Annotated in this window: 81 protein-coding genes and 5 pseudogenes; 46 read left to right on the forward strand and 40 right to left on the reverse strand. The window is 70.5% G+C overall.

All coding sequences use genetic code 11. The annotated features are described in order from the left end of the window. Positions 1-510 precede the first annotated feature (510 nt). The 3 genes from ABZ573_RS23500 (at position 511) to ABZ573_RS23510 (ending at position 3,229) form a co-directional block, all read left to right on the forward strand. On the forward strand, positions 511-960 hold the full coding sequence (locus ABZ573_RS23500) for a hypothetical protein (protein WP_151453103.1): 450 nt from the start codon (positions 511-513) through the stop codon (positions 958-960). Positions 961-1,596: 636 nt separating this feature from the next. Next, a complete protein-coding gene (locus tag ABZ573_RS23505; RefSeq protein ID WP_151453104.1) occupies positions 1,597-2,745 on the forward strand; it encodes a site-specific integrase in 1,149 nt (382 codons plus the stop codon). Between the two features lie 238 nt (positions 2,746-2,983). Next, positions 2,984-3,229 carry a helix-turn-helix domain-containing protein gene (locus ABZ573_RS23510; RefSeq protein WP_151453105.1) on the forward strand — a complete coding sequence of 82 codons (246 nt, stop codon included), beginning with the start codon at positions 2,984-2,986 and terminating at the stop codon, positions 3,227-3,229. Between the two features lie 207 nt (positions 3,230-3,436). On the opposite strand, the gene ABZ573_RS23515 is transcribed toward ABZ573_RS23510, so the two are convergent. The 4 genes from ABZ573_RS23515 to ABZ573_RS23530 all read right to left on the reverse strand — a co-directional run bounded on the left by ABZ573_RS23515 (position 3,437) and on the right by ABZ573_RS23530 (position 6,070). Then, positions 3,437-4,090 carry a nucleotidyl transferase AbiEii/AbiGii toxin family protein gene (locus ABZ573_RS23515; protein ID WP_358120935.1) on the reverse strand — a complete coding sequence of 218 codons (654 nt, stop codon included), beginning with the start codon at positions 4,088-4,090 and terminating at the stop codon, positions 3,437-3,439. Beyond that, a complete protein-coding gene (locus ABZ573_RS23520) occupies positions 4,090-4,440 on the reverse strand; it encodes a hypothetical protein (RefSeq protein ID WP_358120938.1) in 351 nt (116 codons plus the stop codon). Before ABZ573_RS23520 ends, ABZ573_RS23515 begins: the two co-directional genes overlap by 1 nt. Positions 4,441-4,835: 395 nt before the next feature. Beyond that, positions 4,836-5,126, reverse strand: a complete 291-nt coding sequence (locus ABZ573_RS23525; RefSeq protein WP_358120941.1) for a hypothetical protein — start codon at positions 5,124-5,126, stop codon at positions 4,836-4,838. 329 nt (positions 5,127-5,455) lie between these two features. After that, positions 5,456-6,070, reverse strand: coding sequence for a class I SAM-dependent methyltransferase (locus ABZ573_RS23530; protein ID WP_176733883.1), 615 nt, complete (start codon positions 6,068-6,070; stop codon positions 5,456-5,458). Positions 6,071-6,124: 54 nt separating this feature from the next. Between ABZ573_RS23530 and ABZ573_RS23535 the strand changes: the two genes are divergently transcribed. Then, the gene (locus ABZ573_RS23535; RefSeq protein ID WP_358120945.1) at positions 6,125-6,562 is read left to right on the forward strand and encodes a hypothetical protein; all 438 of its coding nucleotides are present in this window, start codon (positions 6,125-6,127) and stop codon (positions 6,560-6,562) included. On the opposite strand, the gene ABZ573_RS23540 is transcribed toward ABZ573_RS23535, so the two are convergent. Both ABZ573_RS23540 and ABZ573_RS23545 read right to left on the reverse strand, forming a co-directional pair. After that, positions 6,514-6,873, reverse strand: a complete 360-nt coding sequence (locus ABZ573_RS23540; protein WP_327027829.1) for a hypothetical protein — start codon at positions 6,871-6,873, stop codon at positions 6,514-6,516. The genes ABZ573_RS23535 and ABZ573_RS23540 overlap by 49 nt on opposite strands. Before the next feature lie 1,305 nt (positions 6,874-8,178). Beyond that, positions 8,179-8,691 carry a hypothetical protein gene (locus tag ABZ573_RS23545; protein WP_358120948.1) on the reverse strand — a complete coding sequence of 171 codons (513 nt, stop codon included), beginning with the start codon at positions 8,689-8,691 and terminating at the stop codon, positions 8,179-8,181. Positions 8,692-9,085: 394 nt separating this feature from the next. On the opposite strand from ABZ573_RS23545, the gene ABZ573_RS23550 reads away from it, so the two are divergent. The 5 genes from ABZ573_RS23550 to ABZ573_RS23570 all read left to right on the forward strand — a co-directional run bounded on the left by ABZ573_RS23550 (position 9,086) and on the right by ABZ573_RS23570 (position 13,927). Then, positions 9,086-9,505 (forward strand): hypothetical protein, encoded by a 420-nt coding sequence (locus ABZ573_RS23550; protein WP_358120951.1) that lies wholly within the window; start codon positions 9,086-9,088, stop codon positions 9,503-9,505. Positions 9,506-9,543: 38 nt separating this feature from the next. Then, positions 9,544-10,944 (forward strand): relaxase, encoded by a 1,401-nt coding sequence (locus ABZ573_RS23555; protein ID WP_358120955.1) that lies wholly within the window; start codon positions 9,544-9,546, stop codon positions 10,942-10,944. Between the two features lie 15 nt (positions 10,945-10,959). After that, complete coding sequence (locus tag ABZ573_RS23560; protein WP_358120958.1) at positions 10,960-12,030, forward strand: hypothetical protein; 1,071 nt, start codon at positions 10,960-10,962, stop codon at positions 12,028-12,030. After that, a complete protein-coding gene (locus ABZ573_RS23565; protein WP_358120961.1) occupies positions 12,027-12,539 on the forward strand; it encodes a DUF4913 domain-containing protein in 513 nt (170 codons plus the stop codon). The genes ABZ573_RS23560 and ABZ573_RS23565 overlap by 4 nt, the downstream gene beginning before the upstream one ends. A gap of 134 nt (positions 12,540-12,673) precedes the next feature. After that, positions 12,674-13,927, forward strand: coding sequence for an NYN domain-containing protein (locus ABZ573_RS23570; RefSeq protein ID WP_358120964.1), 1,254 nt, complete (start codon positions 12,674-12,676; stop codon positions 13,925-13,927). A gap of 141 nt (positions 13,928-14,068) precedes the next feature. Here ABZ573_RS23570 and ABZ573_RS23575 read toward each other — a convergent pair whose 3' ends face one another. The 3 genes from ABZ573_RS23575 to ABZ573_RS23585 all read right to left on the reverse strand — a co-directional run bounded on the left by ABZ573_RS23575 (position 14,069) and on the right by ABZ573_RS23585 (position 16,811). After that, positions 14,069-14,563 carry a hypothetical protein gene (locus ABZ573_RS23575; protein WP_151452508.1) on the reverse strand — a complete coding sequence of 165 codons (495 nt, stop codon included), beginning with the start codon at positions 14,561-14,563 and terminating at the stop codon, positions 14,069-14,071. A gap of 76 nt (positions 14,564-14,639) precedes the next feature. Beyond that, the gene (locus tag ABZ573_RS23580) at positions 14,640-15,749 is read right to left on the reverse strand and encodes a GNAT family N-acetyltransferase (protein WP_225851895.1); all 1,110 of its coding nucleotides are present in this window, start codon (positions 15,747-15,749) and stop codon (positions 14,640-14,642) included. A 381-nt stretch (positions 15,750-16,130) separates the two neighbouring features. Next, the gene (locus tag ABZ573_RS23585; protein ID WP_151452510.1) at positions 16,131-16,811 is read right to left on the reverse strand and encodes a hypothetical protein; all 681 of its coding nucleotides are present in this window, start codon (positions 16,809-16,811) and stop codon (positions 16,131-16,133) included. A 195-nt stretch (positions 16,812-17,006) separates the two neighbouring features. Here ABZ573_RS23585 and ABZ573_RS23590 point away from each other — a divergent pair, with 195 nt between their 5' ends. The 7 genes and pseudogenes from ABZ573_RS23590 to ABZ573_RS23620 all read left to right on the forward strand — a co-directional run bounded on the left by ABZ573_RS23590 (position 17,007) and on the right by ABZ573_RS23620 (position 23,401). Further along, positions 17,007-17,555, forward strand: a complete 549-nt coding sequence (locus ABZ573_RS23590) for an aspartyl/asparaginyl beta-hydroxylase domain-containing protein (RefSeq protein ID WP_358120969.1) — start codon at positions 17,007-17,009, stop codon at positions 17,553-17,555. A 135-nt stretch (positions 17,556-17,690) separates the two neighbouring features. Then, positions 17,691-18,922 (forward strand): annotated as a pseudogene (locus ABZ573_RS23595) (DUF6596 domain-containing protein). Positions 18,923-19,191: 269 nt separating this feature from the next. Beyond that, on the forward strand, positions 19,192-20,451 hold the full coding sequence (locus tag ABZ573_RS23600) for a carotenoid oxygenase family protein (protein WP_358120972.1): 1,260 nt from the start codon (positions 19,192-19,194) through the stop codon (positions 20,449-20,451). Positions 20,452-20,470: 19 nt separating this feature from the next. Further along, on the forward strand, positions 20,471-21,352 hold the full coding sequence (locus ABZ573_RS23605) for a GntR family transcriptional regulator (RefSeq protein ID WP_358120975.1): 882 nt from the start codon (positions 20,471-20,473) through the stop codon (positions 21,350-21,352). Positions 21,353-21,591: 239 nt separating this feature from the next. Continuing rightward, positions 21,592-21,948, forward strand: a pseudogene (locus tag ABZ573_RS23610) (transposase); the annotation flags it as partial. Continuing rightward, entirely contained in the window at positions 21,906-22,553 is a 648-nt protein-coding gene (locus ABZ573_RS23615) for an IS5 family transposase (protein ID WP_358120978.1), read from the forward strand. The pseudogene ABZ573_RS23610 and the gene ABZ573_RS23615, both read left to right, overlap by 43 nt. Before the next feature lie 179 nt (positions 22,554-22,732). After that, positions 22,733-23,401, forward strand: coding sequence for a hypothetical protein (locus ABZ573_RS23620; RefSeq protein WP_358120981.1), 669 nt, complete (start codon positions 22,733-22,735; stop codon positions 23,399-23,401). Positions 23,402-23,642: 241 nt separating this feature from the next. Here ABZ573_RS23620 and ABZ573_RS23625 read toward each other — a convergent pair whose 3' ends face one another. From ABZ573_RS23625 to ABZ573_RS23635, 3 genes and pseudogenes are all read right to left on the reverse strand, one after another. Then, on the reverse strand, positions 23,643-24,860 hold the full coding sequence (locus ABZ573_RS23625; RefSeq protein ID WP_358120984.1) for a toprim domain-containing protein: 1,218 nt from the start codon (positions 24,858-24,860) through the stop codon (positions 23,643-23,645). Between the two features lie 83 nt (positions 24,861-24,943). After that, positions 24,944-26,164, reverse strand: a complete 1,221-nt coding sequence (locus tag ABZ573_RS23630) for a TraM recognition domain-containing protein (protein WP_358120987.1) — start codon at positions 26,162-26,164, stop codon at positions 24,944-24,946. 184 nt (positions 26,165-26,348) lie between these two features. After that, positions 26,349-26,681 (reverse strand): annotated as a pseudogene (locus tag ABZ573_RS23635) (transposase); the annotation flags it as partial. 261 nt (positions 26,682-26,942) lie between these two features. On the opposite strand from ABZ573_RS23635, the gene ABZ573_RS23640 reads away from it, so the two are divergent. From ABZ573_RS23640 to ABZ573_RS23660, 5 genes are all read left to right on the forward strand, one after another. Next, positions 26,943-27,179 carry a hypothetical protein gene (locus tag ABZ573_RS23640; RefSeq protein ID WP_151452516.1) on the forward strand — a complete coding sequence of 79 codons (237 nt, stop codon included), beginning with the start codon at positions 26,943-26,945 and terminating at the stop codon, positions 27,177-27,179. Between the two features lie 41 nt (positions 27,180-27,220). Further along, positions 27,221-28,528, forward strand: a complete 1,308-nt coding sequence (locus tag ABZ573_RS23645; protein ID WP_358120990.1) for an AAA family ATPase — start codon at positions 27,221-27,223, stop codon at positions 28,526-28,528. Between the two features lie 47 nt (positions 28,529-28,575). Continuing rightward, on the forward strand, positions 28,576-29,670 hold the full coding sequence (locus ABZ573_RS23650) for a tetratricopeptide repeat protein (protein ID WP_358120993.1): 1,095 nt from the start codon (positions 28,576-28,578) through the stop codon (positions 29,668-29,670). Positions 29,671-29,845: 175 nt separating this feature from the next. Beyond that, complete coding sequence (locus ABZ573_RS23655; RefSeq protein ID WP_225851897.1) at positions 29,846-30,964, forward strand: hypothetical protein; 1,119 nt, start codon at positions 29,846-29,848, stop codon at positions 30,962-30,964. Next, complete coding sequence (locus ABZ573_RS23660) at positions 30,961-32,139, forward strand: ankyrin repeat domain-containing protein (protein ID WP_151452518.1); 1,179 nt, start codon at positions 30,961-30,963, stop codon at positions 32,137-32,139. Before ABZ573_RS23655 ends, ABZ573_RS23660 begins: the two co-directional genes overlap by 4 nt. A 437-nt stretch (positions 32,140-32,576) precedes the next feature. Here ABZ573_RS23660 and ABZ573_RS23665 read toward each other — a convergent pair whose 3' ends face one another. The 3 genes from ABZ573_RS23665 to ABZ573_RS23675 all read right to left on the reverse strand — a co-directional run bounded on the left by ABZ573_RS23665 (position 32,577) and on the right by ABZ573_RS23675 (position 35,709). Next, entirely contained in the window at positions 32,577-33,329 is a 753-nt protein-coding gene (locus ABZ573_RS23665) for a tyrosine-type recombinase/integrase (RefSeq protein WP_358120998.1), read from the reverse strand. 574 nt (positions 33,330-33,903) lie between these two features. Then, positions 33,904-34,830, reverse strand: coding sequence for a TauD/TfdA family dioxygenase (locus tag ABZ573_RS23670; RefSeq protein ID WP_151452520.1), 927 nt, complete (start codon positions 34,828-34,830; stop codon positions 33,904-33,906). Positions 34,831-34,923: 93 nt separating this feature from the next. After that, positions 34,924-35,709 carry an AfsR/SARP family transcriptional regulator gene (locus ABZ573_RS23675; protein ID WP_151452521.1) on the reverse strand — a complete coding sequence of 262 codons (786 nt, stop codon included), beginning with the start codon at positions 35,707-35,709 and terminating at the stop codon, positions 34,924-34,926. Positions 35,710-36,092: 383 nt separating this feature from the next. On the opposite strand from ABZ573_RS23675, the gene ABZ573_RS23680 reads away from it, so the two are divergent. From ABZ573_RS23680 to ABZ573_RS23730, 11 genes are all read left to right on the forward strand, one after another. Next, positions 36,093-36,293 (forward strand): MbtH family NRPS accessory protein, encoded by a 201-nt coding sequence (locus ABZ573_RS23680; RefSeq protein ID WP_151452522.1) that lies wholly within the window; start codon positions 36,093-36,095, stop codon positions 36,291-36,293. A 42-nt stretch (positions 36,294-36,335) separates the two neighbouring features. Beyond that, entirely contained in the window at positions 36,336-43,028 is a 6,693-nt protein-coding gene (locus ABZ573_RS23685; RefSeq protein ID WP_358121003.1) for an amino acid adenylation domain-containing protein, read from the forward strand. Then, the gene (locus ABZ573_RS23690) at positions 43,025-50,197 is read left to right on the forward strand and encodes an amino acid adenylation domain-containing protein (protein WP_358121006.1); all 7,173 of its coding nucleotides are present in this window, start codon (positions 43,025-43,027) and stop codon (positions 50,195-50,197) included. Before ABZ573_RS23685 ends, ABZ573_RS23690 begins: the two co-directional genes overlap by 4 nt. Before the next feature lie 22 nt (positions 50,198-50,219). Continuing rightward, positions 50,220-51,479 (forward strand): MFS transporter, encoded by a 1,260-nt coding sequence (locus tag ABZ573_RS23695; RefSeq protein ID WP_192581229.1) that lies wholly within the window; start codon positions 50,220-50,222, stop codon positions 51,477-51,479. Between the two features lie 182 nt (positions 51,480-51,661). Continuing rightward, positions 51,662-56,581: an amino acid adenylation domain-containing protein gene (locus ABZ573_RS23700; RefSeq protein WP_358121010.1), complete on the forward strand. Its 4,920-nt coding sequence runs from the start codon at positions 51,662-51,664 to the stop codon at positions 56,579-56,581. Positions 56,582-56,584: 3 nt separating this feature from the next. Next, positions 56,585-57,577, forward strand: coding sequence for a pyridoxal-phosphate dependent enzyme (locus ABZ573_RS23705; protein ID WP_151452527.1), 993 nt, complete (start codon positions 56,585-56,587; stop codon positions 57,575-57,577). A gap of 12 nt (positions 57,578-57,589) precedes the next feature. Then, positions 57,590-58,618 carry a 2,3-diaminopropionate biosynthesis protein SbnA gene (gene sbnA / locus ABZ573_RS23710; RefSeq protein WP_151452528.1) on the forward strand — a complete coding sequence of 343 codons (1,029 nt, stop codon included), beginning with the start codon at positions 57,590-57,592 and terminating at the stop codon, positions 58,616-58,618. Between the two features lie 131 nt (positions 58,619-58,749). Further along, the gene (gene sbnB / locus ABZ573_RS23715) at positions 58,750-59,778 is read left to right on the forward strand and encodes a 2,3-diaminopropionate biosynthesis protein SbnB (RefSeq protein WP_151452529.1); all 1,029 of its coding nucleotides are present in this window, start codon (positions 58,750-58,752) and stop codon (positions 59,776-59,778) included. Positions 59,779-59,785: 7 nt separating this feature from the next. Then, on the forward strand, positions 59,786-60,799 hold the full coding sequence (locus ABZ573_RS23720) for an ornithine carbamoyltransferase (RefSeq protein WP_358121015.1): 1,014 nt from the start codon (positions 59,786-59,788) through the stop codon (positions 60,797-60,799). Between the two features lie 93 nt (positions 60,800-60,892). Further along, positions 60,893-62,158, forward strand: a complete 1,266-nt coding sequence (gene ectB, locus ABZ573_RS23725) for a diaminobutyrate--2-oxoglutarate transaminase (RefSeq protein WP_151452531.1) — start codon at positions 60,893-60,895, stop codon at positions 62,156-62,158. Beyond that, a complete protein-coding gene (locus ABZ573_RS23730) occupies positions 62,155-62,748 on the forward strand; it encodes a hypothetical protein (protein WP_151452532.1) in 594 nt (197 codons plus the stop codon). Before ectB ends, ABZ573_RS23730 begins: the two co-directional genes overlap by 4 nt. A gap of 659 nt (positions 62,749-63,407) precedes the next feature. Here ABZ573_RS23730 and ABZ573_RS23735 read toward each other — a convergent pair. Together ABZ573_RS23735 and ABZ573_RS23740 are read right to left on the reverse strand one after the other, a co-directional pair. Then, entirely contained in the window at positions 63,408-63,911 is a 504-nt protein-coding gene (locus tag ABZ573_RS23735) for a hypothetical protein (RefSeq protein ID WP_358121018.1), read from the reverse strand. Beyond that, positions 63,904-65,181, reverse strand: a complete 1,278-nt coding sequence (locus ABZ573_RS23740) for a molybdopterin-dependent oxidoreductase (RefSeq protein WP_225851902.1) — start codon at positions 65,179-65,181, stop codon at positions 63,904-63,906. Before ABZ573_RS23740 ends, ABZ573_RS23735 begins: the two co-directional genes overlap by 8 nt. Before the next feature lie 407 nt (positions 65,182-65,588). Between ABZ573_RS23740 and ABZ573_RS23745 the strand changes: the two genes are divergently transcribed. Then, positions 65,589-66,650 carry an NAD-dependent epimerase/dehydratase family protein gene (locus ABZ573_RS23745; RefSeq protein WP_358121021.1) on the forward strand — a complete coding sequence of 354 codons (1,062 nt, stop codon included), beginning with the start codon at positions 65,589-65,591 and terminating at the stop codon, positions 66,648-66,650. 17 nt (positions 66,651-66,667) lie between these two features. Here ABZ573_RS23745 and ABZ573_RS23750 read toward each other — a convergent pair whose 3' ends face one another. Next, complete coding sequence (locus ABZ573_RS23750) at positions 66,668-68,083, reverse strand: hypothetical protein (protein WP_358121024.1); 1,416 nt, start codon at positions 68,081-68,083, stop codon at positions 66,668-66,670. 145 nt (positions 68,084-68,228) lie between these two features. Between ABZ573_RS23750 and ABZ573_RS23755 the strand changes: the two genes are divergently transcribed. Genes ABZ573_RS23755 through ABZ573_RS23765 form a run of 3 tightly spaced genes read left to right on the forward strand, consistent with a single transcriptional unit; the run spans position 68,229 to position 70,320 of the window. Next, positions 68,229-68,903, forward strand: a complete 675-nt coding sequence (locus ABZ573_RS23755) for a glycosyltransferase family 2 protein (RefSeq protein WP_358121027.1) — start codon at positions 68,229-68,231, stop codon at positions 68,901-68,903. Next, on the forward strand, positions 68,900-69,580 hold the full coding sequence (locus ABZ573_RS23760) for a DUF2064 domain-containing protein (RefSeq protein ID WP_358121030.1): 681 nt from the start codon (positions 68,900-68,902) through the stop codon (positions 69,578-69,580). The genes ABZ573_RS23755 and ABZ573_RS23760 overlap by 4 nt, the downstream gene beginning before the upstream one ends. Positions 69,581-69,618: 38 nt before the next feature. After that, positions 69,619-70,320: a class I SAM-dependent methyltransferase gene (locus ABZ573_RS23765; RefSeq protein ID WP_358121125.1), complete on the forward strand. Its 702-nt coding sequence runs from the start codon at positions 69,619-69,621 to the stop codon at positions 70,318-70,320. A gap of 718 nt (positions 70,321-71,038) precedes the next feature. Here the strand turns inward: ABZ573_RS23765 and ABZ573_RS23770 are convergent. Next, entirely contained in the window at positions 71,039-71,593 is a 555-nt protein-coding gene (locus tag ABZ573_RS23770; RefSeq protein ID WP_358121033.1) for a hypothetical protein, read from the reverse strand. Positions 71,594-71,751: 158 nt separating this feature from the next. On the opposite strand from ABZ573_RS23770, the gene ABZ573_RS23775 reads away from it, so the two are divergent. Then, positions 71,752-72,534 carry a hypothetical protein gene (locus ABZ573_RS23775; protein ID WP_358121036.1) on the forward strand — a complete coding sequence of 261 codons (783 nt, stop codon included), beginning with the start codon at positions 71,752-71,754 and terminating at the stop codon, positions 72,532-72,534. 108 nt (positions 72,535-72,642) lie between these two features. On the opposite strand, the gene ABZ573_RS23780 is transcribed toward ABZ573_RS23775, so the two are convergent. After that, positions 72,643-73,341 carry an alpha/beta hydrolase gene (locus tag ABZ573_RS23780; RefSeq protein ID WP_327027870.1) on the reverse strand — a complete coding sequence of 233 codons (699 nt, stop codon included), beginning with the start codon at positions 73,339-73,341 and terminating at the stop codon, positions 72,643-72,645. Between the two features lie 179 nt (positions 73,342-73,520). On the opposite strand from ABZ573_RS23780, the pseudogene ABZ573_RS23785 reads away from it, so the two are divergent. Further along, positions 73,521-73,637, forward strand: a pseudogene (locus ABZ573_RS23785) (IS5/IS1182 family transposase); the annotation flags it as partial. Between the two features lie 605 nt (positions 73,638-74,242). Here ABZ573_RS23785 and ABZ573_RS23790 read toward each other — a convergent pair. The 3 genes from ABZ573_RS23790 to ABZ573_RS23800 form a co-directional block, all read right to left on the reverse strand. Further along, entirely contained in the window at positions 74,243-75,190 is a 948-nt protein-coding gene (locus ABZ573_RS23790; protein ID WP_327027871.1) for a carbohydrate ABC transporter permease, read from the reverse strand. Next, positions 75,187-76,158, reverse strand: a complete 972-nt coding sequence (locus tag ABZ573_RS23795) for a sugar ABC transporter permease (protein ID WP_151452542.1) — start codon at positions 76,156-76,158, stop codon at positions 75,187-75,189. The genes ABZ573_RS23790 and ABZ573_RS23795 overlap by 4 nt, the downstream gene beginning before the upstream one ends. A 128-nt stretch (positions 76,159-76,286) precedes the next feature. Continuing rightward, complete coding sequence (locus ABZ573_RS23800) at positions 76,287-77,651, reverse strand: extracellular solute-binding protein (protein WP_151452543.1); 1,365 nt, start codon at positions 77,649-77,651, stop codon at positions 76,287-76,289. Between the two features lie 226 nt (positions 77,652-77,877). Between ABZ573_RS23800 and ABZ573_RS23805 the strand changes: the two genes are divergently transcribed. Continuing rightward, on the forward strand, positions 77,878-80,376 hold the full coding sequence (locus ABZ573_RS23805) for a hypothetical protein (RefSeq protein ID WP_151452544.1): 2,499 nt from the start codon (positions 77,878-77,880) through the stop codon (positions 80,374-80,376). A gap of 71 nt (positions 80,377-80,447) precedes the next feature. Here the strand turns inward: ABZ573_RS23805 and ABZ573_RS23810 are convergent, their stop codons facing one another. Further along, the gene (locus ABZ573_RS23810) at positions 80,448-83,501 is read right to left on the reverse strand and encodes a glycoside hydrolase family 38 C-terminal domain-containing protein (protein WP_358121042.1); all 3,054 of its coding nucleotides are present in this window, start codon (positions 83,499-83,501) and stop codon (positions 80,448-80,450) included. A gap of 188 nt (positions 83,502-83,689) precedes the next feature. Here ABZ573_RS23810 and ABZ573_RS23815 point away from each other — a divergent pair, with 188 nt between their 5' ends. After that, on the forward strand, positions 83,690-85,675 hold the full coding sequence (locus tag ABZ573_RS23815; RefSeq protein ID WP_151452546.1) for a hypothetical protein: 1,986 nt from the start codon (positions 83,690-83,692) through the stop codon (positions 85,673-85,675). 63 nt (positions 85,676-85,738) lie between these two features. Here ABZ573_RS23815 and ABZ573_RS23820 read toward each other — a convergent pair whose 3' ends face one another. The 5 genes from ABZ573_RS23820 to ABZ573_RS23840 all read right to left on the reverse strand — a co-directional run bounded on the left by ABZ573_RS23820 (position 85,739) and on the right by ABZ573_RS23840 (position 93,407). Next, positions 85,739-88,567 carry a glycoside hydrolase family 38 C-terminal domain-containing protein gene (locus tag ABZ573_RS23820; protein ID WP_358121046.1) on the reverse strand — a complete coding sequence of 943 codons (2,829 nt, stop codon included), beginning with the start codon at positions 88,565-88,567 and terminating at the stop codon, positions 85,739-85,741. Next, positions 88,564-89,145: an SIS domain-containing protein gene (locus ABZ573_RS23825; RefSeq protein WP_121398030.1), complete on the reverse strand. Its 582-nt coding sequence runs from the start codon at positions 89,143-89,145 to the stop codon at positions 88,564-88,566. The genes ABZ573_RS23820 and ABZ573_RS23825 overlap by 4 nt, the downstream gene beginning before the upstream one ends. Next, complete coding sequence (locus tag ABZ573_RS23830; RefSeq protein ID WP_358121049.1) at positions 89,138-90,178, reverse strand: ROK family protein; 1,041 nt, start codon at positions 90,176-90,178, stop codon at positions 89,138-89,140. Before ABZ573_RS23830 ends, ABZ573_RS23825 begins: the two co-directional genes overlap by 8 nt. Before the next feature lie 261 nt (positions 90,179-90,439). Then, positions 90,440-91,486 carry a LacI family DNA-binding transcriptional regulator gene (locus ABZ573_RS23835; RefSeq protein WP_151457031.1) on the reverse strand — a complete coding sequence of 349 codons (1,047 nt, stop codon included), beginning with the start codon at positions 91,484-91,486 and terminating at the stop codon, positions 90,440-90,442. 22 nt (positions 91,487-91,508) lie between these two features. Further along, positions 91,509-93,407 (reverse strand): MBL fold metallo-hydrolase, encoded by a 1,899-nt coding sequence (locus ABZ573_RS23840; protein WP_358121053.1) that lies wholly within the window; start codon positions 93,405-93,407, stop codon positions 91,509-91,511. A 103-nt stretch (positions 93,408-93,510) separates the two neighbouring features. On the opposite strand from ABZ573_RS23840, the gene ABZ573_RS23845 reads away from it, so the two are divergent. Next, entirely contained in the window at positions 93,511-95,598 is a 2,088-nt protein-coding gene (locus tag ABZ573_RS23845; RefSeq protein WP_358121056.1) for a protein O-GlcNAcase, read from the forward strand. Here the strand turns inward: ABZ573_RS23845 and ABZ573_RS23850 are convergent. The 6 genes from ABZ573_RS23850 to ABZ573_RS23875 form a co-directional block, all read right to left on the reverse strand. Further along, a complete protein-coding gene (locus ABZ573_RS23850) occupies positions 95,554-97,092 on the reverse strand; it encodes an FAD-dependent oxidoreductase (protein WP_358121059.1) in 1,539 nt (512 codons plus the stop codon). The genes ABZ573_RS23845 and ABZ573_RS23850 overlap by 45 nt on opposite strands. After that, the gene (locus tag ABZ573_RS23855; RefSeq protein WP_358121062.1) at positions 97,089-98,930 is read right to left on the reverse strand and encodes a hypothetical protein; all 1,842 of its coding nucleotides are present in this window, start codon (positions 98,928-98,930) and stop codon (positions 97,089-97,091) included. Before ABZ573_RS23855 ends, ABZ573_RS23850 begins: the two co-directional genes overlap by 4 nt. A gap of 69 nt (positions 98,931-98,999) precedes the next feature. Beyond that, on the reverse strand, positions 99,000-100,391 hold the full coding sequence (locus tag ABZ573_RS23860; RefSeq protein ID WP_358121065.1) for a GH1 family beta-glucosidase: 1,392 nt from the start codon (positions 100,389-100,391) through the stop codon (positions 99,000-99,002). A gap of 28 nt (positions 100,392-100,419) precedes the next feature. Next, positions 100,420-101,118 (reverse strand): aspartate/glutamate racemase family protein, encoded by a 699-nt coding sequence (locus ABZ573_RS23865; protein WP_358121068.1) that lies wholly within the window; start codon positions 101,116-101,118, stop codon positions 100,420-100,422. Further along, positions 101,103-102,008 (reverse strand): hypothetical protein, encoded by a 906-nt coding sequence (locus ABZ573_RS23870; protein WP_358121071.1) that lies wholly within the window; start codon positions 102,006-102,008, stop codon positions 101,103-101,105. Before ABZ573_RS23870 ends, ABZ573_RS23865 begins: the two co-directional genes overlap by 16 nt. Further along, a complete protein-coding gene (locus tag ABZ573_RS23875; RefSeq protein WP_358121074.1) occupies positions 102,005-103,570 on the reverse strand; it encodes an FGGY family carbohydrate kinase in 1,566 nt (521 codons plus the stop codon). Before ABZ573_RS23875 ends, ABZ573_RS23870 begins: the two co-directional genes overlap by 4 nt. Positions 103,571-103,657: 87 nt before the next feature. Here ABZ573_RS23875 and ABZ573_RS23880 point away from each other — a divergent pair, with 87 nt between their 5' ends. Beyond that, complete coding sequence (locus ABZ573_RS23880; RefSeq protein WP_358121077.1) at positions 103,658-104,485, forward strand: DeoR/GlpR family DNA-binding transcription regulator; 828 nt, start codon at positions 103,658-103,660, stop codon at positions 104,483-104,485. 20 nt (positions 104,486-104,505) lie between these two features. Beyond that, positions 104,506-105,789: a 3-oxo-tetronate kinase gene (otnK, locus tag ABZ573_RS23885; RefSeq protein WP_358121080.1), complete on the forward strand. Its 1,284-nt coding sequence runs from the start codon at positions 104,506-104,508 to the stop codon at positions 105,787-105,789. A gap of 1,038 nt (positions 105,790-106,827) precedes the next feature. On the opposite strand, the gene ABZ573_RS23890 is transcribed toward otnK, so the two are convergent. The 4 genes from ABZ573_RS23890 to ABZ573_RS23905 all read right to left on the reverse strand — a co-directional run bounded on the left by ABZ573_RS23890 (position 106,828) and on the right by ABZ573_RS23905 (position 109,877). Continuing rightward, positions 106,828-107,115 carry a hypothetical protein gene (locus ABZ573_RS23890; protein WP_151453028.1) on the reverse strand — a complete coding sequence of 96 codons (288 nt, stop codon included), beginning with the start codon at positions 107,113-107,115 and terminating at the stop codon, positions 106,828-106,830. A 181-nt stretch (positions 107,116-107,296) separates the two neighbouring features. Then, on the reverse strand, positions 107,297-107,875 hold the full coding sequence (locus tag ABZ573_RS23895) for a hypothetical protein (protein WP_358121084.1): 579 nt from the start codon (positions 107,873-107,875) through the stop codon (positions 107,297-107,299). Positions 107,876-108,697: 822 nt separating this feature from the next. Beyond that, positions 108,698-109,003: a GNAT family protein gene (locus tag ABZ573_RS23900; RefSeq protein ID WP_358121128.1), complete on the reverse strand. Its 306-nt coding sequence runs from the start codon at positions 109,001-109,003 to the stop codon at positions 108,698-108,700. Positions 109,004-109,106: 103 nt separating this feature from the next. After that, positions 109,107-109,877: a hypothetical protein gene (locus ABZ573_RS23905; protein WP_358121087.1), complete on the reverse strand. Its 771-nt coding sequence runs from the start codon at positions 109,875-109,877 to the stop codon at positions 109,107-109,109. A 530-nt stretch (positions 109,878-110,407) separates the two neighbouring features. Here ABZ573_RS23905 and ABZ573_RS23910 point away from each other — a divergent pair. From ABZ573_RS23910 to ABZ573_RS23920, 3 genes and pseudogenes are all read left to right on the forward strand, one after another. Then, a pseudogene (locus ABZ573_RS23910) lies at positions 110,408-110,566 on the forward strand (transposase); the annotation flags it as partial. Positions 110,567-110,740: 174 nt separating this feature from the next. Then, positions 110,741-111,964, forward strand: coding sequence for a cytochrome P450 (locus ABZ573_RS23915; protein WP_358121090.1), 1,224 nt, complete (start codon positions 110,741-110,743; stop codon positions 111,962-111,964). Then, a complete protein-coding gene (locus ABZ573_RS23920) occupies positions 111,961-112,191 on the forward strand; it encodes a ferredoxin (RefSeq protein WP_358121093.1) in 231 nt (76 codons plus the stop codon). Before ABZ573_RS23915 ends, ABZ573_RS23920 begins: the two co-directional genes overlap by 4 nt. 110 nt (positions 112,192-112,301) lie before the next feature. Here the strand turns inward: ABZ573_RS23920 and ABZ573_RS23925 are convergent, their stop codons facing one another. Next, complete coding sequence (locus ABZ573_RS23925; RefSeq protein WP_358121096.1) at positions 112,302-115,007, reverse strand: LuxR C-terminal-related transcriptional regulator; 2,706 nt, start codon at positions 115,005-115,007, stop codon at positions 112,302-112,304. Positions 115,008-115,343: the final 336 nt, after the last annotated feature.

Below are 115,343 nucleotides of genomic sequence, written 5' to 3' on the forward strand. Positions count from 1 at the left end.
CAACCAGATGCGGAAGCAACGCCACGATGATCTCCACCCGGGCACCCAACCCGAACCCTCAGTGAGCACGACTCACAAAATGTGTGCCAGAGCCAGTTTTCAGGCGGAGCCGACACGGGCACCCCAAGGGGCTGCCCGAGAACCCCGGCCAGGTCAAGGCCAAGCCGCTACGCGGTCGCCTTCGGCGAGCCTCGACCCGACCGAGAACCCCGGGCAGGAACATGCCTGCCCGACCGAGGAGACCCTGCCCCACCGCACGGCCCGCTTGACAACCGTCATTGAGACTCGTCCGGTAGGGCGCTCCACCTTGTCCCCGTCCGGGGAGGCTGGACGGTCTGGCGACTGCCCGACGAGGAGATCCGCCTCAGTGTCAAGCGGGGCTCGACCCAAACCGTCTTTGGGGCCAACTCCGAGCGACAGGTTGATGAGGTCATCAGCGCTTGCTGGCCACCCGCTGCTAGCAGACGGGGTGACCGAGGCCGGGACGATCTGAGGGTATGTTGCACTTCAATGGCTCTCATCTTCATCGCGCTTGTGCTGCTAGCGCTGGCTTGGCCGCTGGTGGCGGTCGGTGCCGTTGTGCTCGTGATACTTGCCGTGCTCGCCCTCAGGGGCGACCAGCTCCTGCGGGATAGGTCAAGGGCGCTGACGCGGGCGGGAGGGTTGCTGACCGTTGGGGCGGCGTTGACGGCGATCGCCGCCTACGGTCATGGGCTGGCGGCGACCACCTTTGGGTTGATGACCGACGCCGACGACCGGTGCGCGCTGAAGCGGCCAGAGGGCTATGACTACCGCCATGGTGCCCCGGCTGGTGGATCGCACAGCATGTGGCCGCTGCATGACACCACGTGCGGCCCCGATTTGGTGCCCGGTTTCGTCAATCCCTTGGTAGCTGGGTCGGTAGTGCTGTTCGTGGCGCTCGCGATGATCATGACCCTTATGAGGGTCAAGTCTCGTTAGCGTTTGTGACCGGCGACGTGGTGGCCGTGACGGGCCATCCACGGGCCAGTAACCGCGGCGCGCAGCGGTCATGAGCTGGCACGAACGGCATTCGGCTCTGCCGCCGGCCGCCAGGCGTTTCGGGCATCACGACCCGTTGAGCACGCTCTTCCAAACTGACGGTGCGAGCGCCACTGGCCCGGTCTCGCCGTGCCCGTTGCGTGCCCGTTGGGATGGACGACGACGGTCAACGGCGGTCAGCTCCTGGACGTGACGGCCAGCGTGGCGAGGCAGGTCAAGCCAGGTCGCTGCCCTGCGAGTTCCGGCCGTATCCACACTTCCTAAACCGCCTGCTGCGGTCGCTGGGGCGTGTCACCGTCCCGGGGACCAAGTGGGGACCACACGGCCTGCGCGATGGTGCGCGGCACGACGTCGGCCGCACGGCCTGATCTTGGGGATAGCGTGGGTGACGTGCGTGGACGTGTGGCGAAGCGTCCTGGGGGTCAAGGGGTCGTCGGTTCGAATCCGGCCGTCCCGACTGGTGTTCACCAGCGGATATAGAAGATCATATGTGATCTTGCGGTAACGCTGGCGGTGACGGAGATCGCTTAACGTGGGCTGCATCCCCCGATCCCGTTACTGCGGGGGTGCAGCCCCGTGGCTGTCTACAGCTACCGCCTCGCCAACGGCCAGACCCGCTGGTTCTTCATCATCGACCTCCCGCCTGACGCGGATGGTCGTCGTCGCCAGCACAAGCGGCAAGGGTTCCCCAATCAGGCCGCTGCCCTGAGGGCGGAGCAGGACGCACGCGCCGCCTACGGCGGAGCGGACCTCGGCGCGGACGGCAGCGTCGCCGCCGAGCTGGAGAGCTGGCTCAACGAGCGCGAGCTGGACGTCCAGGAGACGACGCTCAGCAACTACCGGGACGTCATCCGCTGCTACGTAGTCCCGCACATTGGCGGTCGGCAGCTCTACGCGCTCGACAAGCGTGTCCTTCATGACCTCTACAAGAAGCTGCTGAAGAGCGGCGGCAAGAACGGCGGGCCGCTGTCGCCGACCACCGTCCGCATCGTGCACCGGATCATGATGAAGGCGCTGGCCGATCTCGGGGTCAACGTCGAGGGCGTGCGGCAGCCCCGGCAGGCCGAGCGGGAGACGATGGGGCGCAAGGGCGTCTGGACGCCGGCGCAGTCGGCGAAGTTCCTCAAGTACCACGCCGACCACCGGCTGCGTGCCGCGTGGGTGCTGGCGATCGTTGTCGGTGCCAGGCGTGGGGAGCTGGCTGGTCTCAAATGGCCGCGCGTCGATCTTGATCGCGGCGTGCTGCTGTTGCACTGGCAACGCACCACGACCAGCAACGGGGTGGTGGAGAAGGCGCCCAAGGGCAAGAGTAAGAGGGCGGTAGCGCTCGGGCCGGCCCTGATTGCGGAGCTGCGTGCCCACCGGGAGCGCCAGGTCCTGGAGAAGGCAGACGCTGGCGTCCTGTATCACGACGGTGGTTACCTGTTCTGCCGCGAGGACGGGGAGCCGTACTACCCGAAGTACTTCACCGACCAGTGGGCGAAGGCGTGCGGGGATGCTGGGGTGCCCGTGATCGCGTTGCACGACGCGCGGCACACCTCCGCTACCACCGGCGCTGACGCCGGTGTTCCCGAGCACGTGATGCAGCGGCGGCTTGGTCACGCTGACAGCCGGACGACGCGTGAGGTCTACACCCACGTACTGCCGGAGAGCGAACGGAAGGCCGCGGAGCTCATGGAGGCAGTACTCGGCGACGCAGCGACCTGGTCGCCGCGGAATAGCTAGACCGAAGACGCTGGGTCACGCCCGACCGCAGTACTTCTGGCTGCGGAGGTTGCCGGTGAGGGAGCCCGATGTCCGACCGCCAGCTCGGGCATCGGCACGGTAGCCAGCGGCTGTGGCCGTTGCCGTTACCCGTGGCGGTTGCTCTCACTCGGCAACGCGCCGAGTAACCGGATGATCGCATCGTGAGGGCTGACGCCGGTATCGGCGTACTCACGACCTCAGGGGAGGGCGGCGGACAATGTCAACGACCACAACTGGCGGACGCAAGCCGGGCCAGGCGCTAAACCAGGTCTGGACGATCGAGGCGGTGCGGGAGCTCGGCGTCAGCACCGACGTGGAGACCGCCGGGGCGATCCTAGGAATCGGGCGCACCAAGGCCTACGAGCTGGCCAAGACCAACAAATTCCCGGTACGCCTTCTGCGCGTCGGCCGGCGGTACCTCGTGCCCGTACCGGCGATCCTCAAGCTGCTTGCTATCGAGTAGCCGGCCTGCCGCCAGCCAGGCTGAGAGCCCGAGACGGGGAGTCGCTGCACGGCCCGGGATCGACCGGGTTGGTGCGCCGACAACGCCAAGGGACCGACGGCGCGCACGGTGTGAGCCGGCGTGCCGTCGGTCAGCCGTGTGAGTCGTTACGGTCCAGAGCGCTGGGACAGCGCCAATGAACTCCTGCCCCGCGGTGCGCCCGATCGATCAGCGGGGCCAGGTTGCGAAGCGTTGCCGTAGCTGCACTACGTCGGCGCGAGTGAGCTGGTACGGCACGAATGCCTCGTCGGGCATCCTGTCCAGGCGCCGACCCACTACTGGAACGTCCTCTGCCTCAAGTCCGGGGTCAACGCGGCGGGCCATGGCCAGCAGCTGGGCCGGTGTGTACTGGTCGAGCACTGCGGCCACATCGACGTAGTCACGCTCGCGGGCTCGTCCCACGAGCGCGGTGACTTTCCAGGCGAGCAGGTCAGCCAGGTCCATGACCGGGCCGACATCCATCACCACCGGAGCATGGAGTCGCGCCTGACAGGACAGGCTCAGCCGGACCACCTTGTTGCCCCGTTGAATCTCCCATTCCGTCATGTGGTCGTCAAAGCCGTAGATCACTGCCGACAGCTCGCTGTCGTCGGCGACCCGTGATACCTGGAAACCAGCTTCGAGCAACGCCGTCTCCACGGCCTCGGTCGCTGCGGCGACTCCGTCGGCGCGGTCGGTGAAGGCATCGACGTCCTCGGTCGGCCGGTCGACGACTCCGTGCAGGAGCAAGGCCAGTCCACCGCCCAGGGCAAATCCGTGCCGCTTGGCTACGGAGAGCGCGACCCGCGCGACCTCGACGTGCTCTGGGTCAGGGTGAGGCATCAGGCTGCGGCCGAGATCTGGCGCAGCACCGCATGCCGGTCCTCCCATGCGTGGCGCACACCCCGCGGCAGGTAGAGATCGTTCCATACCCGGATCAGGGTCGGACCGTCGAGCCAGGCGCAGAGTTCATCAACCCGCACCGCTTCGGTCAGCACGACCTCGTAAAGGGCGTTGCGCGCCCACTCCTGGTCCAGGTTGACGCTGCGGTCTGGCCGCCAGAGCAGCCGGTGTGGCAGCTCCACGACACCACTGGTCGGTCCGTGCAGGGCGGCAAGATCGTCTACGACCACGGCGGAACGGCCCGGCCGGGCTAGATACCGCCGGACGGAACGGGTCGAAGTGGCGCCCATGCGTCGAGGGTAGCGCCTCGAACGGGTAAAGGCGGGATGCTGCCGATGCCAACCGGGACGCCGTCAACGGCGGTCGGTCATTGGCGCCGCCTCGGCTCGTCGGCATCGCGACCGCCGCCACGGCGCCGACTCGCTAATCATGGCCGCGCAGCCTCTGCTACAGGGGGTCGGTCAGCCAGCGCTGCTGTCGTGGCACGATCAACCTCAGCGCTGCCCGTTGACGCCACGGACGTGGCCGCGCGTTTGCCAACCCGCGGATCCGCACGTCGGCGCAGAGCTCGTTCGTCGATTCCACCGCCGCCAGCCCGAACGCGTTCTCCCCGGCGGCCGTCCGCGCCTCGTCGCCAAAGTCGTCGAGCAGATAGTCCTCGCCGGGTTCCCGTCACCGCGGAAGGTCAGCGTGGTGGTGCCGACCCGAGCCTCGTATCCCACTGCGCCTCGCTGGGCAGCCGGAACGACAACAGCTTGAGCAGGTCGTCTTCGAGCCGCGCCATGCAAGTGTCCGCCTCGGCGTACGGGTCCTCGTGCTCGGGCAGCCAATACCGGAGCGCCACTGTCAGCGGGTGCCGGGCGATCAGGAACGGCTCGACCCGCACCTCGCGTATCGGCTGTGCGTCCCCGGCGCCAGCGACGGACGGCTCGACGGTGTCCTCGACCTCGCCGCTGCGCTTGATGGCGCCTATCACGTCCAGTTCCGCGTGGGCCAACCACCACCCCGCCGGGTGTCCTCGACCGCGCCTGGTCGAGATGGCGGCCCATGGCCATATCTTGCTCCCTGTCGCGGGCAATTCCGGTTCGCCGGCCGCTGCGGACACACATGTCCCGTCCGCGTTGAGTTGGCACCGTCCGGTATGACTTGGCACGAGGTTGGCACTGTCCGGGTTGAGGTGGCACGTCCGGTACGGTGCTGTCCGGTCTCAGCGAGGTTTGAGGGTTCTCGGCGAGTTGACAGGCTTCCCGATGAGTGTGCGTGTATTTGGTCTCGACCGGCAGTCAGCTGTGTGCCGATCGGGCACTACGGCGCGGCGACTGTTGCGGCAATGGCCGCGTACTTGCGGTCCGGGCGGTCCGGGGACTGCTGCTGCAAGCGCTGAAGTTCGGTGAAACCAGCCTTTGCCAGGCGGGCAGAGAATGTGTCTACGGGCCAGCGGTATGCCGTGTGGACCTTGTGGTCGAACGCGGCCACATCGTCGTCGCTGTCGAAGAAGCCGATCACCAGGTTCCCGGAAGGAGGCAGCATCCGGCGGAACTCGGCGAGTACCGCATCCAGCTCCGATGGCGGTAGGTGGATGGTCGAGTACCAGGAGAGGATGCCGGCCACCGAGTGGTCGGGAAGGTCCAGGTCCGTCATTGATCCGAGCTGGAACGCCGGCCCGGGAAAGTGGGTCCGGGCGTAGCCGATGAACTCAGGTACCAAGTCGACGCCGGTCACGTTGGCGCCGAGCGAATGCAGGTAGGCGCTCCAATGCCCGGGGCCGCAACCGAGATCGAGCACGGCGCCGTCCAAGCCGACGAGGTGGTCTCGGACAAGGGCCGTGTCATCCACGTGGGCCTGCCAGTCACCATCGAACAGGGCGATGTACTGCTCGGACATGTGCGAGTAGGCGTCGCGGACCGGCTGGTTGCTCACGGCGCCACTCTAAAGTCTGCCCGCGTTCCGCCCCGAACCCAGTACGCGTCCGGGTTGAGGTGGCACGTCCGGTACGGTGCCGGGGTGCTGCGCGCGGTGCCGGGCCTGGGTGGGCCGCTGACGGCTGAGTTCGAGGTCGGCCACGTCGGCGCCGAGGGATCGGAGGTCCGCACCTCCTTGATCGACTCGGCGGGGGTGCTGTTCGAGCTGGTCAAGCCGGTACGCGGCTTCCCGTCGTACAAGCGGCAGCGCAACTTCCCGGGCTTGTGGTGGTCGTCGACGACCGGCGCTCACGTCGGGTACGAGTCGTGGCTGGAGCGCGATCACCTGATGCTGCTCGACTTCGACCCGGCGGTGGCCGGGATCGCGTCGCAGCCGTTCTGGCCGCCCGTGGGCACCAGGTCACCGCCGATCCGCGACCGCTGTCCCGCCCTTCAGCGGTGTCACGCTGCCTGCCGCGACCGCCTCAGCCGGCTCAGGTCGACGCCGTAGGCGAGCGCGATGGTGAAGGTCAGCGCCGCGCCGGCCCAGGCGGCCCACCAGAACAGGAAGCCGCGCAGGTCGAGTCCATTGCCGTTGGCGAGCATCGGGTCGTACGGCGGAGGAAACAGCCGGTGGAAAGCAGGACCGCCGAAGAGGAAGATTGCCCCGGACACGATCATGCCGCTGGCCACGAAGCGCCGCAGGGACCGCCTGCCAAACTCTCGCTGCCGCCGGATCAGGTTGGCGACCAGGCTCAGGCCGATTGGTCCGCCGAGGACGAGAGCCCCGCAACCGATGAGCGTCGCTGTCCCGTACGTCACGGACCGATGCTACTTCCGTACCTGACCGTGATCGAACGCAGGAACCAGGATGGCCGGCGGGTCACGCTCGTGCACGGTGGCGGCAGGCCAAGTGTGGACGCTGCAGCCCTGCCGGTGCGGCCGGACACCGATGTGCTGGGGTGACCTTCCGACCTCGGAACGCCTGCAGGGGACGTAAAGCAGCGGCGAGGCAGCAGGAGGGCAGCACCAACGTCGGTCGAGTCTGGTCCATGACGTCAAGCAATGCGTACCAACGCGTGCTTGTCGACCCAGCATGGTACGGCCCAACACCGGGCGGTAGGTTGAGACCGCATCCCTCCAGCGGGGTCAACCGGGGTCGCCAGAGGAACGGCTGTCGACAGCAACGTTGCCGGACGGCGGCACTCTGCCGAGCGCTCGCAGAGTACTCAGGTCTACGCCAATGCTCGTCCCGGACCGCACGGAACTCCGCCCGCCGCGCTCGGCCTGCTGGCGGCCTCCGGCCGGCATCGGCCGGCTCAGCGGGCCAGACTGCCCGGCCGCGCTACTCCGCTGGGTTCGCCGCAATGAGTAGGTGGCCCCACTTGCGCTGGGACCAGCTCAGCAGTCCAAGAAGGAAGACGACGGGACCTCCTAAGGTCCACAGCACGCCGACCTTCTGGCTGCCAGGGAAGGAGACAACTTCTGCGACCAGAAGAACTCCGACGACGGCTACCAACGCGCCCGTCGCAGGCTGTAGCCATCGCGGTAGGCGGTTCGAGCGGCTCTTATGTAGCAGATACTCCCCGTACTTGCGGGCGGCTAGGGATACCTTGGGATCCGGCGCTGACTTTCCCTCCTTCGCTCGCAGTACGGCCTCGCGTCGCTGCTGGGCACTCACCCGACGCCAATCGGTGCGGGCCTGCCGTCGCTGCTGCCAGGTTAGAACGAATAGATCATCACGCACGTCTGGGAGGGTAGCCGGTTCAGACCAGCAGGCAGCACGAGAATGGCCGTGCCGATTGCGTAGGTGGTCGTCCGCCGCCGTGGTCCCGGCAATCGCTGCCGCACCGCTTCGCGGTTTGCCACCGAAGTACGTGGTTCAGGCGCGCGACAACCCGGCGCCACTGCAAGCCGCCCCGGCCCGAAGGCCGGGGCGGAAAGCCGTACGACGCCGGACGACCGCGCCCAGGGCGAGCCGTGCCAGCCACGTGCCATAAGCCGGTGCCGTAGGCGGTCACTAGAGGTCAGCACCGGTCAGCGTTACCCCGCCGCCGACCAGGCACAACAGACAGACCGGGACAGCCGGATACGATCTTCCAAAGTGGCGGTGCCGTTGGTCGGCGGTCAGGGCAGCAGCGCCCGAAGCCGGCCTATCCCTTCCAGCACGTCGGCGCGATGCTTGCCTTCCTTGATCCATGCGGGTAAGCGCTCGACAAGGGTTTGGCTCCCCATGTCTCGGCCGCGCTCCCGCAATCGAGCGGACACGTACGCCTCCAGCAGGTCCAGATGCTCGGCGTTGTATGCCCAGAGCACCCGCCCGCGGCAGTCGACCGAAAGCCAGAGCGGCAGTCCGAAGTACGGGTCATTCGGGCCTGAGAAGTCAGGAAGTGTTCGCGCGTTGTCGCCTGCGCGGCGAGGAGCATCCCAGACGCCAGTAAACGGGCACCCGAGACAACTGAGCCGACGACGCAGCCAGACATGATGCCGGGAGCCGGCGGCCGACTCAGGATCAGGAAGGACCGAAGCCCGCCCGGCACAGCGTGGGCAACGGACGAAGATCGCTCCAGCGGCCAAGCCACGCAGCCAGTACTTTGGGTCGCGGAAGCGTCCCGCGATCCCTGTCTCGGCTGCTGTCATAGATCAAACCGTACAGCCATCCGTACAGCCAGGCCGACCAACATCGGTCGTGAGCGGGCGACGACGGTTAACAGCTCACGCAGGTCAACGGTGAGGAGCGACGCCGGCCGACAGAGCGCTTGATCTTTGCGAGACAGAGTTCGGAGCGCTAGCCGCGCCCGCAGCGCATCATCTGAGAGTCAGCGAATCGTCAGCGAACGCCGTACCGCGTGCCGGCCCTCGATCATGCTCGACGGCACGACCGATGCCTTTGACCGCGCGGTACGGCACTTGATCACACTCGCTGTTACGTCAGGTCACTTCCCCCGCCGACGGTGGTCGCTGAAGCGCTGGCCGGTGCCGGTAACGGTTCCGCTCACCGGGGCGTTAACGGCCAAGCGTAAGGCTCGTTGCCGTGAGCACCGAAGGCAATGCCAGCGCTTCTGGTCAGGCTCGGCACCGTGAGCACCTCAGCCCCGGCCGCCCCCACCGGATCTACCCTCGGCTTTCGAACGAGGAGTGGGCGCTGGTCGTTGAGGCGGCCCGGCGAGCGGGTCTGACGCCAGCGGGATACACGGCGCAGGTGGTGGTCGGCGCAGCGCGCGCAGAAGAGCCGGCCACGGGCCTGACCGGTGATCTGCGGGAGTTGCAGCGGGAACTGTTCGCCGCTCGCCGTGCGGTGAACATGTTCGGCTCCAACGTCAATCAGGCTGCTGCGGCCGTGAACTCGACCGGGGAGCTGCCCGGCTGGGCCGTCGAGGCGGTGCAGTTATGCGCGTACGCCGTCGCCCGCCTCGACCAGGTGACGGCACTGATCGACCGGCGGCTGCGGTGATCGCGCGTGTCCACCGTCGCGGCGCCCGCGTTGGTGGGTTGCTGCGCTACCTGTACGGGCCGGGGAAGCAGGAGGAGCACGTCGACCCGCGGTTGGTTGCGGCGTGGGACGGTGCCGGGGAGTTGACCGATCTGGAGCCGGAGATCACTGCCTCGGGTAAGCGGGACTTCCGGAGGTTGACCGCTCTCCTGGAGGAGTCGGTTCGCGCGGGGATCCGTGCGCCGGCGAAACCTGTGTGGCATTGCTCGATGCGGCTGGCGCCGGAGGACCGCGATCGGGTGCTCACCGATGGCACCTGGGGGCGCATGGCGCGGGAGATGCTCATCGAAGCGGGACTCGCCACGGAAGCGGATGACCCGGGCCTGCGGTGGGTGGTGGTGCGGCACAACGACGACCACGTCCACATCGTCGCCACTCTCGTGCGTGAAGACGGCCGTACGAACTGGGCCCGCAACGACTACCGCAAGTGCGTGAAGGCCACCTACAACGTCGCCCGCCGCTACGGCCTGCGCAGGCAGGTACCCCCGGCCGACCGCACCGCACACCGAAGGCCCCACCCGGTGGAGGTCAACAAGGCCCGCCGCAAGGGCTGGAGCGACACCCCTCGCGACGAGTTGCGACGGCGGGTCCGCACCGCCGTCGCCGCAGCCGGCAGCGAGCTGGAGTTCCTCGACCGGCTGGCGGAGGCAGGGGTGCTGATCAGAGTGCGTCGCAGCACCATCAACGCCGATGAGATCACCGGCTACGCCGTCGCGCTGCCTGGCGCGGGCACCGGTGACGGGCAACCAGTGTGGTTCTCCGGTGGGCGACTCGCCCCCGATCTGACCCTGCCGAAGCTGCGCCGCCGGTGGGGCGACCCGCCGCCGGCCGCCGGCCTGCCGTCGGGAGGTCGGGTCACGGCCCGCGCCCAAGCTCTACGCGACGCCGCTGGCGTCACCCAGGCGGCGGCGGAAGAGATCCGTCGCAGCGCCCGTGAGGATCCCGCAGCCGCCCAAGCCGCCGCTACCGCCGCAGCCGACGTGCTCACCAGCCTGGCGTACGCGAGAGAAGGCAGCCTGCGTGGGCCGTTGCACCGGGCGGCGGAGGTGTTCGACCGCGCCGCACGTCACATGTATGCAGGGGCCGCGCGCACGACGTCCCTGTCGTACGAACTGAGGGCGATGTCGCGGCTGGTAGCGCTCATGGGCCGCATCGCCGCAGACGAGGACTCGGTCGCCGCGATGGCGCTGGTGCTCGACATGGCCCGGCTTGCCGACGCGCTGGAGCACCTCCGCACCGCTCAGCAGCGACTGCACCAAGCGAAGGCAGCCCGGGACGCAGCCCAGCAACTCCGAGCCCTCACCGCCGGCGGGGAGCGGCCGGTAACGACGCCGCTCACGGTGGCGGCAACGCCCAGCCCGACAGTGGACAGTGCCCGCCACCCCCCGCGGGCTCGGTAACGGAAGGAGCCCAGCATGATGCAACCGCAGCACGATGACCCGGTCGACGAGGCCAGACAAAAGGCGATGCAGTTCTTCGGCGTCGTCTCTACCCTCAGCGAAGCCGTCGCCCGCTTCGCCGCAGTGAGCATCCAGCGCAAGGCCGCCGAGGAGGAACGCGCCGCCGGCCGGGAGCGGGCCGCCGAAGCGGCCAGCCGCGCCGCCGCCCGGCTCGGCGACTCCGTCCGTGCCGACCGGGAGCGACTCGCCCGCCGAGTCGACGGCTCGTGGCTGAAGGACGCAACCCTCACCGAGGTGGCCGAGGTATGGCGTACCGCGACGGTGCACGCCGCCGCCGGCGACCCCGTCGCTCAGAAGCTCGCGGGGCTCGCACTGGACCGCCTGGGCGAGTTGCACCCGCAGTGGCGGGCCGCGTACGACCGGCAGCGAGCGGCTGGAAGGTCCGCTCCCGACGCTGCCCGCGCCGCGGCCCACGAGGTCTGGGAGAGCGAAGCGGCGAGGGCCGGTGCCAGCGGCAGGGCGGCGCGAGCGCACGGTGGCCCCGAGGGCCCGAAGCTGCGCGCCGGCGCAAACGGGAAGGCGCTACCCGCCGGTGGGAAGGCGCTCAACGACCTGGACGCCGCCGTACGCGCTGAAGCAGGCCGGCTGCTCGCCGACGTCAGCCCCGAGGCGCTGGACCGGCTACAGCGTGACCTGCGCTCCAGCGGCCGAGCGCCGGCGGCGGACGGCCTCGGACTGGCACGCCAGTACGTGAGTCAGACCCGCAAGGCAGGCGCACTGACGCCGGTGGTCGCCGATGCCACCGACCACGACTTGCTGGCACGCGCGAACGAGGAGCGGGCGCGGGCCCACGCCGCCGCCGGGACACCGGACTACCCACGCACCGCAGCCGACGAACACACCGAGGGGCTCGTCGTGGCCGCCAAGCACTACGGCTCGGCGAGCCACGACGAAGCCACAGCCCAGCAACGTCGCCTGGGCGAGACCTTCGCTCCGCTGGTCGTCGGCGGAAGGGTGGACCCCCTCGTGGCTGCCAAGCGGCCGGCGACGGTGGTACCGGAGCGGGTCCGGGCGGTGACGCGATGACCAGCGTGGAAACCTCAAGTCCCTTCGGCGAGGTGGACGAGACGACAGAGGACCTCGCAGCCCAGGTGGCGCTGTTGACCAGGCAGGTCGCCGAACTTCAGCAGGTTGTCGCCGACCGCGCGGCCAGCGACGGGGAGGGGCAGCCACCGGTGTACGCGACCGTCGAGGAGTGGGTCCGCGACTACCTCCTGCCGGGATTTCCCCGACCGGTCGGCGAGGTTGGGCTGGTGCGGTGGCACTGGTGCGAGCAGTGGTGGCGCCACGACGAAGCCATCACCCGGCTGACCGCCTTGTGGTACGGCTGGGAACACGCCCGGCTCGAGATGACCGGCATGCTCGGCTGGCTGCGCGAACTGGACCACCACCTGCCGATGCTGCTCGGCCCCGACGGGCCATTCCGCTCCTGCGCCCCCGGCATCGACGGCAGCACTGCCCGACACAGGGCGCCTACCGTTGCTGCCTTCGAGCAAGCGCCGGAACAGTGGTGGGACTGGTGGGATACCAAGTAGGCACAGCGGCCTTCCTCTACCCGCTGCTCCTCCACATTCGTCCTGGCGGCACGGAACTGGGGGTCGAACGGTCGACGCCGGGCACGGCCTCGGCCGTCTATCGTCGATTAGTCCACGTTCCCGGAGGTAGCGCCATGGCCGAAGCCCAGCCCGCTTCGTATCGCCGTGCGGCGCTATTCGTCGACTTCGAAAACGTGTACATCGGTTTGCGCAACTCAAGCCCCGACGCGGCTACGGCGTTCGCCACTGACCCTGGCCGTTGGGTGCGGTGGATGGAGCAGGATCTCGGCCCATTCCGGGTCGACGACGACGAAGTCCCGCGGGTGCTGCTACGCCGGATCTGCTACCTGGAGCCGAGCCATTCCGGCAAGTTCCGTTCATACTTCACTCGGGCCGGGTTCCGGGTCGTGGACTGCCCGTCGCTGACGAGCATGGGCAAGAACAGTGCCGACATCCACATGGTGCTCGACATCCTCGACACCCTGACCCACCCGACCCGGTTCGACGACTTCGTCGTCCTGTCGACCGACGCAGACTTCACCCCCGTGTTCATGCGGCTGCGGGAGCACGACAGGACCTCGGCGATGCTGGTGAGCGGGCCGACCGCCGCCGCGCTGCAGTCGGTGTGCGACTTCGCGATTCCGGACATCATGTTCATCGAAGAAGCCTTGGGCCTGAGCCCGTCGCAAGCCGGAGTGGACCAGGTCCGCACTCCCGTGCCGCAGCCACGCGCGACTGCTGCTGCGTCGATCGACCGTGACAGCAACAGCGTGCGGAACCGCCTCGAGGCGGCGGTGCGGCAGCTTGTGGCACAGTCGACGACACCGGTCGACCTCGCCTCCGCAGCACACTACGTCCGCAAGACCGTGGGCCGGGAGGCGACGACAAACTGGGCCGGGGCGGGCGGGTTCAAGCAGTTCGTCGCGGCGATCCAGAGCGACACTCTGGTGCTGGAGCCGCGCCACCCCGGCTGGCTGCTCGACCCGGCCAGGCATGAGCTGGTCCAGCCCGCGAGCGCGCCGGAGATCGCCGAACGAGTGAGCCGGGTCGTCGGAGCACCGCTGATCGGCACAGACGCCTACCAGGCACTGTTCCGGTCGATCGTCGAAGAGGGCCGTGCCAACCCCGCCTTACCACAGGCGCAGGCGGAGGAGGTGATCCGTGAGGCGTGCGGCCGGCGGGGACACACGGTCACGAGGAGCGCGATCCACTTCGTGCTCATCGGCCTGAAGTACAGCGGGGTCGACTGGCGGGACGCACGACACGACGCGGCGAACCTCGCCTCGGAGTTCGCCGGTAACGTGCTGCGGCTGACGGTCAACGCTCGGATGGAGTTGTCGGAGGCGGAGCGGGCCGCGGTGTGCGCGTGGATCCAGGACGAGCACTGAACCACGCCAAGCCCGCCCGCCGCCACTATGAACTCCGACCAGATCCCAGTGCGCTGTCATCGGCACGACCGCGCACCCGCCACCCTTGGACGGCGGCTGCCACCCGTGACGCACGGTCAGCGGCAGATCCGTGCACCGTTGTCATGCGAAGGACTGCTCGGCGAAGCTCATCCCGGCGCGCTCGGTGGAGGTGAGTGCCTGCCGGGGGACGTGTTGCGGCGGCAACCGCAGGTACTGGGTGTAGCCAACCGCTCGGAGGCGGAACTCGAAGTTCTGACCCTCGATGTGCCACAACGGTTCCGGGTTGCTGTCTGGGGAATCAAGCCGGTGAACGTCGGCGATCTCCATGACTTCGTGAAGCGGGCCGAGTCTGCCGTCGATGTTCCACGCCCGTTCGAACACGAGCGTCGCGGGCGCGATCCAGAAGGTGAAGTTTCGGTCTCGTCCTGCAGGTTGCACCCACCACACGATGTAGTCGAGGTCCAGCAGCATCCTGGCGGGCGGAAGGGTGCCATCCGCGTACTCGCGGATGCTCACGGCATGGACCCGGCAGTCATGCCATCCCATGCCCGGGAAGTCGGCGTCGGTCCAGGTCGCCTTGGTCAGTCCTGACGGGGGGTGCGGCAAGGTGAACACCGGGTCAGTATCCGCGACGGCGCGCTTTCATCGGCAAAGTCGCGCGGTCAGCGGCATGAGCGGATGCACCATCGGTTCAGAATCCGATCGAGTTGAAAGGCTCGGGATCGGTGCGGAAGAGTCGTGAAAGGGTGGCCAGGGCATCCGCTTCTTGTGGGCGGATCTTGCCGGCGCGAGCCAGGGCGGCGGCGGACATCCCCCCGAGGTAGAGCGATCCGAGTGCCTGTATGTCCAGGGTCAGGTCCGTGGCGCCATCAACGCGCCGACATTCGGCTTCACCTTTGCTGATCTCAAGTTCCCACGTACCGATGTTGTGGGGGCACTCTGGGTCTTTCTCGACGGTGATCCTGAGGTAACCGTCGGTGTCGTAGCCGCGGCTGGTCAGGGCTTTGGGAAGGTCGAGGACTCGTACCCAGAGGTTGTCCGACTGCCGCGTGACGCGCATGGCCCGCGGGTTGCGTAGCATCCAGCGCAGAGGCTCGTCGGCCGGTCGGGCCGGGGCGACGACTTTGCGCGTGAGGTCGAAGTCAAGCAGCAGGGACCACATGGCTCGGTAGGCCTCATCGGTGAGCGCCTCCAGCGCTTCGACCACCAGCACGCCGACCCCATCGGGGTTTGTCGACCACGGCAGGCGATAGTTCGCGATGCCATCCACCTGCCCTGCCGCGTCGCGGTGGATAAGGAATCGCAGCGGCCCGTCGGTGCCATTGGCCTCATCGGACAGGCCCGCCCAGCGGCCCTTGGGTGCCGCGATCTCGCCGACCCGTGCCCGTCGCACCCTGTCAAAGATCCCGGGCCACACCTCCCGCGCTGTCGCTGCATCGACCAACTCCAGGCTTCCCAGGTCAGGATCGGCGTCGACAAGCCGGGCGGCCGAGCGTTCCATCTCCCAACGGGTGCGCAGCGTCGCTGGGGAGAACCCAAACCGCCCATAGATGCTGCCCTCGCTCGCGCTGAGCTCGGCGATCGCCTCACCACGCTCAAGGGCATCGGTGAACATCGCCTGCATCATGCCCCGCAGCAGGCCTTGCCGCCGATGAGTGGCGATGACGCCGGTGCCGGTGACGCCACCCATGGGCACCACGCGCAGCCCTGGAGCTGTCACCTGGAGCGACAGCATCGCCGTGGCCCCCACCACCTTGCCGTTCACGATCGCCGCTTGTGGTCGGAAGGTTTCGTCCTTCATCAACTCATCAGCCCACGACTCCAGCTGCTCGCGAGTCGCTGGCGGACGCGGACACGGCCAAGCCTCCGCGCCGCCGTGCCACGCTGCGGGGTACGGCTCCCAGCTCGGTAGCCCGTTTGCGAACGGCAGCGCCCGCAAATACTCGACAACCTCGTGACGCTCGACAGGACGAATCTCAGTCACCACACGGCCCATCCCTCCAGGAAGGGGGCCAAGCACGCAACCGAGTTACGGAAAAGCAACCTCACCAGCGTCCCCTCATCGGCAGTTCCGGGCGCCTGCCGGCGTGCCGACCGTGCTCACGTTACGTGACGCGCGGATCGCGGCAAAGTAGTGCGTGTGCATTCGTCTCGCCGAGCCTGCCGCCGGTCAGGGAAGCCCTTACGCGATCGGCTCAGGCTGGGTGGTCGGGTGGCCGGTCCAAGGTTCTCCGCGGCGGGCGCGTTGTGCGCTACTTCCCGGCGGCAGGTCGAGAACGTCGATCAAGGTCGGATCTTCGTCCACGACGTGGTGGAGGTGTCCGATCCTGCCGGTGCTGCTGTCCGCGTCCGTGGCGCCGATAAGTTGCCAGAGCCCGTCGTCAACCTCGTTGCTCACCAGCAGAACAGGTTCGCGACGCTCGAAGACCTCGATGGTCTGGATGCACGTGGTGCCCACCAGCCAGTGCCGCATCCACCACGCGCGTCGATCATGCCGCATGACGTGGTCCGCAACCCACCACACGAACGGCAGATCCTCATGGGATCGAGCCTGATCTGCGGTCAAATCCGGGCCGCCCTGTGGTACCCGCTCGAACGGCTCGTCGATGAGTGAGAACGCATGACCGTCCTGGTGCTGGAACACGACGGCGTGGACCGTGCCGCCACCTGGATTGCCGGCACCGATCCCGATCGACAGTCGGGCGACGTGGGGCTGCGACCGCGTGGTCCAGCCGAACGCGTACGAGGCCAACTCGCCGCGAGGCCCGACGAACTCGCCGAATGCGCGGCGGTCCATTCCCGCGCCCTCGCCCTCGGCAGTCGGCACCTCGACGAACGAACCTTCCAGCACCTGGACATCCACGTGGCCAACCTAGCCGAACTGCTAACCGGCTGCAGATGCGACAAGACGTCCAACGCGCCCTGGGCCTGGAACAGACTGCGGCACCGTCAGCGGCATGAGCGTGCGTCTACCGCTGGAGGTGCGTACGAGGGCCACGATCGTCACGAGGCGGCGCCGTAGCCCGCATCATCCGTCGTTGGTGCATCATGGTCTCTCATGTTCCTGGATCAGCGGCATTTTCCCTTCCTGGCCGATCTTCGGGCACGGTGGGAGGCCATCCGGGATGAGTGCCTTGCTCTGCCGCGGAAGACCTATCAGCCGTGGGTGCAACGCGAGATGTACGGCCAGGGCTGGAGCGTGTACGGGCTTGTCGCCTTCGGGGAACGGATTGAGGAGGCGCTCGAAGCTTGCCCGAACACTGCCTCCGCGTTGACGAAGGTTCCTCGCCTGACGACCGCTGGGTTTTCTCGGATGGCTCCTGGCACCCAGATCAAGCCACATCAGGGGTGGGTTACGACCGTTTACCGTGCGCATCTCGGGCTGGTCGTGCCGGAGGACTGCGCACTGCGAGTGGGCGACGAGACCCGGCAGTGGCGCGAAGGTAAGACCTTTGTCTTCGACGACACCGTCACGCATGAGGCGTGGAACTACGGCTCCAGCGACCGCGTCGTGCTCTTGTTTGATTTCGCCCGTCCTGGCTACGAGGGCATGCCGCAGGACGAACTGCCGGCCTCGGTGGCAGGCTTCGTACGACGCGGTGGATGAGCGAGACACCCCCAGCGCATCTTCACGGCCCTGCATCGAGGCCCCCGACCTGGACGTGGCGCTCAAGCTCGCCGCCGAGGGGTCGAAGGCCTGCAACCGGAAACTCGAGGTGCGGCCGTTCCTGTCAGGAGCCCTGTGGTCGACGTCCGGGATGCGATCACCCAGGCGCACACGCGGGAGTGGGCCCGGGTGGTCGCGCCCTCTCCAGGCGGTTCGGTGACCTCGACATCGCCGAGGAGGCGGCGGCCGGAGCTCGCGACCGCCGTCGAGCGGTGGCCGGCCAACGGCGTACCGCCCAATCCCGGCGCCTGGTTAACCACCACCGCCAACCGCAAGGCCATCGACCGGATCCGACGCGAGAACAAGCGCGACGACAAGCACAAGGAGGCTCAGATGGTGTACGACGACGACCCGCCCGAGCCTGTCGGCACCATCGACGACGATCGGCTCCGGCTGATCTTCACCTGCTGTCACCCGGCGCTGGCGATGCAGACCCGCGTAGCGCTGGCGCTGCGCATGGTCGGCGGTCTGACCGTGCCCGAGATCGCCCGTGCCTACCTGGTGCAGGAGACCGCCATGGAGCGGCGGATCACCCGCGCGAGGCCAAGATCAAGGCGGCCCGCATCCCGTATCGGGTGCCGTCCGTGGAGGATCTCCCGGCACGCGTGTCTGGCGTGCTTGCCGTCCTGTTCCTGGTGTTCAACGAGGGCTACCTGGCCACCGGCCCCGACACCGATCCCCTACGTCACGACCTGACCGCCGAGGCGATCCGGCTCACCCGCCTGATCCGTGCCCTCATGCCCGACGACGGTGAGGTGGCCGGGCTGCTGGCGCTGATGCTGCTCACCGAGGCCCGCCGCACCGCCCGGGTCTCGGCCAGCGGCGAACTGGTTTCCCTGGCCGAGCAGGACCGTGGGGCCTGGAACGCCGCGCTGATCGCCGAGGGGCATCGGCTGGTGCGCGAGCGCCTCGCCGCTGCCGCCGCCGGGGTGGCTCCGGGTCGCTACCAGATCTTCGCCGCGATCAACGCCGTGCACACCTCCGCCCGCGATATGCGCGACACCGACTGGTCGCAGGTCCTCGCCCTCTACGACCAACTCATCCGCCTCGACCCCTCCCCGGTCATCGCCCTCAACCGGGCAATCGCAGTAGCCGAACTCGACGGCCCGGACGTGGCACTGGCGGCCGTCGACCGTCTTGAGGACAAGCTGTCCGGCTACCACCCCTACCACGCCACCCGCGCCGAACTTCTGCGCAGGCTGGGCCAAAGTCAGCAGTCGCGCGCGGCATACGACAAGGCCATCGAGTTGGCAGGCAACGCCGCCGAGACCGCCTACCTGACACGCCGCCGCAACCAACTGCGGTAGCGCCCACGGATCCCGATCGACACCCCGCGCGCAGCGGCGGCCGACCCCGGCGCAATCAGATCGGCCCGACACCAGCATGAGGTCGTCAGCTTCTGACGGTCGGCACTGCACTGTCATCGGCACGAGCGGTCGGCGTTAGGTCTGCCGGGTAGCCGGACTGCGATGCCACGAGGGCTTATCCAGAGGGCTAATGCTTTTGCACTAGTGCACAGCGTGGCATTTCCCCTTAAAGGCGAGGGCTCAGGCGTCTTTTTTCGTACGGTGTCCACATGAGGTATCTGGAACGCCGTTTCGCGTCCGTCACTGAAGAGGTCACCGCATATGATCTCCCGGTTACCGGGCGGATCCCGGCCGAGCTCAACGGCCGCTACCTACGCAACGGGCCCAACCCGCTGGGCGTGGAAGATCCCGTTGTGCACATCTGGGGTATGGGCCAGGGCATGGTGCACGGGGTGCGGCTGCGTGAAGGCCGGGCCGAGTGGTACCGCAATCGCTTCGTGCGGACCCCGGGCTTCGCGCCCATGGTGCACGTGATCGAGCATGCCCAGCGAACCTTCGCCATGGCGGAGGGTGGCCTGCCGCCCGCCGAGCTGGACGAGGAGCTGAACACCGTGGGCGTTTGTGCCCTGGGAGGGACCGCGGAAGGGTTCACGGCGGGAGCGCACTCCAAGCACGACCCGCTCACCGGCGGGCTCCATTCGCTGTCGTACATGCCGGGTCACGACGTCGTCCAGTACATCGTGACCGACGCCGAGGGAAGCGTCGTCCAGACCACCACCATCCCCATGACGCGAACGCCATTCATGCACGACTTCGCCCTCACCGAGAACCACGTGGTGTTGTGGGACACGCCGCTGGGCTTCGACGGGTTTGACTGCCGGTGGTTGGCGGAGCACCCGACGCGGGTGGGCGTCATGCCGCGGACTGGAGGTGACGTGCGCTGGCTGGACATCGACCCGATCCATGTCAGTCACACGCTCAACGCCTACGACGACGGCGACTCGGTCGTGGTCGACCTGGTCACGGCCCAGGGGCCGTTCGATCCCGCCGACCCTGGGGCGATCCGGCCCACACTGGACCGTTGGACGATCACGTCGGAGGCGATCCACCAGCGGCACATCGACGACCGGCCGCAGGACTTCCCGCGCGTGAACGAGACGCGTACAACCCGCCCATACCGATACGGTTACTCGGCCGCGACCGCCCTGTACGGAATCCCGTTCACACCCCAGGGCTCGCCATCGGACGACGCCTTCACCAACGCCCTGGTCAAGCATGACCTGGAACGGGGAACGACCGAGGTACACGGGTTCGGGAATGACGAGGCGGTCGGGGAGGCCGTGTTCGCCGCCGCGGGGCATGGGGAGGACGAGGGGTACCTACTCACGTACGTGCACAATCCTCTTCGCAACGCCAGCGACCTGGTGATCCTTGCGGCCCAGGACTTCACGGGCGAGCCCGTCGCGCGCGTCCACCTCCCGGTCCCGGTGCCGCTCGGCCTGCACGGCAACTGGCTGCCTGACCGCTGAGGCATGGCAGCATGACGTCGTGAACGATCTCCAACCGCCGTATCTCCAGATCGCCGCCGACATCGAGCAGCGCATCGCCGATGGAGAGCTGCGGCCCGGCGATCCCATCCCCACCACCAGGGCGATCATGGGCGAGTGGGGCGTGGCAATGGCGACGGCCACCAAGGCGCTGGCCGCCCTCAAGCAGGCAGACGCCATCGAGTCCGTGCCTCGGGTCGGCGCCGTGGTCGCTCGCCGGAGACTGCCCTCGCGTTCGGCCGGCGGTCTCGAACGCGACCGAGTCGTCCGCGTGGCAATGGAGATCGCCGACGCCGACGGCTTGGCCGCCCTGTCCATGCGGGCGGTGGCGGCCAAGCTCGGGGTCGCCACCATGACCCTCTACCGGTATCTCGACGCCAAGGCCGAGCTCACCCAATTGATTGCCGACGCCGCATTCGCCGAGATCAAGTATCCGGAGCCGCCGCCGGGATGGCGTTCCCACCTGCGGGTGGCCGCTCAGCTGCAGTGGGCGACCTACCAGCGCCATCGCTGGCTGCCACGGCTCGTGTCCATCACCCGGCCGGCCACGCTGCCGGGCCTGCTGGCGTACGCACTGTGGACCCTGCGCGCGCTTGACGGCCTCGACCTGGACCCGCGCACACGGCTTCACGTCTACGCCACGATGGTCAACTACGTGCGAGGGACGGCGGTGAACATCGAGAGCGAGGCTGGTGCTGAGCTGGACACGGGGATGACGAGCGAGCAGTGGATCAAAACCCGGCTCCCCATCGAGGGGCCGCTGATCGCCCAGATCACGGAACCGGGCACGGAGCTCGATCTCGAGTCACTGTTCGCCTTCGGCCTCGAACGACTACTCGACGGCCTGACCCTCATGATCACGCCTCGGAAGATTCGCCGGTGACCGGACCTTCACCAGCGCGGTGTCGTCAAACACGCCGGCTGGAATCCACTTGGCCGTGTAATCCTGTGTCACCTGCGGGCAGCGATCTGCCGGACGCCGGGTCGGCGAAAATCCGCAGACGCCCACCTCGGTGAGCGTGGCGGACAGCGGGTCCGCGCCCGTCCTAATGAGTTCTGGGAGTAAGAGCCTGGTAAATAAGGGTTTCGGGAGGCCGGCGGGGTCGGTGCAGATCGACAACCGTGACGGCGTCGGCGTGGCTGCGTGACATAGGGAAAGGCCTCCGGTACGAGCAAAGGCGACAAACCGGCACGACCGAAGGCCCAACCCTGTCTGTATACCTTGTCGCCGGTGTCGCCGCATCCACCACCCCGGCCACCCTCGATGCTCACCTGCCCACCGCCCGGCCACGGCACTACCCGTCCGACACCAGCGACGCCGAATGGGCCGTCCTCGCCCCGTACGTCCCGGCCGGCACCGGACGTGGCCCGCCGATCATCTACCCACGCCGCGACATCGTGGACGCCATCCGCTATCTCGACCGCACCAGCTGCCAGTGGGACGCGCTACCGGCCGACTTTCCCCACCACAAGCTCGTCTACCAATACTCAAGACCTGGACCGCCGACGGAACGCTGCACCGCATGCACAACAGCCTGCGAGAACAGGTACGTGAGCAGATCGAGGAACGTAACCGGCAACCGACGGCCGCGCTGGTCGACTCCCAGTCGGTACGCGCCGCAGAGACCGTCGGCCGCCCCAGCCGCGGCTACGACGCGGGGAAGAAGGTCAACGGCCGCAAACGGCACATCGCCGTGGACACCTGCGGACTGCTCCTTGCGGTCCTGGTCACCGGCGGCAACGTCCAAGAGCGTGACGGCGCCGGACCCCTGCTGTGGGCGCTACACGCATGCTTCCCCACCATCCGACTGACCTGGACCGACAGCGGCTACGCCGGCAAACTCGTCACCTGGGCCGCCACCCACCTCACCCTGACCGTGCAGATCGTCGCCAAACTCGCCGGACAGACCACCTTCGTCGTCCTACACCGCAGATGGGCGGTCGAGCGCACCTTCTCGTGGATCAACCGGTGCCGACGCACCATCCGCGACTACGAACGGCTACCCGGCCACCACGCCGCGATGGTCCAATGGGCCATGATCATCGTCATGGCCCGCCGCCTCGCCCGCCACCAACACACCTGAAACCCTTATTTACCAGGCTCTTATCCCGCCGTTCCTAGAACCTGGCCGAACGCCGGGTGAGCACTGCAGCATCCGAGGGCATCACGCTCCGCGCAGCGCCGTACGCGGCAACAGCGGATGGGCGTTGTGCCCGTCTCACCCGGGTGACAGACGGTGCCGAGACCATGGAAGCTCGCTTCATGGATTCGTTGCTCGCTGACCTCAACCACCCGGCGATCGAGGCGTTCCTCGACGCCGTGGACGAGGTCATGAACAGCAATACGCTTATGCTCAAGGTCCGCGCCGACGTCCCGGTACAACCGGGCAACCGGGCAGCGATCCTGTCCGACTTCCTTCGCGCCCCTTTGTTCCACGAGATGATGCTCACCGCGGACCGGGCGCGCGGCTGGTGGATGTTCCACGAAATGCCGTATGAGCCGACCGCAGCGGCGCCGATCCCGGCTGCGGGCGCCCCGGGGTCGCTGGTCCGCGACGGGTTCCGACTGACCCTCAGCCCACTCGACGGCGCCGGCATGGCCGCCCGCCTGCGATGGATGCTCACCAGCGCCTGCAGCCCCTACCGCCGCCACCTCGACGAGAACCGCGCGCGAGACCTGGCCGGGGAGTTCCTCCGGCACGTGTTCGACTCCGGAGGCGGCCTTGGTCCCGTCGAGCCGGACCGGCGGTCGGGGACCGAAACACCGTGGGAGTTCTGCACCGTACGGCCGGACTTCCTGCGGGGCATGGACGAGCACGCCGACGAGCCGTACCAGCCCGCGTACTTCGAAGGCTGCGAGTCGGCCGACACCGCAACGTTCTTCCACCAAGGTGAGGTCTTCTACCTCCTGCTCACCAACGGCGCCCCATAGAGCCAACAGAGTTCGAATGGGCATGCAAATGCATGGTCGTCGATTTCTGAACTTCCTGTCATCGGCATGAGCGGGCATTCAGGCGGTCGGCGCCGGTCGCTCCTCCCGTTACGCGACATGACTCGGCTCGTTGAGATCGGATCTCCGTGGGGCCAGTCATGGGCGTCCTGGTGGGCCAGGTTCGGCAACTGCGGATGCAGCGCAAGCAGAGCCCTCGTGCTGAATCGAGCATCGTCCTCATTCATGCTATGCGGCGCTGCTGGCGTGGGCCGCGCTGACTGATATACGCGGGCCCAGGCCGAGAGGGGTCGGCAAGTGCCCGAGGAGCGGTGGGTACGGATCGCAGCGGTGGAACCGCGCTCGGGCGGGGGCGACCAACGTTTGAGTCGGCGGAGCCGCTGTCGAGTCCTGCGGGGAAATGACCGATCTGGCGCAGTAGACCGTCTGCGGCGTAGGCCATCACCGTGCCGATACCGTCGTGGGACCGCTCGGCGATCCGGGTCCTCTCGACGATGTGCTGCGCCAACCGGTACGCCTCACCAGGGCCTGCCGCGTCGAGCACCCGGGGTGAGAGGATCCGCGCCGCCTCGTAGCGGCCCCCGATGTCGTCGAGCAGCTGCGGGCTGCGGCCGAGCAGGCGGTCGAGGTGGTGGTCGACGACGGCGAAGAGCAGCGGCCGGGTCTGGTGTCGCAGCGCGGCGCGCAGCTGGGCGCGACCGTTGGGCCGGGCGAGCAGGTCGGCCGGGTCGGCGCCGGTCGCGAACTCGGCGGCGAGCAGCCTGCCCTGCGCGCCCGGCTGTCGTAGCAGGTCGAACGCGGTGTCGGCGGCCCTGCGTCCGGCCGGGTCGGCGTCGAAGGCCACCACGATCGCGTCGCGGCATCCAGGCATCGAACGGAGGATGGCCGCCTGGGCTGCGCCGAAGGCCGTGCCACACGGTGCGACCGCGACCGCCCCGGGAAGGCCGGAGCGGGAGTACGAGAGCCAGATGGCGATCGTGTCCGCCGGGCCCTCGACGAGTACGGGCTGCCAGCCGGCCCGGATGCGGTCCTGCTGCTCGGCCACGCCGAAGAGCAGCTTGTCCTTGTGGTAGAGGGGCGACTCATGGGTGTTGAGGTACTTGGGCAGCTGCGGGTCGGCGGTGAGGGATCGGTCGCTGGCACGGCCGATGAACGCCGCGACGTGTCCGTCGGGATCGCGGATGGGAAAGATGATCCGGTCGCGGAACACATCGATCAACCGGTCCGGGTTGTCGCGGGTGGGCTTGGAAAGCCCCGCGACTACGAGGTCCTCGGGAGAGAAGTCCATTCCCCTCAAGTGATCGGTCAAGGCCGACCAGGTCCGTGGCGCGTAGCCAACCCGCCAGGGCCATTCCCTGTCGACCAGGGTGCCCAGGGCGCGGCTGGTCAGGTAGCGGCGCGGCTCTTCGGTGGCGGCGAGCTGGCCGCGGAACCAGGCCACCGCGGCTTCGTTGGCGGCAAGGAGTCGCCGTGGATCGTGCTCCCGGTCGGTATTGCCCGCTCGGACTGGGTCAGGGGAGGCCATCACGACGTCGTCGCCTCCTCAGGACGCGTCATCCCGTGGTGGTTCCGGTTGGCGTTGGTGGTGATCCGTGCCTCGGCGGCGGTTGCCGCCGCAGCGAGCTCTGCGGCCAGTGGCCCGGTGTACCAGGGCCGCAGGTCCAGCATGACGGCCCGGATGCCGGTGGCCAGCAGTAGCGCGGTGCCCTTGGGCATGGCGCGAATTTGGGCGGCGTCGAGGATGCGCTGGCGCCGTACCGACGTCTGCCAGGAGGTACCGCCCCGACCGTCACGGGTGCGGGAGGCCACGGCGATGTCATGGTCACCGACGAGCCGGGACAGGTCCTCGGCGAACTTCGCGTCGTCGATTCCTGCGCCCACGAGTTTCGCTGTGGCCGCCGACCAGAGGGTGTCCATGCCCTTGTCGCCCCACACTCGGGCGCCCTGCCGGTAGGACTGCAGGATCGTCAGTGGGATCACCCCCCGGCTGCCCAGGTGCGAGTACAGGTCAGGAAGGTCGCGGATTTTGCAGATGTTTGCCGCCTCGTCCAGCACTGCGACCAGGGGCGGGTCAAGTCGACCGCCGCGCACCTCGGCGGTGCGCACCGCCTCCCGGAGTAGTTGGTCGGCCAGCCCGGCGACGAGCGGGGCGGCGTTACCGGCGCCGTCCTTGCTGAGCAGGTACATGGTGTCTGCGCTGCCGGGGAATGCCCGCACGTCGAGGACCGGCAACACCCGATGCTTTGGCGGGGTGACCCAGGCCATGATCTGTGGGTTGGCCAAGCAGGCGGCTGCGGTCCGTGCCGTCTCGTACAGGCCTTCGCGGGTCTCTGGCGCGCCGGCCTGCCGGCCCGCCAGGGCCCGCGCGGACGCGGCGTGCCCCTGGGTTTGGAGGATCTCGCCGGGTTCCCGGGCAGTGGAGTCCGACAGCCACCGTTGCACCGACGTGAGCGTGCCCCTGTCGAGCGCGGCCGCCAGGATCAGGGAGGTCAGCAGGTCCAAGGCGCCGAGGATCCAGAAGTCGTCGCCGCCGCGGCCATTGCGGATCTGTTGAACGAAGTGGTCGGCCAGTCGTTGGGCGTCCTCGATCCCGCCGACGGCTTCCAGCGGGTTCCACCACCAGCTCTGCTGTTCGTGGGTGATGGCCTGTGGGTCGAACACCCAGACCCTGCCGTGCTCGGCGCGGTGCGCGGCGGTGACCACCGGCACCCGCATCACACGGCTTAATCTCCACACGTCGTTCATGATGGACAACCATGGCGAGAGCCCTTAGCGGGCGGTCTACGGCGTTACGGAGCGCCGTGCCAGCGAGGACTTCGTTAAGCTCACTGCGGAGCGTCCGCTACGGGCGGATGCCGGGAGTGTGGATCTAACGGCTCTGTCTCACATTCGGCTCTGTCTCACATTCGGTGGTGACGGAGGGTGCTGGTTAGCCGAGCAGGATGCGGTGTCGCAGGAGAGTGAAGCCCGCGCGTCCGTACATCTGTCGCTTGATCAGTTTGGTTTTGGTGTTGACGCCTTCGGTGCCACCGTTGTGGAAGGGGTAGGTCAGGGCGGCGTTCACGGCGTCACGGTCCAGGCCGAGGCCGCGGGTGAACGTGTGCAGGTGGGGCAGGTCGATGGTCTTGGCCTCGGCGATCCACGCGGTGAGACGGTCGTCGTTGCCGGCGGCGGGCGTGAGGAGTGCGGCGAACGAGCCGATGAAGCCGGCCAGCGCGGTCATCTGTGGACAGGCGCCGGTGAGAGCGTCGACGAGCGTCCGCTGATGTTCTTTGAGCTGGTCGGGGCGGTCAGGGCCGGTGGTGATCATGTTGGCGCAGAACGACCATTCCACTGGCATATCTTCGGCGGCCGGTCCTCACGGTGGCTCATGGCATAGGGCTGGTACAACGGCGGTGGGGTTGCCCTCGACTGTCGGAGTTGATCTATGGGTGAACGGTGGCGGGCGCCTTCACCGGTGTCAGCGGCCTTGCTGGCGGTTGCGTTGGCCTTGGTCGGGAATCTGGCGACCAACGTGGTCGAGGTGGATCGGCCGTGGTGGCGGCCGGTGGTGTTCAGCACGCTCGTGCTGCTGGTCGTCGGGGTGCTGGTGCTGGAGTGGCTGCGGCATCGGGCCGCGCGTGCCCGGGAGCAGTTGGATCCGGCTGGTGAGCGGGCGCGGGTGTTCGGGGCGATTCCGCGTGCGGCGTGGAGGTGGCAGCTGCGGCCGGTGGAGCAGAAACGAGCCGGCCGCGACATCGGCCTGCGGGGGCGCTCGTGAGCGGCCCTGGCCAGCGTGGCCGTGGTGCGGTCCTGGCCGCGATGGCAGCCGTGGTGGTCGTGCTCACCGCGGCGTTGGGTGCGGCGACCAACATCGGGACTGGGATGCTGCCGGCCTGGCGGTGGGCGCACAGCCCGGCGGTGATCTGGTCGGTGGTGGCCACGTCCGTTCTGCTGCTGATGCTGCTAGCGGTGATCCAGCAGCGCATGGCTGGCACGGACAACCCGCCGGGGCTCGGTGCGACGGTGCGGCACATATTCGTCCCCCGGCGAGCCGGCGCTACCCGCCCGGCGATTGCGTCGCTTCGCCCGCCGCAAGTGACCGACCGCGACATCCGAGGACGTGACCGGCTGGTCGACCAGATGACCGCCCTATACAGCTGGCGGGGTCGTCACCGGCCGCGGGTCAACATTCTGCACGGGATGGGCGGGGCGGGTAAAACCACCGTCGCGCAGCTGGTCGCGGGCCGACTGACTCGCGCCGGGGTACGAGTGTGGTGGGTATCGGCCGCCACGGCCACCCAGCTGGATACCGGGATGCGGCAGCTCGCCGCCGAGCTGGGCGCGTCCGCCGCTGATATCGAGCACGCCTGGTCCGACACCGGCAGCGGCCCCGACCTGGTCTGGGGAATGCTGGACCAGTTGCCGCAGCGCTGGCTGCTGGTCATCGACAACGCCGACGACACCCGGCTGCTCACCCCACCCGACGAACCGGTCACTGCCGGGCGCGGCTGGCTCCGGCCCGTCCCGCACCGCCGCGGCTTGCTGCTGCTCACCACCCGCGACGGCGATCCCGCCACCTGGCCCGCCGCCCGGTATCACGACGGCGGGGACCGTGGCGACTGGTACCGACTGCATCCGGTGGGGATGCTCACCCCGGCCGACAGCGCAGCCGTGCTCCTGGACCACGCCGGCGCCGCCGCAGGCACTGTCGAGCAGGCCACCGCACTGGCCGAACGCCTCGGCGGGCTACCTCTGGCCTGGGTATCGCCGGTCAGACCATCAGCCAGGTCCGCCGCACCGGGGTCGCCGGCTCACCCGCGACGTTCGCCGGGTACCGCACCGCACTGGACACCGGCGACACACCAACATCAACACCAACACCGACACCGGCCGCGGGCGCACTCAGCGAGGCGCAGGCGCGCCGCACCATCGACCGGACCTGGGAACTGTCGCTGGACCTACTCGACAGGCGAGGCCTGCCGCAGGCCCGCACCCTGCTGCGGCTGCTGGCCACCTTCGCCGACGCCCCGATCCCCACCCACCTGCTCGACCCGGCTACCCTGGCCGCCACCGCTCTCCTGCCTGATCTCACCGGTGAGCACCTCGCCACGCTCCTGCAAGCCCTGACCGGTGTAGGACTGGTCACCCTCGAACAAACCCAGCGCTCGACACCCGTGACCCTCGCGCGGCTGCATCCACTCATCCGCGACACCAGCCGCCGACCTCTGCACACCACCCAGCGGCACACCACCTACCTCGCCGTGTCCATCACCCTCCTGCTGAATAGCACCACCAATCTCGACGCCGACAACCCCACGACCTGGCCCATCTGGCAGACACTCGCCCCGCACACCACCGACCTGCACAGCCAAGCCACCACGCACCCCGATACCAGCGACGAAACACTTATCGACGTCTGCGGCCTGACACAAAAAACCGCCCGCTATCTCGGCGAAGCCGGCCTCCACCAAAGCGCCCGAGACCTGTTCGCCGAGCTGCTCCCCATCTACGAGCAGGTCCAGGGTGTCGAGCACCCCGAAATCCTGGCTACCCGCCACAACCTCGCGCGCTGGACCGGGGCGGCGGGTGATCCGGCCGGCGCCCGAGACCTGTTCGCCGAGGTGCTCCCCATCTACGAGCAGGTCCTGGGCGCCGAGCACCCCGACACCCTGGACACCCGCAACCACCATGCGTACTGGCTCGGGAAGGCAGGTGATCCGGCCGGCGCCCGCGACCTGCTCGCCGAGCTGCTCCCCATCTACGAGCAGGTCCAGGGTGTCGAGCACCCCGAAATCCTGGCCACCCGCCACAACCTCGCGCACTGGATCGGGGTTGCAGGTGATCCGGCCGGCGCCCGAGACCTGTTCGCCGAGGTGCTCCCCATCCGTGAGCGGGTCCTGGGCGCCGAGCACCCCGACACCGTGACTACTCGCTACGACCTCGCGTACTGGATCGGGGCGGCGGGTGATCCGGCCGGCGCCCGAGACCTGTTCGCCGAGGTGCTCCCCATCCGTGAGCGGGTCCTGGGCGCCGAGCACCCCGAAACCCTGAACACCCGCCACAACCTCGCGCGCTGGATCGGGGCGGCGGGTGATCCGGCCAGCGCCCGCGACCTGCTCGCCGAGCTGCTCCCCATCCGCGAGCGGGTCCAGGGTGTCAAGCACCCCGACACCCTGGACACCCGCAACGACCATGCGTACTGGACCGGGAAGGCGGGTGACCCGGGCCGGCGCCCGCGACCTGCTCGCCGAGGTGCTCCCCATCCGTGAGCGGGTCCAGGGCCTCAAGCACCCAGGGTGCAGGTCTAGACAAAGCCGGCTGATTGCTGCGCATGGCTCGGTAGTCACTTCACGGTTTCGGCGTAGCGCCTAATCACTTGCCGTGGTCGGCCCGGGCTGGCATCATCCCGGCCATGATCGAGAGAATCGAGTCCTCCGTCCGCCGGTGAGCGTGACGACCGAGCCAGGATCGCTCGGACCCCAGACCGCCCTGTTCGAACACGCCCTGCGCCTGCATCAGCAAGATCCGGATTCGCCCCTGCCACGTGATGGCGAGCCGTATCCGGACGACGAGCTCCACCGCTATCAGCGGCAGCGCCCGCAGACCCGGAAAGATCAGCGCCTCCGCGGCGTCGACGTTGCCGCCATCCTCGACATGCACTTCGGCAAGGCCGATGCGCCACCGAGCGAACTCGCCGACGCGTTCTGCCTGGCTGACGTCCCGATCCATCACAACGAGCACATCGCTGCAGCGGCGCTGCGCGCGGACCGGCAGCGGGTGCGGCAGACTGGCCGGTGGCTGGTGCGGCACAGCCCCGATCGATGCTCAGCCGCTGTTGGGCTGGCACTGCTCGCCACGGACTGGGCGGAGGAAGACATCCCGCTGATCCAGACTATCGGCCTGCTGTCGCATTGGTTCGGGCCGTTGGCCGCCGAGGGGCTGCGACGTCGCCGAGGAGGCGAACAAGCGTTGTTGTGGCTGGCCCAGCGTGTTGCCGGTTGGGGACGGGTCTACGTCATCGAGGCGCTCTGCCAGCAGGGGGCATACGCCTCGCGTCGATGGCTGCTGCGCCACGCCTGCGACGGCGACTACCTCAACGGCTACTTCGCCGGCCGCGTCGCCACTGCAGCTCACCTGCACGAAGCGATCACCGGGACTGAGACCGACGATGACCTGGTCGATCACACCGGTCGACTGTTGAAGATAATGGCGGGCTGCGGTGGCATGGGCATGCCCCTCGATCACTATCCGCCGGCGCCTCATGTCCTCGCCGCGCACGTGGCTCGCCTCGACCGGCAGACGCCGACCCTGAGCAGGTACGTCGACGCCGCGATCATCGCCGACCATCTCGCGGACAAGACTCCGCAGCAATCCGGATGCACGAATGAACAGCGAGACCACCTCGTCCAGCAGTACCTGGCCGTGCTTGATCGACAAGACTGGTGTGATGCCGTTCGCGCCGGCCTTGATGCGGACAACGACTTCTTCGCCTGGTTCGCCAGCAACCCTGCGGCACGGCTGCATCTGCGAGCGTTCACGGAGATGACGGGTGATGATCGATGAACGAGGCTGCCGATCAGCGCCTGATCGACGCCGTGCAGGCTGGGGACGAGGTGGCCGTCGGGCAAGCGCTGGCCACCGGCGCGGACCCGAACGTCCCGGTTGGCCGCTTCCGAGGATCGTTGCTGGCCGAGGCATCGCGCAGCGGCCGGCGGGGGATCGTGGGCATGCTGGTGAACGCCGGCGCGCGCATCGGCCCCGCCGATCCCTACACCGCCTCGCCGTTGCGCGCCGCCGTACTCGAAGCGCACACGGAGGTGGTGCTGCTTCTTATCGCCCATGGGGCGCTCACGACGGAACCCGCCACCGGGCCGAGCGTGCTGACCCAGGCCCTGTCCCACACCGCATTCCGCCCGACACCAACAGCTCTTGCGACGCTACGGGTGCTGCTGGAAGCGGGAGCGACCCCCGTCCCGAACGAGGAAGCACCACTCATCACCGCAGTGACGCGACCCGTCGCACCGGCGGTGCTACGACTTCTCCTGGCCTACGGAGCGGACGCCAACCAAAAGCGTTCCGATGCCACACCAGCGATCGTGGTGGCGGCGCGTCGAGGCGATCACGCCGCGGCCGACGTGCTCCTTGAGGCCGGCGCCGACGTGAACGCCCGCGACGGGCAAGGGCGAACCGCGTTGATGCACGCAGTCGAACGCAACGAACGACGGGTCATCGCTACCCTCCTGCTGGCCGGCGCCGCCATCGACACCGTCAGCGCCGACGACATGACGGCCCTGCAACTTGCGCGTGGCTGGCAACGCCAGAACATCCAGTTCATGCTGGGCGAGTGCCACGCCGGCCTGGACGACGTGCCAATTGTTCGTACCGCTCTCCGGGTTGCCGCGTCCGACGTCCGGCTCGCCGGAGACCCGCAGATGCTCCATCTGCTGGCGGACGTCATCGACATCGCCCTAGGAGATCTCGGAGACGACGAGTGGAACACTCGCACGGGCACCGACGCCGAGGTGGCCCGGGCCTTTGCCGTCCGCCTGCGCGACGACCTCGTCCCAGCAGTCCACGCATCCTGGCATCAGCTCGACGCAACTGCGGCCGAGCTTGCCGCCGCGCGCTCGGCGTTGGTGGAACTCGCCTACGGCACCACGCAGATCATGCCAGCCGCCGCCAGCCGGCTCGAGATAACCGACCTGCTCGAGGAGCTGAATCGACAGCTTGGTCGCTAACGCCAACGCCAGTCACGTGCGTCGGAGCAGGGGGCGCGGGAGGAAGTCGTACAAGCTGTTGAGAGGTCTGTGCCTCGAGTGTTCGGTGGCGGAGAGGCGCTGGTGCCGTTCTCTAGCGCTTCTCCGCAGCCGGGCCGCCCGTGAGATCTCACAACCGTCTCACGGACGGCCCGGGAAGGCCCGGTAGAGCCCGACCTGCCTCGGACTGCCGGCTGGCCGATGACCTGCAATTTCGGCAGGAGGCGGTATCGTCCGGCAGCCGCCGGTAGACCTGCTAGTTCACTGGGGGTCAAGGGGTCGTCGGTTCGAATCCGGCCGTCCCGACAGTAAAACAGCAGGTCAGGGCCTTGATTCACTTCGGTGAGTCGGGGCCTTCTTGCTGTCTCGCCTCACAATTCATCACGTACGCTCGTGCTGCTGAATTTCCGGCGCTGGAGTCACCCGAACAGCCCTGATTCGAGGTGCTCGGCCGCCACCTTCAGGTGGCTGCTGTCGGGGTGGACGTAGACCCGCTTGGCGAGGGTGCCGCCGTCCGCGTGGCCGGCCCAGGCCGCCAGGACGACGTCGGGCACTCCGGCGCCGGCGAGGTATGTCAGGCAGGCGTACCGCGCGTCGTACGGCCGGACCTTGCGAACCCCCACCTTCGCCATCAGCTCGTAGACCCGGCGGCGGAACCAGTCGGTACGTTGCGGTTGGCCGAGTTCGTCGACTAGGACGTAGCCGCTGTCGACGTAGACGTCGCCCGCCTTCAGGCCCTCCTTCTTCTGCAGGGTCTGGAACGCCTTCAGCGCCTTCGCGGCCGTCGCCGGCATCAGTAGGCCGCGTTTGCCGGCCGCCGACTTGGCCTCCTTCTCCTCGATCTCGCCGTCGACGAGCGTCCGCGTGTTCTCCCCGGCCGCGATCGTGCCGGCCTCGAAGTCGACATCGGACCAGCGCAACCCACACACCTCTGCCGGCCGTAGGCCCATCAGCGACAGCAGGCAGGGGGCGTGTAGGCGCTCGCCCGCGATCCCCGTCAGGAACGTCTTGACCTCCTCCTGGGCCCGGGGCTTGCGCTGTGTCCGCGTCTCGGCGTCGGCCTTCGCTGCAGCCCTTGGGATGGTCACGAACGCTGCGACGTTGTGCACCACGAGCTGGCGGCGAACCGCCACGTTCAGCGCGGTCCTGAGGCGGCCGAGCGTCAGGCGCACCGATCGGACGCCCAGTCCCGTTCCCGGCTTGCCGCCGCGTCGTCGTCCCTCTGTCAGCATCCAGTCGATCAGCGCCTCAATGTCAGCCTCGGTGACGTCTTGGAGCGGCTTGCTGCCGAGGCGGGCGCGGACCGGTAGGAGCGGTACGGTAGTTGGCGGCGGTGGCCTTCTCGACATCGCGGGTGGCGGTCGTCAACCATTCGTCGAGGAACTCGTCGACCGTGATCTTGCCCGGCTTGACCAAACCGTCTCGTGGTGTTTCAGCATGGTATCGATGGCCCAGCGCAGGGCGGCCGCAACCTGGTCAGGCGGATATCTGGGCAGCGCTTCGGCCTCCGCCCGGCGCAACGCAATGCCGATTCGGAGTGGATGTGTGTTGGCCAGCAGATGCAGCAATCGGTTTTCGAGTTGACGGAGGTCAGCCATTCCCGAGTCGTCTGGTTCCTCGAACGGGTCACCTGCACGTGGTCCGGCAGGATTGGCCAAATTGGTTCGTTCCTTTCTTAAGCCGCGGTCGGGTGTATGGACGTTCGACTCCTCTGAGGCGCCTTGGCAGGGGCTAGATGCTCCTGCATCACACGGATGGCTCGGCCATTGCCACGGCAACCCGACGAGGGCCGGTGAACGACTCTCGGCCGTGCGCAACCAACATGTTGTCCACCACCAGCACGTCGTTCAGCTCATAGTCGAAGCGAGTGGAGGCCGACCGGTAGCACGAGCGTAGATGGTCAAGCGTCTCGTCCGGAATGGAGGCGCCGTCTCCGAAGTAGGTGTTGGTGGGTAGGTCCTCGTCGCCGAAGATCGCACGAAGCCCCGACTGAACCTCGGCCGCCAGCGTGGTCACGTGGAAGAACGTCGCGTGGTTGAACCACACGGCCTCACCAGAATCCGGGTGCGTGTGCACCGCGTTCCGGACGGCCCTCGTCCGTAGTCCGTTGCCGCGCCATTCCAGCTCGATGCCGCGACCGCGACAGTACTCCTCTACAATGGCGCGCTCGTCGGTGTTGAACACCTGTCGCCAACTCTGACCGAAGCTTTCGTGGAAGTTGCGCACTACCATCCAACGCCGCCGCCTGAATTCTTCTCTGACGTCTGGATGAATGGCAGAATATATCGCCCGGGTGTCGGCCAACGGCGTGGCTCCGAGGCTTTCCGCTGGCTGAAGGCAGTAAAAGAATAGCAATCTGGGCCACGTTGCCTGATATGAGTTCTCGTTGTGTAGGAATATCTCCTCGGATGGTGGATAGTCCGTGGACGTGTAGACCTTCCCCTTGATTGTGCTGCGTGGGGACGACCGCTCGGAGTAGGTCAGTGGAGGGCCCGCGAGTGCCCGTACGACGGAGTCGAATCCGTCGACACCGCCCACATCGAACCCCCGGAACAGCAAGGCGCCCCGGTGGGTGAGTCGCTGGCGGAGCTCGGCACGTCGCCTCTTTATGGCCGCTACGATGTCAGGCTCGTCGTCCACCTCGATCAGGGCTGGTAACAGTGAGTTCGACATGACGTCCTCCTTAAGCACAAGAAAGTCAGAAGGGGGGCGGTGCAGGACGCGCGGTTGAGTGAACTTGCACCAGCGGGACTGGCGGACGTTCCGTCAGCTGTCGACGAGAATAAGGCCGTGTACTCGCCGGAGTTCTTCGCCGGGCTCGATTCCCACTTCGGCTACGAGGACATCGCGCGCTGCCCGATAGGCCAGCAGAGCGTCGGCTCGCCGGCCTGTTTGATGTAACGCAGTCATGAAGTGAGCCCACAATCGTTCCCGCAGCGGGTAGTCTTTTACCAGCTGGGTCAACTGTTCTATCGAGTCGCCGTAGCATCCGATTTGGTGCTCCATGCTGACGAGTTCGTCGATCAGCGTCAGGCGGCTTTCCTCGAGCTGTGCGGCGATTGAACGGACGAGGCTCCCGCCGATGTCGGAAAGTGCTTTCCCGCGCCACAGTGTCAGCGCGCGCCGCATGTGTTGAACGGAGTCGGCCAGCTGCCCGGCGCTTTCTGCGCGACGGGCTGCTTCCGTGAAACTCCGGAACGCTCCGACGTCGATCGACGATTCGGAGGTGCGGAGCAAGTAGCCCGAAGCGGTGGTCTCGATGAGGTCAGTCGACCCGTTCTGGCGAAAGGTCTGCCGGAGTCGGGAGATGCAGATTTGAATCTGGTTCCTTGCTGTGCTCGGCGGATCGTCCTCCCATACCGCCTCGACTAGTCTGTCCATCGTAACCGGGCAGGGTGCTTCGATTAGGAGCATGGCTAGCACTGTGCGCTGACGTGCGGAGGTGAGCAGCACAGGGCCTGTCGATCCAGTGATCTCAAGCGGACCGAGAAGTTGGAAGCGTATCTCCTCGATGTGGTTTTCGGGACACTTCTCCTGGTCTGTCAAGGGCATTTCTGGGCCTCTCCCTTAAATTGGGAATAGGCGCCATTGAGCTCTCGCCATAGCCTTGATGGCTTTCTCATATGCTTTCCCCCGTGATGCAAATGGCGTCCTGCCGTCGACTTCCCAGGATGATGGGATCGCACGATAAAACGACCGTGATGAATGTCATCTTACTGTGCGTCGTGAGGTGGAGTCAACATGGAAGCTAGCTGTGTCCGGCGCGAGACCGGTGCAGGGCGGATGTTTTTCCTGCTCTGGGCCGTGCTTCATCGGGTGCGGCGGCGGTGACGCTGCGGGCCGCTGGTTCGTGAAAGCGGAGCGAAAGCTGGGTGATACCGGGCATTGCCATGATGGGGTGAGGATACTGGGGTCGCAAGAGAGGTAGTTGATCGATGGAAAACGAGCTATACCAGGTTGTTCTGAATGACGAGGAGCAGTATTCCATCTGGCTCGAAGGAAGAGATGTTCCGGCGGGTTGGCGAGTCGAGGGAACTGTCGGCACGCGAGAGCAGTGCCTCAGCTATATCGATAAGGTCTGGACTGACATGCGACCGCTGAGCCTGCGTCGCCGAATGGATCAGGCAAACAACTGACCGCGCTGCCGCACGCTAGCCCAGGCATGGAAGGAGAAACCGTTGCGTCCCGCTGACACGTCGGTGATGTTACCCGCCACAAGCGCCTTGTCGCTCATCCTGCGCCGCGCGCTGGGTGCACTCGCGGTGGAAGAGGACGGCTCGATACTAGGCCGGATCAGCCGTCAGGACGCAGCGCAGGTCGTGGCGGACATCCGGGCTGAGTTTCACGTGGACCTGGAAGTCGGGGCCGTCACCGCGGCCGGCAGCGTGGCCGATCTGGTGGACCTTCTGCGGCGGAGGATGGCGAGCGCGTTCGACGACGAGCCAGGCGAACTCGACCCCGCCGACCACGACGTCATCCCGAGACGCCTTCGGGACGCGCCGTTGCCGACCTCCTTCGGCCAACGCCGCCTGTGGCTGCAGGAGCAGTTGCGCCCGGGTAGCTCCGAGTACGTCATGCCGGTCGCGATGCGGCTTGCCGGACCGGTGGACCGGGAAGTGCTCGCGCGGGCGCTCACCGCGGTCATCGAGCGGCACGAGGTGCTGCGGTCCAGGATCGTCTCGATCGCTGACGAGCCCGTGCAGGTGGTCGACGCCCCTGCCCCCGTCGAGCTTCCGCTGATGGTCGGGGACGCGGTGGAGATCGTCCGAGCCGAGTCGGCCCGTCCCTTCGCGCTCGGCACCGACCGGCTGATCCGCCCGATGCTGATCCACGCCCCGGACGGGTACATCCTGGCTCTTCTCATGCACCATGCCATCTGCGACAACTGGTCGCTGCGGGTGCTGGCTCGTGAACTCGACGCGGCGTATACGGCCCTCGCCGCCGGGCTTGCCCTGGACATCCCCGCCCCGCGTCTTCAATACGGCGACTTCGCGGCGTGGCAGCGGGAATGGATGTCCGGCCCGCGGCTGGAGCGGAGCCTCCAGTACTGGCGCGGGCGGCTGGCGGACTTCGTTCCGACGTACCTGCCGACCGACCGGCCCCGTCCGCTCCACTGGGACCCACGCGGCGGCAGCCTGTCGGTCGTCGTGCCCGCCGAGGTCGCCCAGGCCGTGGTGCGCATCGGGCAGAAGCACTCCGCATCCCCCTTCACGGTCTTCCTCGCGGCGTTCCAGATCCTGCTCTCCCGCTTCACCGGGAGCCACGACGTGACGGTGGGCACCTCGGTCGCGGCGCGTACCCAGGTGGAGACGGAAGACATGATCGGCTTCTTCGTCAACACCCTCGCGCTGCGCGCACGGCTCGACGACGCCGAGAGTTTCGCGCAGCTGCTGGCGCAGGTCCGGGACACCGTGCTCGGCGCGCTCGCCCACCAGGAACTTCCCTTCGAGGCGCTGGTCGAGGACCTCTCTCCGACCCGGGACCTGGCCGAGAACCCGTTCTTCCAGGTCATGCTCGTCATGCAGAACACCGGAGCCACCGACCACACCTTCCCGGTCGGTGACCTCACCGGCCAGTACTTCCGCGCGGGCAAGGTCACCGCACAGTTCGACCTGCACTGGACGCTGCAGGAGCGGCCGGACGGCTCCTACGCCCTCGAGTCCGACTACGCGGAGGCTCTCTTCGACCGGGAAACCGTCGTCCGGATCACGGAGCACTACCAGACGCTTCTCCGCTCCATCGCCCGTGATCCCGACAAGCCGATCCGGGACCTGGACGTCCTCGACCAGGCGCAACATTCGGCGCTCGTCGCCGACCAGGGCGAGCACGTCGACGTTCCCGGCCGGGTGCACGAGATGTTCCGGCGGACTGCCCGCAGCTGCTCCGAATCGATCGCCGTTCTGCAGGACGAACGGCAGCTCACCTACGCCGAGTTGGATCGCTTGTCCGACTGGCTGGCGTACCGGATCGGGCAGGCGGGTGTCGCAGCGGAGACACCCGTCGCGATCCTTCTGCCCCGCAGCCCGGAGGCTGTCGCAGCCATCCTCGGCGTCCTCAAGGCGGGTGGCGCCTACGTCCCGCTCGACCCGCAGTATCCACGCAACCGCGTCGACCAGATCCTCAACGACGTCGACCCGGTCCTGGTCGTCACCGACGCCGAGACCGCAGCCAGCCTCAACGCTGCGGGGCGTCCGGCCGTAGACGTCCGGGCGCTGCTCGACGTCACCGCCGACAGCTCACCGCCAGCGCCCGAGCCGGGGCCGGCCGACGCTTCGGGGCAGCAGTTGGCGTACGTCCTCTACACCTCCGGATCGACCGGAGTGCCGAAGGGAGCGGCGGTCACCCACGCAGGAATCGCCAACCGGGTCGCCTGGGCGGTGCACGAGCACGGCATGACCAGCGAGGACCGGATGCTCCACCGTAGTTCGCTGGCCTTCGACGCCGCAGGGTGGGAGATCTTCGCCCCGCTGGTCAGCGGCGGCCAGGTGGTGATCGCCCCGCCGGAGGTGCACCGCGACGTGGCTGGACTGTTGCAGCGGGTCGTCACGCACGAGGTGACGATCCTCCAGGTCGTACCGTCGCTGCTGGAGGCACTGCTGGCGGTGCCCGACCTCGCCAGGTGCCAGAGCCTGCGGCGCGTGTTCTCCGCCGGTGAGGTGCTGCGCCCCGATCTGGCCGAACGCCTGCGGGCCGCGCTGCCCGGGGTGGAGCTGATCAACACGTACGGGCCGACCGAATGCGCCATCGACGTCTCCGCATGGCGGTACTCGCCGGCCGACACCCACGTCGTGCCGATCGGTCGCCCCCTCATCAACACGCAGCTGTACGTGGTGGACGTGAACCTGAGGCTGGTTCCGCAGGGTGCCCCCGGCGAGCTGTGCGTGGGCGGCGTACAGGTCGGACGTGGTTACGCCTGCCGTCCCGGCCTGACCGCCGCGTCCTTCGTGCCCGACCCGTTCTCCGCCACACCCGGACAGCGGCTATACCGTACCGGCGATCGGGTTCGGCGAACCGTCGACGGTGCGCTGGTGTTCTTGGGACGCATCGACGACCAGGTCAAGGTCCGCGGCTTCCGCATCGAACCGCGCGAGATCGAAGCGGTGCTCCTGGCCCATCCGGGCGTACGGTCCGCCGCCGTCGGCGTCCATGGCGACGGCGAGGAGCGCGGCCTCGTCGCCTACGTCGTGCCCGCGGACACCGCCGCCGTCGACCCGGCGGAGCTGCGGTGCTTCACCGAGCAGCTCCTGCCCGAACACATGGTGCCCTCCTGGTGGACGGTGCTCGACGAGTTGCCCCGCACCCCGAGCGGCAAGCTCGACCGGCGTGCCCTTCCCACCCCGGACCGGACACGCGGTGCGGCGCAGGGCGCCTACGTCGCCCCCCGCGACGACCGGGAGGAGGGGCTCACGGAGGTCTGGGCGCAGGTGCTCGGCATCGACCGGGTCGGCCTAAACGACGACTTCTTCCAGCTCGGCGGGAACTCGCTGCTCGCGATCCGGCTGCTGGCCCGCCTGCAGGACCTCGGGATTGCGGCCGGTCCCGACCTGCTCCGGGTGTTGTTCGCCGCGCGCACGCCCCGGGCCGTCCTGGCGGCACTCGGCGAGAACAGCGCTCCACAGGAGGCGGCCGACCGGATCCCGCGTAGGCAGACCGACGACCACGCCCCGTTGTCCTTCGCCCAGGAACGGTTCTGGTTCCTGGAACAGCTCCGCCCGGGTACGGCGGAGTACGTGCTGCCGATGGCGCTGCGGCTGACCGGGGTCCTGGACGCCCAGGCGCTGCGGCAGGCGCTGACGGCCGTGTACGGGCGGCACGAGGTGCTCCGTGCGACGGTCGACGTGGTCGACGGCAGCGCCGTGCAACGGTTCGCGCCAGGCGAACAGGTGCCGCTGGCGGTCGTTGACGGCGACCTGGCCGAGATGTGCCAGGCGGAGGCGACTCGTCCGTTCGACCTGCGCACCGACGCCCTTGTACGCGCGACCCTGGTACGCGAGTCCGCCGAATCCCACGTGCTGTTGCTGGTGCTGCACCACCTCGTCTTCGACGGGGCGTCGGTTGCCGTGCTCCTGCGCGATCTCGACGCGGCCTACCGGTCGGCGGCGGCGGGGCAGCCGGCGTCGCTCGCCGAGCCGGAGGTCCGGTACGGCGACTATGCCGGGTGGCAGCGGGAGTGGGTGGACAGCCCGCGTTCGTCGGAAGATCTCGACTACTGGCGCGGGCAGCTCGCCGGCGTCAGCCCTCTGGAGCTGCCCGCGGACCGGCCGCGCCCGCCGGAATGGGAGCCGATCGGTGGCGACATCTCCGTCAGGGTTCCCGCAGATCTCGCTGCCGCCGTCGTACGGATCGGAAGCGACCGCGGCGCTACCCCGTTCATGTCGTTCCTCGCCGCGTTCCAGGTTCTCCTGGCCCACTACAGCGGCGCGGAGGATATCGCGGTGGGAACCCCCGTCTCGGGACGGACCCGCGCGGAGTTCGAGGACATCGTCGGGCTGTTTGTGAATACAGTCGTCCTTCGCTCGACGGTCGAGGGCAACCCAGGATTCGACGTCTTCCTTGACCGGGTGCGGGACGTCGCGATCGACGCCTTCCTGCACCAGGAGGTGCCGTTCGAGCGTGTCGTCGAGGCTCTGGCCCCCGAACGGGACCTGTCACGCAACCCCCTGTTCCAGGTCATGTTCGTCCTGGACGAGCAGGCGGCAGGCCGAAGCGTGCCGGTCGGTGATCTCACCGCCGAGATGCTGCCCGTCGACAATGGCACGGCGAAGTTCGACCAGATGTGGTCGCTGACCGCCGAGGCGGCCGGTGGATACCGGCTCGACGTGCAGTACTCGTCCGCGCTGTTCGACCGCGACACGGTCGTCCGTATGACGGCGCACTACCTTCAGCTGCTGCGATCCATCGTGGCTCGCCCCACCACACCGGTGCTGTGGCTGGATCTGGTTTCATCCGACGAGCGTGCGGCGATGCTGGCCACCGCCGAGGCGTGTCCCGCGACACAGGCCCGTGGGCCGGGTATGCCCTCCACCGGACACCTGGTGCACCAACGCGTCGCCGCAGCGGCTGCGGCGGCACCCCACGCGGTGGCAGTCGTCGATGGCGACCGTGAGGTGTCGTACGGCGAGCTGGACCGGTGGGTGAATCGGCTTGCGCACCATCTGCGGAGCCTGGGCGTGGGTCCGGAGGTGCGGGTGGCGGTCGCGTTGCCCAGGCGCGTCGAGGTGGTGGTCACCCTCCTGGCCGTGCTACGGGCGGGCGGCGTCTACGTGCCGCTCGACCCGCAGCACCCGGTGCAGCGCCTGTCGTACCTCCTCGGTGACACGTCACCGGCCGTCGTCGTCACCGACGACTCGGTACGCGACCGGCTGCCGCAGACCTCCGCCACGGTCGTCGAGACCGACGGGTTGCGGCTCGACGCCTACCCGGACACGCCGCCGGAGGACCGCGTCGATCCCGCCAACCTGGCGTACGTCATCTACACCTCCGGATCCACCGGTACGCCGAAGGGCGCGGCGATCAGTCACGCCGCCTACGCGCACCACTGCGAGATGATCAGAGAGCCCTACCGGATCGAGCCCGGGTCCCGGATCCTGCTGCTGTCCGCGCTCACCTTCGACGTCGCGATGGACCAGATGGGCGCCACCCTGGCGTTCGGCGCGACCATCGTCATGGGGCACGCCGCCGAGTGGGGGCCGGACGGCCTCGTCGACCGGGTGCACCAGTACGGCGTGACGACGATCGAGATCACGCCGGCGCACTACCGGGAGGTCATGCGCGACGTACGGCATGACGACCCGCGTCTGCGCCACGTGCGGGTGATGAACGTCGGCAGTGACGTCGTGACCTACCAGGACGCCCGGCTCTGGACAGACAGGGGCATGCCCGACGCGTTCCTGTGCAACTACGGCCCGACCGAGACCACCGTTACCTGCACGCTCTATCCGGTAGCCGCAGAGGAGGCCGCGCAGGCGCATCCCGCCTCGACCGTCCCCATCGGATTCCCGGTCGCCGGTACCCGCGCGTACGTCGTGAACCCGGCCATGGACATCGTTCCGCCGGGGGTACCGGGGGAACTGGTCGTCGGTGGACCACGGCTCGGTCGCGGCTACGCGGGCAGGCCGGCCGTGACGGCGGATCGGTGGGTTCCCGACCCGTTCTCGTCCCTGCCGGGCAGCCGCCTGTACCGCACCGGTGATCTGGTCCGCCAGCGTGCCGACGGGGCGCTGCTGTTCCTGGGGCGGCTGGACCAGCAGGTGAAGGTGCGGGGCTTCCGCATCGAGCTCGGTGAGGTCGAGGCGGCGTTGGCGGCGCACCCGGCAGTCCGGGCGGCGGCCGTGAAGGCGCACGGCGACGGTGCCGGCCGTGGCCTCGCGGCCTATCTGGTGCGCTCCGAGGTGAGCGCCGACATCGAGGAGTTGCGCGCCTTCGTCGCCGCTAGGCTACCGGACTACATGGTGCCGACCTGGTGGGTCGACCTCACCGGACTTCCGTTGACCAGCAGCGGAAAGGTGGACCGCAAGGCGCTTCCCCCAGTCACCGCCGGCGCTCGTCCCTCCCTCGGACAGCACTACGTCGCGCCCCGCAGCGAGGTCGAAACGGCGATCGCCGACATCTGGGCGCAGGTGTTGGATCTGGAGCGCGTGGGTGTCCACGACCGCTTCTTCGATCTCGGCGGGCACTCGCTCCTGGCGGCCCGGCTGTTGGCACGGATCAACGGTGAGTTCGACCTCGAACTTCCGCTGCGGGTCGTCTTCGACGCGGACACGGTGGCCAGGCTCGCTGTCGCGGTCGAGGACGCCGTCAGCGCGGAGATCGACCGGCTGAGCATCGATGAACTTGAGTCGGCAGTGGAGCGGAACGGGGAGCACAGGTGAAGAACAGGCAAGCACTCGACGAAGCCGAACTCCGCGCCACGCTGCTGCGACGTCGACTCCGCGGCCGCAGAGACGACGCGCCGGCCGTGCAGAGGATCCCCCGTGCCGGCGAACGGCCGCTGTCCTTCGCGCAGGAGCAGCTGTGGATCCTGCAGCGCCTGCGCCAGGAGTCGTCCGAGTACGTACTTCCGGTCGCCCTCCGGCTGACCGGGCAGCTGGACCCCGCGGCGCTGGCGAACGCTCTCCGCGTGGTCGTCGACCGGCACGAGATCCTCCGCTCGCGGATCGTGTCGGTGAACGGCGAACCGGAACAGGTGGTCGACGACCCCGGCCCGGTGCTGCTGGACCCGATCGACATGTCGGCGGCTGGTCTCGCGGGCGTGTTGGCCTTCGGCCGGGAGGAGACCTCGCGACCGTTCGACCTGGGCGCCGACCGTCCCTTCCGTGCCCATCTGCTGCGGCTGGGGCCGACCGATCACGTGCTGCTGATCGTCCTGCACCACGTGGTGTTCGACGGCTGGTCCACCGACGTGCTCGTCCGGCAACTCGGGACCGCCTACGAGGCGATCCGTGCGGGCCGCCTACGCGCGCTGCCGGAGCCCGAACTGCAGTACGGCGACTACGCGGCCTGGCAGCGGGAGCGGATGTCAGGCCCTCGCCTGGACAGGGAACTGGAGCACTGGCGCCGGTACCTCGACGGGGCGACGGCCACCGAGCTGCCCACCGACAAGCCGCGCCCGGCGCGCTGGGACGTCGCCGGGGCCACCGTCAGCGTCCTGGTGCCCGCAGAGCTGGCGCAGGCCGTCGTCGAGCTCGGGAGGGCGACGCGGGCGACCCCCTTCATGGTCTTCCTTGCCACGTTCAAGGTCCTGCTCGCCAGGTACGCCGGCACTGCCGACGTGGTGGTCGGCACGCCCGTGGCAGGCCGTAGCCGGCCCGAGGTCGAAGACCTGGTCGGCTTCTTCGTCAACACGGTCGTGCTGCGGACCCAGATCGCCGGGGACCGACCTTTCACCGAACTCGTCGCGCGGGTCCGCGAGTCGACGCTGGATGCCTTCAGCCACCAGGAAGTGCCGTTCGGACTGCTGGTCGGCGCGCTGTCGCCGGAGCGGGAACTGGCCCGCAACTCGCTGTTCCAGGTCATGTTCGCGCTGCAGACCACCGGGGCGGCCTTCTCCGTCGGCGACCTCGACGGCGAGTTGCTCCGTGTGGAGAACGACACCGCCAAGTTCGACCTCACCTGGACCCTTGAGGAACGGGCCGACGGCTCGTACAGCCTCGACGCGCAGTTCGCCACCGCGCTGTTCGAGCCGGCCACGATCGAGCGGATGACCGAGCACTACCTGCGACTGCTCGACGTCGTGGCCCAGGCCCCGCAGACGCCAGTGGGCACGCTGGACATGCTCACCGAGGACGAGCGGGCCCTGGTCCACGCCGGACCGGTGGCGACCAGCCCGGTGAAGGAGGCGATTCCCGCCGCGTTCGCGGCGGTCGTGGCCGACCATTCCGACGCCGTCGCCCTGGCCCACGGGGACACCCGGCTCACCTATGCCGAGCTGGACCGCAGAGCCAACCGGATGGCGCACCATCTCGTCGACCTCGGCGTGGGGCCGGAGTCGTTGGTCGCCGTGCTCATGGAGCGTGGCCCGGACGCCGTGGTGGCGATGGTGGCGGTGCTGAAGGCGGGTGCCGCGTACGTCCCGCTGGACCCCGCCCACCCGCCGCAACGCCTCGCCTACGTGCTCGCCGACACCGCGGCGCGGATCCTGATCACCGACCGCGTGGACGGGCTGCCGGAGTCCGCGGCGCGGGTGGTGTCGCTCGCCGACGCCGACGGATGCCCCGACAGGCCACCGGGCGTGCGGGTCGACCCGGACAACCTCGCCTACGTCATCTACACCTCCGGCTCCACCGGGCGTCCCAAGGGCGTGGCGGTCACCCACGCCAACGTCGTCCGCCTGTTCGCCACCCTTGAGCCGAGCTTCGCGTTCGCTCCGGACGACGTCTGGTCGTGCACCCACTCGTACGCCTTCGACTTCTCCGTCTTCGAGACATGGGGTCCGCTGCTGCACGGCGGGCGCTGCGTCATCGTCGACGGGCATGTCGCACGCTCCCCGCGAGACCTGCTGGAAATCCTGCGCACGCACGCCGTGACCCGCCTCTGCCAGACCCCGTCGGCCTTCGCCGGGCTCACCGAACTGGTCGCCAACGGCGTGGAACCGCCGGCAGCGCTGCGAACGGTGGTCTTCGGCGGGGAGGAGCTGGCTCCGGCCTCGCTCGCACCCTGGTTCGACCGCGTCGGCAACGGCACGCCGACCTTCGTGAACATGTACGGCATCACCGAGACGACGGTGCACGTCACCTACCGCGAGATCGGTCCAGGGGACGTCGGCAACGTCCGGTCGCCGATCGGCGTACCGCTGCCGGACCTGTCGCTACGGGTCCTTGACGCCACAGGTAACCCCGCCGGGACGAACGTGCCGGGGGAGATCCACGTCGGCGGGCCCGGCCTCGCCCGCGGCTACCTAGGGCGTCCCGCGCTGACAGCGGAGCGGTTCGTACCGGATCCGTTCTCACAGGTTCCCGGCGGGCGCCTGTACCGCTCCGGCGACCTGGCGCGGCGCACCGGCCCGTACGATCTGGAGTATCTCGGCCGGATCGACCAGCAGGTGAAGATCCGTGGCTTCCGCATCGAGCTGGGCGAGGTCGAGGCCGTTCTCGGCAGCCACCCCGGCGTGAGCGTCGCCGCCGCGGCCGTGCACGGAGAAGGGGCACAGCGCGGCCTGGTCGGCTACGTGGTACCCGCCCACGGCTCCACGCCGGACGTGGCGGACCTGCGGGCCTTCATGGCCGAGCGCGTGCCGCAGTACATGATCCCGGCATGGTGGGTGCAACTGCCCACGCTGCCGGCCACGAGCACCGGCAAGATCGACCGCCGCGCCCTGCCCGCCCCCGACGGCGAACGCCCCCGGCTCGGCCACGCCTACGTCGCGCCGAGGTCCGACATCGAGGACAAGATTACGCGGGTCTGGAGTGACGTTCTCGGCGTGCACCGGGTCGGGGTCGACGACAACTTCTTCGAGCTAGGCGGCGACTCCATCAAGGCCGTCCGGGTCGCCGGGCGCCTCGCCGCAGCGGGCATCGGGGTCACCGTGGCCGACGTCTTCGGCCACCAGACCGTGGCGGCGCTCGGTGCCGTGACGACGCGTCCCGACGCCGCCGCTGGCGTAGCCGTGGCGCCGTTCGCGCTGCTCGACCCCGAAATTCGATGCTCGCTGCCGGCCGGGGTCGAGGACGCCTACCCGGTTTCGGCCGTACAGGCGGGCATGCTCTACCAGATGCTGGCGGACCGGAACCTGAACCTTTACCACAACGTCACCAGCCTCTTCCTTCAGGACGACGCACCCTTCGACCAGCACCTCCTCCAGGCTGCGGCGGACCTGCTGGTCGCCCGCCACGAGGTTCTGCGCACCACCTTCGACCTGGACACCTGGGCCGAGCCGGTGCAACTGGTCTGGCCGACCGCCCAGCTCAAGATCCGGGTCTACGACCTGCGCGGCCGCGACGAGTCGGAGCATCGCGCGACCGTCGAGCGGTTCGCCGCCTACCGGCGGTCCTCGCCGCTGGACCTGAACGTGGCGCCCCTGCTGCAACTCGACGTGCACCGTACCGCCGACGACGCCTTCTGGCTGTCGATCACCGAGTGCCACGCCATCCTCGACGGATGGAGCCATCACTCCCTCATCGGGGACCTCATGGCCGAGTACCGCGCTCTGCGCCGCGGTGCCGGGCCGGCGTGCCCCCCACGCCGTACGGTCACCCGCTACGCCGACTTCATCGCCGTCGAGCGGGCCGCGATCGACTCGGCCGAGCAGCGTGACTTCTGGAACGCGACGCTGGCCTCCGCGGAGCCTCTCGCGATCCCCGCCGCCTGGGCCGGCAACGGAGACGACCACGTCGATGTCATGGTCCCCTTCGCCGATCTGCTGACCGGACTGCGCGAGGTGGCCCGCCGCGCCGGCACCCCGCTGAAGAGCGTGTTGCTGGCGGCGAACCTCGTCGCGCTCGGCGAGATGAGCGGGCAGCGCCGCTTCCGTACGGGCCTGGTCTGCAACGGTCGGCTGGAGCGCGACGGCGGCGACGAGGTACGGGGCATGTTCCTCAACACCGTGCCGATCGTCGCCGATCTCACTCCGGCGTCCTGGGTCGACCTTGTGCGTGCCGTACTGGAGACGGAGGTCCGGCTCCTGCCGCACCGGCGGTTCCCGCTACCCGTCATGAAGCAGCTCTGGCCCGAGCAGGCCCCGGCTCCGGACGTCATCTTCAACTACCTCGACTTCGCGGAGGTGGACGATGTCACCCTCGACCACTCTCAGGCGATCGACCAGAGCCCCAACGAGGCCGCCCTGCACGTCTCCACGGAGCCGGGCGCGCTCGTGCTCACCGCACACGCCGCCCGGTTGGCGCCGGACCGGCTGCGTCACCTGGGTCGGGTGTACCGGCGCGTCCTCGCTGCCATGGCCGACAACCCCGACGGCAACTGCGCCGCCTCGTTTGTGCCGGCCGCGCAGGCTCGACGGCTGGCGCGGTGGAACGACACCATGACCGGCCGGGCGGACGTCGGGGTTCTCGACCGGATCGCGGCCCAGCCCTCGGACGCCACCGCAGTCGTGTGCGGCGACCGCCGCCTCACGTACGGCGAACTGCAACGGCGGTCCAACCGGATCGCCCGTCACCTACAGCAGATGGGGGTCGGTCCGGACATCCGGGTCGGGGTGCTGCTGAACAGGAGCGTGGACCTCGTCACCACCCTGCTCGGCGTCCTGAAGTCCGGTGGCGCATACGTCCCGCTCGACCCGGGACACCCGAGGCAGCGGCTCGCGTACCAGCTGGCAGACGCGGGCACCGAGGTGGTGCTGAGCGAATCCGGTCTCCAGGAACGTATCCCGGACGTCGGCGCGGACGTCGTACTCCTCAACCACCTGCCTCTCGGCGACCTGCCCGACACCCCGCCCGTAATGCCCGCTCGCCCCGCCGACCTGGCCTACGTCATCTACACGTCAGGCTCGACCGGCATGCCCAAGGGCGTCGCCGTCACCCGGGAAGGGTTGGCGAACCTCCTGCTCGACGTGACCGACACCCCCGGCATGACCAGCCGCACCGCGCTTCTGGCGGTCACCACCGTCGCGTTCGACATCGCCGTGCTCGAACTGTTCGCGCCCCTGACGGTCGGTGGGACGGTGGTGGTGGCCGACAGTCGGCAGGTGTCGGACGCGCAGGCGCTGACGGCCCTGCTCGACGAGGTCGGGGCCACCATGATGCAGGCGACCCCGGTGACCTGGCAGATGCTGCTGGACGCCGATTGGGTGCCGGGCAACGGCTTCTCGGTCCTGTGTGGCGGCGAGAAGATGCCGCCCGGTCTCGCTGACGCGCTCGCCGCAGCCGGCGCCACGGTCTGGGACATGTACGGCCCGACGGAAACCACCGTCTGGTCCATGCGCGCCGACGTGACAACCAGGCCGGGGGACTGGCACCCGCTGGCCAACACCGCCGTCCACTTCCTCGACAGTCATCTCCGACCCGTCCATGACGGAGTTCCGGGAGAGATCCACATCGGCGGAGCCGGACTCGCCCGCGGCTACCTCGGGCGCCCCGGCCTGACCGCCGAGCGCTTTGTCCCCGATCCCTTCGCCACCAGCCCGGGCGCGCGGATGTACCGGACAGGTGACCTGGCGGTCGTCGGCGACGCGGGAGTCGACATCCTCGGCCGGATCGATCACCAGGTCAAGATCCGTGGGTTCCGGATCGAGCTGGAGGAGGTCGGCGCGGCCGTGGCGGCCCATCCGGGAGTACGCGCGGCGGTGGCGGCGGCACACGGCACCGGAGCGACAGCGGGTCTCGCCGCGTACGTCGTACCCCGCGACGGCATGCCCGACCCGGCGTCCCTGCGGGCGTTCGTGGCCGAGCGGCTGCCCGAATACATGGTCCCGTCATGGTGGGTCGAGCTCGGCGAACTGCCGGTGAACGCCAGCGGCAAGGTGGACCGGCGCGCCCTTCCCGCCCCGGACGGCAGGCGGAAGCTCGCCGAGTCCTTCGTCGCGCCGCAGACCGCGACCGCGCAGGCGATCGCGGCGGTCTGGGCGCAAGTCCTCGGCGTCGACAGGGTCGGCGTGAACGACAACTTCCTGGATCTCGGCGGGCACTCCCTGCTCGCGCTGCGGGTGGTGGGGGCGTTGCGCCGGGAGCACGGCCTGGACGTCGCCCTGCGGGATCTGGTGACGAACCCCACGGTGGCGCGACTGAGCGGGCACCTGTCCGCCCGCCCCGAAGGGGCGCCCCGGAGCGCCGCCGCCATCTGGTACCGCAGCGAGGGGGATCAGCCACCGCTGTTCTGTGTGCACCCGGGCGGCGGCAGCGGACACTGGTACGAACCACTCGCCCGCGCGCTGGGGGAGCGGCAGCCGGTCGCGGCCTTCGAGTGGCCGGGGCTCAACGGCGTCGACCTTCCGCTGACCTCGGTCGACGTCATGGCCAGCTGCTACCTGGAGGAGCTCAGGTCGAGGTATCCGCAGGGCCCGTACCGGCTGCTGGGCTGGTGCGGGGGGTCGCCGGTGGCCTGGGCGATGGTCCACCGGCTGCGCGAGGCGGGCGAGGACGTGACGTTCTCGCTGCTCGACCCGGTGGTGGACCTGTGGATCGCCGACAACTTCGACGCCGAGCTGACGAGTCTGCGCCGGTGCGAGGAACTGCTCGCGCACCTCGTTCCCCGGCCACCGGCCGATCGTGACCCGGCGCTCACCGGGGAGGTCGTCGAGCTGATGCGGCAGATCGTGGACGACGACCGGGGGCGGCCCATCGTGGCGAGCGAGGTCAGCGCCGAATGGCACCGGCGGGTGCGGGTGTGGCGGCAGATGTTGGAGGCGAGCATCGCGTACCGCTTCCCCGTTCTTCCTGGACCCGCGCAGCTGATTCTCGGCGACGAGGCGGCGGCGGAGCAGCACGAGGTGCTCAGCGGCAAGCCGTTGGCCGCCTACGTCGAGCGCTGGTCGCACCTCACCGAGGGGGACCTTACTATTGTCCGCGTCCCCGGGGATCACTTCGGCGTCCTCCGCCCGCCCCACGTGAAGAGGTTGGCCGACGCTCTCATGAGGGGCGGACACCTGACGTGATCCCACTGGAGAGGACCAAGTGGTGCCGACCGAAGAATCACTGACGGCCGAGCGGAGCGAGGGGCATCGGCCATCACCGCCCCCGCTCCGGCGTAACCGCGACTTCCAGCTCTTCTGGATCGGCTCCGCGATTTCCGCCTTCGGGTCCCGGGCGTCCAGCATCGCCTATCCCTTGCTGGTCCTGGCACTGACCGGTTCCGCGGCCGACGCGGGAATCGTCGGCTTCGCGGCGACCCTGCCGTACCTGTTGTTGCAGTTGCCGTTCGGCGCCCTGGCCGACCGGTCGGACCGTCGAAGGGTGCTGCTGGTCGCGGACGCGTCCCGCGGCCTCGTGCTCGCGGCGGTGGCGGCGGCGGTGGTCCTGGACTGGGTGAGCCTGCCCTGGCTGGTCCTCGCGGCGTTCGTGGAAGGCGCGCTCACGGTCCTCTCTGGCGCTGCCGAGCCCGCAGCGGTCCGCCACCTCGTCCATCCCGACCAGTTCCCGAACGCGCTGGCGCAGCAGGAGGCGCGGGATCGGGCCGCCATGTTGGCGGGACAACCGGTGGGCGGAGCGCTGTTCGCCGTGGGACGGGCGGTTCCCTTCGTCTTCGACGCGTTGTCCTACCTCGCGTCCCTGGTCGCGCTGCTGCTGATCAGAAAGCCGATGCAGGAACCGCGCGAGCGGGTCCCGAGGCGCCCGCCCTTCCGCTCGGAGATCCTGCGGGGCCTCACCTGGTTGTGGAGGCGCCCGTTCTTCCGCAACGCCAGCCTGCTGGTTGCCGGGAGCAATTTCCTCTTCCAGGCGTTGACCCTCGTCCTGATCGTCCGGGCCACCCAACAGGGTGCCTCGCCCTTCATGGTGGGTGTGATCCTGGCCGGCGCCGGTGTCGGGGGGGTGCTGGGGGCGGCGGCCGCGCCGCGCATCCGCCGCGCGCTGTCACTGCCGGCGGTGATCCTGTTGACGCACTGGGTCTGGGCGGTGATGCTGCCCGTCTTCGCTGTCCTGACCGAGCCGGTGCTGGTGGCCCTCTTGTTCGCCGCCGTGGCATTCGTCGGCCCCGTGTGGAACGTCGCGGTCGTTGCGGCAAGGGTGGCCGCAACGCCGGACGAGTTGCAGGGACGGGTCACCACCGCCTCGAAGCTCGCCAGCTACGGCGCCATTCCGCTCGGCTCGCTCGTCGCGGGATGGGTGATTGAGATGACGGGCGCGACGTGGACGGCTGTCGCGATCAGCGTGGCCATGGTCCTTCTTGCCGTGCTGGCAACCGCCAGTCCCGCCATTCGTCGCGGTATCGCCCCATGATCGTGCGCGATCGTATCGGGCACGGTTAGCGGTACTCACCGAAAAGCCAGCCGCCCACCGGGGGCGGCTGGCTTTTCGTGTCGTCCACGGATCATGTCGACGCGAAAGCGGCCGGACAGGGAGACGACAGCCCAATCGAGCATCATCAAATCGTAAGGGAGGCCCGACGAAGGGATGGGACGATGATGGCGGACAGCCTGTCGGCGTCGGTCGAAACGCACGCTGCGCGGGCACCCGAGGCGATCGCCGTCATTGACAGCAGCCGCGAGCTGACGTACTCGCAGCTCGACGCCGAGGCGAACGTCATCGCCGCCGAACTGCGGCGGCTGGGCGTCGGTCCGGAGCAGTTCGTCGGCATCCTGATGAATCGTTCGGCGGAGTACGTCGTGGGGACCCTCGCGATTCTGAAGGCCGGCGCGGCCTACGTGCCACTGTCGCCGGCCGACCCCGCTGCCCGGATCGAGCTGCTTCTCGCAGACGTGGCCGCGCCGGTGGTGCTGGTCGACGACCAGACGGCCGACCTGGTGTCGGGGGCGCCCGGGGTCGTCACCCTCAACGTGCCCGCCGTGCTCAGTCAGCGGCGCTCCGCCTCCTTCGAGCCCCCACCGTTCCACGGCCCGGACCAGGCCTGCTACGTGATCTTCACCTCGGGGTCCACCGGCAAGCCCAAGGGCGTGGTGATCAGCCACCGCAACGTGCTGGGCCTGACCGGCGACCCGCGGTGGACCGAGGAGGCCTGTGCTCGGGTACTCGTCCACTGCCCCTGCAACTTCGACGCCTCCACGGCCGAGCAGTGGGTCGCCCTGACCCGCGGTACCACGCTGGTGGTCGCGCCCCCGGGCATCCTCGAGCCGGCCGATCTCGGCCGGGTCATCGCCGAGCATCAGGTCACCACCGTCCTGTTGACGACCGGCCTGTTCAACGTCGTCGTCGCCGAGCACGCGGAGATCCTGCGGAACACCCGGCTGCTCTGGACCGCCGGTGACCGGGCGTCCACGGCGGCGGTCTTGCGCGCCCGGGAGGTAGCTCCACAGGCCGTGGTCTACAACGGCTACGGGCCCACCGAGGCGACCGTCCTCAGCACGATCCAACAGGTCACCTCGGACCAGTCGCCGGACCGTGCGGTGCCCATCGGCTCGGCGATGGCGGACAAGACCGTGCACATCCTGGGGCCGGACCTGCGGGAGGTGCCCGAGGGAGAGGTCGGCGAACTCCACGTCGGCGGCGGCGGGCTCGCCCGAGGCTACCTGCGCCAGCCCGCGCTGACGGCCGAGCGGTTCATCCCCGATCCCTTCGGCCCGCCGGGGGCGCGCCTCTACCGCACCGGCGACCTCGCCCGACGGTTGCCCGACAGGTCCATCGACTTCGTGGGTCGCAGAGACAACCAGGTCAAGCTCCGCGGCTTTCGCATCGAACTCGGCGAGATCGAGACCGTCGTGGGCGGACATCCGGGCGTGCGCGAGGTGGTCGTCGTGGTCAGGGAGGAGCAGCCCGGGCGTAAACAACTCGTCGCGTACGTGGTCGCCGACCCGGTGGCCGACCTCACCCCTGCCTCGCTGCGGCGGGCCGTGGCGAAGCAGCTACCGAGCTACATGGTGCCACTCGTCATGATGATGGACGCGCTGCCGCTGACCTCGAACCAGAAGGTGGACCGCGCCGCTCTGCCCGCGCCGGACCTTTCCAGCGGCTCGGCGGTGACCTTCGACAGCGCCCTCGAACGGGAGGTCGCCGAGGTGGTCGGCGAACTCCTGGGCGTGCCGTCCGTGGGCCCGGAGGACGGCTTCTACGAGATCGGTGGCGACTCCCTCCTCGCCATGCGCGTGGCCGCGCGACTGCGCCGGCGACTGGGTGTCGACCATGCCGCGGGCGTGCTGCTGCGCGGTGGCACGATCCGCGAGGTGGTCCGCCGGAGCGGTGCCGCCCGGCCCCAGCCTGATCCAGTCCCCGTCGTGGACCGGGAGTTGCCGATGCTCCCGTCGTTCGGGCAGGAACGCCTGTGGTACCTGGACCAGGCGAACCCCGACAGTCGGGAGTACGTGCTGCCGTTGGCGCTACGGCTGCGCGGCGCACTCGACCCCACCGCGCTGGGGGCCGCACTGCGCGCGGTCCTCGCCCGGCACGAGGCGCTGCGTACGGGGATCGTGGAGGTCGACGGCGAACCGCGCCAGGTCATCGCGCCCGCGGGGGCCGTACCGGAAATCGCCTGCACGGACCTGCGCCACCTTGGCGGGGAAGCGCTCGCCGAGGCGCGCGCGCTCGCCCGGCGGCAGGCCGGCACGCCGTTCGACCTCGGCGCGCCGCCGATGATCCGGACCGAACTGGTGCGGTTGGCCGACGACGACCACCTCCTACTGCTGGCCATGCACCACATAGCGGCCGACGCCTGGTCCCTGGCCGTGCTGGCCGGAGAACTCGCCGTCGAGTATCGGGCCGTCGCCGAGGGGGAGCCGTCGATGGTGCCGCCACCACCGGTGCAGTACGCCGACTTCGCCGCGTGGCAGCGGGACCGGCTCTCGGGCGAGCGGCTGGAGACCGGCGTCCGCTTCTGGGCGGATCATCTGGCCGGCGCGCCGCCGTCCGCGCTGCCCACTGACCGCCCGCGGCCGCCCCTGCGCTCTTCCGAGGGGGGCGAGGTCCAGGTGTGCATGCCCGCCGCCTTGGTGGCCGGGCTGCGTCGCCTCGGCCTCGACCACGACGCCACCATGTTCATGGTCGTCATGGCTGTCTTTCATCTCTTCCTGGCCCGCTACAGCGGCCAGTCGGACGTGGTGACGGGGACCGCGGTCGCCAACCGTCCCCGTCCCGAGTTCGAGGCCCTGATCGGGTTCTTCACCAACACGATCGCCCTGCGCTCCCAGGTACATGCCGGGGACACCTTCCCCGACCTGCTCGCCCAGGTACGGGAGACGGCGCTGGGCGCCTTCGCCTACCAGGACGTGCCTTTGGAACGGGTCGTCGAGCGCGTCGCCCCGCCGCGGGACCCGTCCCGGCATCCGATCTTCCAGATCATGCTCGTGGTGCAGAACGCGCCGGCTCCCTCCTGGAAACTCGGCGCGGTCCGGGGCGAGGAACACCCGCTGGCGGAGGAAGCAGCCCGCTTCGACCTCACGCTGTACGCCGATGAGGTAGACGCCGGGATGAGGTTGCGGTTCGTCTACGCCCGCGACCTGTTCGACGTCTCGACCGTGCGTCGCATGGCCGAGAACTTCCTCCGGCTGGCGGAATCGGTCGTCGCCAGTCCCGGCGTGACTGTCGCCGACCTGGACATGTTGACCAGCTCCGAGGCCAGGCAGATCGCCGAGTATGCCGGTACCTCGTCGGCCGGCCCGACGGTGTGTGCGCACCAGATGGTCGAGGCCGTCGCGGCGCGCCTGCCTGACGCGGTAGCTGTGGAATGCGGCGACGCGCGGCTGACCTACGGCGAACTGCAGCGCCGGTCCACGGAACTCTGCCACGTCCTGTGGGAACGCGGCGTACAACCGGAGGACCGCGTGGGTCTCTGGATGCGCCGCGGCGTCGATACGGTCGTGGGCCTCTTGGGCATCCTGAAATCCGGCGCCACGTACGTCCCGTTCGACGAAGACCTGCCCGCCGCGCGGATCTCCGGCATGGCGGCCGACGCGCAGCTCAGCGTACTGGTCGGCGACGAGAGTGCCCCACCTCTGGCGCCGCTGGTGAGACTCGACCACCTGCCCCCGGCACCGCCGCCGTACTCCGCCGGACCGACGCCCGGCAACGTCGCGTACCTGGTCTTCACCTCCGGCAGCACCGGCCGGCCCAAGGGTGTCATGGGCACGCACGGGGGCCTGGCCAACTACCTGCACTACACGCGGGGCGCGTACGACCTGACGCAGCGGGATGTCGTCCTGCAACTGCCCTCGCTGGCGTACGACGCCTCCCTGCGGGACATTCTCGCTCCGCTGGCCGCCGGCGCGCGCGTGGTCCTGCTGCCGTTCGACGTGCCGAAGACGCCCGAGACCGTCCGGGAAGCCATCGACAAGCATGGCGTCACGGCGCTGCTGAGCACCGTGCCCTCGATGCTGCGGGAGTTCGAACTGCTCGGCAATCGGCGGCCGCGGAGCCTGCGGCTGGTGGTGAGCAGCGGCGAGAGCATGCGTCTGGCGGGGGCGTGGCCGCAGGACGGGGCCCTGGCGGTGCTCAACCAGTACGGCCCCACCGAGTGCACGATGACCACCACCGTTCGCCGCTGCGACGGCCCGAGCGACGTGGTGGGAAGGCCAATTCCGAACGCCCACGTCCTCGTCCTGGACGGTCGCCTGCACCCGGTACCACTCAGCGTTCCCGGGGAGCTGTACATCGCCGGAGCCGGCCTGGCCCGGGGATACCTGGGACGCCCGGGCGAGACGGCCGGCCGGTTCATACCGAACCCGTACGGGGCGCCGGGTGACCGGATGTACCGGACAGGAGACCAGGTCCGTCTTCTCGGCGATGGTGAACTGGAGTTCCTCGGGCGGATCGACCGGCAGCTCAAGATACGCGGAAACCGCGTCGAGCCGGGCGAGATCGAGGCGGTCCTGGCCAGCCACCCGAGCGTCGCCCGCGCGGGCGTACGGCTGTGCGGCGACGTCGATGCGGTACTCGTCGCGTACGTCGAGCCCGCGACCGGCGGGGCGCCCCCCACCAGCACCGCCCTGCGGACCCACCTTGCCGTGCACCTGCCCGACCACATGATCCCCGCAGCATTCGCGGTACTCGACCCCCTCCCCACGACCGTCAGCGGGAAGATCGACTATCGGGCGCTGCCGGACGGGGTGCCGGAGCGGCCGGACGCCGAACACCACGTGCCGCCGCGCAACGGCGTGGAGCGGAAGGTCGCCGCGATCTGGTGCGAGCTGCTCGGGCTTGAGCGGGTGGGGGTGCACGACGAGTTCTTCGCTCTCGGCGGTCACTCCCTGCTCGCCACCCGCGTGGTGTCGCGGCTCAAGCGCGCGTTCAAGCTCGAACTGACTGTGCTGGACTTTCTGAACTCACCGACCGTCGCCGGGGTGGCAGAGGTGCTGGCCGACGCGCACGCCGCCCGCATGCGCGCCCTGTTCGGTCCGGCCGGCCAGCGGTCCGGCGCGGGCGTCGAGACGGGCTGAGCGATGCGGGAGGTCCCCAACGCGGACGACGTCCTCGCTGCCGCAGACGTTGTCAACGGCATCGCGAGGGCAACGCCGCTGACGGCACTGGCCGGCACGGGCCTACTGCTCAAGTGCGAATCGCAGCAGGTCACCGGCTCCTTCAAGCTCCGTGGCGCGGTCGCCGCGGTTGCCGCTGCGGCGGCATCCGGCGTCGCGCACGTCGTGGCCGGTTCGTCAGGAAACCACGGTATCGCGCTGGCGCACGCCGCCGCCGCCCGCGGCATCAAGGCGACAGTGTTCATGACCCGGTCGTCGTCGATGTGGAAACGTGAGCGGATCAGGCGCGAGGGCGCCGAGGTCGTCCTGTGCGACCACGGCAACGACCAGCGTGATCAGGCGGCCCGAGAGCACGCCGCGCGAACGGGAGCCATGTTCGTCTCCTCCCACGACGATGCCGCCGTGATCGCCGGCCAGGGCACGGTGGCCATGGAAGTTCTCCAGCAGGCTCCCGAGGTCACGCACATCTTCGTCCCGGTCGGGGGCGGCGGCCTGCTCGCGGGGACCTGCCTGGTCGCCGGCGCCACCGGGGTGCGGGTGATCGGTGTCGAACCCGTCGGAGCCGACCGGTACACGCGTTCCCTACGCGTCGGGCGTCCCGTACGGCTGGACCGGGTGAGCACCGCCTGCGACGGCGTACGGGCGCAGACGCCGGGACGCCTCTCCTTCGCGTGCGTCCGGGACACCGTGCACCGGATGGTCACGGTCACCGACGCGCAGGTGTTCGCGGCCATGACTCAACTTGCCACGGCCGGTTTGCCGTGCGAGGTGACCGGCGCACTCGCCGTCGCTGGCGCGCTGAGCGTGGGTATCGAACCGGGCGCGACGGCGGTGGCCGTCGTGTCGGGCGCGAACAGCCACATGGTCACTCAGCCCGGGCGAGCCGCCATCAGTGCGGGGTCCCCTGCGGAATCATCCGCGACCGGGGTGGGCAACGAGCAAGTCCAGAAGATCTGACCGGGAGCGAAGATGGCGACCATAGTCACCGATCCACTCGACTTCAACATCGATGAGCTGTACGTCGACCTGCGGGAGTTGTTCGGCTGGAATCTGTACCTCAAATGCGAGGGCTTCAACTTCGCGGGATCTGTCAAGCTGAAGGCCGCTATCGAGATGGTCGAGTCGATGGAACGCGAGGGTGGACTTTCTCCCGAGGACACTCTGATCGAGTCGTCGTCGGGAAACATGGGTGTGGCGCTGAGCATGGTGGCCGCGCGAAAAGGTTACCGCTTTGTCTGTGTGACAGATGTCCGCTGCACGCTCGCCGCCCGCCGCCTCATGGCCGCTCTCGGTGCCGTGGTGCACGTGGTCACGGACCGCGACGAGCAGCAGGGGTTCCTCAGCACGCGTCTGGCACTGGTGCGCCGCCTGTGCGAAAGTAACGACAACTTCGTCTGGCTCAACCAGTACGCGAACTCGGCCAACTGGAACGCCCACTACCGCAAGACCGGACCGGATATCGCGCGTGCCTTTCCGGACCTCGACGTGCTGTTCGTCGGTGCCGGCACCACCGGTACGTTGATGGGTTGCGCCCGATACTTCAAGAAATTCCGGCCCGAGGTCACGGTGGTGGCAGTCGACGCGGCGGGGTCGGTCTCCTTCGGTGGGCCGCCGGGCGAACGTCTGCTACCGGGCCTGGGCACGAGCGTCCGGCCCAGCATTCTCGACGAGTCGTACGTCAACGACATCGTCCACGTCAGCGAGCCTGAGGCCATCGCCACCTGCCACCGGTTGGGCCGCAGCGGTTTCCTCTTCGGCGGTTCCACGGGAACCGTGGTGCACGGAGCGGTCGCCTGGCTGCGGCAGCACCGTGGTCCGGCACCGACCGCCGCGGTCGCCATCGCCCCGGACCTGGGCGGCAACTACGCCGACACGGTCTATGACCCCGACTGGCTGCGCAGCTCCTACGGCAGTCGACTGGCTGACCTCCCGCTCGCGCCACCGCCCCCGGATGCCGAGACCTCGCTGCTGGGTGGGCAGGGGCCGCGCTGGGGCTAGACCGACCCGCCCCTAACCGTCCGGCTGGCGGCAGCGAAGCCGGTGCACTACGCAGCAGTCTGACCGGCACGGCCACCACCTCCCGCGCGCGACGCGGGATTCGCGAACCTGGCTCACGAAGGGGGTCCGCAATGGCGGAACCAGGTCCCATTCCCGGCTTCAGCGTCATTTCTGGCGCTCAAGTGGCGGACGTATTGAAAAATCGGGAACGGCAGGTGATGCAGCTCGTCGGGAACGCCTATTCGGCACACTCCGCAGGTCGGACAGTCAATCCACGGTCGTCCTTCCTCACGTTCGCGGACCGTCCCGGCGCGCGAATCATCGCGCTGCCCGCGTCCATCGGCGGCCCGGTAGGCGTGGACGGCATCAAGTGGATCGCCAGTGTCCCCGCGAACATCGAGCACGGCATTCCGCGTGCGTCGGCGGTACTGATCCTCAACGATCAACGGACCGGTTACCCCTTCGCATGTCTGGAGAGCTCGATCATCAGTGCGACGCGCACGGCGGCGTCCGCCGCGCTGGCGGCGACGCTCCTGCGCCGGGCCAAGGCGACTTCCGTCGGGTTCGTCGGCACCGGTCTGATCGCCCGTTACATCCACCAGTACCTGGCCGCGGCAGGGTTCACGTTCACCGAGGTGAACCTGTTCGACCTGTCCACCGCGAACGCCAAGAGCTTCGGGGCGTTCTTGTGTGAAGCCGATCCGTCGCAGTCGGTCGTGGTACACGACAACGCGCGCTCCCTCATCGAGACCTCTGACATCGTGGTGTTCGCGACGGTGGCGCCCGCGCCGCACATCCACGACGTCTCGTGGTTCGCGCACCGGCCCCTGGTGCTGCACATCTCGCTTCGGGATCTGGCCCCGGAGATCGTCCTCGACGCGACGAACGTCGTCGACGACGTCGACCACTGCCTTACCGCTCAGACATCCTTGCACCTGACGGAGACCAGGGTGGGAAACCGCAGCTTCGTCCACGGAACGATCGACGACGTGGCCGCCGGCAGACTGGCCCCGAGCACCGACCGGACCACCATCGTCTCGCCGTTCGGCATGGGCATCCTCGACCTCGCGGTGGCCAAGTTCGTCTATGACGAACTCGCCGCTGCAGGCGAGATCGAACCCGTCCCTGGCTTCTTCCACGACCTTCGACGACACGGATGAGGCGAACATGACCGACATCGCCGCAAACCCGAGGCTGACGAACGTCCCGGCCCCGCAGGGCCGTCGCGCACACGGCCTGTTCTCGCTCGACGACCTGAGCGACGACACGTACCACAGGCTGGTCCGCCGGTCGTACGAGCTGTTTAGCGATCCGTCCGATCACCGGTCACCGTTGAGCGGTGCCATCGTGGGCACTCTCTTCACCAAGACGTCGACGCGCACCAGGACGGCCTTCACGACCGCGGTCCTGCGACTCGGCGGGCATGTCATCAGCTACGGCCCGAACGACCTGCAACTCGCGACCGGGGAGTCAGTTGCCGACACCGGTCGCGTCCTGGGCGGCATGCTCGACGGCCTGGTGGCGCGCACCGCCGGGCCCATGGCGCAGCTCCGCGAGCTGTCCCGCGTAGGAACCCTCGGCGTCGTCAACGCCATGGCTGTGGAGGAACATCCGACCCAGGCCATCTGCGACGTCGCCACGCTCGCGCTCCTCGCTGGCCCCGGCAGGAGGCTCGACGGGCTGCGGCTGCTGTACGTGGGAGAGGGCAACAACACCGCAACCGCCCTGGCCCTTGCCCTGGCCAGGCTACCCGGTAGCAGGACCACGTTCGCCACGCCCGCCGGGTACGGCCTGCCGCCCGGATATCTGGAAGCCGCTCGCCGGCGCGGATGGACGATCGGAGCGCGTGTCGAGGAGGTTCACGACCTGGCCGACGTCACGGGTGACTTCGACGTCGTATACACCACTCGGTGGCAAACCACGGGCACCGCCAAACAGGATCCGCACTGGCGGGAGGCATTCCGCCCGTTCCACGTCGACGCGGCACTGCTGCGACGCTGGCCATCCAGCGTCTTCATGCACGACCTTCCTGCCCATCGGGGCGAGGAGGTGGAGTCGTCGGTGCTCGACGGACCGAGATCGATCGCATGGACACAGGCACGGATGAAGCTCTCCAGCGCGATGGCCGTCATGGAGTGGCTTTTTTCGTCTGGCGACGTCCTTGGCGAAACCGCTGAATGACCGAATGAGAGTCCTGGCCTGACGTGCACCGTCCGTGCTGGCGCCCTGGTCGTGCCGGTACCGACATGTTGGCATCGCGACTGGAGGCGCAGAGTGACGGTTTTCCCGAACGACGTATTGGCATTCGATGAGCACGAGTCGGAGGTGCGGCTGTACTGCCGGAAATTCCCAGCCGTGTTCACCCGGGGCAAGGGAGCGTGGCTGACCAGCGAGGACGGCCGGCAATACCTGGACTTCTTCTGCGGGGCCGGCGCCCTGAACTACGGTCACAACCCGGACTGGGTCCTGGACGCGATGCAGTCCTATCTGCGCGACGACGGAATCTTGCACGGGCTGGACATGTACACGAGCGCCAAGCGCACCTTCATCGAGACCTTCAACCGGACCATCCTGCGGCCCCGAAGCCTGACGTACCGGCTCCAGTTCTGCGGCCCGACGGGCACGGATGCGGTGGAGGCGGCCCTGAAGCTCGCCCGGAAGGCGACCGGCAGGCAGCTCGTTGTGTCGTTCACCGGTGGGTTCCACGGAATGTCCTGCGGATCGCTCGCAGTCACGGGCAACCGCCGGGCCCGGGCTGCCGCGTCTGTTCGCCTCCAGGACGTGATCTTCGTGCCGTACGAAGACGGGCCCGGAGGTCGATTCGACTCGATCGCCTATCTCGAACGCCTGCTCGACGACCCGTCGTCTGGAGCGGATCTGCCTGCTGCGGTCATCGTGGAGTCCACGCAGATCGAGTCTGGCGTGTATCCGGCGACGGCTGACTGGTTGCGTGCCCTTCGTCGCTTCACTCAGGAGCGTGGTGTCCTGCTGGTGTGCGACGAGATCCAGACTGGCTGCGGCCGTACGGGGACGTTCTTCGGATTCGAACACGCCGGCGTCGAGCCGGACATGGTGACGCTGTCGAAATCCATCGGGGGCGCCGGCTTACCCATGTCGTTGAACCTCATCAAGCCGGATCTCGACGTCTGGAAGTCAGGCGAACATACTGGGACCTTTCGTGGCAACCAACTGGCTTTCGTCGCCGGTGCCGCAGCCCTCGCGGTCTGGCAGGACTCGTCCTTCCTGCAGCGCCTGGGGGGCCTGTCAGCGCGAATATCCGCCTTCGCCGAAAGGCTGCGTGGCATCGACCCGTACATCGTCACGCGGGGGAGGGGGATGATCCTCGGCATCGACGTAAATCGTTCCGGTGGGGCCGACCGTGCGGAGAAAATTCAACAGCGGTGTTTCACCGAAGGCTTGATCGTCGAGCTTTGCGGGCGTGGCGACGAGGTCATCAAACTCATGCCCCCGTTGACCATCGAGGAGGAGCACCTCGAACAGGGGTTGTCCATTCTGGAAACCGCGATCCGGCAGGCGTGACGATGATCGCACCTCATCTTGTGGCGGTCGACGACGCTGTCAACTCGGACAGAGAACCGACCGGGCAAATCGGAAAGACCGACGGGCGTTCCACAACCCAGGCGTTGGTCATAAGCCTCGTTTCGGGTACCATCTCCTGCTTCCTGGTCGCCAACGCCGCCGAAAACCCGAGCACGGTGGACTGGAATCGGGTAGCCCGGGAGGCGCTCCGGGGAGCCGGGCGACTCTGGCTCGCGGGGGTTGTCGTGCTGTCGCACAAAGGCGACCGGCACTTCGCGGTGCGGTTTCTCTCGCCGGACGGTGAGGAAGGCCCGCCCACCGAGGACGCCCTGCGCTGTGCCGCGAGCCTGATTGACGAACAGTACGGACACAAGAAATTCACGCTGCATTGGAAGGTGTCGCCCACCGTAGTGCGTATGTCCCACTCGCTGGTCCCACTCCCCGCCGGCCCCGAGTCGCGCGTACGCAGCGCCACAGTCGCCGTCGACATGGCCGTCGAGGCGGACGGTGCCGCCGACAACTCGGCCGAGGCCATCGGATGGGCGTGCCGTCCGGGCGCCGTCCTGCTGTCTGGTCGCCTGATGGTGTAACGACGCGGTGGGGCACCGGCCACGGGGCGTGCTTCGACACCGGTGGGAGCTGGAAAGGGGCCCGTGCGTGTGGGGACCGTCCACGATCGCCAGACCGAGCCGGCAGGGCTGCGTCAGGGGACGTGCGCTTTGAACACGGATGGGGGTAGCCGGCCCTTCCTCATGCCCTCTGCGATTGTGATTACAGGGCATCAACGCGTCTTTCGTGATGTTGATTAATGTCAATAGGCCAGGTGTTCTGTAGGCATTGAGCGGCAGCCTGGGCACTTGACGGATTGTGGTCACGACGCTGGTCACATGCTTGACGCCAAGGGAGGGAGCGATCCCGCGCGGGCCGGTATCGCGGTGCGTCCACTGTCGAGCTGCCCCGAATTCTGCATTTATCGGCACGGCCCAGCATGGCGTGACAGAACTGTTATGTGACTGAGCCCGTCCACGGGTCGTCTTCCACTTCCGCGTCAACCTCGCTGGTGGTGGCGGTGTCTCGCTCAGCTCCAGCGTGGGCGTGGAACATGCCGGCGTCGCCGAGTTGCAGAGGCAACTCTTCGGTGGCACGGGCACTGTGTGTCAGGTGGGTGTAAGCAGATGGCCTCGCCATCTTGCGTACCAGGTGCCGCATGGCGGGCAGCGTGATTCCGTCGAGCCACAGGCCAAGCCGATCAATCGGCGATGGGCAGTGGCCGCTCCCCGCTTCCCGGCGCGGCACGCGACCGCGCCGCCCGCCGGAGCGCGTAGAGGATGCCGCTGGCCAGGAACAGGGTGGCGCTGAGCAGCAGCCAGCGGGCCAGGAAGGGCTGCTGGTCCTGACCGGTCGCGGCGGCATAGGTCTCCCGGCCCTGCCTGAGGATGCCGGGGAGGTAGACGAGGAACAACAGCCCGGCGGCCAGGGCCGGCACACGGAGGTGGTTCAGCAGCGACGGCCCGGACGCTGGCATCGCCGACCGGCTCCGCAGGCCTCGGTCGGCCAGCGCGTAGACCGGGAACAGGACCAGGTCGTGGGCGATCACCGCGCTTACGAACCAGAGGAGCAGAGGACCGGACCCCGGCTCGCCGGCGACCCGGAGGACCACCCATCCGGTGACGGCGAAGCAACCGGCGAGCAGGAGCAGGTGCCGCGCACCGGCGCCGTACGCGGCCCGGAACCGGGCCCGCACCTCAGCCATCGGTACGCGTCCGGAACTCGATCTCGCCGACCCACTTCGTGCAGTGCACACCGGGCAGGGCGGGCACGATGATCCGGGCCGGGTAGCCGTGGTCGAGGGAGAGGTCGGCGCCGTTGACGCCCAGGGCGAGCAGGGAGTCGGGGTCGAGCACCTGGTTGGCCTGCAGGGTCGCCTGGTTGAAGAGTCCCGCATTCTCCAGGGAGCGGACGTGGGCGGAGTCGGGTGTGCCCGCCCCGACGAGGGCGGCGAGGTCGCTCAGCCGTACGCCGGTCCAGGTCTGCAACGTCGACCACCCCTCGACGCAGGCGATCGGCAGCCGGGCGGTGTGCTGGGCCATGGCGAGCAACGCGGCGCGGTCGAGGGCGACCACCCGCTCGCCGGCGCGTAGCGTCACCCGCCAGCCCGGCCCGGTGTCGGCGGCCCCGACGCCGGCCGCGGCGGCGGTGCGGTTGACCGGGAAACCGTTCGGTCCCTCGCCCGGCTGCCGGCCCCGGGGCAGCAGCAGAGCGGTACGCCGCCACACCCCGTCGAGGCTCTGCCCGACGGTGAGCGCTCCCAGCAGCAGGGACAGGCCGCCGACCAGGGCGAGAGCCCCGCGTCGGCTGACGGTAGCCGGCCCGGGGTGGCTGGCCACCAGGCCGTCCGGGTCCGGCGGCTCGGGTCGGGTGGCGGCGCGCGGGGCGGTCAGCACGGCGCGCGGGGGGCCCGACCGCAGCGCGGAGAGCATCCGGGGCAGCTTGAGCGCCACATGCGCGACCAGGGCGGCGGTGAACACCCAGGCGCCGAAGTAGTGGGCGGTGTAGAAGTCGAACCCGAACAGGTAGGCGTACTGGATGTCCAGCAGCCCCGTGGCGATCTGGAACAGGATGCCGCCGACCAGCAGGAGCAGGGACAGCCGCTCCAACACCTGCGCCACCGAGCGGGCCGGCGGCCAGTCGAACAGCTTCGGGATCACCGACCAGAGTTTCGCCAGCACCACCGGGATCAGCACGATCCCGAGCGTCACGTGCAGCCCCTGGGTGAGGCGGAACAGCCAGGGCGGGCGGGTCGGCCAGTCGAACTGCGGCAGCCGCAGCCACCCGACGTCGCGAGGCAACGCCTGGCCGAACTGCGGGCCGTAGGCGAGGTAGTCGAGCAACCCGGTGATGATCACCAGCGGCAGCGTGGCGAGCAGGACCATCCCGAAGACGGCGGTGAGCCAGGGGCCGCGCAGCGGACTGCGCCACCGGCCGGCGATCCTTGCGACGCCGGGCGGGGGATGCGCTGCCAGGAAGCGCCACCACCGCCGGGGGAAGCCGGGCGCCGGACGCGGTGCGGTCCCGGCCCGCGTCGGCCGGCCGGAAGGGTTCCTGTCGGGGGCGGTGCTGTCGGTGCCCACCGATCCTCCTCAACGGCTGTCGACGGGATCTCCTCCCGGCCGCGGTCCCTCTGGAAGCCGCGGGAAGACGTCAGGTCGGCGGAGCCGCCCGCGCCAGGCATGGCGGGCCGCGGCGCCGGTGACACCCGCGCGGGCCCACTGACCGCAGGGTAGAGGCGGTGCGGGGCGCAGGGGTGCGGTTGCGGGATTCCGGCAGTTCATGAACCCCGGGGTTACTCCGGGTGGGGTGATGTTTCAAGCTTCTTACGTCCGCCGTGACCTGACCCGCCACCGCCGTCCGCCGACCTACGCTGACCGGCATGCGGGTACTGGTCACCGGCGCCGCCGGCTTCATCGGGTCGCAGGTCGTCGACCTGCTCGCCGCCGAGGGGCACGAGGTGGTGGCGCTGGACGCGCTGTTGCCCCAGGCACACGGGGGAGAACTGCCCGAATGGTCCCGGCGGCACCATCCCGTTGTCGGTGACGTCCGCGACCCCGAGCTGCTCGACCGGCTCCTTCGCGGGGTCGACGCGGTCTGCCACCAGGCGGCGATGGTCGGCCACGGGCTGGACCCGTCGGACGCTCCGGCGTACGCCAGTCACAACGACTACGGCACGGCGGTGCTGCTCGCCGCCATGCACCGGGCCGGCGTGACCCACCTGGTGCTGGCCAGCTCGATGGTCGTCTACGGAGAGGGGCGCTACGAGTGCGCCCGGCACGGGGTCGTCCGTCCCGCCGCCCGCCGTCCCGCCGACCTGGCAGCCGGCCGGTACGACCCGACGTGCCCGCGCTGCGCCGCCGTCCTCACCCCGATGCTGGTCCCGGAGGACGCCCCGCTGGAACCACGCAGCACGTACGCCGCCAGCAAACTGGCCCAGGAGCACCTGGCCGGTGCCTGGGCGCGGCAGACCGGTGGTGGTGTGTGGGCGTTGCGCTACCACAACGTCTACGGTCCCCGGATGCCCCGCGACACCCCGTACGCCGGGGTGGCCTCGATCTTCCGGTCCGCGCTGGCCGACGGCCGGCCGCCCAGGGTGCTGGAGGACGGCCGGCAGCGCCGGGACTTCGTGCACGTCACCGACGTGGCGCGGGCCAACCTGCTCGCGCTGGGCACGTCCCCGCCGGGGGATTTGGTGCCGGTCAACATCTGTTCCGGTGAGCCGCGTACCGTCGGCGAGCTTGCTGCCACCCTCGCCACGGCGATGGGCGGGCCGGCGCCGCTGGTCGTCGGCGGCGCCCGGTCGGCCGACGTGCGGCACGTGGTCGCCGACCCCGCCCGGGCGGCCGAGTTGCTCGGCTACACCGCGCGGGTCACGTTCGCCCAGGGGGTCGCGGCCTTCGCGACCGATCCGCTGCGTGAGCCGGCGGCGCTGCCGGCCTGAGCGATCGCCAGTGCGCTTCAGGAGACCGTCCAGACGAGGTGGCTGACCGCGAGCGCGGTCGCGGCCTGCCCGGCCAGCCACCAACGGCGCGTGGCCGGGGGCAGGTGGGCGGCGGCGATCAGCAGCCAGCCGACGAACGGCAGCCAGATCCGTTCCACTTCCGCCTTGCTCAGCCCGGACAGGTCTGCCGCGAGCACCACCACTGCCGCGGCCACCGGCAGCAGCACCGTGGGCCCGCCGACCCGCCCGGCCACGGCCGGCACGGCGAACCGGCGGCGGGCCGGCCCGCGCGGGACGGTCGGCACGGACCGTGCCGCCGCCCCCGCGGCCGCCACCGCGCGGCACAGCGCCGGCCCGAGCACCGGGCCGGCGGAGAGCACCAGCGCCGCCAGGTTCGCCCACACCCAGTAGCCGTACGGGCGGTCGGCCGCCCAGCCCTGGTAGTAACGTTCCACCACCCGCTGATAGCCGTCCCACCACCAGAAGCCGGCGAGCCCGAACGCGGCCACCACCGCCGCGACGCCCGCGAGGCCGGCGCACAGCGCGGCGATCCGGTCCGCCGGCCGCAGGACCAGCACGGCCAACGCCAGCAGGCCGACCAGGACGAAGCCGTACGACAGGTGCAGCGCGAAGCCCAGCAGCAGCCCGCCGACGGCGGGCGCCACCCGACCGCGTACCGCCAGCAGGGCCAGACCGGCGGCGACCACGCCGGCGAAGATGCCGTCTGCGGAGGCGCCCACCCAGACCGCGCCCGGCAGCAGCACCAGGAACGGCAGGACGGCGTGGGCGGCCCCGCTGGCGCCGAGCGCCCGCAGCGCCACCGGCACCGAGACGGTGACGGTCGCGCCGACCAGTACGCACGCCAGCGCGGCGGCGGTGCCGCCGCCCAGCCCGATCCGGTCCAGTCCGACGAAGACCAGCAGCGCCCCGGGCGGGTGACCTGCGGTGTGGGTGGACCACGAGTCGGGCTGGAAGTCGAGGATCCGGCCGGTGAAGCCGGCCAGCATCGCCGGGATGTCGGTGGTCCCGGGCACCTCGTGCAGGTACTCCGCCTGCGGGGTGAGCCGTTCGGTGAGCCCGGCCGACCAGCCGTCCACCAGCGCCAGCGACAGCGTCCACGCCGTCGACGCGAGCCAGGCCGCGCCGAGCAGCGGGACCCAGCGGGCGGTCCGGGCCCAGCGCACGCCGAGACCGATCACGCCGGCCGCCACCAGCACGGCCGCGGGTGTGCCCCAGCCGGCGTGCGGTTGCCAGGTGGCGTACAGCGGGGCGGCGTCCGCGTGCAGACCCACACCGCGGGCATTGAGGACCGCGCCGACCGTCGTGGCGACGGCGACCAGGGCCACCTCGACGCCCAGCACGGCCAGGTCGAGGTGCCGCCGGCGGGTTGACGTCCGACCGGGGGTGTCCGGCGGCGCGGTGGTCGTTCCCATGTCGACCGGACGGTACGGCCTGAGGCCGCCAGGTGTCAGCCGAACAGCCGAAGGTAACTGTCCGTTAACGACCGACTGGGTGCCAAAAAACGAGTATGGCCCGATCCGCCTACCTGGGCCCGGGCGGCGTCCTAGCGTCGACGGTATGCCGACGCTGATCGACGTGGTGCTGCCGTGCCTGGACGAGGCCGGGGCCCTGCCGGGTGTGCTCACCGCGCTGCCGCCCGGATACCGGGCGATCGTGGTGGACAACGGCTCCCGGGACGGCTCGCCCGAGGTGGCCGCCCGGTACGGAGCCCGGGTGGTGCACGAGCCGCGCCGCGGCTACGGTGCCGCCGTGCACACCGGGCTGGAGGCGGCCGAGGCGGACCTGGTGTGCGTGCTGGATGCCGACGGCTCCTTCGACCCCGCCGAACTGCCCGCCCTGGTCGCCCTGGTGGCCGACGGCGCCGCCGACCTGACCGTGGGGCGGCGGCGGCCGGTCGCCGCCGGGGTGTGGCCGTGGCACGCCCGCGCCGGTACCGCCCTGATCGCGGCGTTGCTGCGGCAGCGGGGCGTGCCGCTGCGCGACCTCAGCCCGATCCGGGTGGCCCGCCGCGACGCGCTGCTCGCGCTCGGCGTCACCGACCGGGCCTTCGGCTACCCGCTCGAACTGTTGATCCGGGCCGCCGCCGCCGGCTGGCGGATCCACGAGCTGGACGTCAGCTACGCCCCGCGGGCCGTCGGCACCCGCTCCAAGGTGTCCGGCTCGGTCCGCGGGACCCTGCGCGCCACCCGCGACTTCGCCGGGGTGCTGCGCGGCGTGGGACGGTCGCGATGACTGTGCTGCTGGTGATGGCCAAGGCGCCGGTGCCGGGCGCGGTGAAGACCCGGCTCGGTCCACCGGCCACCCCGGGGCAGGCGGCGCGGCTCGCCGCCGCTGCCCTGCTGGACACCATCGACGCCGCGCGCGCGACGCCCGGCGTGACGGCCGTGCTGGCGTTGTCGGGCCGCATCGAGGATGCCGAGGCCGGCGACGAGCTTTCGGCCGCCCTGGTCGGCTGGTCCGTCCTGCCGCAGCGGGGCGGCGGGCTCGGCGAGCGGCTCGCCAACGCGTACGCGGACGTCGCGGAGTCCTTTCCGGGGCATGAGGTGGTGCAGGTCGGCATGGACACCCCGCAGCTGACCCCGGCGCGGCTGCGCGCCGCGATCCGCCGGCTCGCGTCGACCGACGCGGTTCTCGGCCGCGCCGTCGACGGCGGTTGGTGGGCGCTCGGGCTTCACGACCCCCGGCACGCCGTTGCCCTCCGCGACGTGCCGATGTCCACCCCGGAGACCGCGCGACACACCTGGGCGGCGCTCGTCGGGCGGGGGCTGCGGGTCGCGCCCCTGCCCGTCCTGCGCGACGTCGACGTCTGGACGGATGCCCTGGCGGTGGCCGCCGAGGCCACGGGAAGCCGGTTCTCCCGACAGGTCGCGGCACTCCGCCGCACCCTTGTTCCCGGTGGCCACCCGTGACGGTGCGCGCTGCCGGGCAGGCGGCTGGGCCGTGCGACCTGGAAGGAGGTACCGGTTCGGCCGACGGGCCGGGGCACCGCCGGGACGAGGGCGCCGCAACCGGCGGCGACGTCTTCTCCACCGCCCTCGCGGCGCGGCCCGGCGGGCACTGGCTCGAGCACAGCGACGGCCGGTGCGATCCGCTGCCCGTGCACCGTTGGCAGGGCCCGGCCGAGCCGGCACTGGCGGACGTCGTCGCCCGGTGCGCCGGCCCGGCGCTGGACGTCGGCTGCGGACCCGGCCGGCTCACCCTCGCGCTTACCCGGGCCGGGCACGCCGCGGTCGGCGTCGACGTCTCCGCGCGCGCGGTACGGCTCACCCGGGCACGTGGGGCGGTCGCCGTCCGCCGGGACGTCTTCACGCCCCTGCCCGCCGAGGGACGGTGGGCTCACGTCCTGCTGATGGACGGCAACATCGGCATCGGCGGCGATCCGGTCGCGCTGCTCGCCCGGTGCCGGGAGTTGGTCCATGCCCAAGGGACCGTCGTCGTCGAACTCGAACCTCCCGGCCCCGGCCTCTGGTGCGGGTACGCCCGGGTGGGGTCCCGCTCACCCGACGGCGAACTGCGGCGCAGCGGGACGTTCCGGTGGGCGCGACTGGACACCGTCGCCGTGCACGTCGCCGCCGGAGCGTCCGGGCTGATGGTTCGGGACATGTTCACGGCGGGCCGGCGCTGGTTCGCCGAACTCGCCGCCGGGTGACGGCGCGGGAGCCGACGGAGACCGTGGCCCCACCGCTGCCGAGAATGCCCCGCACGTTGTAGCCGACAGGCATCGCTGGTCACGATTCCGGCACCGACGCCGCCGGACTCGACCCCAGCTGCGGGGATGCCGTGGCCCTGCCGAACAGGTTCACCGGCACTCGGTACCCCTACGTCTTCTACTGGTCCCGGCAGCAGCCAATGCGACTCATGCTCACCTGGTGGGGCTGACCGGCACTGCGCGCCGGAAACGGTCCCGAGCCAGCCGGGCGCGTCCGGTACGTCATCGCCTCGCTCGCCGATGACCGCCGCAACGATGCGGTTCAGGTACCGGACGACACGCCGGCTCAGGGGTCCCCTGAGCCGGCATGGGGGCTGACCCACGGCCGAAATCCGCGTCGTAGGCCGATGGCGCGGCCCACTCGTCGTACTGCGACACCAGTGGCTGATCCCGCAACTGGCGAGGACCATCGGGATGAGCGACGAGGACCTCGCCGGCTGGATCGGCACCCTCGACGCGGCCCGGGCGGTGCGGATCCAGCAGGCGTACCGCTCGCGTTCTTCGACCTGCGCCTACCCCACCGGGGACACCTGCTCAACGGCCCGAACCCGGCCTTCCCGGACGCGCAACTCATCCTTGACGCGCTCAAACAGCTCGAGTGACGTTCCCGCAGCACGCTCGTGCCCAGGGTGCGCATTCCGGAACCGTGCCCGTTTCCCTACCGATCATCCGGAAGAGTTGCCGTGACGACCGTGCGGCCGGCGGCGTCGCGCGCGGTCATCGAGGGCGGCCGGGGGGAGCCCCAGACCACGACCAGGTGACCGTGATATCGGATGGGCAGGCGGCGGCCACCGACGACGAGCTGTGCGATCCCACCGCCGACAAGCACCGCCGCGGCGCGCACCCAGCGCTCAGTCCGGGGCAGTAGACGGTCGGAGTCGCGCCAGACGGCGGTGCCGCCGTTCACCAACACCTGGTGCGACGCGAGGTCGTCCCGGGCCCGTTCGAACGACTCTGCGGTGCGGTCCTCGTAGCCGCGCGATGACCCGCCGCCGCCCAGCCTCCGCCAGCCACCGTTGCCGTTCTGGACCAGTAGGTGGATCTCGTCCCAGAAACAGCCGGTGCCGCGGCGCAGGAAGCGCGTGGCGGCGACGTCCCCGTCCACGTCGACCGCGACCGGCGCGAACCGACGGCGACGGCTCAGCCGCACCGGTTGATCCGGCAGCCCGTCGGCGATCAGCCGCATACTCTCGGCCAAGGCGTCGTACGCCACCCGATGACCGTACCCACGCAGGTTGCCTTCCCGCAGCATCACCTCCGGCGAGCTCCTGAGATGCGCCTCCCGCCCGAGGGCGGGAGGCACACACCATCGAACGAACAAGTAGCCTGGATGAGGGTGCTTTATCTCCGGTTCCGGGAGGATCCGCGGCAATGCCGGATCTTGATAGGGTCGGCGCCCCTTCGGTGGAGGTCGGCGTAACCGGCGTTGCTGTTGGGGGATCCCGTCGTACCCATGCATCGGCGGTCGCAACTGCCGCCGTCGCGCTCGGCCTGCTCGCGTTCGTGGCGGACTCCGTCGCGGGCGTTGCAGGTCAGATCCTGAAAGCGTTGACCAGCAGCGGCTTCGCCTGGGGCTTGGCGGCGTTCCTGGCCGGCCGTTCGGCTGCCACGGCGAAACGAGCGGTTGGCGGTGCAACTGCGCTGCTGGTGCTGGCCACGCTGCTCTATTACCTGCTTGTATTGGTGGTGAGCCGCCGATGGAGTGGGGGGACCCTGGAGGACGGCACGTCGGCCGACCTGCTGGGGCTGCGCTCGGTTGCCATCATGACGGCGCTATGGCTGGCCGGCTCCCTCATCGCGGGACCGATTCTCGGCAAGCTCGGCCATATCGTGCGGGTCGGCAAAGCCTCGACCTCGGCACTGGCCGCGGGGGCGGTATGCGGTCTTCTCTCCGGCGAAGGCTGGCAGGCCGTGATGTTGGCACCGCCCTGGCAACTGTTGACCGTGTCCGATCCGTACCAAGCAGAGTTCTTCCGAGGCGTGGTGATCGGGGAACTCATCAAGATCGTGCTTCCGATCGTCGTCCTGGCCGGGCTGGCCAAGGCGCACCGCCTCTGGCGCACCTGGCATGTTCTGCTTACCGCAGCCGTTCCCAGCGGTGCCCTGAGCGCGGCGCTGTGGTACGTGCTCTACGCCGCAGCACACAGCATCTGAGCGCGCCGGTCAGACCGCACGCGCGGGTGGTGGGGCACGCCAGGCATCAGGATCAGCCGCACTGCGCCCACTTGACCATGCCGATGTGAGCGTGCAGAAGGGTGGACGTCACGAAGCGGCGCAAGCGTTCGTGATGGTCTGGGTCCACACCTCGGGGTGGGTGAACCAGAAGTCATGCGGTACGCCAGGCACGGTGGAGAACCTCCCACGTGGAACGAGTGCGGCGATCTGCGCCAGGGGCCATGGCGGGCGGATGTCGTCGCCGGCGGCGATGAGATGCATCGGTACGTCGCAGGCGGCGAGTCCGCTCCATAGATGGGGTCGATGGATCCAGTCGGTGAACGAATCGCTGAGAGCCGTATGTACCTCGGGCACCCAGTCGATGTCGACAACGGCCTCTGTGGCCTTACCGGCTTTGTACGCCTCGGACCACGTGCGGTCACGCTGGAAGCCCCTACCAGCGATTCCGACCACCGCGGCCACCGCCTCCGGACATTCAACCGCATAGCGTACGGCGAGATCACAACCCCAGGAATGTCCCACCACGGTCCAGGTGGTTACACCGACCGCTTCACGGATGCCTTCAAGATCGGTGATTGCCTGTTCCATGGTGTGCGGGCCGCCGCCCGAGCGACCAACGCCACGCGGTTCGGGGTACCAGGCACGGTGGCTACGAGGCGCGATTTCGTCTCGCTCCAAATACTGCACACAACCGGGACCACCGCTCAGGACGACGACGTCAGGGCCGTGGCCCGTCACGCCCACGTGCAACGCCGCGGCGCCTGTGTGAATCAACCGCGACTCCATGTCCGCGAACGCTACCAACGACAGCGTCCGCTCATGTACCCCTGAGCATCACTGAGCCCTTTTTCAACCTGATGTTGCTGGTCAGGCTGGTACACGGGGGCCGTAGATCGATGAGGGCGAGGCTCCAGGTAAGACAGCAAATCGACCAAAACCCGATGCCCCGATCGGGAGTCTCGCCTGTGCTGTCCTACCCCTCCACGATCTCGTTGTCCAGCCGGACCTTGAATCACCTGGCCGATCGCATCCGCAGCCACCGCAACCACCGCCGATCCAGGTGGCGGTGCCTCGAAGCGGGGTGCTCGGCTGACGACAGCATCAGGTCCATGCCGAGCAGTTCGCCGAGCACGTCCGCGTTCGCCAGCAACCACGGCGTGAAGGTGTGCGCCTCGTGCTTCCAGACTTGCCGCACGTCGAGCAGTTCGAGCTTGCCGAGCGTGGGCAGTCCCTCGCTGGCGTCCACAAAGGTCATTTCGCCGACCGTATCGGCTTGAGGCCCATGCTGACGTCCCAAGTCCGCCTCTTGGCGATGGCATCGCAGCGTCGACCGTCACGAGGTCGATGAAGCCTCTCGATCGGGCATCCACGCGAGGAGGCGTACGTCCGACAGGCGATCCGCCGCCTCGGCGACCAGCGGATCGTCGTGGTGGCGCGCGGCGGCCCGCAACCGGGCGAGTCTAGACGGCGCGTAGCTGGGGACCGGCGAGCCTGCAAGTCGGCGCTGAGCGCCGTTCCCGCATCGGTGATCGACTGCTGCGGCCCGAGCAAGACGCCGCGAAGGCACGCCAGGATCTGGGCCGCCTCGGGCTTCTTCTGCTTCAGCGGCTCGCGGCGATCTAACCCCGGCGGGGAGGCGCGGCTCTGGGCCCGGTTTCACGCCGAGCCCAAAGCCGCGTTTCGGAGGTCAGCCCTTACGGCCCTGGGTAGCGACGCCTTCGATGAAGTACCGCTGGCCGAAGCTGAACAGCAGCAGCATGGGCAGCGTGACGAGCAGCGAGGCGACCATGACGTACTGGTAGTCGCCCTGCCCGCCGGCGGTGGGGCTGTACTTCGTCATGGCGTACGCGATGCCGAGGGGAGCGGTGAAGTCCTCCATCGACTCCCCGTTGAGATAGATCAGCGCGCCCTGGAAGTTGTTCCACGCCGCCTGGAACTCGAACAGGAAGACGATGACGAACGACGGGATGGACAGCGGCATGGCGATCTTCCAGAACAGCTGCCAGTAGTTGGACCCGTCGATGCGGGCCGCCTCGAACAGCTCCCGGGGCAGGCTCAGGTAGAACTGCCGTTGCAGGAAGATGTAGAACGCCGAGCCGAACAGGTTGGCGCCGAACAGCGGCACCCAGGTGCCGAGGAGACCCGTCTCCTTCCAGATCAGGTACATCGGGATCATCGTGACCGCGCCGGGCAGCATCATCGTGCCCAGGACCAGCCCGAACAGCAGGTTGCGGCCGGGGAAGCGGAAGTACGCGAACCCGAAGGCCACCATCGAGCTGGAGATGGCGACCGTTATCGCGGCGAGCAGTGCGATCGACACGCTGTTGAACACCCAGTGCAGCAGCGGCAGCTCGCTCCAGACCTGGACGTAGTTGTCCCACCGCCAGGTCTTCGGGATCAACGAGTTGTCGAACACCTGGCTGGCCGGCTTGAGGCTGGCCGCGATCAGCCAGACCAGGGGATACAGGAACAACGCGGCGAAGCCGACGAGCAGGAGGGTGAGCAGTACCCGCCCGACGGTCCATCTCGTCGGCCGGCGCCCGGGCTCCCGTATCCCTCCGGAGGGCGCGGCGTCCACGGCCTGGGCCAGGACGGGGGCTGCGGTGGGTGCCGTGCTGGGGCCGATTGTCGTCACGACCGCTCTCCCTCGTAGTACACGAAGCGGTTGCCGACCTTGACCTGGATGAAGGTCAGGATCATCAGGATGACGAAGAGCAGCCAGGCCATCGCCGCCGCGAAGCCGAAGTTGAACTGCCGGAACGCCTCCTGGAACAGGTAGACCGCGTAGAACAGCGACGCCTCCGGCGCCGGGTTGTTCTGGTCCCGCCAGAACAGCAGGTAAGCCTGGTCGAAGATCTGGAACGCCGCGATGGTCAGGATGATGACGTTGAAGAACAGCGCCCCGGAGATCATCGGCAGGGTGATGGAGAAGAACTGGCGGACGGGGCCCGCCCCGTCGAGCGAGGCGACCTCGTACAGGTCACGCGGCACGTTCTTGAGCGCGGCCAGGAAGATGACCATCGTGCCGCTGACCGTCCAGAGGGCCATGAGCACGATCGACGGCTTGACCCACGTCGGGTCCACCAGCCACTGCGGGCCCTCGATGCCGATGAAGCGCAGGCCCTGGTTGATGGCGCCGGTGTTGCCGTTCAGCAGCAGGAAGAAGATCGACGCCGTGGCCACCGCCGGGGTCATCTTCGGCAGGTAGTAGACCGTGCGGAAGAACCCGGCGCCGCGGCCCACCCGGTTGAGCAGCACCGCCAGCAGCAGCGCGAAGCAGATCTCCAGGGGTACGGCCAGCACGGCGTAGAACAGGGTGTTCGCCAGCGACTTGGCGACCTTCGGGTTCTCCAGCAGCGCCTCGTAGTTGCTGGTCCCGGTCGGCCGGATGACGTTGGTCGCCAGGTTGTACTTGCTGAACGAGATGACCAGGCTGTAGATCATCGATCCGGCGGTGAAGACGAGGAAGCCGATGATCCACGGCGAGATGAAGAGGTAGCCGGCCAGCGCCTCCCGGCGGTTGTACTTCCTTCCCCGGCCCGGCCGTTTCCTGCTGCTGTCGCGAGTGCCGTCGCCGGAGGGTGCGACGGTGGTACTTGTCATCCAACGCCTCCATGGTGTGCCGGGTGCCGGAGATTCCCGGGGTGGATCGCAAGATCTCCACAATGCGGCGTGGCGGGCTCCCGCGCCATGCGAGGACCCGCCACGCCCACGAGGTACGTTGCTGGCGGTCAGCCGCCGGTAACGGTCTTGTACGCGTTCATCGACGCCGTCTGGGCGTCGGCGAGCGCCTGCTGGGCGGGCTTGCTGCCGAGCAGCGCCGCGGTGACGGCGTTCAGCAGTTCCTGCTTGATCTGCTGGCCGGCCGGCGAGGCTCCCACGCTCTTGCCGGCGTCCGCGACCTCGTAGTACGTGCTGATCACCTGGTCGAAGCCGGCGTCACCGCTGGGCTTGACGTACTTCTCCCGGATGGCCTTGTCGGACACCGGCGACCCGGTGAACAGGCCGGTGTTGATGGACTTCTTCTCCTCCACCGTCTTGGCCCGAGCCTCGGCGGCGGCGTTCCAGGAGCCCTCCTCGGTCAGCGCGAGCGCCCACTTGCAGGCGGCCGAGGGGTTCTTTGCCTGGGCGGGGATCACGAACGAGGTGCCGCCGGCCTGGGTGACCGGGTTGCCGTCCTTGCCCTTGAACGGCACGGCGCCCAGCTTGATCTTGTCCTTGTACGGCGAGAGGACGTTGGGGTACCACTGGGCGTCCACCTCCGCCCCGACCTGGTTCTGGACGAACTGGTTCTTCTCGCCGAACATGTCGAACGAGTCGGTGAAGCTCTTGTACTTGGCGAACCCGCCCTGCGCGTCCACGATCTTCTTGAGCAGTTCGAGCGCGGCGACGTTGTTCGGGTCGTCCAGGGCGGGCTTGCCGTCGGCGTCGGCGAGCTTGCCGCCCATGCCGACGAGCCAGAGGTTGATCTGGCCGGTCGCCTGCGGGTTGAACCCGAGCGTCGTCGGCACGCCGCCGTTGGCCTTGTACATCTTCGCGACGGCGGTGAGCAGCTTGTCGGGGTTCGACGTGTCGATGTCGGCGTCCTGCACGCCCGCCGCGTCCATGGCCTTCTTGTTCAGGATGATCGCCGCCGGCTGGTAGAACTGCGGCACCGCCCACATCTGACCCTTGTACGTGACGTCGTTGGCCACCGCCGGGTACCAGCGGTCCTTGGTGACCTTGTTGACCTCCAGGCACTTGTCGAGCGGCTGGATGAGGCCCTGGGCGGCGTAGGTGAGGACCAGCTCACGGTCCATCTGCACCACGTCGGGGACGTTGCCGCTGGCCTGGCGGGTGGTGAACTTCTGCGCGTCGAAGCCGGTCTGGTCCATCTCGATCTTGACGCCGTCGAGCTGCTTGGCCGCGTACTCGATCCGGGCCTTGCCGACGTCGTCGGCGTTGTTGAACCCCCAGGCGCTCAAGGTCCCGGTGGGCTTGGCGTCGAAGTTCGCGGCCTCGCCGCCGCTGTCGCCTTCGGACGATCCACAGGCGGCAGTCGCGACGAGTGCGGCGGCGACGCCTGCGGCTATGAAGGCAGCTCGCCTTTTCCTCATCTGGGTCCCTTCGACGGCGTGCGGGGCCGGCGGGACCGGCCCTCAAGAGGCTGAAGTCAGCATGGAATCCGTACCAGGCGGGACCGTATCCGAACGTGACACCGGACACAAGTGGGGAATGTTTCCATTTGGTGTCGGCCCAGGTCAGAGGCAAAACTGGGGTTGCCACGAGGGCCAAAGTGGAGTTGGATCCGGTGTGACAACGATGCCACAATCGGGGGCCAGAGTGCCGACCATCAGCCAGATCCTGCTCGTCGGACATACCCACCACGACGTGGGCTATACCAACAGCCCGCGCCTGCTGGACGACCAGCACCGGCGCGTCGTCGCCGAGGTGCTGCGGCTCTGCGAGGCGGATCCGGAACCCGGCCCGGCCCAGTTCCGCTGGACGTTCGAGGTGGCCCGGCCGGTGCTGCGCCACCTCGCCGAGACCGGCGAAGCCGGGGCGGCGCAGCTGCGGCGGCTCGTGCACGAGGGCCGGGTCGCCGTGACGGGTGGCTACCTCAACATGACCCAGCTGCCGTCCGATGCGGAGTTCGGGGCGGCGTACGACGCGCTCCAGGTGTTCCGGGCCGCCGGGCTGCCGGTGCGTACCCAGCAGCACGGCGACGTCAACGGGATCGCCTGGGGCACCGTCGAGGCGATGCGCCGGGCGGGGATGTCCCGGCTCGTGATGGCGCTCAACCCCGACCACGGCCGGGCGCCGTACGAGCAGCCGACCGGGTTCTGGTGGGAGGGGGCCAGCGGCCAGCGGGTGTTCGTGTGGCTCTCCACGCACTACGGCTTCGGCGAGCAGTGGGGGATCGTCGACGGTGACGTGGTCGCCGCCCAACGCCACATCGCGGCCTTCGTCGAGCGGCTGGCGGCGCGCCCGGACTACCCGTACGACGTCGCGGTGGTCCACGCGGCGAACGACAACCGCTGGCCGACGCCGCTGTTCCTCGACGTGGTGCGGCACTGGAACACCGTGCCGGGCAACCCGCCGATGCGCACGGCGACCATCGACGAGGCCCTCGACCTGCTGGAGCCGCAGGCCAGCCGGGCGGACGTGCCGGTCGTCCGCGGCGAGTGGTCGGACTGGTGGTCGCACGGTCACGGGTCCACGGCCCGGGAGGTGGCCGTCTACCGGGAGGCCCGGTCGTTCGCCCGGGCGGCCCAGACGAGTCTCGGGCTGACCCTGCTCCGGGGGGACGGCGAACCGGCGCTCGCCCACGTGCTCGGCTACCGGCGCGGGCCGACCCGGCTGCGCGACGAACACGAGGTGGTTGCCGACCTGGCCAGGGTGGACGAGGACCTGCTGCTGTTCGGCGAGCACACCTGGGGCTCCTGGGAGACGTACTCCAAGCCGCACTCCACCTTCAGCCACTCGCACTGGAACGCCAAGGCCGGATTCGCGTACCAGGCGTACGACCTCGCGCGTGACCTGGCCGTCGAGGGGATGTTCCGGCTCGCGGCGAGCGGCACGGACCCGGCCGGCGCGGCGCCCGTGCCGGCCGCGGGCGACGGGATCCTCGTGGTCAACCCGACCGAGCGGGACCGGACCGAGCCCGTCGAGGTCGAGCTGGACACCACCCGCCGGGCGCGGCTGGTCGCCCGGGCGCCGGCCTTCGGTGTGGCACTGCTGCCGACGCCCGGAGCGTCGACGGCGCGGACCGGCCGGGAGATCGCCAAGGGGCCGTACCGGGTGGTGGTCGATCCGGCGCGCGGCGGCGTGGTGTCCCTGGTCGACCGGCGCGACGGCCGGGAGCTGGTGGACCCCGCCGTGCCGCACGGGCTGGGCGCGGTGGTGGTCGAGAGGATCCCCACCGGCTGCGACCATCCGATGGTGGTGCGCTCGCCCAAGGACTTCCATCCGGACTTCCCGGGACCGGACTTCGAGCGGCTGGTCGCCCGGGGCGAGGACGAACCGGCGATCACCGAGTCGGCCGAGCTGGCCACCATCACGTGGCGGGTCACCCCGGCGGATCTCCCGGCGGCCACCGTGGCGCTCACGCTCTACCGCGACGCCGACGTCGTGGACCTCGACGTGCACCTGGTCAAGCCCGCGCGGCTGGAACCGGAGAGCATCTTCGTGGCGTTCCCGTTCGCGGTGCCCGACCCGGAGTTCCTGCTGGAAACCGCCGGCGCGGTGTACGCGGCCGGGACGGAACAGCTCCCGGACACCAGCAGGGACTGGCATTCGGTCCAGCACGCGGTCGGTGTGACCAACCGTGACCACGGCATCCTGTGGGGCAGCTTCGACGCGCCGCTCGTGCAGGTGGGCGGCTTCCACACCGGGCGGTGGGCGCGGACCCTCGCGGTGGCCGGTGGACAGGTGAACAGCTGGCTGATGAACAACCTGCACTTCACCAACTTCCAGGCGAGCCAGGACGGCACCCGGCGGTACCGGTACCGGTTCGCCGCGCGCTCCGGCCCGGTGACCCGCGAGCAGGTCCGGGTGTACGGCCGGAACCTGCTGGAACCGTTGCAGGCGCGGCGGTACGCGGGGCCGGTCGGCGTGACGGGCGGCAGCGGGCTCCGGGTGGAACCGGCGGACCGCCTGCTCGCCGAGGTCCGGCCGGCCGGCGATCAGGCGGTGCGGGTACGGCTGCGCAACATCGGCGCCGAACCGGTGGCGGCCACCGTCGAGTGGGCCGGCCCGGGGGTGACCGGCGGCGGTCCGGTGACCGTCGCCGGCCACGGGATCGCCGACGTGACGCTGCGCCGCGCCGACCCGCCGTCCTGACCCCGGCGACCCGGGCGTGGTCTTCGCTGACGGACCAAGCGAAGACCACGCCCGGGTGTCACCACGCTCTCTCAGTCCCGCGCTGGCGTCAGCCGGAGCGTCACCACCTGGAACGGCGTCAGGGCGAGGTCGACGGCGTCGCCCTCGACCGTGACCGGGGCCAGCGCGGCGACCGATTCGTCCGCCCGCTCCAGCAGGTCGACCACCCGGGCCCCGGCGAGGCCGAACGAGGCGCTCAGGCGGGCACGGGCGCGTCCGCCGAGCGACTCGTACACCCGGACGATCACGTCGCCGGAGCGGTCGTCGGCCAGCTTCACCGCCTCCACCACGACGGCCGGGTCGCTGACCTCGATCAGCGGGTCCACCGCGTGCCCACCGGTGCGGCGGCGGACCGGCAGGTTGGCCCGGTAGCCCTCGCGTACCGCGTCCTCGATCTCCGCCCCGCAGACCAGCGCGTAGCCGAAGCGGTGCGCGCCCCGGTCGGTGTCCGGGTCGGGGTAGCGGGGGCCGCGGAGCAGGGACAGCCGTACGGTGGTCGGCTGCGCGCCCTGCGCGTCGCCGGGCGGCCGGCGCGTCACGTCGTAGCCGTACGTGCCGTCGTTGATTAGCGCCACGCCGTATCCCGGTTCGCCGACGTGCAGCCACCGGTGCGCGCAGATCTCGAAGCGCGCCGCGTCCCACGAGGTGTTGGTGTGGGTGGGCCGCTGGAGGTGGCCGAACTGGATCTCCGAGCTGGAGTGCGTGGCCTGGACGTCGACGGGGAAGGCCACCTTGAGGAAGGTCTCCCGCTCGTGCCAGTCCACCTCGGTCTCGAACCGCAGCACGCGCTCCCCGGCGGCGAGGGACACCGTCTGCACGTACGCGGAGTTCCGGTCGTTGCGGCTGATCCGGACGCGCACGCACCGGGGATCGTCGGCCTGCACCGTCAGCTCGGTGACCTCGGTGAGGTCGTGGCGCCGGTTGCGGTAGAACTCGTCGACGTCCCAGGCGTCGAACTTGTTCGGCAGGTCCGGGTGCAGTTGCAGGACGTTGGCCGAGGTGCCGGCCGGCAGCACCTCCCGGTCGGCCACCAGGTCGCGGATGGCCGCGACGGTCCCGTCGGTGGCGATGCGCACCCGGAGCAGGCCGTTGTCCAGCACGGTGCCGTCCGGGCCCGTCCGCACCGACACCGCCGAGGCGCCGGCGTCGGGCCCGGTGCCGTCCGCGGGGGTCGTCGCGATTCCGAGCGCCGGCACGCCGGGCCGCGTGTGCGGCGCGGCGTTGGCGACCAGCGGCACCGACCCCGGGCCGGTGAGCGCCGCGAGCGCCGCGTCGATCAGCGTCTCCAGCCGGTCGGCCAGTCTCGCGTACGTCTGCCGGGCCTCGCGGTGCACCCAGGCGATCGAGCTGCCCGGCAGGATGTCGTGGAACTGGAGCAGCAGGGTCTCCTGCCAGACGGCGTCCAACTCGTCGTACGGGTACTCGTGGCCGGTCCGCGACGCGGCGGTGGCGCACCACAGCTCGGCCTCGCGCAGCAGGTGCTCGGTGTGCCGGTTGCCGCGCTTCATCGCCGACTGGCTGGTGTACGTGCCCCGGTGGTATTCGAGGTACATCTCGCCGTTCCACACGGGCGCGTCCGGATACTCGTGCTCCGCCTCGGCGAAGAACTCGGCCGGGGTGCGGATGGCCAGCCGGGGCGAGCCTTCGAGGTCGGCGACCCGGCGGGCGATCTCCAGCATCTCCCGGGTGGGCCCGCCGCCGCCGTTGCCGTAGCCGAACGGCAGCAGCGACACGGTGGAGCGCCCGTGCTCGGTGAAGTTGGCCACCCCGAACGCCAGCTCGCGCCCGCTCAGCTCCGAGCTGTACGTCTCGGCCGGCGGGAAGTGGGTGAAGACCCGGCTCCCGTCGATGCCCTCCCACCAGAAGGTGTGGTGCGGGAAGCGGTTGGTCTGGTTCCAGGACATCTTCTGGCTGAGGAACCAGCGGAAGCCGGCGAGGCGGGCGAGCTGCGGCAGGGACCCGGAGTAGCCGAACGAGTCCGGCAGCCAGACCTCGCGTGGTTCGATGCCGAACTCGGCGGCGAAGAACCGCTTGCCCTGGGTGAACTGGCGCACCAGGGCCTCGCCGCCCGGCATGTTGGTGTCGGACTCCACCCACATGCCGCCGACCGGCAGGAACTGCCCGCTGGCCACCTTCTCCGCCACGCGGCGGTACACCTGCGGGTGGTGCTCGCGCAGCCAGGCGTACTGCTGGGCGGAGGAGCAGGCGAAGACGAGTTCGGGGTACTCGTCGGCGAGCGCCACGACGTTCGAGAAGGTGCGCGAGCACTTGCGGATCGTCTCGCGTACCGGCCAGAGCCAGGCCGAGTCGATGTGCGCGTGGCCGACGGCGGTGACCCGGTGGGCGCTCGGCGCTGCCGGGGAGGCGAGGACGCCGGCCAGCCGCTTGCGGGCGGCGGGCGCGCTGCCGGTGAGGTCGCCGAGGTCCAGCTCGTCGAGCATCAGCTCCAGGGCGCGACGGATCTCGTGGTGCCGCGGGTCGGTCACGGCCAGCTCCAGGGCGAGCTGGTGCAGCACCTGTACGTCCAGGACGAGCGCGTACACCTCCTCGTCCCGCAGCGCCAGTTCCGCCCGGTCGAGCCGGTAGAGCGGCGTGTCGGGGGCGGTCTCCCGGTCACCGAGCTGCGTGACGGTGCCGTCGAAGCGGGGGTTCGCCGCGGCCTCGACGTACACCTCGACGCGCTCGCCGCCGCCCGCCTCCCGCGCCACCGGAACGTACGCCGTGCGCGGCTCGATGCCCTTGATCGGAGTGCCGTCCGCCGTGTACGCGAGGCCCTCCGAGCGGAAGCCGGGCCCGGCCCGTTCGAAGCCGAGATCGACGATCAGTTCGACCCGCCCGCCGCGCATCCGCTCGGGCACCTCGCCGGTGAACCGGAACCAGGTGGTGCTCCAGGCGGGACCCCAGAACTGGCCCACGGCGAACGGCGCGTAGGGCAGCGCCAGCCCGACGTCGGCGGGCACCGGCTCGCCGGGCAGGTGGGCCGCCTCGACGGTCACGGGCTCGACGTCGCGGTGGATCGCGGGGATCAAGCGTTCGAGCAGAACCCGGTCGATCCGTTGGGTCAGGTTGGACAGAGAGCGATGCATCGGGAAGCTCCCGGGGGAGTGAGCGGCCGGGCCGCTTGTGGGAACGAATCCACAGACGCAACCACACGCTTTTTGCTTGTGTCAATGCGTTCTGTCCGGCCGATACCTGGCCCTGTAGGGGTACTTCCGCTATCTTGGCGGCTCAATAGTGGTATCGATCCCAGAGCGCGAAGGATGTGCACGTCACGGTGACCGGCTCCCTGCCCGCTGCGGTCGCAGCCCCCACGCCACTGCGCAACGCGGCCGGTCAGACGGTCGGCTCGGCGCCCGGAACGGTCGACGTCCTCTGGGCCGACGGTCGGACCGAACCGGCCGCCGACGGGCCGTTCACGGCCACCCTCGACTGGGCGCCGCCGTCGGCCACCGGGCGGCGCGACGTCCGGCTGACCGTCGAGTACCGGGGCGACGCGGTGGTGGACGCGGGAATCCGGTACCGGGTCGACCTCTCCGCCGACCCCGAACCGCCGTGGTGGTTGCTGCCCGGCGCGTTCTACGGCGAGAACCGGCCGGCGGACTGCCTGCGGGTGTATCCCCGGTTCGCGGTCGACGGCACCGACCACGCCGGCATGGTGAGCGACCACTGGGAGTTCCGGGCCGACCGGGCGGCCACCCCGGCGGTGTTCGGCTGGACCGGCGAGGGCGGCGTCGCCCTGGTCGCCGACGAGACCACCGCCCTCGGCATGACCGGGCTGGGGTTCGGGCACGACGCCGGGCGCGGCTGCGGACACCTGCACCTGACGTTTCCGTTCCGGGAGGCGCCGGTCAGCTACGACGGATCCGCGGCACCGGGGCCGGCCGAGGTCAGCACGTACGCCTGGCGCCCGGGCGAGCGGGTGGAACTGGACCTCGCCGTCTACGCGCTGGACCGGGACCGGCACGGCTACGCGGCCGTGCTGCGCGAGGAGCACGCCCGCCAGGCCGCCGACGCCCCGCTGCGGCCCTGGGTCGACGTCACGCAGGCCGCCGTGCTGGCCGCCGAGGGGTTGCGCCGGTGGCACTACGCCGAGCCCGGCGTCCTGCTGGAGACGGTTGCGTTCGACCGGGGCATCAGCGGCCAGGACGGGCTGCCCGTGGACCGGCAGGCCATGCACGTGGGCTGGGTCAGCGGCATTCCGTGGGCGTACGCCCTGCTGGCCCACGGACGGCGGGTCGGCGCGACAGCCGACGTCGCGGCCGCGGAACGGGTCATCGACTTCTGCTGCGCCGAGCTGTCTCCGTCCGGCACCTTCTGGGGCGTCTGGTACCGCCACCGGGGCTGGTCGCAGAGCTGGTCACCGGTGCCGCACACGCTGCACTCGCGCACCCTCGCCGAGGCGACGCAGTTCCTCGTCCGGGCCCTGGAGCTCGACGGCGACCCGGAGGGCTCGCGGCCGGCGTGGGTCCACGCGGTCCGGTCCAACCTCGACGCGGTCGTCGCCCGGCAGCGGCCGGACGGCAACCTCGGCTCGACCCACCACGCGCTGACCGGTGAGGTGCTCTCCTGGGCCGGCTGCGCGGGACTGGCCTGGGTGGGCGCGCTGGCCGAGGCCGCCCGCTGGGACGGGCCGGACGGCGCCGGGGGCGGGTACCTGGCCGCCGCCGTCCGGGCCGGGGAGTACTACGCGCCGTTCGTCGAGAGCGAGTTCCTGCACGGCGCGCCGGAGGACGTGGACCTGGCCCCCACCTCGGAGGACGGCTACGTCGCCGTGATGGCGTACCTGGCGCTGCACCGCCGCACCGGCGAGCGGCGCTGGCTGGACCTCGCCCGCCGCGCCGCCGACTGGACGCTGACCTTCCGGTACACGTACAACACCACGTTCCCGGCCGGCACCCTGCTGCACACCTACCGCTTCGCGACCCGGGGGGCCGACAACGCCTCGCCCTCCAACCAGCACCTGCACGCGTACGGGCTGATCTGCACGGCCGAGTTCGCGGAACTCTCCGCCGCCTGCGGCGACCCGCACTACGTCGAGCGTGCGCGCGAGGCGCTGGCCTGCTTCCGCCAGTTCGTCGCGCGCTTCGACGGCGACTTCAACGCGTACCGGGGGATGGTGAGCGAGCGGTACTACCAGACCGCCTGCTTCCAGCCGAAGGGCATGCTGCTGACGCTGTCGCACGCGTGGAGCGTGGGGGTGCTGCTGCTCGGCTGCGAGCAGGCACTGGCCGACCCCACCCTCCTGGTCCCGCCCCGCTGACCCCGGCCCGGACGCGGAGCGCGGGGGAGGGGTCAGCGGGGGAGCGGTCCCGAGCGCCGGGGCTCAGCCGCCCTCACGGCGGCGTTGGTTCGGGGCCAGCCGCTCGGCCGGCATCGTCGCGTCGGAGGACTCGCGGTCGGGCTCGGTGTTGCGCCGCCCGCCCGGCGCCGCCGGGATCGCCGACTCCGTGACCGACCCGGGCGACGCCTCGGCGAGGTCCCACTCGATGAGGTCGACCTCCCGGACGGCGCCCCCGTCGACCGGCACCCGGAAGGTGCGCAGCTGGCTGGGACCGAAGTCGGCCTCGATGGCCCGCCCGAGCACCGGCAGGTCGATGCGGACCCGGCCCGGCCGGCCGGTGGTCTCCACCGCCCGGACGACCAGGTCCGGGGCGGATCCGCCGTCCTCGTGGCCCTTCACGGCGGTCACCATCACCTGGTCACCGCCGTCGGACAGGTAGCTCTGCTGGGCGGGCAGCGGACCCCGGTGGAAGCTCTCCAACATGGCCCGGACCGGCGCGCCCAGCTCGGCCGCCCGCCGGAACAGGCCGGCCTGCCGCCAGTCGCCCCCGTGCGGCACGAGCAGGTAGCGGAAGGACTGGATCCCCTGATCCTGGTACGAGTAGAAGCCGTCCGGATCGAGCTGGCGCGGATCGTGCCAGGAGTAGACGGGGCTGCGGACGGCCGTGATGCCGATGCTCGGGGTGTCCCCGTCGGGATCGCCGGGCGAGACGTCGTACCCGTGCTTGGCGTTGTTGACCACCGCGAGCCCGGCGGGCCGGCCGTCCACCGTGCCGCTGACGTCCACCCACGACTGGGCGGGGTTCTCCCCGCCGTCGACCGGCTGCCCGATGGACCCGAACGGGATCTCGTAGGTGGCGACCGGGTCGCTCACAGCCGTCGGGAAGCAGAGCTTGAGCAGGTGGGCCTGCTCCCGCCAGTCGAGGGTCACCCGGACCTCGACGTGGTCGTCGCGGTGCCCGAGGATGAACTCCTCCACCATCGTGGAACGGTTCCATGCCCGCTCCACCCGCAGCCGGGCGCGCAGCGGCCCCGCCTCGCGCAGGGTGACGCGGCTGGTCCGCATGGGAGCCCCGGGCCACCGGTACGAGACGACCCGGTGGCCCCAGGTGTCCGTCGGGTCCTGGCAGATCTGGGTGTGCTCGCCCCGGGCGCCGGCCACCAGGTCCACCCCGGTCCGCTTGTCGAGCAGCCCGCGCAGCCATCCCGTCTCCGGGTCGATCTCCACCCGGAGCAGGTCGTTCTCCAGGACCGTGTCGGTGGCCCGCAGGTTGCCCGCCTGCCGCTCACCGGCCTGCGTGTCCGCCGGCGCGGCACCGGACCGCAGCCGGTAGAGCCGGTAGCCCAGCGGCGGCAGTACCGCCTCGAACACCGTCGCCCCGCGTCCCTTGTCGTCGGTGGTGGCCACCGACTGGGTCCGCTGGGCGAGCGTCAGGCGGTCGTCGGCGTCCACCACGTGCACCCCGGTGGGCTGGGTGCCGTACTGGAGTTCCACCTGCGCCGTCACCGGCCACGGGTGGGGATTGAAGACCAGGACGGGCTGGGTGCCCTCGGCCAGCGGGATGTCGACGTGCCGGGCGATCACGTTGTGCGTACGCGTGATGATCCGCTTGGCGACCGCCACCGCCTCGCCGAGCTGGTCGCGGGCGTCGTCGTACGCGCTCTCGATCGCGGAGCCGGGCAGTACGTCGTGGAACTGGTTGAACAGGATCTGCCGCCAGGCCCGGCCGAGGTCGTCGGTGGGGTAGTCCAGCCCGAACAGCGTCGAGCCGAGCACCGCCCACCGCTCCGCGGACAGGATCGCGGCCTGCGCGCGGCGCTGCCAGAGCTTGATCCCGGAATGCGCCGAGTAGCAGCCCGGGGCGTGCATCTGCAGGTCGTCCCGCCAGACCGGCAGCTTCGCCAGCCCCTCCTCGCCCTGGTTCTTGGCGAACTCGTCGAAGTAGCGGGCCGGCGAGGAGATGACCATCCGGCCGAACGAGCCCATCCGGTCGTAGCGGTGGATGGACTCGATGTTGGCCCGGGTGGGCCCGCCGCCGTGGTTCCCGACGCCGAAGTAGATCATCATGTCGCCCAGGCCGTGGTCGAGCACGCCGAGCGACTTGTCGGTCTGCCCCGCCACGTCACCCGGCGGGCTGCAGTACTCGAACGGGATCCGGTAGGCGAGCACGCGGGAACCGTCGGGCGACTCCCACCAGAAGGCGGTGCCGGTCAGGTGGGACTCGTGCGGGCCGGGCCGCAGGAAGCAGTACGCGTGCATGCCCTGGCCGCGCAGGATCTGCGGCAGCATGCCGTGGTGCCCGAACGGGTCGACGTTCATGCCGACCGTGGCGGTGACCCCGAACTTCTCCTTGAGATAGCGCTGGCCGTGCAGCCCCTGCCGGACGAACGACTCGCCCGAGGGCATGTTGCAGTCCGGCTCCACCCACCAGCCGCCGACCATCTGCCAGCGGCCCTCGGCGACCCGTTCCCGGATCCGGGCGAACAGTTCGGGGTCGGACTCCTCCACCCAGCTCAGCAGCACCACCTGGTTGCAGGTGAACACGAAGTCCGGATACTCCTCCATCCGGTGGATCGCCGACCAGAAGGTGGCCCGGGTCTCCTGGTAGCCCTCCTGCCACGGCCACAGCCAGACCGGATCGAGGTGGGCGTTGCCGATCATGTGCAGGGTGCGTTGCGGCGTCGCCGCCGGGCGGCGCGCGGGGTGCAGGCCGGGCGGCTGGTCGCCGGAGGGGGCGTTGGCGACCGGCGCCGTCGGGCGTCCGGTGGTGGCCTCCGCCGCCGTCCGCTGCCGGGGCGGCTCCGCCGTCGGGCCCGAAGGCGGTTCCATCGGCGTGGTGCCGGTGCCGTCGCGGTGGTCGGGCTCGGTCACGCCGTGGGCTCCTCGCCGGCGGCCCACGCGTCGACCATCTCGCTGATCACGTGCAACATCAGGGTGTGCATCTCCTGGATCCGCTGGGTGCTCTTGCTGGGCACGAGCAGGGCGTGGTCGGCGTGGATGCGGGCCGGACCGCCGTCGCCGCCGGCGAACAGCACCGTCGTCGCGCCGCCGGCCTGCCCGGCGGCGAGGGCCGCCACGACGTTGGGGGACCGCCCCGAGGTGGTGAAGGCGATGACCACGTCGTCCGGGCGGGCGAGCGCGCGCACCTGGCGGGAGAAGACGTCCTCGTACGAGTAGTCGTTGGCGATGCAGGTCATCACGCTGGCGTCGGTGCTCAGGGTCACCGCGGGCAGCGGCCTGCGGTCGCGCTTGTAGTGGCCGATGAGCTCGCCGGCGAGGTGCTGCGCGTCCGCGGCGCTGCCACCGTTGCCGAGGGTGTAGACGACGCCGCCGCGGGCGAGCCGGTCGCAGACGAGCTCGCCCACCGTCCGGATGTCGTCGGCCAGCGTGGTGGTCGCCTCGGCGACGGCCACGTGGTCGTCCAGTTGGGTCTTCAACCAGTCAGACATGTGCTCGCTCCACTCGCAGGTTCCGGGTCAGCCCGCCGGCCGGATCGGCCTCGGCGAGCAGGTCGTGGCCGATGGCTCCGGCGCCCACCACGCAGACCAGGTCGCCGAGTTCGGCCGGGACGACGCGGGCGACGCGGGCGGCCGGCGCCATGGCCTCCCGCGCCACGAGGGCGCGGACCGGGTCGATCAGCATGGCTCCGGCCCGGGTGACGCCGCCGCCCAGCACCACCATGTCGGGTTCGAACGCGTTCACGAGGTCGGTGACCGCCGCGCCGAGCAGGTCGACGGTCTCGGTCCACACCCGCACGGCGAGCGGGTCGCCGGCGGCGGCCGCCGCCGAGACGTCCGCGGCGGTCAGCCTGGGCAGCGCCGACATCGACGAGGCCGCGCCACCGGCCAGGGCCTCGCGGGCGCGCTGGGCGATCGACGTGCCGGAGGCGTACGCCTCGACGCAGCCTCGCCGTCCGCAGCCGCATCGCCGGCCGCCCCGGTGCACGGTCAGGTGCCCGAACTCCCCGCCGTTGCCGGCGGCGCCGCGGTGCGGGGTGCCGTTGATGACGGCGCCGCCGCCGACTCCGGTCGAGACGGTCAGGTAGAGCATGGTGGTGGTGCCCCGGCCGGCGCCGAACCGGTATTCGGCGATGGCGCCGACGGTTGCGTCGTTCTGCAGCGCGAACGGCACCCCGAACGCGTCCGCCGCGAGCGGCCCGATGGGCACGTCCGTCCAGCCGGGCAGGTGCGGTGGCGACAGCAGCCTGCCGGACGGCGCGTCCAACGGTCCGCCGCAGGCGATGCCCACCGCCCGGACGGGGCCGACGCCGGCGAGTTCGACGGCGCGGCGGCCCATCTCGAAGAGCCGCCGTGTCACGACGCGCCAGCCGTCCTCCCGGCGGGTGGGCTCCACCACCAGGCCGTGGCTGGAGCCGTCGGCCGTCACCACGCCCACGGCCAGCTTCGTGCCGCCGATGTCGAGGGCCAGAACCGGGCCCGGGCTGCCGGCGGGCGGCAGGGCGAACGGGTCAGGGTCGGTCATGGGAGTCCTCTCGGTCGGCCCCGGGGGGTGGTGCAGCGGGATGCCTGCGGGGTCTCCCGGGGCGGCCGTCGGAAGGCCGGCGTCTATGGGATCGATCCCAGACAGAGCCTAGGAGTGAGCCCGGACATCGTCAAGCGAGGGCAGCCGGGTGGTGCTACGGCGCGTGGGCGGGATGCGGCGGCACGTGTTCGTCAGCAGTGCCGGGTGACGGAGCCGGCGCGTGCGCGCCGGTGCGGTCGGGCCGGCGCGTCGCCGCCCCGGTCAGCGCGTCCGGGGCGGGGCCGTCGAGCCGCGGGAGGTGACCGTGGCCGAGAGCAGCACGGTCCGCACCGGCGCGTGCGGCGACTGGATGCGCTCGAAGAGCTGGGAGATGGCCGCCTCGCCGAGGGCCACCGGATCCTGCGCCACGGCGGTCACGCCGGGCTGGACCAGGCTCATCCACGAGACGTCGTCGAACGACACCAGGCTGAGCTGATCGGGGATGGTGAGGTTGAGTTCGGTCGCGGCCCGCCACACGGCCTCGGCCAGGACGTTGTTGGCGGCGAACACGGCGGTCGGCGGCTCCGGCCGGCTGAGCAGCTTGTGTGCCTCGATCCGGGCGGCGTCGACGTCCCAGCCGGCGCTGACCACCAGCGAGTCGTCGAAGGGCACGCCGGCCGCCGCGAACGCCGCCCGGTAGCCGGCGAGCCGGTCCCGGCCGGTGGTCCAGTGCATCTCGTCGATCACCATCGCGATGCGCCGGTGGCCGAGGTCCAGCAGCTGCGAGGTGACCTGCCGGGCGGCACTGCTGTTGTCGACCATCACGGCGTCGCAGGCGCCCAGCGAGAACTGGCGGTCCACCTCCACCACCGGGATCCGCTGCCGCGCCAGGTAGGTGCTGATCTCCGCCGACACAGGGGTGACGATGACCCCGGCCACCCGCAGGGCCACGAACGCCTCGGCCGCCTCCGCCTCGACCTCCGGGGAACCGCCGTCGTCGGCCAGCATCATCGTGTACTGCCGCTTGCGGGCCTGCTGGCTGATGCCGGCCGCGAGCCCGGCGTAGAACGGGTTGTTCAGGTCGGACACCAGCACGCCGATCGACTGGCTGGCCTGCTGCCGCAGGTGCCGGGCGGTCGCGTCGGGCACGTAGCCGAGGCTGCGCGCGACCTCCCGGACCCGGTCGCGCACCGCCGGTGCGACGTACCCGCGACCGGTCAACGCCCGGGAGGCGGTCGACCGGGACACCCCTGCCGTCTCGGCGACCTCCCTGATGGTAGGCCGACGTGCCGGAGGGAACCCGTCGGGCACCGTCAGCCCACTCTTCATTCGGCCACCCGTCCCGCTTCCGTCACGTCGACCCAGCTTCTGTCACGTCCACCAGTGCCTCCGCGTGCTGACCCAGGTGGAGATCGCCGATGCTCACATCGACGGCCATCCGGGCCCGTCGTCGCGCCGGCCCTGTCAGCGTCACCTCGACCTCTATCTCCCCCCGCCCGAGCGGGGGCAACGAGATCGCCGCGACGTCCGGCACAGCGACCCAGCCTACCGGCAGCACAAGACATACCACGGCTTTCTCGACGGAGGGTCGTGGGTTGCTCACGCTGACGACGAAGCGGGCGACCGTGCCAGTCTGCGCCCGCGAGTAGTACGGCGCAATTCGGGCGAGTACGCCGTCCGCGACGACCTCGCCCTCGTCCAGCGGCAGCAGGTCCTGGTGGACCCGGACGAGTTCGTCGCCCGCCTCGGTCAACAGCTCCAGGTAGTCGTCGGTGACCCAGCGCGGCGCCCAGTGCCCCGAGACCATCAGCCCCGGGCCGACCCGGCGGTACAGCTCGGCGCTCGCCCGGTAGTCGCCGATGCGGAAGCGGTTGCGGTACTGGTAGTTCAGGACCTCGCGGGGGCCGCCCCGCACTCCCGAGCCGACCTGTTGGTCGCTGGTGACCAGCACGGTCACCCCGTCCACCGCGAACTCGTACGCCGCCGCGTAGAGGGTGTGGCCGGGCAGTTCGTGGACCATGATCTCGTACTCGTGCCAGGTGAAGCTCTCGCCCAGGGGAAGCCGCCGGTCCACCGGGATCGGGTCGTACCAGGTGCACGGCAGGTCCTCGACCATGGGCGCCTCGAGGATCCCGGCCACGTTCTCCGGCGCCCAGATCTCGGTGCCCGCCACGTCCCGCAGCAGGTTCATGCCGGCGACGTGGTCGTCGTGGTAGTGGGTCGGCAGGGCCACCTCGATCGACGTGACGCCGTGGTTGCGCCGCAGCGCCGGCAGGGAGGCCAGCCAGGGGCGGCGCGACGCCCGGTCGGTGCCCGAGGGCAGGCCGGTGGTCATGTCGTAGCCGTAGTCGATCACGAGCGCCGCGCCCGTCTCCGACAGCAGGACGTAGCTGCACGAGTTGCTGGTCCGGTTCAGCAGCAGGTGCTCGGTGAGCGCGGTGAACGGGTTGTCCAGCCGGTCCCGCAGGTCCCAGGGGTACGGGCGGCGCGAGTCGACGTACTGGCCCATCCGGGTGGCGAGCAGGCCCAGGGCCGCCCGCGGCTCGTCCATCGGCTCGCCGTGCGAGGGCAGCAGCAGGTCGAGGTCGCGCTCCATGAGCTGGTAGCAGCTCAGCACGGTCATCGCCGGACCCTCGTTGTCGGTGTACGACCACTGCGTGGCGGCCAGCGACCAGACCTTTCCGGGGGCGTAGACCAGGTCACCGGTGAACGCGAGGCGACGGCCGCCGCGCTCGACGAGGTAGGTCACCGACCCGGTGGTGTGGCCGGGCGTGGGCACCACCTCGACGGTGGTTCCCGCGTACGTGCGGCGCCGGTACTCGGGCACCACGTCGTGCACCGGTACCGACTCCAGTAGCGAGAACCTGTCCTGCCGCAGGTTGTAGTCGTTGTGGAGGGTGCGCGCCTGCCACATCCCCTCCACGTCGGCGAACAGGTCCCGCTCGACCGGCGGCACGTGGATCCGGATGCCCGCGGCCACCGCCAGGGGCAGGCCCTGCCCCTGGTCGCGGTGATGGTGGGTCATCAGGACGTCGGTGATCCGGTCGATCCCCATCTCGGCCAGGTGATCGAGCGCGAGACCGGAGCCGAAGTCGATGGCGAAGGCGGTGCGCGCGGCCGAGGTGCCGTCCCGGCCGGTCACGCCGTCCGGTCCCTCGGACCCTTCCGGCGAGCGCACCACATAGACGTTGCAGGTGTCCCTTACCCGGAAGATGCCGGGCGCAATCTCCGTTACACGCGACTCGGTCATGCCCGGGATGGTATCGATCCCATAGCCTTCGGGGAAGATTCAGTATTCGCACCAGGACAAGCGTTGGTTCATAAGGGAAGGACCTGCTGATAACGTTCCCAGAATGGCGGCTCTCATCCCCTCCCCGGCTGGTCAACCACCCCCCGCCCTGTCCACCCGCGGCACCGTCGAGGGCTTCTACGGCCCGCCCTGGTCGCACGCCGAGCGCATGGCGCACCTGGAGTTCTCCGCCCGCGTCGGCCTGAACGCGTACGTCTACGCCCCGAAGAACGACCCCTACCACCGGGCCCGCTGGCGGCACCGCTACCCGGCACCCGACCTCGCCCGGCTCGCCGAGCTGGCGGAGACCGCCCGAACGCTGGGCGTCCGCTTCACGTACGCGATCAGCCCCGGCCTGTCGATGCGCTTCGCCGAGGAGGTGGACTACCAGGCGCTCGCCGCGAAGGCCGCCCAGTTGCACGACGTCGGGGTGGACTCGTTCGCCCTGTTCTTCGACGACGTACCGGCCGAACTGACCCGGCCCGAGGAGGTCGACCGGTGGCCCGGCGCCGGGGCGGCCGGCGCCGCGCACGGCGAGACGTGCACCCGGTTCGTGGCGGAGTTCCTCGCGCCCCGTGGCATCCGGGAACCGCTGCTGGTCTGCCCCACGGACTACGCCGGGGTCGAGGAGACCGCCTACCGCCGGCGGTTCGCCGCGACCGCCCCGCCGGACGTCGTGGTGGCCTGGACCGGGCACGACATCGTGGTGGGCGAGGTGAGCCGGTCGGACATCGACAAGGCCTCCGCCAGCTACCAGCGCCGCCTGATGCTGTGGGACAACTTCCCGGTCAACGACTTCGAGCCGAGCCGGCTCTTCCTCGGTCCGCTCACCGGGCGCACCACCGAGCTGGCCGGCTCGCCGCTGGTCGGGGTGCTCGCCAATCCGATGATCCAGGCCGTGCCGTCCCGGATCCCGTTGATGTCGGTGGCCGACTGGGCCCGCGAGCCGGATCGTTACGACCCGGCGGCGTCCGGCCGGCGGGCGCTGGACGCGGTGGCCGGGGCCGGAGCGGAGCACCTGGCGCCGCTGGTCGGGGTGTGTGGCTCCTGGCCGCCGAGCGCCGAACCGGACGCCGAACTGATCCGCGCGGTGGCCGACACCCTCGCCGGGCGGCCGGACGCCGCCGGGGTGCTGACCGGGCGCCTCACCGGGCTGGCCCGGGCGTGCCGCGCGGCGGCCGAGCCGGAGCTCCTGGTGGCGGCCCTGCGCCCGTGGCTCGTCGCGGGCGCCGACATGGCGGCGGCGGGACTGGCGGCCGTCCGCCTGCTGGACACCGCGACCGCCGACGCGGTCGAGGACACCCGGCGGGCCCTCGCGCGGGCCGAGAACCACTACGCCGACGTCCTGCGCGCGGTCGTCCCGCCGTTCGTGCGGGAGGTGTTGGACCGCACCGTTCAGGCGGACCCGGGGCCGGCAGGACAGGCGGAGCGGGACGCGGCCGGCCGCCCCGCTCGCGCCGACGGTCGGCCGGTGGCACTGCTGGTCACCGGCGAGCGCCGCACGGCCGGGGACGAGGCCGTCGCCGCGCTGCTCGGCGAGCGGGGGTACGCGGTGTGCCGGCGGCACGCGCCGGGCCCCGACGAGGTCGCGGCGGCGTCGCTCGTCGTCGTCACCCGGGGCGCCGACGGACCGGCGATCGAGGCGGTCGCCCACGCCGGCGCACCGCTGCTGGCCTGGCACGGCCTCGCCCCGCTCGGGCTCGCCCGGCACAGCGAGGTGCTGCTCGCCCGGGACCGGGTGCGGATCGTGGACCCGGCCGACCCCGCCGCCGCCGGGCTCGACGACGTGGTCACGGTCTACCGGGGACCGGCCAAGCTGACGGTTGCCGAGGTCGGGCCGGACGCGCAGATCGTGGCGCTGGTCGTGGACGAGAACCGCCCGGCCCTGTTCCGCTACCCCCGGGGCGCCCGGCTGGCGGACGGGACCGTCGCACCCGCGCCGCGGGTCGGCGTGTTCCTGGGCGCGGACGGCCTGGCGCCGTGGCTGATGACCGCCGAGGGGAGGGCGCTGGTCGTGGCCGCGCTGGATGCCTGCGCGGCCCCGGGCCGTTCCGCGTCCGCCGCGGGGGAGCGGCCGGGGCCGGCTGCCCACCGGCAGCGCGGGACGTCACAGCCCGAGGATCTGCCCCGCGTCCCGGAGGTGTCGCTGTAGCAGCGGGGTGTCCACCGACTGCACGGGACGGCCGTCGCGCAGCGCCAGCGTGGCGGCCAACCCGGCGACGTGCCCCAGCATCTGGTACTGCACCTCCATCCGGATCGACGAGAACGCCACGTGCGAGGCGGAGACGCAGACCGGGACGATGAGGTTCAGGCAGTCGGCGTAGCGGGGCACCAGCGCGCGGTACGGGATCGGGTACGGCGGCGCGGGCACCGACAGGTAGCCCTCGGTGAACACCATGGCCACCGGCCGGGGATGCTCGGGCACCCACCGCCAGGTCCGCTGCACCTCCCGCACGTCCAGGTGGTACGAGCCCAGGGCGACGACGTCGTGCTGCGGCCGGGCGCCGAGCAGGTCGTGCTCGGTGAGGACGTACTCGCCGCGCATCCGGCGCGCCTCGCGGACGTAGAGCTGGTGCGGCAGGTGCCCGGTGTCGGGGAACTCGTCGGCCGGCAGGCCCCAGCGCCGCAGCTCCCGCCGTACGTTCGCCGGAACGGCCGGGTCGTTGGCCAGGAACCAGAGCAGGTCCTGGGTGTGGTGCAGGTGGCGCAGCCGCAGTTCCTCCCGGCGCACGGGGTCGGCGTCGGGATACTCCCAGGCCGAGCCGTCGAGGACGTTGAGCGAGAACGGGCCGAGCGAGTTGGCGTCGCACTTGCCGTTGGGCAGGTTGGCCTCCAGCCCGAGCAGTGCCCCGGCCGTCGGCTCGAAGCCCTGTCGGCGCCAGTGGTGGAACAGGCGGCGGCCGAGTTCCCAGTGGGCCTCGTCGTAGCCGTCGCGGCGGGAGAACGGGATCCGGTCGGCGTCGGTGGTGAGGCAGACCCGGTAGCCGTACGCCATGACGCCGCCGTCGCCCGTGCCGACCGGGGCCAGCGGGCCGGTACGCAGCTGCGGCAGCACGGGGCCCTCGCGGTGGCCCGCCGGATCGTCGGAGAAGGGGGAGATGAACGGGGGCATGGTGTGCCGGCCGGGCAGCAGTTCCTGGCGTCCCGCCCAGCGCTCCCCGTACGACGCGCGGTCCTCCCGGCCCACGGCGTACGGGATCCCGGCGAGCGCGAGGAGGTCTCCCTCGTAGCTCGCGTCGACGAAGACTCCGCCCGCGAACGTGCGGCCGTCGCCGGTGGCCACCTCGACGATCCGACCGTCCCGCAGCCGCGCCGAGCGCACCGCGCTGTCGGTGACCAGCCGGATCCTCGGGTGGTCGAGCCAGCGCTGGAAGATCGCCTCGGCGACCCGCGGCTCGGGGCCCGCGTAGTGGCCCACCGACACGCCGTAGTGCTCCGCGACCTCCCGCCGGAACCGGGCGGCCGGGCCGCCCAGCACCCGCACGTCACCGACGTCCGTGTAGCCGAGTCCGCCGGAGGTCATCCCGCCGACGTGTCGGCCCGGTTCGAGGAGCAGGACGTCGGCGCCCGCGTCCGCGGCCGCGACGGCCGCGCACACGCCGGCCGAGGTGGCGGCGTACACGACCACCTCGGCCGGCGTGCTCATCCGACCCCCAGCGGTCGGCGCGCGGTCGCCGCCGGAGCCTCGCCGGTCGTCTGCCGCCCGGCCCGGTAGTCCCGCCAGGTGCGGGCCACCAGGGCGAGGTCGTCCCCGGTCAGCTCCTCGGCGGAGCGGTCGACGCGTTCGGCGTAGTAGAGCGCCGGCACGCCGAGCCGGCGCTGCGCCTCGACGTACGCGCGCCACTCCGCCCGGTCCGCGATCGGCCACTGGTCGGTGTCGACGAGATGGTCGGGCATCGTCGCCGCGACCACGGCGTGCCGGAAGGCGAGCTGGTCGACGGCCGGGACGACCCCGCCGTCCGGATCGCGTTCGAGGATGTCGTTGAGCCGGATCATGTCGCAGACGTCGCCGAAGCCGGGATGCGGCGTGTGGGTGACGACGAGAGCGTCCGGCTTGACCGCCTTCGCTGCCCGGTACAGCGTCTCCAGCATCCGGTGCAGCGCGGCGATCCCCCACGGGGCGTCGGCCGGGGCTCCCGGTCGCCGCAGCCCCCGACCGGTCGGCGCGCGCTGGGTGAAGTCGATCTTGAAGCCGTCCGCGTCCAGGCCGTCCGGACCGAGCAACCCGGTCACGATCCGGGCCAGCCGGTCGAGGTACGCGGGGCTGCCGGGGTCGACGGCGACCGGCCGCCCGCCCGGGTCGGTCACGCACTCCGCCGCCGGCAGGCCGGTCGGGTCCCACGCCTTCCACCAGAGCAGCACCCGCTGGCCGGCGGCGTGCCGCTGGTCGATCCAGGACCGCAGGTCGGGCCAGCGGGCCGGGTCCGGCTCGGCGGTGCCGTACGCCAGCTGCCAGCGGTCGTCGATCACCACCGTGCCCGGGACGACGCCGTGTTCCGCGAGCCGGCCGAGCCAGCCGTCGTAGCGGTCCTGGCGGGCCAGGTCGAAGGCGACCGGCAGGCCGTCGGGCACCAGCGCCGGCCCGAGCTCCGACAGGTGGTACGGGTACGACATGGGCTGGCCCGGGATGGGCGCGGCGGCGCACTGCGCGCCCCAGCCGCAGAAGATCGGCTCGGTCCACCAGCCGGCGCGGGGCGTGGCCGCGGCGGCGGGCGCGAAGCCGCGCTCCACCAGGTCCGCCCGGTACGTCGCGAGGCCCTGCCACGGGTCGGCCGCCGGCCGGAGCACGACGGTGGGGCTCTCGAACGACCCGTCGACGCGCGTGTGCCCGTCGTAGTCGAGCTCCAGCAGGAAGCCGCCGTCCAGCGGGACGTACCGCAACTCGGTGAAGCGCAGGTCGGCGACGTGGCCCAGCACTCCCGCGGTGAGCCAGCCACCGTCGGGGACGTGGGTGGCGTGCCGGGCGGTCTCCCGCCCGAACGCCAGCAACAGCGGCGGCGGGGAGAAGACGGCGTGCAGCCGTCCGGCCGAGGCGTCGCCGACGACCCCGAGGGCGGCGGCGGTGGAGGCCGGCCGCACCACCTGGACCGGCTCGGTGGGGGTGGGGTTGAACACCGAGGCGAAGTCGGTCGAGGAACGGAAGGTGCCGCACGCCCCGCTCGGCAGGACCGCCCGGCCGCCCAGCAACCGGACGTCGCCGAGCGTGCCGGAGCCGGTGACGCCGACCGACGCCTCGATCCGGTCGGCGAAGCAGCGGAGCCGGACCGACTTGGCCGTCCACGCGGTGCTCCGGCAGGCCAGTTCCACCTCGACGACGTCCTCGCCGTCGTACCGCCCGGCGGACACCACCGGCTCGTCGAAGTCGTACGACTCGTCCGCCAGGTCGACCCGGTCCACCGAGGCCAGCAGGCTCAGCCGGGACCAGATCCGGCCGTCCGCGTCGGCCAGGACGGCGAGCCGCTGCGGCGCGCGTACCTGCAACACGTAGCCGGCAGCCGTGACGGTGTGGGTGCCGGGCCCAGAGGTGAGCTTGATGGGAGTTCTCCTTCGATGTCAGCCGAACGGCGGCACGGTGGGGCGGGTGTCGGGAAGCTGGCCGGTGGCGGCGATGCGGGCGTACACCCTGCCGGAGTCCTTCACGGTCAGCCGGCCGGAGGGGTAGTCCACGTGCACCAGGCCGAACCGGGGGCGGTAGCCCAGCGCCCACTCGAAGTTGTCCAGCAGCGACCAGTGCAGGTAGCCCACCACGTCCGCGCCCGCGTCGACGGCCTGGTGCACCGCCCGCAGGTGGCCGAGCAGGAAGTCGATGCGCCGCTGGTCGTGCACCAGCCCGTCGTGGGTGGGGGTGTCGCCGTACACCGCTCCGTTCTCTGTGATCATCAGCGGGACCCCGGGGTGGTCGTGGTGCAACCGGATCAGCAGGTCGCGCAGGCTGTCCGGGGCCACCTCCCAGCCCTCGTCGGTGCGGGTCACGTCACCGGAGGGCCCCACCACCCGCCACGGGAAGGGACGCCCGGGGCCCGGCTGCGCCGCGGCCATGACCCGGCGGGTGTAGTAGTTGACGCCCAGGAAGTCGCTGCGGCCACCGATCAGCTCGGCGTCGCCGGGCCGGATGATGTCGTCGAGGCCGCCCAGGGCCCGTTCGTAGTGCGCCCACATGTCCGCCGGGTAGCCGTCGCCGAGCAGCGGGTCGAGGTACCACCGGTTCACGTAGCCGTCCGAGCCCCGGGCGGCGGCGAGGTCGGCCGGGTCGTCGCTGGCCGGGTCGCACGGGAACAGACTCAGCGCGCAGCCGACCCGCGCCTGTGGCGCGCGGGCGTGGATCACGTCGGCGCCCGCGCCGTGCCCGAGCAGGACGTGGTGACCGGCCGCGACCGACGCGCGCAGGTCCCGGACGCCGGGGGCGTGCAGGCCGAGCTGGTAGCCCAGCAGCGCGATGATCCACGGCTCGTTCTGAGTGATCCACCAGTGCACCCGGTCGCCGAGCCGGTCGGCCACCGCCGCCGCGAACTCGGTGAACGCGTCCACACTGGAGCGGCCCACCCAGCCGCCGTCGGCCAGCAGCGCCTCCGGCATGTCCCAGTGGTTGAGCGTGAGGACCGGCGTCACGTCGCGGGCGAGCAGCGCGTCGACGAACCGCTCGTAGTGGTCCAGGCCGCGTGGCTCGACCCGGCCGCGACCCTGCGGCAGGATCCGGGACCAGGAGACCGAGAACCGGTACGCGCCCAGGCCGAGCCCGGCGACCAGCTCCACGTCGCGGTCCCACCGCCGGTACGAGTCGCAGGCCCGCGAGCCGTCGCCGCCGCCCTCGATGGTGCCCGGGCGCGCGGCGAAGGTGTCCCACACCGAGGGCCCCCGCCCGTCGGCGTCGAGGCTGCCCTCGATCTGGTACGCGGAGGTCGCCGCGCCCCAGAGGAAGCCGGGCGGGAAGCGGTGTGTCGTCATCGGTCACTTCCTCGAAGGTGCTGCCGGATCAGGCCGGCCGGTCGGACAGGACACGCAACAGCGCCGCCACGCCGCCGTGCGGCGAGCTGAGCACCGGTACCGCGACGTCGGCCAGCGCGGCGGCGCGGGCCATGGATGCCTGGGCCAGCACGACCACGTCCGCGCCTGCCGCGGCGTGGACGACGGCCGCCGCGACGAGGCTGTCCACGCGTTCCCGGTCGCCGCGGTCCTGCGCCTCGGCGGCGTCCGCCACCAACTCCGCGGTCACCTCCACAGGCCGGCCGGCGCCGCGGGCCGCCCGCTCGACGAGCCGTCCGGTCGGCCCGAGCGTGGACGGGAGGGTGGCGAGCACGCGGATGCGTCCCCGTGCCCCGGGGGCGGCGGCGACGGCGACCGCCTCGTCGGCCATCGCCGCGTCCACCCGTACGACCGGAACGCGCACCCGCCCGGCCGCCGCCTCCGCCGCCTCGCCGATGGAGGAGCAGGTGACCAGGACGGCGTCGACCCCGACCGACTCCAGGTGGCGCAGGTGCGCGAGCACGGTGTCCCGGACGGCCGGCGTGACGCCCTCGCGGCGTGCGGTGTCCAGCAGCCAGGCGTCGGCGACGTGGATCCGGCGGGGCGTCGCGATCGAGGCGCGCAGCAGGTCGTCGAACGTCGCGGCCAGCGCGGGAACGGTGTGCAACAGGCCGACCGTGCCCGGGTCGGCGGTCATGCCTTCCGCCACGGCGTCGCCTCCCGGTCGACCACCTCGACGAGCCGTTCGAGGCGGGGCACGGAGATCTCGGCCAGTGCCCGGTCCACGTCGGGGCGGCCCACCACGTCGCTCCACAGCGCACGGCCGGCGAGGAAGCCGCTGGCACCGCCCTGGCAGGCGGCCCTTACCGCGTCGAGGAAGTCGTCGCGGTGAACGCCCTGCGACAGCACCACCCAGGGGCCGGTGACGGCGGAGCCGAGGTCCTCGCACGCCCGCCGGAGCTCGTCCGTCGTGCCCCGGCCCTGCCGCGGCACCTGCGCCTTGTAGAGGCTGGGACGCAGCGGGGAGAGTTCCCGGGCCGCCTCGAGGATCGCCGCGTCCTGGTCCCACCGGCCGGCGGACAGTTCCTCGGGGGTGGCCCGGACCACCGGCTCCAGCACCGAGAGCACGTCGCGCTCCGCCGCCAGGCCGATGAACCGCCGGCCCAGTTCGACGCGTCGCTCGCGGTGCGCGTCGCGGCGCCAGAGCAGCAACAGCTTGATCGCCCGTACGCCGGTGAGGTCGAACTCCGGCGCGGCGACCACCTCGTCGAGCCGGGTGTCCTCGACCGGTTGGCCGGGCTCCTGGTCGAGGGCGTCGGCGGCGAGGATCAGCCCGCACCCGGCGGGCAGCAGCCCGTCGCGGCGGATCTGATCGAGGCCGGTCGTCCGGTCGATGAGGAAGCCGGAGGCCAGCGGGCCGAGCGCGCGGGCCACCGCGGTCTTGAAGGCGACCATCCCGTCGTGGTCCGGCCGGCCGGCGCCCGCCTCGGCGAACATCGTGCGCAGGCTCTCCCGCTGGTCCATCGCCACCATCGCGAACCCGCCCGCCGGCCGCGCAATGGCGTCCAGGGTGGGCTCCGCGCTTCCCGATCCCGTCATCTGAACTCTTCTCCTCGCGAATCGTCGTCAGCCGCCTCGGCATCGGTCGCGGCCGTCACGAACCTGGCGAACGGCTCGTCGTAGTCCCGCCCGGCGCCCGCGACCGCCGGTCCTGGCTGCCAGGCCAGCGCGGGGGCCCCCGGCCCGGTCCGGTGCGCCCGAACGGCGGCGACGATCGCCGCGCCCGCGGCCACCGGCTGCGCCGCCGGCACCACCCGCAGCTCGGCGGGGAGGACGTGGGCCTTGACCCGGACCCAGGCGGGGCTGGCCGCGCCGGCCCCACCCAACAGGGTCACCGCCGCATCGGCGGGCCCGCCGGCGAGCCGGGCCTGCTCGTGCAGCATCCACCGGGTCTGCAGGCACAGTCCTTCGAACATCGCGCGGGCCAGCTCGGCCGGTGTGTGCGTGGGGCGCCGCCCGAGGATCCGCAGCCGGGCCCGCGGGTCGGGCGCCGGGGCCTGCCGCCCGGACAGGTACGGCAGGACGATCACGTCGGTGGGCCGGTCGCCGCGGCTGAGCACCTGGGCGGACAGCTCGGCAGCCGGGACGCCGCCCGACTCGTGGGCCAGCCACCAGGCGATGGTGGCTCCGGCGCTCGACGAGCCGGCGAGGATCGCCCGGTGCCGGCCGGCCACCGGTACGACCGTGCTCATGCCGGCCCGGGCCACGGCCACCGGGTCGGGACAGCCGGCGACGACGGAGAGCACCGCCTCGGCCGTACCGAGCGAGTTCGCGACGTCGCCCGGCTCCCGCACCCCGCAGGCGTACGCGCCGACGGCGTGGTCGTGGCCCGCCACCACCACCGGTGTCCCGGCCCGCAGCCCGGCGTCCACGAAGGCCGGGTCCCGGACGGTGGCGGCGGACGTGCCCGGCGGCACGACGGTCGGCAGCTGCTCCGGTCGCAGGCCCACCTCGGCCAGCAGGTCGGTGTCGAAGGCCTCCGGCATCGGCTGGCCGGGGCGGGGCAACCGATACGCCATGGTCCGCCCGGCCAGCGTGTGGTCGGTCGTCAGGTGGCCGGTGAGCAGCAGGCAGACGAGGTCCGCCGCGCCCGCCCAGGACGCCATGGCCCGCCACGTGTCCGGCCGGTTGGCCCGCAGCCACGCCCAGGTGGCCAGCGGGACCTTGGCGCTGGGTCGTACCCCCGTCGCCGCGACGAGGTGCGCCCAGCCGAGGCGGCGGGACAGCTCGGCGGCCTCGGCCCCGGCCCGGTGGCCGTCCCAGCGCAGCCAGGCACCGAGTGGCGTTCCGGTCGCGTCGAGCGGCACGCCGGTCTCGGCCATCGAGGCGATGCCCACGGCGTCCGGCGCCGGCGACCCGTGCAGCACCTGGCGGAGCAGGCCGACCAGCACGCGCCGCACGGAGTCGGGCGGGGGAGTGGGGGCGGTGGCGACGGCGCGTACCCGGACCGCGGAACCGTCGATCGCCACGAGGGCCACCTTGGTGTTGGTGGTTCCCACGTCGATGCCCACGCTCAGGCAGGCCCCGTCCGAGGGGCCGCCACGCGGCGCCTCCGGCGGGTCGGCCTCGACCGCGTCGGTGGGACGCGTGGCGCCATTCACGGGGCCATTCTGTTCGGTTTCGAACGAACGGGTCAAGGTCGATGTTCGGCGATTGACAAACGGGTGTGGTCGCACTTGGATGGACCGGTGCGCTACACGCAGGCTCCCGAGCGGCGCCGCGAACTCCTGCGCCGGGCGGCCGAGGCCGGCTACGTCTCCTCGACCGACGCCGCAGCCGAGCTGGGCGTGTCGGAGATGACCATCCGCCGTGACCTGCGGCAGCTGGCCGCCCAGGGACTGGTGAACCGGGTCGCCGGTGGCGCGAGCGCCCCCGTGCCGGCGTACGGCGTCCCGTTCGAGCAGCGCAGGGATGCCGCGACGGCGGAGAAGGAAGCGGTCGGCCGGGCCGCCGTGCCGCTCGTACCGGCGGGCGCGGTGGTGGCCCTCGACGCCGGCACCACGGTCGCGGCCCTCGCCGCCCGGCTGCCCGGTGGCCTCACCGTCGTCACCCACTCGATACCGGTGATCCTGGCGTGCACCGGGCGCGAGGACCTCGAGTTGATCTCCCTCGGCGGCGCCCACCACCGCGCGACCCGCTCCTTCACCGGGCCGATCACCCGTGCCGGCCTGGAGGACCTGGCGGTGGACGTGGCCGTGCTCTCCGCGACGGCCGCCGGGCCGACGGGGGTCTACTCCGCCAACGCCGCGGACGCCGAGATCAAGCGGGCGATGGCCCGCATCGCCCGCCGGGTGGTCCTGCTGCTCGACCACGGCAAGCTGGCGGCGCACGCCCCGATGCGGTTCCTGGACCTGGCGGCGGTCGACACGGTCGTCGTCGACGCGGGGACGGATGCCGACCAGCTCGCGCTGCTGCGGGCGACCTGCCGGGAGGTGGTGGTCGCGCCGCTGGACGCCGGGACGGCCGTCCCGGCGTCCTGGCCGGCGGCGAGCGCCACCCGGGTGGCCGGACCGTGACCGGGCCCTGGCTCGGTGCCGTGGCCGACGATTTCACGGGGGCCTGCGACCTCGCGGACGCGGTGAGCGAGGCGGGTGGGTCGGCGGTCGTGGTGGTGGGCCGCCCCACGGTGCCGCCGCCCGCCAGCGACTGCGTGGTCGTGGCGCTGAAGTCCCGGACCGCCCCGCGTGACCAGGCCGTCGCGGAGTCACTCGCCGCGGCGCGGTGGCTGCTCGACGCCGGCTGCACCACCCTCTACCAGAAGTACTGCTCGACGTTCGACTCCACCGACGCGGGCAACATCGGCCCGGTGGCGGACGCCCTGGTCGACCTCATCGGCGACGCCGTCGCGGTGGGCACGCCGGCCACGCCTCGGGTGGGCCGCACGGTCTACCAGGGGCACCTCTTCGTCGGCCGGCGACTGCTCTCCGAGTCGCCGCTGCGGGACCACCCGCTCACCCCGATGCGCGACCCCGACCTCGTGCGGGTGCTCTCCCGCCAGGCCGAGGGTGAGGTTGCGCTCGTCGACCAGACTACGGTCGCCGCTGGCCCGGCCGCCGTCACCGCAGCGGTTGAGGCCGCTCGCTGTAACGGCGCCCGACACGTGATCGTCGACGCCCTCGCCGACCGGGATCTGGACACGCTGGCCATCGCTCTGCTGGCAATGCCGAACGGCGTGCTGACGGGCGGTGCCGCTGGGTTGGCGGCTGCGCTGGCACGGACATCCGGCACAGCGACGCGGACTTCGACGGCCGGAGCCTGTCGGAGCGGCGTCATCATCCCCGCGCGGACTGTACCGGTGGTGCCGGAGGGCCGGCAGCTGATCCTCTCTGGCAGCTGTTCTGAGCGGACCCGTGAACAGGTGGATGAGTTCCCTGGGCCTCGGCTGACGCTGTCCCCAGTCGACCTTGACATCGGCTTCGCCGAGACGGTTGACGCCGTGGCCGCTGCGGTGGCCGGGGCATACCGGAACACGAGCGGACCCGTTCTGGTCACCTCCTCGTCTGGTCCAGAGCACGTCGCGCGGTACGAATCCCGGCTCGGCCCGGGACGAGCCGCCGCACTACTGGAGGCGGCGACCGCACAGATAGCCCGTCACGCGGTGGACACCCTCGGGGTCCGCCGCCTGCTGGTGGCCGGCGGCGAGACGTCGGGAGCGGTGGTCCGGGCACTCAAGCTCGGCACACTGCGGGTGGGACCGACGGCCGGCCCGGGCCTGCCGTGGATGGTTGCCGAGGGCAGCCCCACGCTCGCCCTGTTGCTCAAGTCGGGGAATTTCGGCGAACCGGACCTGTTCACCACCGCCTGGCGGCACTGCCCCTGAGGACCAGCCGCAGTCGTCGCTGTCGCGAGACGGCTATCGGCCCCTCAGCGGTAGGCGATAGCCGGGTCTCCGATGTGACTCTGTCCGGCGCGACGGCCGGTGTCGATCCGGCCGCTGTGGACGGTGGGTAATCCAGACCAGTTACAGGATGCGTTCAGCGATCGATTGCTACCGTTCTCCCGCCGACGCTTGAAGGGGAGATCGGTGACGACCCTTTCGTCGGCACCAGACCCCGGCCCTCGGCCGCGACGTCACCCCGGCCCGGCGCTCCCGGCCACCGCCCTGCTGCTGCTCCCGGTGCTGGTGGCCGCCGGCGCGGTCGTCGTGTACCGGGCGACCGGCCGGTTCTGGGGCGACCTCGCGGCCTACCGGGCGGGCGCGCTGGCGCGCCTCGCCGACGTGCGTGCCGTCTGGCTGCCGGTGGCGGCGCTGACAGCGGTGGCCGGGATCGTCGTCGCGGCCCGCTGCGCCCGCGCCGGAGACGAGCTGCGCGGCCCGCTGGCCTGCGCGACGACGGGCGTGTTCGTTCGCCGGTCTCCTGGCACCACCACTGGGTCTGGTGCCGGTCCTGGCTGGCACCGGCGCGCTCTGGCTCGCGTTCACCGTCGCGCACCTGGCGCTCAGTGGGCGCTGGTGGCTCTGGCTCGCGGTGGACGCCGTGCCGCCGCTCTTCTTTCTCCTGGCGCCCCTGGCGCTGGGGGCCGGCGCGGCGGCGGTCCGGCGGCGGCGCCGCACGGTGGCGCTGCTCGCCGCCGCCGCGTTGCTGCTCGGCGCGGGGCAGAGCGGCGTCAACGTCCGCCGGTGGCAGGGCGGGGACGGCCCGGCCCCGCCCGACGCCCTGCGCGTGTTCGTCTGGAATTACTGGGACGAGGGGAGGCGAGACCGAGGCGCTGTACCGGTCGCTGCGCGACGCGGACGCCGACGTCTACCTGTTGCAGGAATACTGGTACGAGAAGAGCGCCGGACCGACGCCGGCCACGCTCGACCGGCTGCGCGCCGAGTTCCCCGGCTTCCAGGTCGTGGTCGCCGGCGAGCTGGTCACCCGTCTCCCGCCTGCCGGTGCTGCGGCAGGTGCCGCTGGAGCCGGCCGGCCTGCCGCCGGCGGTGGCGGGAGCCGGCGACCAGTGGCGCTACAAGACCCTCCGCACCGACCTGGACCTCGGCGGCGGCCGCGTGCTGTCGGCGTACAACCTGCATCTGCCCGTGCAGCTCTCGCCCGAGCACGGCCCGTTCGACGGAGACTTCTACCGGGTGCTGCGCGAGCAGCACGCCCAGCGGGAACCGCAGTGGCGGGCGCTGGCCCGTGACGTGGGGTCCAACCCCCATCCGGTGCTGCTCGCCGGGGACCTGAACACCAGCCCGGCGATGGGTGACCTGCGCAAGCTGCCCGACGGCCTGCGCGACGCCGGTCACGCGATGCCGTCGCTCTACCCGGCCCGTGCGCAGACACCCGCCGGCCGGGATCGCTCGCCGGGCCCGGCCGCCGGTTCCGGTCCTCCTGACGCGGTCAGAGCCCGGCCGCGGCGTCATACCGGCGACGCAGGTCTGCCATTTCCGGCCCGGTCAGCGCCTCCTCGCGCGCCTGCTCCACGTACTTCTGCGGGAACATCTCGCGCAACCGGTCGACGAACGCGACATCGGCGCTCGCCTCGACCGTCCGAATGCCGGGGGGCTCGATGGACATGTCCATGATCACTGGACTGACGAGCTTGACGGCCCAGTCCCACGGACGCTTCTGCTCGGCGATCCCGCAGAGGCGGAAGCCGTAGACCGTTCGCACGTCGGCGAGGGCGGTGGCTTCCGCCGGCTCGTGACCGTAGACGCGGACTCCGCAGATCACCGCCGGTTTCGCCCGGCCCTCGGTGGCGGCCGGTGCGTCATGTCCAGCGTGGTGGTGTTGCCCCGGGTCCACCTGTTCGAGCGTGCTCCGCATTCGGGCCATGATCCGTGTCCGCAGATCCGTCGGCTCGGCTTCCGATCCGGCCGAGTTGGTCAGTACGACCGCGCCGGCCGTCAAGGTCAGGATCGCTGCCACCCACACGAATCGATTTCGGTACCATCCCGCGAAACTCTGCCGGGAGAACATGCTCACCTCTTGTCTGGTCGCCGTTTCCGGTGCCCTGGCAGACGGCCCGGATGCCTCCGGCCGGTCGGATCTCCGGCGTCGGCTGTGGTGGGACACGTACGGCGGGGACGGTTGCCCAGGGGTGTGCCCGTCGTACGTGGAGACGGCCCGACGAGGCGGCGCGCGAGGGCCGGTGAGACCGGCGCGCTACCGGCGCTGCTGCTCCCGTGCTGCCGTTCCCAGCGCGGTTGCCCCCGCGCTGCGGCGATGTGAGCCATTGCAACACGACCCGCACCGCTCCGGCAACATCGACGATGCTCATCGTCGTGCCGGTCCGGTCGGCCGGCGTCCGCGTCCGATCCCCGTGCGCCTCAGGGGGCCATTGATCCATGACAGTGGCCGGACAGGTAGGCAGTTCGGTTCGCTGCGGCTGACTGTCGGTAGATATCCGTTGTTTTCTCGGTCGAGGCCAAGGTTTCGTCCCGGCGTCCCAGCCCGGACACGCGCTCCGAGGTTGTGCAACGACGCGGCGAGGTCAGGCAGGTCGTCGGCCGCGTACCGACTCCAGGTGCCGCCGGCGTTGGTGACCTGCCGGGTGCGGTTGTCGGGTGGAAGCCGAGGGCGTCGGCGACGACCGGGGCCGGTGCTTGCAGGACGAGCTGACGTAGGGCTGCGCTGCGGGCTTCCTTGATGGGGAAATCGAGGTTTGGAGCCGTTTGCGCAGTGTCTGGTAGGCGACGAACTGCCTGGCCACTCCGTCAGCGGCAGAGCGGGGCAGTTTGTCCGGGACGGTGTCCGTAGGGCTTCTTCCGCCTGGGATTGACGGCTGGCGTGTCGACGCCGTCAGCGAAGCTCGCCTTCCAGTAGGCCCATTGTGTATGTGTCGTGCCACCGGCCGTCGCGACGGAAGGTCTGACGTAGCCTGCCCTCCTCGACAAAACCCACCTTCTCGTAGACGCGATAGGCGGCCTCGTTGTCGGCTACGACGGTCAGTGTGACCTTGTGAAGTCGCATCTTCGCGAACCCGTACCGGCACGCTGTCCGCACCGTGTCGGTGGCGAATCCCCTGCCCCAGTAGTCCTTCTCTCCGAGGTGGATGTCCAGCACGGCTATTCCTGACTCCGGCTTGGCGCCATCCAGTTGGACCAGCTCACTCGCATCGCTTCTTGCGGATGCACCGGTCGTTCATCGCGGTGGCACCCGGTGGTCGGCGCGGACCGCGCGAACGCGGCGCCGCACCCCGACCGGTTGATCAGCAGAAACGGTCGACGGTGACCGGTATCAGTCCCTGCGCGCGCATATGTGTGGTCAGCCCTCGTAGCAGGAACCCGACCGTCTCGTCCCGGCTTCCGGCCAGCTCGCAGGTCACATCGAGGCACCAGGCGCTGCCGGCGCCGATGCGGCGCAGATCCCAGGTGAAGACGTCGCCGCGAGTGCGGTGTCCGGCGGTTCCGACGACCCGGGTGCCCGGATCGGTGACGTCGCCCGTCGCCGACATCTGCCAGGACGCGCACAGGGCCGCCAGGCCGTCCGGGGACAATTCGTTGGCGAACAGGATGCGATAGACGCGCGTCTCGTGAAAGCCGGGCCTGGCCTCGGGCGTACTCAGCCGCAGCGCGCCTGGCATTCTGGCCGCTGGCCGGTCGATGAAGTGGGCGCGAAGGGTGGCCTCGGACGGCAGTTCGTCCCCGCAGGTTTCCCGGTAGATCGCGGCTGCGGTGGCCCGGTCGACCGGCATGACCCGTCGTCGCAGGCCGGCATCGGCGCGAATGCGTTGACTGGTGACCGAGGCGTCACACCACCGACGGTCCAACACAGTCCACCCGGTGCTGACGAGTCCCACGGCCGAGTGATCCTCGGCGAGCAGGAACTCCTCGGCGAGGATGCCTTCGAGCTCCGCCGGCTTACCGCCGCTCACGGGCACGGCGTAGAGCAGGTAGTAGTCCAGCAGCGGTGGCGAACCATGGTGGCCGAGCGCAGCCGAGAGGGGTGAGAACAGGTGCGGGCCCGACAAGGTGGTCACCCGCGCATTATTCGGCATGTCCGCTGGCAACCGATGCGTGACTCACCGAAGCTGAGCTCCCGGCCGGACGCGGCAACAATTCTTTCGACTGTTGCCGCCGTTGCCATATCGCTGAGCCGGTGGGATGCGCTGCGGCGGTGGCCGACATTTCTCTTTGAGCGTGTTTGAGAAGGCCGCATGTGGCTCGCTGTCGCTGAGGATGGTCTGACGCCGCGCCTGGGCGCGGTTCCTCGCACGACTTACGCGGCTATGCGGCTGCGACTGCCTGCCGCAGAGATCTCGGCGACCGGTCGACGCGATGATCTCCGGGGCCGCGTCGGGCTGCTGCGCGGTGGCGGCGAGGACGGTCAGGAAGCCTCGTCCAGGATGACCCGCCAACGGGCAGGGTCCACGCTGTGGCCCGCGGTCACCGCACGATCTTCGGCTGTCCTCACAAACCATCGATGATCAACGCGGTGGCCATCCTCATGCCCACGCCAGGGCGAACGCCGAAGCCAAGTGACGTCGGAGTGCTAGGCAGTGTGGCGCGGATGTCTGCGCGTCGTGGCTACCCCTCGGACCTGACGGATGCCCAGTGGGCGCTGAGCGAGCCGCTGCTGCGGGAGCCGAGCACCGATGGCCGGCGGGAGAAGCACCCGCGGCGAGACATCGTGGACGCGATCCTGTACTTGGTTCGTACCGCCGGTTGCTGAGGCTGGCGGTCGCGGCGCCGGCGGCCGGTCGCCCGAGCCCGGGTCGCCGGCCCGGTGGGGCGGTCGTGGGCGCCGCACCGGTCGGGGCGACGGGGATTGTGTCGACCTTCACCGATAGGTAACGTAGCGCATCGATATGGCTACCCACTGCTGTCGTCGGAGGTGGTCCATGTGACACGTGCCGTGGAGGCGGAACTGCCCCTCTGGCCGCCGGTAAATCCCACCCGAGGTCCGTTCACCCCGTTGGACGAAACCGAACGAGACCGCTACGTCGGCCCGGTCAGGCGGGTGCGGCTGCCCACCGGGGCTCCCGCCTGGCTGGTCACCCGGCACGCCGACGTCCGCCAACTGCTGCGCCACCCCGCCTTCAGCTCCGACTTCCGCCGCTCCGGCTTTCCGTTGCTGCGCCCGCTGCCGCCGCAGGCGGCCGAGGACGGCAGGGGCTCGTTCATCCAGATGGACGGCGGCGAACACTCCCGCCTGCGGAGGATGCTCACCGCCGAATTCATGATCAAAAACGTCCGCCGGATCGAGCCGCTGATCCAGCGCACCGTCGACGAGGCGCTCGACGTCCTGGCTGCCGCCGGGCCTCCGGCCGACCTGGTGTCGTCCTTCGCCCTGCCGCTGCCGTCCATGGTGATCTGTCACCTGCTCGGCGTCCCCTATGCCGACCACGACTTCTTCCAGACCCGCAGCCGCACCCTGCTCGACCGTGAGATGCCGCCGGCGCGGGTCCAGCGCGACTTCGAGGAGCTGCGTGACTACATCCGGGCGCTCGTCGACGCCAAGCGGGCCCGGCCCGAAGGGGCGGACGACCTGCTCAGCCGGCTGATCCGGGAACGGGTCGAGCCGGGGGAGCTCGATGTGGACGAACTGGTCGGGATGGCGCTGCTGCTGCTCATCGCCGGCCACGAGACCACCGCCAACATGATCGGGCTGAGTGTCCTGCGGCTGACCCGGGACCCGGGGCAGTACGCGATCCTGCGTGACGAGCCCGACCGGGCGGCGGAGCTGGTGGAGGAGTTGCTGCGCTACCTGAGCATCGTGCGGTCCGGCCTGCTCCGGGTGGCCACCGAGGACGTCACGATCGGTGGTCGGCTGATCCGGGCCGGTGAGGGCGCGGTCGTGGTGATCTCCCTGGCCAACCGGGACGCCGACGTCTTCGACGAGCCCGACCGGTTCGATCCGTACCGGCAGGCGCACCAGCAGGTGGCCTTCGGGTTCGGGGTGCACCAGTGCATCGGGCAGCCTCTCGCCCGGGCCGAGCTACGGATCGCGCTGGTGGCGCTGGCTCGCCGCTTTCCCGGCCTTCAGGTGACGGCCGCGCCCGAGGAGTTGAGCACCCGGGACAGCTCGGTCGTCTTCGGACTCGACGCTCTGCCGGTGACCTGGTGACCGCCGGCGGCCGGCCCGTCGGCGAGGAGGCGACGGTGCGGGTGGAGGTCGACCGGGACGCCTGCTGCGGGTCGGGCAACTGCGTGCTCGCCGCGCCGGAGGTCTTCGCGCAGGACGACTCCGACGGGCTGGTGCTGCTGCGGGCCGCCACGCCGCCGGCGGGGAGCGGCGAGCGGGTCCGTCGCGCCGCCGATCTCTGCCCGGCCGGGGCCATCCGGGTCGTCTGAGGCCACCGGAGCCTGCGCTCGTCGACCTTTGAGGGCGCCGACCTCGGGGGCGTCCGTCACCCTTGCCAGGCGTACGCCGGGCGACGCTGACGGCCGACGCTCCGCTCACCTCACCGAGGTTCCCCGGCCGGCGTCGTCGTGTGCGACCGGAGCATCGCCCGGGCCAGGCTCGCCCGGTTCGACACGCCGAGCTTGCGGTAGATCCGGCCCAGGTGGGTGTCGACCGTACGGACGCTCAGGAAGAGCCCGTGTGCGACCTCCACGCTTGTCATACCGCGGCTCACCAGATCGGCGATCTGCCGTTCACGCTCGGTCAGCACGGCCAGCGGGTCGCCACCCCTGGTTGACGTGTCGGGGACGAGACGGCTCTGCTGTCGGCGAACCCGATCGACCAGACGGGCCGAACCGCACTGTTCGGCGAGCGCGGCGGCCCGTCCGAGCCAGGCGCGGGCATCGTCGGTGCGGCCGGCGTCGACCAGCACGGTTCCCGCCGCCGCCATCGTCCGGCACAGGTCCAGGTCCAGTCCCCGACCGGCGAAGCATTCGACTGCCTGCTCCGCGTCGGCCAGCGCCGGGCTGGTTTCCCCGCGTGCGGCGTACAGCCGCATGCGGGCGCGCATCAGGAAGCCCTGACGGCTGACGGAGAGGTTGCGCACCGAGGCCTCGGCCAGGTCGACCCACCGGCTCGCGTCACGCGTGTCACCCATCCGCAGCGCGGCCGTGGACAGCGCCTCGTACCACCGGGACCGGTTCGGCGGGGCGATCCGTGGCATCTCCGGGCCGCCGAGAGCGTCGAGTATCAGCCGACGCCCGCGTTCCGGCTCCGCCACCTTGATCAGCAGGTCCGCCAGGAGACAGGGCACGATCGCATCCTCGGCCGGCCCCTGGTCCCGGACCAGGGCGAGGGCCTGATCGCCCAGGGCGATCACCGCGGCGGCCTCTCGGTCGGAGTCCTGCCAGTACCGTACGAGCGCGAGAAGCGCGGCGACCGAAGCCCGGGCCGTCGACGTGCCTTCCGGTTCGAGCAGTTCCGCAGCCTCCTCCAGGGTGCGGCCGGCCCGGTCGAGCAGTCCACGTTGCAACTCCACCGCCCCCAGCGAGGTCAGGATGGCGGGAAGGATGAAACGTTGTCCGGTTCGGCGGGCCTCGTCGGCGCCCCGGGACAGGTGCCGTTGTGCCTCGGTGAACCGGTGCAGGGCGTCCTCCGTCGCGCCCACCAGGTAGAGGGCCGGCAGGTTGGTGACGACGCTGCTGTCCGGCGTGGTGTCCACCAGATCGGCCGCGATGTCGGCGGCCCGGTCCGCGGCGTCGCTGTCCGCGGCGAGCAGGTGCGCCATCGCCATCTGGGCGACGGCGGCCGCCTCCCCGAGCCGGTCCCCGTGCTGCCGGGCGATGGTGGCGGCCTCGCGGGCGTTCAGGCGGGCGGCTTCCTGATCGAGCCGGTCGAGGGCGAGTGCCGCCAGTTCCGTGTGCATGGCCACGGCCGTGGAGGGAGCGGAGGGATGGGTGCCCCGCAGCGCGGCCAGCCCCTCCCGGATCAGAACCGACGCCTCGGCGTGCCGGCCCTGGATCCGGCGTACCCGGACGGCGACTGCCATGGTCGAGGAGAAGTCCCCACCCGGTATGCGGACCGCCCGGGGTAGGAAGGTGTGCACCAGTTGCTGCACGTCGCATCGACCGCCGCGCAGCAACTGGGCCCGCAGGGCCAGCACCTGCGCTTCGTACCAGCGGTCGTCGCCCTCGGGCAGCACTTGTAGCGCGGACTCCAACCACTCCAGGGCATCGGCCGGTGCGTCGTGCATGGTGCTCCGCGCCGCGTCGATCAGAACGGGCAACTGCTCGGGACGGCCCGTGTCGAGGGCCCGGGCGATGTGGTGGGCGCGCTGGATGACCGGAGCGCCGCGAGCCAGCAGTTCGGTCTCCACGCGCCGGTGGGCGGCGAGGCGTTGGCTGGGGCCGATCTGCGCGTAGACGAACCGACGGACGACGTCGTGCCGGAACGCGAAGCGCGGCAGCAACTGCACCGGGCGCATCAGGTCCAGCTCGGTGAGGGTGTCCAGGGCGGACAGTGTCTCCGTGACGTCCAGTTCGGCGACCGCGGCGAGCAGTTCCGCCGAACCGGGGGTACGCAGCACGGCGGCTGCCTGGGCGACCCGCAGTTCGCGGTCGGCGAGTTCGGCCAGCTCGCCGAGCAGGATCAGGTGCGCGTCGGTCATGGCCTCCGTGTCTGCGGCGGCCAGCAGTTGCAGGTAGAGGGGGTTGCCGTCACCCTCGGCGTGCAGCCGGGTCAGGTCCGGCCGGTCACCGAGCAGCTCGCGGGTCTGGCCGAGGTCCAGTGGACCTAGTCGGTGCTGGGTGAGCTGGCCGCGTGCGGCCGCCCGGGACAGCACCGCCGCCGCCCCACGGGACAGTTGTCGGTCCCGGTAGGCGAGGACCAGCAGCACCGGCGCGGTGGTGGTCAGTTCGATCAGCAGCTGCATCTGGTCCCGGTGCGCCGTGTCGAGCAGGTGCACGTCGTCGAGCAGGACAAGGGTGGGTTCCGTTCCCACCACGACCGGCGGACCGGTGCCCGTCCGGCCGGTGGCGGCGACCACCGTGAGGGTGTGCGCCCTGCCCTGCGCCGCGAGGGCGGAGATCAAAGTGGTCTTGCCGATTCCCGGTTCTCCGGCGAGGGCGACGGCTGCGCCGGTTCCCGCGTGCAGGTCGTCGAGCTGACGACGGAGTGCGGCGAATTCCGTCCGGGGCAGCGGGTGACCGGTCGTCCGACCGGATTTCCGTCGAGTTCTTACGAGCCGGTCGGCCGGGCTGGGCGTCATCGGACGATGTCGCGGGACGGCCGCTGGCTGTGGCTGCGGGTGCGCGACCGCAACCCCAGTGTGATCAGATAAGGCCGTTTACCTGGCATTAGGGATCCTTAGGGGGAAGATCCTCTTTGGGGATGTCGAGTACACAAGGCGGACGCTTCGTAGTCAACAGCTCACCGCACTCTTCGATCCGGCCAGATCTCGAGTTGATCGGTCCAGGTGTAGTTTCCCGGCGGAGGAAGGATTGCCGTCGATCTAGGGCTGGGGTAGAAAGGCGGCGGGCAGTTGATTTTCAGCCGGGCGACAAGCGTGCCCGCCGCCGTCCGGAGCTGGTCGAGGCTGGTAGAG

The sequence above is a fragment of the Micromonospora sp. NPDC007220 genome, assembly GCF_040634035.1.
Classification (GTDB): domain Bacteria; phylum Actinomycetota; class Actinomycetes; order Mycobacteriales; family Micromonosporaceae; genus Micromonospora; species Micromonospora reichwaldensis.

Coding starts and splice junctions, on each gene's coding strand:
- ABZ573_RS23500 (WP_151453103.1), top strand. CDS start 511: ATGGCTCTCATCTTCATCGCGCTTGTGCTGCTAGCGCTGGCTTGGCCG.
- ABZ573_RS23510 (WP_151453105.1), top strand. CDS start 2,984: ATGTCAACGACCACAACTGGCGGACGCAAGCCGGGCCAGGCGCTAAAC.
- ABZ573_RS23515 (WP_358120935.1), bottom strand. CDS start 4,090: ATGCCTCACCCTGACCCAGAGCACGTCGAGGTCGCGCGGGTCGCGCTC.
- ABZ573_RS23520 (WP_358120938.1), bottom strand. CDS start 4,440: ATGGGCGCCACTTCGACCCGTTCCGTCCGGCGGTATCTAGCCCGGCCG.
- ABZ573_RS23545 (WP_358120948.1), bottom strand. CDS start 8,691: ATGACAGCAGCCGAGACAGGGATCGCGGGACGCTTCCGCGACCCAAAG.
- ABZ573_RS23560 (WP_358120958.1), top strand. CDS start 10,960: ATGATGCAACCGCAGCACGATGACCCGGTCGACGAGGCCAGACAAAAG.
- ABZ573_RS23565 (WP_358120961.1), top strand. CDS start 12,027: ATGACCAGCGTGGAAACCTCAAGTCCCTTCGGCGAGGTGGACGAGACG.
- ABZ573_RS23570 (WP_358120964.1), top strand. CDS start 12,674: ATGGCCGAAGCCCAGCCCGCTTCGTATCGCCGTGCGGCGCTATTCGTC.
- ABZ573_RS23580 (WP_225851895.1), bottom strand. CDS start 15,749: ATGAAGGACGAAACCTTCCGACCACAAGCGGCGATCGTGAACGGCAAG.
- ABZ573_RS23590 (WP_358120969.1), top strand. CDS start 17,007: ATGTTCCTGGATCAGCGGCATTTTCCCTTCCTGGCCGATCTTCGGGCA.
- ABZ573_RS23600 (WP_358120972.1), top strand. CDS start 19,192: ATGAGGTATCTGGAACGCCGTTTCGCGTCCGTCACTGAAGAGGTCACC.
- ABZ573_RS23620 (WP_358120981.1), top strand. CDS start 22,733: ATGGATTCGTTGCTCGCTGACCTCAACCACCCGGCGATCGAGGCGTTC.
- ABZ573_RS23630 (WP_358120987.1), bottom strand. CDS start 26,164: ATGAACGACGTGTGGAGATTAAGCCGTGTGATGCGGGTGCCGGTGGTC.
- ABZ573_RS23645 (WP_358120990.1), top strand. CDS start 27,221: ATGGCAGCCGTGGTGGTCGTGCTCACCGCGGCGTTGGGTGCGGCGACC.
- ABZ573_RS23660 (WP_151452518.1), top strand. CDS start 30,961: ATGAACGAGGCTGCCGATCAGCGCCTGATCGACGCCGTGCAGGCTGGG.
- ABZ573_RS23670 (WP_151452520.1), bottom strand. CDS start 34,830: ATGTCGAACTCACTGTTACCAGCCCTGATCGAGGTGGACGACGAGCCT.
- ABZ573_RS23675 (WP_151452521.1), bottom strand. CDS start 35,709: ATGCCCTTGACAGACCAGGAGAAGTGTCCCGAAAACCACATCGAGGAG.
- ABZ573_RS23680 (WP_151452522.1), top strand. CDS start 36,093: ATGGAAAACGAGCTATACCAGGTTGTTCTGAATGACGAGGAGCAGTAT.
- ABZ573_RS23700 (WP_358121010.1), top strand. CDS start 51,662: ATGATGGCGGACAGCCTGTCGGCGTCGGTCGAAACGCACGCTGCGCGG.
- ABZ573_RS23705 (WP_151452527.1), top strand. CDS start 56,585: ATGCGGGAGGTCCCCAACGCGGACGACGTCCTCGCTGCCGCAGACGTT.
- sbnA (WP_151452528.1), top strand. CDS start 57,590: ATGGCGACCATAGTCACCGATCCACTCGACTTCAACATCGATGAGCTG.
- sbnB (WP_151452529.1), top strand. CDS start 58,750: ATGGCGGAACCAGGTCCCATTCCCGGCTTCAGCGTCATTTCTGGCGCT.
- ABZ573_RS23720 (WP_358121015.1), top strand. CDS start 59,786: ATGACCGACATCGCCGCAAACCCGAGGCTGACGAACGTCCCGGCCCCG.
- ABZ573_RS23735 (WP_358121018.1), bottom strand. CDS start 63,911: ATGGCTGAGGTGCGGGCCCGGTTCCGGGCCGCGTACGGCGCCGGTGCG.
- ABZ573_RS23745 (WP_358121021.1), top strand. CDS start 65,589: ATGCGGGTACTGGTCACCGGCGCCGCCGGCTTCATCGGGTCGCAGGTC.
- ABZ573_RS23750 (WP_358121024.1), bottom strand. CDS start 68,083: ATGGGAACGACCACCGCGCCGCCGGACACCCCCGGTCGGACGTCAACC.
- ABZ573_RS23755 (WP_358121027.1), top strand. CDS start 68,229: ATGCCGACGCTGATCGACGTGGTGCTGCCGTGCCTGGACGAGGCCGGG.
- ABZ573_RS23760 (WP_358121030.1), top strand. CDS start 68,900: ATGACTGTGCTGCTGGTGATGGCCAAGGCGCCGGTGCCGGGCGCGGTG.
- ABZ573_RS23775 (WP_358121036.1), top strand. CDS start 71,752: ATGCCGGATCTTGATAGGGTCGGCGCCCCTTCGGTGGAGGTCGGCGTA.
- ABZ573_RS23780 (WP_327027870.1), bottom strand. CDS start 73,341: ATGGAGTCGCGGTTGATTCACACAGGCGCCGCGGCGTTGCACGTGGGC.
- ABZ573_RS23795 (WP_151452542.1), bottom strand. CDS start 76,158: ATGACAAGTACCACCGTCGCACCCTCCGGCGACGGCACTCGCGACAGC.
- ABZ573_RS23800 (WP_151452543.1), bottom strand. CDS start 77,651: ATGAGGAAAAGGCGAGCTGCCTTCATAGCCGCAGGCGTCGCCGCCGCA.
- ABZ573_RS23810 (WP_358121042.1), bottom strand. CDS start 83,501: ATGCATCGCTCTCTGTCCAACCTGACCCAACGGATCGACCGGGTTCTG.
- ABZ573_RS23825 (WP_121398030.1), bottom strand. CDS start 89,145: ATGTCTGACTGGTTGAAGACCCAACTGGACGACCACGTGGCCGTCGCC.
- ABZ573_RS23830 (WP_358121049.1), bottom strand. CDS start 90,178: ATGACCGACCCTGACCCGTTCGCCCTGCCGCCCGCCGGCAGCCCGGGC.
- ABZ573_RS23835 (WP_151457031.1), bottom strand. CDS start 91,486: ATGAAGAGTGGGCTGACGGTGCCCGACGGGTTCCCTCCGGCACGTCGG.
- ABZ573_RS23840 (WP_358121053.1), bottom strand. CDS start 93,407: ATGACCGAGTCGCGTGTAACGGAGATTGCGCCCGGCATCTTCCGGGTA.
- ABZ573_RS23845 (WP_358121056.1), top strand. CDS start 93,511: ATGGCGGCTCTCATCCCCTCCCCGGCTGGTCAACCACCCCCCGCCCTG.
- ABZ573_RS23850 (WP_358121059.1), bottom strand. CDS start 97,092: ATGAGCACGCCGGCCGAGGTGGTCGTGTACGCCGCCACCTCGGCCGGC.
- ABZ573_RS23860 (WP_358121065.1), bottom strand. CDS start 100,391: ATGACGACACACCGCTTCCCGCCCGGCTTCCTCTGGGGCGCGGCGACC.
- ABZ573_RS23870 (WP_358121071.1), bottom strand. CDS start 102,008: ATGACGGGATCGGGAAGCGCGGAGCCCACCCTGGACGCCATTGCGCGG.
- ABZ573_RS23890 (WP_151453028.1), bottom strand. CDS start 107,115: ATGGGGGTTGGACCCCACGTCACGGGCCAGCGCCCGCCACTGCGGTTC.
- ABZ573_RS23895 (WP_358121084.1), bottom strand. CDS start 107,875: ATGTTCTCCCGGCAGAGTTTCGCGGGATGGTACCGAAATCGATTCGTG.
- ABZ573_RS23925 (WP_358121096.1), bottom strand. CDS start 115,007: ATGACGCCCAGCCCGGCCGACCGGCTCGTAAGAACTCGACGGAAATCC.